Genomic DNA, 115,343 nt, shown 5'->3' with positions numbered 1-115,343 from the left:
ACAGTTCATCATCCGTCAGACAGTCACCGGCAATCCGGTCCAGGCCTTCCGTTCCGTTTAAATCCAGGTCATACCACGGTATACGGCAAACCGGCATCTCTGCAAATACACTTTCCAGCTCCTTTATATAATCCGACTGAAGCCGTATCCATTCATCAAAAAAATCATTTCCCAAATCTTCCAGAAGCACCCGGTTGATATAGAGGCCATCCACATTGAAATTGTAAAGATTCAGATACATATAACTGCGCTTGGTCTCCTCCACCACCATTTTCTCCGGCATGGCGACCAGGCGTATGCTGCAGATATCCCGGTCCTTCAGCAGGCTCTCTAATTCAGCCAGCTTCAGATACAACCGCTCAATATCGTTCATTGCCTGCGCATCCGGCAGCTCCAGCTTAAATAACTGGCGTGAAACCGGACGCAGCACCTTCATCGCCACTTTACCCAGAGGAAACAGCTTTTCCATATACCACGACAGAAGCTCCGGAAACTTCAGGAGGGAAAGCGTCTCCCCGGTGGGCGCGCAGTCCACGATGATCATCTCATATTCCCCGCCCCTGTAAATCTCCTGGATACGGATCAGGGAAAACAGTTCTTCAATTCCCGGGAACATAGCCAGATCGTCAAATGCCTCCAGATTCTGTGATGCCGTGCCGGTCACCAGGTTTTTTACGGCATTCATGATGCTCCCATAGTGCCGGTTCATCTCATAGTCCGGATCTATCTCCAGAGCATACAGATTGGGGGCTGTCTCCTTAGGTTCTCTCCCCAGCTCCTGTTCGAAAAGATCACAGAGATTATGCGCCATATCCGTGCTGACAATCAGCGTCTTCATCCCCTTAGCCGCGGCTTTTCTGGCATGGGCCGCAGCCACAGTGGATTTCCCCACGCCTCCTTTACCGGTGAATATAATCATTCTGTCCATACTGCCTCTTTTCTGCGCCGTTTTCTGCGCGATTTACATTCTGTCCTTTCAAGTTCATGTTTCGAACTATTCTTCTTTCGAATAGTTCTTTGTCCGAAGTATTTGTTTGAAAAAGAATCCCGCAGGCGGGATTCCTTCTCATTCCACGATAATCCGTTTCACTTTCTTTTCCTCATGCCGAATATCCTGCTCTCTGCCGGCATCCTGTTCCAGCACGCCAAACACCTTATCGATGATCTGAAGCGCGATCCTGCGCTCCTCTTTTGTCAGGATATTCATGATCTGCTGATAATACCCGGACAGCTCCGTCATCTCCCGTATCATAAACTCTCTTCCGGTCTCTGTCAGGCTGATCGTCACAACTCTTTTATCAAAAGAATTGCGCTCACGGATCACCAGCCCCTTCTTCTCCAGACGGCCGATCACCCCTGTGGCGGTGTTGAGCGGCACGGACATGTAATCAGCAACTTCTGTCATATTGACATGTCCCCTGCGGTAAATAAGCAGCAGTGCAAATATCTCGTTTTTGGAATAATCCAGAAACACATTATTCCACTGATCAGGGAAAAACAGAAACTTACATTTATCGATATAAGTGAACAACAGGGATTCTATGGAGGACATGCTTTCCTGCATGAATCCACACCCCTTTCAATTACTTCTTACTCCGAACTATATTTTTATTCTATCTCCGAACTATTTATTTGTCAAGCAAAACATGATAAAAAAGAATCCCGCTCGCGGGATTCTCCGCCTGCGGCGGGTCGCCTTGGCGACATAATACCTTCCCGCCGCAGTGCGATCCTACGCGGAGCGTTTTTTGTTCAATAGGTCGTATTTTCCTATTGAATGAAAAAATCCCGGGGCTTGCCTCAAAGCCCCAGGATCTCCTGTACAATGTCTTTCATTTTGTCCCTTGCACAAATCCGGTCATGCAGGACAGGTGCGGTCCTTAACTGCCGGACAGCCTCCGGCACAGGAACCCCCGACAGCCTGCTTAACACTTCGACCAGTTCAAAATCGTCCTCTGATCCATACTTGGAATCAATGGCGGCCAGCACGCTGCGCGTAAACTTATAAGGACTCGCGGTGGATGCGATCACGGTCTTTGCCGTATCCTGGGTATCCTGCCTGTATTTCTCATATACCATCCTCGCCACAGCGGTATGGGTGTCTATGATATATCCGCATTCTTCATAGAGCGTCCGGATGCTGCGGGCAGTTTCTTCTTCATCCGCAAAGTTTCCGTAAAAGTCTTCCAGGCCTTTTCTCATCTCCGCCGTAATCTCATACTGGCCGTTTGCGGAAAGCGCCTTCATAAACGCGGCATTTTTAACAGCATCATCACCGCAGAGACGGTAGATCAGCCGTTCCAGATTGCTGGAGATCAAAATATCCATGGACGGGGAACTTGTCAGTTTGAACTCTCTGTTCCTGTCATAGGCTCCGGTGGAGAAGAAATCATACAGCACTTTATTTTCATTGGATGCGCAGATCAGCTTGTGTATGGGCACACCCATATTTTTGGCATAATAGGCAGCCAGTATGTTTCCGAAATTGCCCGTGGGAACCGTTACGTTGATCGGATCTCCCTCTTTGATGGCGCCGTCCTTTAAGAGCCTGGCATAGGCGTAAACATAATAAACGATCTGCGGCACCAGCCGGCCGATATTGATCGAATTGGCAGATGAAAACTGAAATCCTGAAACGGACAGTTCCTCTGCCAGGGCCTTATCGTTAAAGATCTCCTTCACACCGTTCTGCGCATCATCGAAATTGCCGTCGATGCCCACCACATATGTATTGGCCCCCTTTTGCGTCACCATCTGCTGTTTCTGGATCGGGCTCACGCCGTCTTTGGGATAAAATACGATAATCCGGGTTCCCGGCACATCGGCAAAGCCAGCCAGCGCCGCCTTGCCGGTATCACCGCTGGTTGCGGTAAGAATGACGATCTCATTGTCAACGCCGTTCTTCTTCGCCGAAGTGGTCATTAGATACGGCAGTATGGAGAGCGCCATATCCTTAAACGCGATGGTGGAGCCATGGAACAGCTCCAGATAACAAGCGTTTCCGGCTTCATGCAGAACAGCGATATCCTCATCATCAAATTTATCGTCATATGCATGGCTGATACAGTATTTCAGCTCTTCTTCCGTATAATCGGTTAAGAACAGCTTCATCACCTCATAGGCCGTTTCCTGATAGCTCATGCCCTTTAATGTGTCCATATCCGCTTCCAGTTTCGGAATCCTCTCCGGTACAAACAGGCCTCCGTCCCCGGCAAGCCCCCGAAGGATTGCCAAAGATGCGGTTACTAAAGTTTGATCGCCTCTCGTGCTTTTGTATAACAGATCTTCCATAACTGCCATTCCCCTTGTCTTTCATTATTCCGGCCTGCCGCCGAATAACTATTTTGATTCATAATAGCATATGTGACGGATTCTGTAAATAATAAATATAGACTGCTGCAATAATAAAAAGTGCTCCCCGGCGTTTAAATCCGCCAGAGAGCGCTGATTTGAAACTATTTTGTTGTAAAGAATTCATGCCCATCATGTTCGAACAGAAATTTCAGCTTCCGGTCAAACCATTTCATACTGTTTGGATTGGACTTGGAGCGGGCGGAAAAAAACAGCGCGCCTTCCGAATAATCCTCACCATACAATGCAGCTTCCACCGCCTCGTATGTTTCCTCCGATACCGTCACCCGACGTATACTGCCGCTTTTTACGGGTGAAAACTGATAAGTACTGCCGCTTCTTTGATAGATCACTTCTTTTATGGTATCGGGAAAGCTTTCGTTGCGCACACGGTTTAACACCACATTTGCCACCAGCACCTTCCCTTTATAATCACAGATACCCGCTTCGGCCTCCACAATGCGTAAAAGCGCCTCATAATCCTCGTCCGAGTAATCCACTACTGGCTCCTTAGGCAGGGAATCATATACATCCTGAACCACTTTCTGCCCAATCATCTCCCGTGTTTCTTGTCCAACTTCCTCTGAAGGTTCCATTTGTATTTCTGCTTTTGTTTCGGGTTCAGTTTCTTCAATCATGATCGAAACAGGTTCTTCCGGCAATTCATGGGGACCATGCTCCGTACCGGCTGTCTCTGCATTTGCCGCATAGACGACATTCTTGCCGCTTCCTCCGAAATCCTTTGCACCGAGTGACACGACGGCCACCACCAGCGTCCCGGCTGTCAGAATTACCGCATTGCGGTAGCATTTTTTAGGCACCGCTCTGCTGCGGAAACAGCTGATCATGTTCTGAAGAAATGAATGAAGTCTTAGCATAACATACTCCTTTTCCATTCTTCATATTTGTTATGAATGACAATGATTGCGGATTTTGTTTGCTGTATGCCCACGGATTTTTGGGCCAGCAGGTCATTTTTTGTAACAATTATATTAATATTATTACACGAATATTACGACCTATTCATAACATCGATACAATATACAGGAAAAACTGGCAAATGTCAACCATTTTTTTTAACAGGAAGTTTTCCGGCGCGAATCCCATCGCTGTTTTCATGCATTTTACCTGACTACATCCAGAAAAGAAGCGCCCAGAAATTCTGACAGTTTTTCCGGATCGATCACGATCTGGCCGCCGCGCACGCCGGCGCTGATGCTGATAGTATCAAATAAAACCGCAGTTTCTTCGATGGTTACCGGGTACTCTTTTTTCATTCCGATGGGGGAACAGCCCCCCCGTATATAGCCGGTCAGATTTAGCAGCTCCTTAACATGTACCAGCTCCACCTTTTTATTATCGGTGACGGCAGCCGCTTTTTTTAAATCCAGCTCTTCCCGCACCGGAATGCAGAATACATGGATTCCGTTTTTATCCCCACGGGCCACAAGCGTTTTAAATACACTGTCCGGATCCAATCCCAGCTGCTTTGCCACATGTTCACCGCTTAAATCATGTTCATCCACTTCGTACTCCCTGGTACTGTACGGTATCTGCGCCTGATCCAAAAGGCGCATCGCATTTGTCTTAATCATATCTTCCTCCCGACATCATAACAAATTTCGCATATATTGACAGCAAAACGCAAAAATGGTACAATTCAGACACTATGAATACATTCTTCCAATATGAAATAAACGACAGCGCCGATGGACTGACCGTAGGCGCTTATTTACATGGACAGGGCTATTCGGAAAATCTTTTGAAAAAGCTGAAAAAAGCTGAGGCAGGCCTCACTGTAAATAATCAGCGGGTTTTCACAAATTATACGCTGTCATCCGGTGATATTCTGTGCACTAATATAATAGAAGAAACAGCTTCGGAAACCATCGTCCCCACCCCCATGGACATTCCGATCGTCTACGAAGACAGGGATATCCTGATCATAAACAAACCGTCCGGGCTGGCCATCCATCCGTCACCCGGCAATTATACGAATACTCTGGCAAATGCGATGGCCGCCTATTTTCAGACAAAAAACGAGCCGTTCGTCTACCGCTGCATCAACCGCCTGGACAGAGATACCACCGGGCTGCTGATTCTCGCCCGCCATGCCTTAAGCGCCTGTATCCTCTCCGAAAGGATCCGAAGCCGCAGCATCACCCGAACCTATCTGGGCATCGCTGACGGCCTCCTTCCGGAATCAGGCGTGATCGATCAGCCGATTGCCCGTGCGGCAGGCTCCATCATAGAGCGGGAAATCAACGAAGAGACCGGGGAGCCTGCCAGAACGCACTATCAGCGCCTGGCTTACCGGGACGGCTGTTCCCTGGCCATGATCCGGCTTGAGACGGGCCGGACACATCAGATCCGCGTGCATATGAAGTCCATCGGCCATCCGCTGTTGGGCGATTTCATCTACCATCCGGACTGCCGCAGGATCTCAAGGCAGGCGCTGCATTCCTTCGCTCTGGATTTTTTACACCCCATAACAGGCCGCCCGATGCATTTTGACGTTCCGATGCCTCCGGATATGGCATCCCTATTTCCCGCTGAAGATCCGCGCCGCTATAACTGGCAGGGGTAAACTCTCATGCTTCCTCTTCTAGTTTCCGCACGGTTGCCTTTTCAATCCTGCGGTCCGTCACCTGATCCACATGGATATGTAACCCGCAGACTTCCACATCCAGCGCCGTACCGTCCTTGGGAATCGTATGCAGACAGCTGAACACCATTCCTCCCAGCGTCTCATAATCCAGATCCTCCGGCAGCTTCACATCCAGCTCTTCTGCGATGTCTTCCACACCGGCCGTGCCGGAGATCTGCCAGAGATTCTCTCCCAGCTTTATGATATTCGCAGGCTCGGCACGGTCAAATTCATCATAGATGTTACCCACAATTTCCTCAAGCAAATCTTCCATGGTAACCAGGCCGCTGGTTTCCCCATATTCGTCCACCACAATAGCGATATGCACCTTTTTCTTCTGCATATCCTTGAACAGCTGTGAGGCAGGTACGGTCTCCGGCACAAAGTATGCCGGACGCATCAGTTCCTCCACCATTTCGGGGTGACTTTCCTTCTGGTTTAAAAGGAAATCGCGGGCATTTAAAATTCCCCGTATATCGTCTATATTTCTTCCATAAACAGGGAAACGCGACAAACCGCTTTCCCTAATGATATTCCGAACGGTTTCCACATCCGCAGAAACCGGGATTCCAACGATATCCGGCTGGTGCGTCATCACATCCCTGGCATCGCTGTCCCCAAATTCGAATACATTCTCAATCCATTCCTTTTCATCGCTGTCTATGGTGCCTTTTTCTTCCCCCAAATCCACCATCATGCGGATTTCCTCTTCTGTAACCGTCTCTTCCTCCGCTGCGGTTTTCATGCGCAGAAGCTTTAAGACAGCATTGGTAGAAAAGGACAGAAATGTGACCACAGGGCGCATCACCACCGCTACGGCGGATACCACGCCACAGGAAATCCTGGCCACTTTCATCGGCTTTTGCATGGCAATTCTCTTAGGTACCAGCTCACCGAATACCAGAGTAAAATAGGACAGGATCAGAGTGATCACTATTACGGACAGCGTATCCAGAACCGAAAGCGGTATCCCATGGAACCCGATGCCGTTATAGATCCAGTTTACCAGATATTCCGAAAAGTTGTCGGCAGCAAATGCACTTCCTAAAAAGCCGGCCAGTGTGATGCCGATCTGTATTGTGGAGAGGAAGCCAGCCGGCTCCTCCACCAGCTTAACCAGCTTTTCTGCCGTTTTATCGCCTTCCTCTGACATTCTTTTCAGTTTTGTTGTATTCAGGGAAATCACAGCGATTTCCGTCGCCGCAAAAAACGCATTCAGCATAATTAAAATCACCTGCAAGAGCAGCTGTTGTGGTATTGAATTCAAAATATGTTCTCTCCTTTAATCATTTCATTTTTTCAAAGTGACATGTCTTTTTACGTTTCACGCATCCGTTTTAACAGCGCATGTGGATCCGGACACGCAAAAAGGCATACCCTGCCGTTGCAAACAACAGCAGGCCATGCCCGGTCCTATCGGTCAGCCTATGTAATGCATATCTGTAATATGCAGATCTTCGGTCAGCGTCGCTGCAGTCAGCGTCGTCCATGTTGATTGTACACAATCCTTTCTCTGATTTTGTTATCAGCCATGTTTATGGCCGCAACCGTGATATAGAGCATATTATAGCGGCAGTCGTCTCTTCTGTCAAGTAGGTACAAAAGCAACTTCTGTAATAATCTGAAATACAGATCATAGAATGCATTTTCCTATTGAATAAAGAACCTTGAATGAGATTTTTCCCGTTCAAGGTTCCTGTCTTTTGCATATTCCTGTTTTGCAGATTATTTCTTGAGCAGCAGGCTCTTTCCTGTCATCTCTTTGGGCTGTTCCATGCCCATCATCTCGATCAGCGTCGGCGCGATATCCGCCAGGCATCCGCCCTCGCGAAGGGTATAGGCGGGATCGTAGTTAACCAGTAAAAACGGCACCGGATTGGTGGTATGAGCCGTAAAGCTGCCGCCGTTTACATAGTCAATCAGCTGCTCCGCATTGCCGTGGTCGGCACAGATGAACATCGCTCCGTCCATCTTCTTCACCGCTTCCACCGCTCTGCCCACACAGCTGTCCACGGTCTCTACGGCCTTAATCGCGGCCGCTTCCACGCCGGTATGGCCCACCATGTCGGGATTGGCGAAGTTGATGATGATCACATCGTATTTGCCTCCTGTGATGGCATCCACCAGCTTGTCGCAGACCTGGTTGGCGCTCATCTCAGGCTGCAAATCGTAGGTCGCAACCTTAGGGGAATTGACAAGTATTCTGTCCTCGCCTTCGTTGGGCTCTTCCACGCCGCCGTTGAAGAAAAAGGTGACATGGGCATATTTCTCAGTCTCGGCGATTCTCGCCTGCTTCAACCCGTGGGCGGCCAAGAACTGTCCAAAGGTGTTGTCTATGGAAACCTTGTGGAATGCCACCAGCTTATGGGGGATCGTCACATCGTATTCCGTAAAGCATACATACGTCAGCTCCAGGCGTCTGTCCCTGGCAAATCCGTTGAATTCATCGTCACAGAAGGCCCTGGTGATCTCTCTTGCGCGGTCAGGACGGAAATTGAAGAAGATCACGGAATCTTTATCCCGGACAGTACCCACGGGCGCGCCGTTCTCCTCAATCACAGTGGGGACCACAAATTCGTCATTTACCCCTTCCTTATAGGAATCCCTGATGGCGGTCACACCGCAGGCAGCTTTGCTGCCTTCCCCATGAACGATAGCGTTATAGGCTTTCTCCACCCGGTCCCAGCGGTTGTCGCGGTCCATGGCATAGTAGCGGCCCATCACGGAAGCAACCCTGCCGACACCAAGCTCCTCCATCTTCTTAACCAGCGCTTCCACATAATCCGCTCCGGAAGTGGGCGGCGTATCGCGGCCGTCCAGGAAACAGTGCACATAAACGTCCTTCAGGCCATTTCTTTTGGCCAGCTCAAGCAGGCCGTAGATATGGGTATTATGGCTGTGCACGCCGCCGTCGGAGACCAAACCGAACATATGCAGCGCGGAATTGTTTTTCTTACAGTTTTCCACCGCGGCAAGCAGCGCCTCGTTCTTAAAGAAATCTCCATCCTGGATCTCTTTGGTAATCCTGGTCAGTTCCTGATATACGATGCGGCCGGCGCCCATATTCAGATGCCCTACTTCGGAGTTGCCCATCTGGCCCTCCGGCAGGCCTACCGCCATACCGCTGGCATTGCCTTTTACAAACGGGCATTCCGCCATCAGCCGGTCTATAACGGGTGTCTTCGCTTCCGCAACCGCGTTGCCCTCCACCTTGTCATTCAGGCCGTATCCGTCCAAAATCATCAGTACAATTGGTTTCTGTCTGCTCATTTTATTCCTCGCTTCCTATTTCAATGCCACCAGCCTGCAGCTGATGGCCCCGCGCACTTTTGTGCGCTTTCTCCCTCACAATTCAGGGCAGCCTTATGTGTTAAAAGACTGCCCTGGCGCTTTTATCTGTTATAGTTTACAATCTTTCCAAAGTCCGGCTTCAAAGAGGCTCCGCCTACCAGTCCGCCGTCGATATCCGGCTGTGCGAACAGCTCCGGCGCACTTGCGGCAGATACGCTTCCGCCGTACTGGATGCGGATAGCTTCTGCAGTCGCTTCATCATAGATTTCACCGATGCATACACGGATCGCCGCACACACTTCCTGTGCCTGCTCCGTTGTAGCCACTTTCCCTGTTCCGATGGCCCAGATCGGCTCATAAGCGATCACCGCGGTCTTCGCCTGATCAGCGGTCACATTGAGGAATGCGATCTTGATCTGCTGACGGATCCAGTCAATGGTGATGCCCTGTTCTCTCTGAGTCAGGGATTCGCCGCAGCAGATGATCGGGGTAAGGCCATGCTCAAATGCCTTCAGCACCTTCTTATTGACCGTCTCATCGGATTCCGCGAAGTATTCTCTTCTTTCAGAATGCCCGATAATCACATATTTTACTCCCACATCGGTCAGCATGTTCGGAGCGATCTCGCCTGTGTAAGCGCCGCTCTCCTGAAAATACATGTTCTCCGCGCCGATCTCAATGTTGCTGCCCTTTGCAGCCTCTATACAGGGAATAATATCAATGGCCGGAACGCAGAATACCACATCCACATCCTCGTTGGCCACTAACGGCTTTAACTCATTCACCAGAGCAACCGCCTCGCTGGGAGTTTTATTCATTTTCCAGTTGCCCGCTATAATCTTCTTACGCATACTCTTCCTCTTTCCGTCAATAAATTAACTTTATCTGATTATTTATCATTTGCCGCAACTACGCCGGGCAGTTCCTTGCCTTCCAAAAACTCAAGAGAAGCGCCGCCGCCGGTGGAGATATGGGTCATCTTATCGCCGAAGCCCAGGATATTCACAGCCGCTGCGGAATCACCTCCGCCGATGATCGTGGTCGCATCCAGATCCGCCAGAGCCTTAGCAACCGCAATGGTGCCTGCCGCAAAATTGGACATCTCAAATACGCCCATCGGTCCGTTCCATACAACGGTCTTGGCATCTTTTAAAGCATCCGCATACAGCGCCTGAGTCTTAGGTCCGATATCCAGTCCCATCTCGTCGGGAGCCAGGTCGCCTTCTACCACGCGGAAAGGAGCATCGTTGCTGAATTCTTTTGCAGCAACTGTGTCAACAGGCAGCAGCAGTTTCACGCCTTTTGTCTTTGCCTTCTCGACCATCTCTTTAGCATATTCCAGATAATCGTCCTCTACGAGAGACTTGCCGATTTCCTCGCCCTGCGCCTTGGCAAAGGTATAGCACATGCCTCCGCCGATGATCAGGGTGTCCACCTTATCCAGCAGATTATTGATAACGGAAATCTTGGAGGATACCTTGGAGCCGCCCAGGATCGCTACAAACGGTCTCACCGGATTGTCCACCGCATTGCCCAGGAAATCGATCTCCTTCTGCATCAGATATCCTACCACAGCTGTGTCCACGAACTCTGTCACGCCTACGTTGGAGCAATGAGCCCTGTGAGCCGTGCCAAACGCGTCATTTACAAATACATCGCACAGAGAAGCCAGCTCTTTGCTGAAGGCCTCGCCGTTCTTAGTCTCTTCCGCTCTGTAACGGGTGTTCTCAAGAAGGATGATATCCCCGTCCTTCATAGCCTCTGCCGCAGCCTTCGCATTGGGGCCGACAACTTCGGGATCAGCAGCAAATTTCACTTCCTGGCCCAGCAGCTCGGACAGACGTGCAGCAACCGGCGCTAAGGATAATTCCGGCTTGGGTTCTCCCTTCGGCTTGCCTAAGTGGGAGCAGAGAATCACTCTGCCGCCGTCAGCGACTAATTTCTTGATGGTGGGCAGCGCGGCTACCAGGCGGTTTTCATCCGTGATCTTTCCATCCTGCAGCGGAACGTTGAAATCGCAGCGCACCAGAACTCTTTTGCCTTTTACATTAATATCGTCTACAGATTTTTTATTTAACATAGCCAAATCTCCTTATATGATTGAAGTATTTTCTGAAATTACGTAAAAACCAAAAACAGGGCCCGGTCCAAAGACCGGACCCTAAAGGTCAAAGATTAAGCAAGCTCAGCGAAGTATTTGATTGTTCTAACCATCTGGCTTGTGTAAGAGTTCTCATTGTCGTACCAGCTTACAACCTTTACTAAAGTTGTGCCGTCACCCATATCCATGCACTTTGTCTGAGTAGCATCAAATAAAGAACCAAAGGTAATGCCGATGATATCAGAAGATACCAGTTCTTCTTCGGTATATCCGAAGGATTCGCTCGCTGCTGCTTTCATAGCCGCATTCACTTCATCCGCAGATACTTTGCCGTCGCAGATCGCTACAAGCTGTGTTAAAGAGCCGGTCGGAACCGGAACACGCTGTGCACAGCCATCCAGAACGCCGTTTAATTCAGGGATAACCAGGCCGATCGCTTTTGCAGCGCCGGTGGAGTTGGGAACGATATTTACAGCTGCCGCGCGGGCTCTTCTTAAATCGCCCTTTCTCTGAGGTCCGTCCAGAGTCATCTGATCACCTGTGTAAGCATGAATGGTGGTCATATATCCCTTTTTGATCTTGCAGAGATTGTTTAAGGTATTTGCCATAGGAGCCAGGCAGTTTGTTGTACAGGATGCTGCGGAAATGATGGTGTCATCCTTTGTCAGGGTGTTCTCATTTACGCTGTAAACAACGGTAGGAAGATCATTTCCTGCAGGTGCGGAAATAACAACCTTCTTAGCGCCGGCTTTGATATGAGCTTCGGATTTTGCTTTGGAAGTAAAGAAGCCTGTACACTCCAGAACAACGTCTACTCCCAGCTCGCCCCAAGGCAGCTCTTCCGGATTAGCCTTTGCGTAGATCTTGATTTCTTTTCCATCTACAGTGATGGAGTCTTCGCCAGCTGTTACTTTATCTGCTAATGCATATCTGCCCTGTGCGCTGTCGTATTTTAACAGATGAGCTAACATTTTAGGGCTTGTCAGATCGTTGATTGCAACTACTTCGTAGCCTTCAGCTCCAAACATCTGTCTGAATGCCAGACGTCCGATACGTCCAAATCCATTGATCGCAACTTTTACTGCCATTTTCAATTCCTCCTAGAATGAAATTTATATATTTGATGATTGTTAAATTAACATCAACCCAGAATTATAATACCTAATTTGTCCAGAAATAGCAAGTGTTTTTTCGCAATTTCATAAAGCTTTTACATTTCGTGGTTACTGTTCACAGTTACCGAAAAATTCCCGCGTATGAGAGGGCAGGGTATGGTCCTCATTGGGACCCGCTCTCGCTCCGTGAAGCGCGCAGATCGTCACCAACCGCCAGGTTGATGACCTGCGCGCACATCAGTGCGCTTCCTTGTGCGGGCTTCAAGGGATCCCTATGAGGACCATACCCTGCCCTCTCATACGCTGCTTTATCGGCGGCCGTGAACTGTAACTACATTTCGTCCTTCACATAACCTGCGATATTGTAGGCGTGGTCGGAAACGCGTTCCAGATTGCTGATCAGGTCCAGGAATACAACGCCTGAGGAAGGGCTGCACTCGTTTTGTGAGAGGCGTTCAATATGCTTTTCCCGAAGCTCCTCTTCCATATTATCCACCTCGTCCTCATACTGGATCACCTTGCGCACGTATTCCATCTTCATGGTTTTCCTGGATTCGACGGCATTTTCCACGCTCTGGATCACCGCGTCCGATATATCGCGCAGATCCTTAAGCGCCGTATCTGTAAAATGGATGTTATGTTCCACGATATATTGAGCCAGCTCACCGATATTTTCGGAATGGTCCCCGATCCGTTCCATATCGTTGATCGTATAGAACAGATTGTTGATCACGCCGTTCTGCTGCTCATTCAGCGACAGGTTGCTGACCTTGACCAGGAAACCGGTCAGCACAGTATTGATCTTATCGATCATGGCCTCGGTTTCAAATACGCGCTCTATCTCATCCCGATCGCCCGAGAACACCGCTCCGACGGCGCGTTTGGCATTGCCTAAAGCGATCTCTCCCATGTTGACCACTTCCTGGGAAACGGTTTCCACAGCGAAAGAAGGAGACTCCAGAATACGCTTGTCCAGATGGCGGTTGATGTCCTCCTCCAGCAAGGTGAGGTCTTCGCTCTCCGCCGTAATCGGGATCTGGGGCTGTTCGCCGCCGTCATGGATAAAGACGCCGGACAGTTTCACCAGCTGATTGGCAAACGGGAACAGCAGCACGGTATTGCTGATATTAAATATAGTATGGAAAATGGAAATCTCCACGCTGTTTATATTGGAAACTGCCATGGCCCTGTTAAAGAAGGTGAAATAGATAAAGATCACGCCTCCAAACAGAAGCGCGCCGATCAGGTTGAAGGACAGATGGACCACCGCCGCCCGCTTCGCCGTTTTGTTGGCGCCCGCGCTGGAGATCAGCGCAGTCACACAGGAACCGATATTCTGTCCGAGCGTTATGTACACAGCCGCGTTGGCCGTCACCACTCCGTTCATGGCCAGCGTCTGCAGGATACCTACAGAAGCCGAAGAACTTTGCAGAAGAGCCGTCACTGCCACGCCCACCAGCATGCCCAGGAGCGGATTGCTGCCCAATGCGGTAAAGGCCTTAGCAAAGATCGGAGCGTCCGTATATGGGGATACCGCCGAAGACATGAAATCCAGGCCGATAAACAAAAGTCCGATACCCACGCAGATTTCGCCCGCCACCTTTTTCTTCTGTGTTTTGGAAAAAAGGAAAATAAAAGCTCCGATACCGATGATGAACGGGGCGATAAAGGCCGGCTGAAATATGCTGACCGCATCCCCCAACTGGCTCATGGATACGATCCATGCTGTGATCGTCGTGCCGATGTTAGCGCCCATAATCACGCCAACGGCCTGTGACAGACTTAAAATGCCGGCATTTACAAATCCGACCACCATGACGGTGGTGGCGCCGCTGCTCTGGATAATCGCGGTGACCAGCGCTCCCACGCATACCGCCATCAGACGGTTGCTGGTCAGAACACCCAGCAGATGGCTCATCCTGCTTCCTGCGGACTTCTGCATGCCGTCCGCCATGATATTCATGCCGTAGAGAAACATCCCTACGCCGCCTATGAACTGAAATAACATTCCTATGTCGCTTATGGACATGAAAAATTCCTCCTAAACCGTAGTCATACAAAATCATCATAACATAGATCGGAGGAATTTCAAATGCATATTTTACGTTTTTTTGACATTTTTCTTACATTGATAAGTTTGGGTAAAATTTATGTAATTTTTGTGCAAAATGCTATTTTTCTCCTGCCAGCCATTTATTCACCGCGATATTGTATCCGAATTCCGGCGTGCGTTTGAATGTAAAATATCTGGTAGGCGGATCGGCATAGCCAAAAGCGGTCACCACTATGGCTCCATTGTCAAAAAGCTCCTGAAAATAGGCGTCCGCATCCGCCTCTTCATTGACGCCGGCAGCATAGCCTTCCGCATTGGCAAACCACTGCATATCCGGATCGGCAGCCGCGATCTGTTCCTTCATCGCCTTGAGATCATATCTGCAGGTCACAGGGCTCATGGTATAGCCCGGTATGCTGTAGTCGTTTACCGCACACCAGATCGGCGGTGTGAAGGTGTTTTCCACCCCGCAGTATGAAGCATAGGACACGGTATGGGTGAAGATTTTCTCTCTCGGGATGCCGGCCTCCCAGGCAGTTTTGCACAGCAGCTCCGAATAATCGTGAATCACCTGATACAACAGCTCTTTGCGCAGTTCGTCCGCGCTGATCCCCTGTTCGCCGGCTTCTTTATCCAGCCTTTCCTGATCATAGCCAAGGCTGTAAAGAGCGCTGTAGCCGTAGGGCGCCATCTCCCATCCGTACATTTCCCTGCCGTGATAGGGAGGGGAATTTTTATCGATCTTCAGCAGCGGATTGTCGTCCGAATAATCCGGGATATGCGTCTCCCACCCCAGGCAGAGGCCGGCCAGCAGATACTCCCGCCCCTCTTTCTCCCACTGCTTCAGCCTGCTGGCAAGCGGTTCAAGAACCCCCTCCTTCAGCTGCTGCACCACATAGTTCTTAAGCTTATCCGATGCCAGGTTGGGAAATGCCTTAGCCTTCCTCCAATTTCCCCAGTTAAACCAGTACTGCGGCAGTTCCCCGTACTGCATTTCACCCCCATAGCTTTCGCCTTCCTTAGGGAAGGCGATCCATTCGCACATTTCGGGGTCCTCATAGAATTTAACCTCCGCGTTTCCTCCGAACTGGGTCGTGTAGTTATTCACGTCATCCACCTGGAAATACACAGGGATATTTTCCTTCTCCGCCATATCAAGACACGCGCCGACCTGCTCTTTCATCTCCTCCACCGACTGGGTTAACAGCATGGGGCCGGGTACGCCAAAGCCGTACATCCTTCCGGATTCAGGATCATTTTCCCCATAGAGATATTTCATTTCCGGCAGATAACACTCTATCTCCTGATAGACTTTATTTGTATACATCAGAACAATATAACGGTCCAAATCCTTTTCCTCCTGACTGCTGCAGCCTCCTAAGACTGTAAGCGCGGCGAACAGACAGCATAAAAGCCTGCATCCTTTCCCCTGTTTCATTTCATCTCTCCCATGGATACAATCCGATCCATACAGCGGGCAACGAATGCCGGGGCATCCACCTGTTTTGCTACATAGAGCCGGCTGTCCCTTCCGGGCATCTGCCAGTTGTGGTCGGAGAGTTTGATACAGATTCCTCTGGTAAACCGCGCCCGGCTTTCCACACGGTATATCTGCTGCTCAAATTCTAAAACGCTCTCGTCAAACACGCTCCACAGAGCCAGAGGATCATGGAGGCAGACGTTTCCGTCTTTCGTCCACATCCTGCACATCTCCATCAGCATTTGGATACAGGGATGTGTATGGCTGTTCAGCGCCAGCATCCACTTTTTTTCGGGCACACAGTGCAGCGTGACATCGATCCCCACAGCCTTTACGGTCAGCCCTGAACACATGACCATATCCGCCGCTTCCGGATCACACGCGTAGTTATATTCCGTCCAGTTCATATAGTAAGCGCCGCCCATCACATTGATCTGCCGGATTTTTTTCTTCAGGTCCGGCCGGTAGCGCAGCACATCCGCGATATTCGTCAGCGCACCCAGTGTCACAACGGTGACCGGCTCGCTGCTGTTTTCCAGTATGGAGATGATCAGCTCCATCCCCGTGAGTACCGAATAAAGCCCGGTCTCATATTCCGGCCGGTAGGATTTCGGAAGCTCTTCAAAATCCACCGGTTTTCCAAACATCTCCGGATTGGACAGAGGGATGGATGCCCCTGCCGCCACAGGGATATCCGGATGTCCGCCAAGCTCAAGCAGCCTTTTTGCGATCATCGCCCGGGCCCGCGAATTTTTAAATACCGTGGTCACACCCAGAATCTCTATCTCCGGGCTCTGCATCGCAAGGCACAGCGCAAATGCATCATCAATGTCATCCCCTATATCCGTATCTATTATCACCGGTATTCTCTTGCTCATATAAAGTTCCTGTGGCCGCAGCAATCAGCAGCCATCTGCCTTTCTGTTTTCTTCATACTCAATCGGCTGGCGACAAGATATTATGCCGCTTACGCGCCCCGCCGCAGGCGGTCACATCTTGATCGCGCTGCTCACCAGACCTTCTATATAATATTTATTTGCCGTCACAAACAGGATGATCAGCGGGATGGATGCCACAAGGTAGCCGGAAAATGTGACCGGCATATTGCTGGAATACTGCTTGGTAAAGGATACCAGAAGCCCGGCCGAAATCGTCAGTTTTTCATAGTCGTGGATCGTGATCATCGGCCACAGATAATCGTTCCAGACGTCAATCACTTTCATGATGGCAAGCGTTCCCATGATCGGCATGCACAGCGGGATGGCAATCCTGCTGTAGCACTGGAATTCACCGGCGCCGTCGATCCTGGCCGCCTCAAAGATATCTTTGGGCAGGCTTTTAAAAAAGGCATTCAGAAGGAATACGCCGAATATGGATCCCCCAATGACGATCGGAAGGATCAGCACTGTCAGGCTGTCCAAAAGGCCCAGGGAACGGTAGATTGAATAGGAGGGAACCAGCGTCAGTATGCCGGGCACCATCATCAGCGCGATCACCATCGCGAACAGAATTTTTCTTCCCGGAAACTCCATCCTGGCGAATACATACGCCGACAGGGAGGCGATGAACAGGCATCCGCCCACCCCTGCCGCCGCGACGATCACAGTGTTTAACACATATCTCCAGGTCTGGCTGAAGGCAACGGCCATATTGCTCAAACGCAGCGGCAGCGTGGGATACCATTTCGTGTAGTCATAGGCCGACTGGGACTTAAACGCGTTCCATAAGGACATCGCCAGCGGATAAACCATCATAAATAAAAGCAGAATAATAATGATATGCAGGCAGGCCTGCGGTATGCTAAGCTTTTTCCTTTTTTTCATGCAAACCCTCTTTTCCGCCGGAATCCGTCAGCTGTCCACATCGAACCGGCCGGCATTCATCAGTTTAAACGTCAGGGCGGTGATCAGCGCGATCACCACAAAGATCACGGTGCCGATGGCACAGGCATATCCCATGTTGCCCGCGGTAAACGCCTGCAAGTACATATAGTAGCCCGGCACATAAGTCGCGTATCCCGGCCGCCCCTGTGTCAGGACGATCTGCACGCTGTAGTCCTGCAGGCCGCCGATGATGCCGAAGACCAGAAAATACCGGATCTGGCCCACGATATTGGGCAGATCGATAAAACAGATTCTTTTTAAGGTGCTGCAGCCGTCCAGCCGCGAAGCCTCAATCACTTCCTGGGAGATTCCCATCAGCCCGGACATGTAGATCAGCACGCTGGTTCCTCCGATCCAGGGAAACCCCATAAAGATGATGGAAGGGATTACCGTTTTAACGCTGCCCAGCCAGTCCACGATCTGTTCTTCTCCAAGGATGCCTAAGGCCTTTAAAATGGCGGTCAGAAGCCCTCCGTTGGGATCAAATATGTTTTTCCAGATCAGCGTTCCCACAATGCCCGGCGCCACGATGGGCAGCAGGATCAGCACGCGGTACATGGACTGATATTTCTTGTTTCTGACCGAAAATATCATCTCTGCCATAATGAGCGGTACAATGATGCCGATCAGCAGCTTTGGTATCATGATCTTAAACATCGTGGGGACAGAATTTAAAAACACCTCATCCTGAAACAGCTTCCTGTAGTTGTCCAGACCGGTAAAAACCCCTTCCCTCACCCCGTCCCAGTCAAAAAAGGAACGGTAGACGCCCAGCACCGGAGGGTAATAGGAAAACAGAATCAGGCCCGCAAACAGAGGCAGCAGGAACAGATAGGCATATCTGCCCTTCCAGATCCGGTGAAGCAGTCCCTTTGTATTTTTGCTCTTCATCATCTCTTTTCGCCCGCACGCCGTGCGCACAGGCTCTCGCCTCCTCACTCGCCAAATATGCCGTCCAGTATTGAGCTGTCGGTTTTTGTTGTTTCCGGTTTTTTCAGTTCCAGCAGAAACTCAGCCTTCGTATTGATTTCAATGAACACAGAGTTGGATTCATCGGAAAAGGAAAGGCATACGTCCCGGAGTTCAGTGATGCCGGAGGCCTTATAGGGGTAGTAGATAAAGCTCACTGCCCCTTTGCCGTCCGTCACTTCTCTCTGGGAATGAAACATGCCTCCGTTCTTTGAGATCGCGAACAGGGTGTGCCCCTCCACGGGCTGGCCGGCATGATCCGTCAGAAGCAGTGTGACGGTCACCGGCGTCTGTCCGTCCGCCACCGCCGGATTCGGATCCATGCTCACCAGGCTGATATGAAACATCCTGGACCTTGCATAGTCAAATCCGGCAATCAGGCAGAGTCCGAGGCATACTGCCAGAAATATGATAAGTTTTCTCTTAACCCCTGATTTCATTCTGAAGCACACCCGCTTTCTTGCATTCTTTTTGTGCGGAGACTCTGCTCCGCCGTTTTCTACCAGCCGGTCGTGTCCACATTCATGCTCTTAATGTAGTCATCTGCACCCTTCTGCTGGATCTCGTTCACTTTTTCAAAGAATTCGTCATCTTCCATGCTGTCTTTCACCCAAAGCTCAAAATTGCTGTCCAGGGCTAACCCCTGCTCGTCGGTAAATGCGCCGGGCCAGTTTGTCTTAGGTGTCACCGCAAACGGCTGGCTGATCCAGTCCGTAAGGATCGGGGGCACATCCGCGCCCTTCACTGCGCCGATATCCGAGCCCTGCTCTAAAACCAGAGCGCTGATGTTCTCCGGTGTGGTCAAAAATTTCAGGAATTTAACGGCAGCATCCAGCACTTCCGGCTTGCCTTCCACAGCAGGCTTCATGATATTCAGCTGAAGATCGGGGTCGGGCTGGTAGGGGCCCGCTTCCGTGTATGCAGCGTCCGCCGCGTATTCGGTGGTATCCTTCTGGATCGGAGGCACGGCGAACACGCCATATGCGCATTTTCTTTCCTTATTGCTGTTTTCAGACTGGAGGATCCAGGTGCCATCCTCTCTCATGCCGACCTTGCCTTCGTTCCAGAGCGATACATAATCCGTGCTTTCCCAGCCGGTCTCCAGAACTTCGGTATAATAACGCTTCAGCTGACGGAAAAATTCCTTTGCGTATTCTTTATCCACGGGGTTGTACAGCCCGGCTTTCACCGCACGCAGCTGCTCCGCTGTCGATACCTTGCCATCTTTGTCGTAATCTGTTTCATCCATGATGCCTGCCGCTATGTAAGGCCCCACCGAGAATTGCTCCACCCAGGAGCCGAAGGTAATGTTGGGCAGGATATTGGTCGGCGATACGCCGGTATAACCGGCTTCCTTCAGCTTGCCGGCGGCTGTGATCAGTTCTTCCCAGGTCTTCGGAACCTGAAGCCCCAGCTCATCAAATGCGTCCTGATTGTAGAAATAACCGGTGGCCGGGCCGGCATACAGCGCGATGGGAATGGCAACCACCTTCTGATTGGCATCCGCTACGCTGGAATTGGTCCAGAGATACTCCGGGAACAGATCCCGCCATTTCTCATTGCCTTCCACGAATTCATTGGGCGTATCCAGATATTCATCCAGCGGCAGATACCAGTCCCTGTCCTGATACTGGGTTCCCCAGCTGAATGCGATGGCCGGGCAGTTGCCGGCGTTGATCTGGGTGGTGAACCACTCCGCCGTCTCCGCCTGCAGCGCACCGACCGGTTTGGTCCGCGCCCATTTTACCGTAATATTCGGATACATCTCCTGAAAGGCATCGGCGATCACCTGAGGAGACAGAAACACGTTGGGGTTTTCTTCCGTGGCCTCCGTATTAATCGTGGGCATCCAGCCGTGCATATCCACCAGCAGCTCCACCTGTGCGCCGTCAGATACAGCTTTCGTGCTCTCCGCTTCGCTCCCCGCTGCCTTCGTGCCCTCAGTGGCCGCAGCCGCTGTGGTTTCGGGGCTTTTTGTTTCTTTGTCACCGTTCTGCGCCTTCTGGCTGCAGCCGACAGCTCCCATCAGCATCACTGCCGCAAGAAACAGCGCAATTGACCTCTTAAATCTTTTCATAGTAACCTCCTTATTGTTTTTATTGATCCGGAAAGGCTTGTAATCCCGGACCCTGCTGTTGATAATTTCAGTATAGTGCAATTTACCGATCCCACAAGCCGGTAAGCGGCTATTTTTTTGTGCTTTTCGGTTATTTCTTCTGGATTTTATTTCAAAATATTGTATAATTACTTCATACGGGATCGTCTGTTTCCACGCGTCTGTAAACAAACGCCTGTATCACATAAAACCTGCGAGGTATGCTCATGGCACTGGTCAGTTTTGAATATCTTTCCCATTTTTACCACACCAAAAGGAAGTTTGTACAGTCCCATAACCACAGCTGCTACGAGCTGGTGTATTATTTGGATGGGACAGGGGAAACGGCCATTAACGGCAAATTAATCCACCGCTACCGTCCTTTAACCTACGCGCTTTATAAGCCTTATGATTTCCACACGGAAACCCATGAAACGGCCTCTTCCGTCTACTGTCTGGGTTTTTATCTGGGACCGGAATGCCCGTTTGAGCCTGAATCGGGATTGTATGAGGATGCAGATCACACGGTATGGGGACTGATTGAAAAACTTTCAGAAGAGATTGCGCAGAAGAGGGATCATTATAACATCGCCGCCGAACTCTATACCGGAGAACTCCTGCTGAACCACCAGCGCAATTTCGGAGAAAAGCAGAGAAACTTCAGCTCATTAAACTATATCTTTCGTTTTTTAGATGAAAATTTCGCACAGGATATCAGCCTGCAGACCCTTGTGGATATGTCCGGCTACAGCTATGACTATTTCCGCCATATCTTTCGGGAAGCCGTGGGGATCTCGCCTAAAAACTATATCTTGGAAAAGCGCATTACCTACGCGAGGAAACTGCTGATTGAAAAGAAACTGCCCATGTCCGAAATCGCACAGCTGTGCGGATTTTCCAGCGCATCGCAGTTCAATGTGATATTTAAGAAACGCATGGGGATCTCACCCCTGCAGTATAAGAAACTGTATAAAAATTATCAGGAAAATGTGGCGAACCTGGCGGGAGATTTTGAGGTGGCGCCGGAGGAGATGTAGATAGGGATCATTTAACGCTTCACCCAATTTACAATCTCCTCCGCAATCGCGCCGGCTGTTTTCCCGTCCGTCTCCACCGCGAGGTCGGCGGCCGCGCGGTAATGCCTCTCCCGTTCCCTCATTAGCCCCTCTATGTATTCCACATTCATGTGTCCGTTTAAGATCGGGCGGTCATTGCTCTTGCTGCACCGTTCAAGGATTGTCTGCGGCGTGGCTGTCAGCCATATAACGGTTCCTTCCCGCTTCATGATCTCCACATTTTCCTCCCGCAGTACAGCTCCGCCTCCACAGGATACCACCGCGGGCTTTCCGGCTGTTTCCTTAAGTGCCAGCGTCTCTGCCCTGCGGAAATATTCTTCTCCGCTTCCGCTGAAAATATCCCGGATTTTTTTATGTTCCCGCTCTTCCACCAGCTGGTCCGAATCGATCACAGGAAGCTTTAGCTTACTTCCCAGCTCCAGGCTGACCGTCGTCTTTCCGCAGCCCATGAATCCGATTAAAAAGATTGTTCTCATATTAAAGCACCATTTCCCTGTATTCCTGTTTCCATTCTCCCAGAAGCCCGGCTATAAACGCCGGCCGTTTCACCGCATCCTTCTGAAATACGGTTCTGGCTTCCAGCGCTTTGCCTGTCTGCATCAGCTGTTTTCTGATATTTTCAAACTCTTCTTTCCAGCTGTAGAGCTGCTTTGGGGATACTCCCGCAAAGATCTCTTCCCAGTCCATGGCCTCTTCATCAAACAGCGAGAGCATATAGATCTCCCTGACAATCTCGTTGTCCTTCAGCGTTTCATAGGCCTTCAGCATGCACTGAGCGGCTTTCTCCACATAGAACAGGCCCGCATAGGCCACTCCCTTGTTGTGCCAGATGCGGGCGCAGAACTCCTCCGTCATCCCCTTTTGGACGGGGTCGTCCAAGAGAGAGTCATACACCTTTAATGCATTGTTGTATTTCTTCTGCTTCACCAGAAAATCGGCTTTATTTTTGGCCAGTTCAAAGGAACTGGCAGATTTTTTCTTCTCCAGCTGCTTTTTAAAAGCGGTCAGCTCCGATTCATCATAATAGTGAATTTCCTGAAGGATGGTTAAAAGCAGCTGCCCCGAAGCGGCGTGCCCCATATGCTGGCGCAGCTGATCCTCTAACTGGGTAAGTCCCAGCTCCGACCCGATAAAGGCGAGCAGCTGCGGACTCACAAAGGAATCTTCTATCATGAAAATATTGTTGTAAATATAATAGCAAAGCTCTTCTGCCGTATAGAGCGACAGTCCCAGCTCACTGATATAAAACGGGCGTTTGGCTGTCCTGCCGGTGCATAAGATCAATCTCCCCATGCCGCTCTCCCTCCCTGTGTGTATGTCCGGATCTTTGCATTTAATTGTTCAGATAAAAATAACGTTTGATTTCCTGGCCGGAGGAAGGGAACAGGTCGCCGAAGCCCTTATCAATCAGGCGGACCATCATGCAGTCTTCCTTAATAAATGCCACGATCATCTCGATGCGGGTCGCTTTGGCAGGCCTCACCGGAAATTCCTTAAGAGGCACCGACAGCTTTGTCTGTCTCGGATTGTCCGCCGGCGTCACGGTAAAATCCACACTGTCCTTGTTGTCCAGAATGAATTCAATATCCGCCTTCGCCTCATACCAGTTTGTTCCCGCGCCGGCCACGATCATCTGGCGGTTTCTGCCGGCACAGACGGCTTCCATGGAAACCGTATAGCGTATACGGCCCTCACAGATGCAGATATAGGGATAGGACGTGCTTTCCAGGGTATTATCAAAAGCGATATAGGCAGCGCCTTTGGCAAACAGATTCTGCCCCGCAAATACCCTTCGTTTATTGCATATAAATTTCAGGAAGCCCGATGCCCAGTCATTTGTCTCAAACCCTCTGCCTGTCAAAAACACAGAAGACATGAGCTTTTTATTTAACAGTCGTTCAGCACAGGAGCACAGTATGGTATCCGCCAGCTTTCCGCCTGACTTGGTCTCCAGAATCTCCAGGCTGAATGCCTCTTCCAGCTCCTGATGAGCCACCTCCACAATCTGCGGGCTGCGCCCCCGGATCACACGCAGCTCATAATAGTGCAGCCCCGTCTCCGTCAGATCGAACAGGCAGGACTGATTACGCCACAGCTCTTTCTGCTGGCTGATCACATAATACAGAAAGCTTTCCGTATGGCTGATGATATGCACGCGGTCCCTCTTTACACCCAGGCGGTCCGCGATTCGAATCAGCGTGTCCATCACCACCGGATCCAGCGTCTGGATCGTAAATACCAGCTCCTCTATCTCCGCGGTCTTGTATTTAGTCAGCGGAATCATCAGAAGCCGGCCGATAAAAAGCTCCAGCAGCTGTTCCGCTTCGTATTTTGTGCCTTCCATGGTGGATGTTCCGCCCTTTGCAGCCAGCGAAATCAGCTTATCCACCATGATGCCCTCCCCCATCAGGGCATAGCGGTATGCATCTTCCCCGATATACCAGCTCTCATTACCCTTTCGTTTGCATAAAACAGTGGGGATCAGACATTGGCTGTCATCTTCTGACATGCCGACGGATTCCGCTTCCAGATTTTTTGTATTAAAAAAGCTGATCTGGCTGCAATCATCGCACAGGTCAATTCCAAGCAGCAGCCCCTGCATAATTATCCCCCCTTTTACAGTATTTCAAATAGTTTATCCACGGCGGCGTCTCTCACTGCATACTCCACCATCTGTTCTTTCAGTTTCGGCTCATTGCCTGTCTTTTCTTCATCCAGCATCCTGTTTATTACGGCCAGGCGGTTTTTCAGCGGGCTGTCCACATCCCTGCCACCTTCTATGGTGCCGTCCTCAAGAGCCGTGATATCAATGCCGGAAATCTCCACGATACAGTAATCCAGACGTTCATTCTCAAACAGCACCAATGTCTTAACAAAGACGCCCTCATACATGTGGCGCATGTCTTCTTCCATCCACTGCCCCATACCCGGAGTCAGCCTGGTGCGTATGCGAAGCCTTGCATGCTTTTGTGCCCTGCATTCGATGATGGTATAATCGCAGAACGCGCATTCCATGCCCAGCTTATCCGCCAGCTCTTTAAGATGCCGGAATACCATACCACGTTTTTCAAGAATATTCAATAGTCTCGCGGCCAGATTTTTCTGTTCATCCGTAAGGGTTTCCAAAGATGCATAATACTTGGTGACTGCCAGCATGTGGATCAGAATCATATTGCAGTCCAGTGTCACCGCAGCCGCCTTTTTTTCAATATAATAAAAGACTTCCGCATCCATATCCAGCTGCCCCAGAAAATAGGCATGGCATTTTAAAGTGAAATAGGCATCCAGTATCATCGGGTCGGCCGTCTGTCGTTTCACATAATCCGCGAACACTTCATCCAGATGTTCGGTGCTCTCCACAAACATCAGCTGGGCCAGCAGGCGTTCCTCCATGTCATAGGTCTCCACCTGGCTGTTGGCCGCTGTTTTCAGTATCTGATACATCTCTTCGCTGCTGCCGTTAAAGTATTCGCAGAGGTATTCCAGAATCACGCTGTCAAACTTCTCCTCCATAAAGACGTAGTAGGACAGCTGCAGCAGAAACCGGTCCTCCTCGTATACTTTCTGCAGTATCATCCGGCTGCACAGCTTAAACAGGCGGCTGGCCTTCACCTTCTCATACCCGTATTCCCGTATGATCTCATAGGCCTCCGGATAATAGCCCTTCTGGATCAAAAGTTCCAGATACTGCCGCCGCATTTCCTCATCCAGCAGATCCTTATCCAGCCCAAGAAGAAACGGGTCACATTTTCCGTCCGTGCCGTTTTTGGAAAACCAGATGAGCACGGCCCTTAACAGCTGCTTTTTAAACAGCTCATGAAGCCCTTCTCCCGCTATCGCATCTTCAAACAGCCGGACCGTTTCCTCTGTCAGCGCCTGTTCATCCAGCGCCTGTCTGCAGCTGCGCATGGACAGCATAAAGTGATCGGGAAATGCACGAAAGCAGGCAGCCACCATCTTTGGCTCCTGCATGAGCGGCGTCCGGTCCAGCTTTTCTCCGCTGTAACGGTTTCCATAGCCGTCCTGCGTCAATACCTGGCAGTTCTCCGAAAATACCGGGACATAAGCAACCCCTCTGTGCACCGGAACGGTCACCGGATCGCACAGTTCTTCATAACAGACCACGATATGTGTCATATCTGGCAGGGAACAGCAGATTTTTTCTGTAAACAGGATGGCGGGAAACGCCTGTGCAATCTTTTCATCTATCATTTCCTCATAGATGATATGCCGATAGATCACCGCCAGATTTTCATCCGCATGTCCCAGGAACAGCTGCTCTAACGCAAAATCCTCGATCCTGTGACGGTACGCCTGATACATCTGGGAATCGTCTTTATAAAAGCGGATAATATTCGCATACAGCGCCGCCTGTGTCGCATAATCCAGCGAATGCTCGAAAGAAAAATATAAAAGAATCACCTTTGGCAGCTCACCGAAATAATCCTTTGGCAGCGTATAAAGATAGTAATCATAGAGTTTGGTCAGGCGCACATCGGATGATACGCCCAATTCATACCATGTGAAATATTTCTTATCCCTGCGGTCCCCTTTTATCAGTATACAGCACAGGGCGCTTAAAATCTCTTCATTTGGATACTGCTCATAGAGTATTTTCAGCAGACGGTAATAGCGGACACGGAATTCTTTTTCCGACGCGGAAAAACCGGCAATCCAGGAAGCGGTCTCCTCATCAAACAGCTCCCTTTTTGCCCCGAACAACAGGGCCTGAAGCTCAAAGCTGCCCAATTCCTTTATAAGCCCTTTATCCTCTTTATAGGTCATACAAGCTGCCAGGTACAGATATGGACTGTTTAAACCTCTGTCAAAATAGCTTTTAATTTTATCCAGCCGTAACACCGGATTTTCCTTCAGCATAGTGCTGACCTGCAAAAGCAGCATCAGGTTTATGACACGGCGGCACCCATCTTCATCATACCGTTCAAGAGCCGCCTCCAGGGAGGCGCTCTGCCCGTCGCTGCGGTCCATCTCCGCCTTCAGATACAGATACAGGCAGTAAGCGTCCGGATCTTCAGTTCTTTTATCGATGACACGGGCCGATGCATCCTCTATCAGCAGCAGTGCCGGCTCTTCTTTGTCCTGCATCAGGTACGCCAGGGCATGCAGCAGCTCCAGCAGATCGGAAGTCTGATAAGAGCTGCGCAGACGGCCCAGCTCTGTCTGGATGTTGTTTAACAAAAGCGCCTTCTCATACCTGCCTGCCATACAGTCCAGAAACAGATCCGTATACTTGGCCAGATGCCGCTGGAATTCCAGCGCCTTTCTGTAGCCTTCCTTCCTGTGGCTGGCCGATGTGACAGTCAGCGCAATCCGAAAGCTCTGCCAGGGCGTCTCAAGCTCTATGGAGCCGTAATTCAAACCGTCATGCAGGCCGGCCGGATCCACGTGATAGGAAAAGTAGCACTGCCCGTCCATAAAATCTTCATCCGTCAGCACATCCTTTTCCAGGCGGATGAACGCGGCATCAGCCTTCACCTGTATCCTCACATAACCCCAGGTGCTCTTCTCTATCCGCACGCGGTCGGAAAATCCCTGTTCCGGCATCTGATAGGTCTTGGCCGTATCCACCACGGAAAGCTTTATCCGCTCCTTCATCCCCAGTCCGACCAGGAATTCCTCAAGGGCGTTTTGCTTGCTGCCACGGGTTTTAAGGCCGTCATAGAGGCTTCTGACTGCGGGTTTCTGCATAAACGGAAGCAGCAAAAAATCAGGAGAATCAAAGAGTCTCCTGCCTTTCTCATATTCTGTTTTCACCAGTTCTGCAAACGCCGTAGCGGTCTGCGGTTCCTCCACAGCCTCGCCGGCATGAAAGATCGCCGCAGAAAACTGATAGGGGACCGAGCATTCGCCCCCGTTGAAGACCAAATGAAAAGTACCTGAAATAACGGTGTCTGCCGCCAGATGTTCTCCATCGATCTGGTAGCCGATCACCGCTTCTCTGCCGATAAACTGGCCTTTCTGCAATACGACTCTGCTGTCCGTGGAATAAGCCAGCCCCTTAAGTGACACGCCGTTTCTGCTGGTGATCCGAAGCTCACCGCGCACCTGCCTGCCGGCCGCAACCGTCTCCTCCACCTCTAAGGGCTGCACTTGGGCTTCCGGCCGTTCATATTCGACTACGCCTTTCGCCAGCCAACCAATCCGTTCTCTCAATTTCCTCACCCATGCCCTATCATTTGCCGATCCGGCACCGCAAAGGGGCGCCGGATGCACAGGATTTCATATTTCGCTACTATTAGTGTTAAGTGTATCATATATTGACGGATACCGCATCAGAATTTTGCTTTTTTTTAACCTGCAGCCGGAATTTCGGCAAAACAGACAACCCGGACGGTAGATTCTTTTACAATATTCCGATAGAAAAACGCGATCCGCAAAGGGAGGATCAGGGGAGCTTTTCCAGAAATTCCATATGTTCTCTGATCTTCTTTTCATATCCATTTTCGGAAGGGGAATAAAATACACATCCTTCCAGTTCGTCGGGTAGATACTGCTGTTTCACATAGTGATGCGGATAGTCGTGGGAATACTTGTAACCTGTACCATGTCCCAGCTTTGCCGCGCCGCCGTAGTGGGCATCCTGAAGGTGGGGAGGAACCGTGGCGATCTTCTGGTTCTGCACCGCGTCCATGGCCGCGCCGATGGCATTCACCGCAGAATTGCTCTTAGGCGCGGCGGCGATGTAGGTGACTGCCTGCGCCAGCACGATCTGGGCTTCCGGCATGCCGAGGCGTTCCACCGCCTGGGCAGCGGATACCGCTACGGTGAGGGCATAAGGGTCCGCATTGCCCACATCCTCGGACGCACAGATCATGATACGCCTGGCGATAAATTTGATGTCTTCCCCTGCGTAAAGCATGCGCGCCAGATAGTAGACGGCGGCGTCCGGATCTGATCCGCGCATGCTTTTTATGAAGGCGGATATCGTGTCATAGTGATTGTCTCCGGTCTTATCATAGCGCACCACGCGGCGCTGGATGCATTCCGAAGCCACGTCCAGGGTGATGTGAATCCTGCCGTCCTCGGCCTTGGGAGTGGTCAGAACAGCCAGTTCGATGGCGTTTAAAGCGGTTCTGGCATCGCCGCCGCTGATGTCGGAGAGGAAATCCAACGCGTCTTCATCAATCGCCGCGCCGTAGCTTCCCATGCCGCGCTCTTCATCGCAGACCGCGCGGCGCAGGATTTCTTTAATGTCCCCCTGCTCCAGGGGTTTTAGCTGAAAGATGATGGAACGGGAAATCAGAGCGCCGTTCACTTCAAAGTACGGGTTTTCCGTGGTGGCACCTATGAGGATGATGGTCCCATCCTCCACGTACGGCAGCAGGTAGTCCTGCTGGCCTTTGTTGAAGCGGTGGATCTCGTCGATGAACAGGATCGTCTTTTTCTGATACATCCCCTGATTGTCTTTCGCCTGCTTTATGACCTCTTCCATGTCTTTCTTGCCGGCGGAGGTGGCGTTAATCTGTGTGAATTCTGCTTTCGTGGTGTTGGCTATGACCTTCGCAAGGGTGGTTTTGCCGGTGCCGGGCGGGCCGTATAATATGAGAGAGCTTAACTTATCGGCCTTAATGGCGCGATAGAGCAGCTTGTCTTTTCCGATGATGTGCTTCTGGCCCACTACCTCGTCCAAAGTGCGGGGACGCAGGCGGGATGCCAGGGGGGATTCTTTTTGCTGGGTGGTTTGTCTCATGTAATCGAATAGGTCCATGGTGGGGTGGCCTCCGTTTCGTTTGGTGGGATTTAAAAAAGGGGCGGGCGGGGCAGCCCGGAAGTCCGCTGTGCAGCTCGACTCCGCTGCGGCATGTCTCGGCCATGAGTCCGCTGTGCAGCTCGACTCCGCTGCGGCACGTCTCGCCCATAAGTCCGCTGTGCAGCTCGACTCCGCTGCGCTTCGTCTCGCTCACGGGCTTCGCCCTATGGGAATAAACAAATAAGCAGGGGACCTTATGTGCGAGCACAACGGTCCCCTGCTTATTTGTTTATTCCCGCACTGCTCATTGCCTTCGTAGTATATCATACTTCTAGCCAAAAATCATTCCATATGTTAAACTATTCTTATATATTTAATAACCGTTGTTACTGTTTACGGCAGCCGATAAAGCAGCGCATGGCGGGGCAGGGTATCGTCCTCATAGGGATCCCTCGAAGCCCGCCGGTACTTTCGCTGCGTAGTTTGCAGCGTTAGAACCGCTGCGTGCTTCACGGAGCGAGAGCGCGTCCCTATGAGGACGATACCCTGCCCCGCCATGCGCGGAACGTTTACGGCAGCTGAACAGTAACATAACCGGTCTAAATCCACAGGTTGGATAGAAGGAGGCACTATGTCTAAAATCAGATTTGCTATTGTAGGTTCCGGGTGGAGGGCGCTGTTCTATGTTCGGATCGCTAGAGCTCTGCCGGAATATTTTGAGGTGACGGCCATGCTGCTGCGCAGTATTGATAAGGCGGAGAGATTCCACACGCAGTATCAGATTCCTACTACGATCAGTAAGGAACGCCTGCTTAGGACACGGCCTGATTTTGTGGTAGTAGCCGTGGACAAGCCTTCTGTTGCCAAGGTTTCCATAGAATATCTGCAGGCCGGCGTTCCTGTGCTGGCAGAGACGCCCGCCGGTGATTCTTTGAGAGACCTTCTAAGGCTCTGGGACGCAAGGCAGAGGCTGAATGGGAAGATCCAGGTAGCTGAACAGTATTACCGCTACCCTACCCTCGCAGCAAAAATTGCCGCCGTGCGAATGGGGCTTCTGGGTGATCCCTATTTCGTGAATATTTCCACCGTGCATGACTACCATGCGGCCAGCCTGATCCGGCAGTTCTTAAACACCGGCAATGAGGCCGTCACGGTATTCGGCAAGCGCTACTATGTGCCCATCGTACAGACCGATTCGAGAAACGGGCTCACCACGGAAGGCGTGCTCAAGGAGTATAATGAACGCGTCCGCCTGACGCTGGAATTCGAAAGCGGCAAGACAGCGTTTTATGATTTCGGAGGCGTTCAGTACCACTCCTATATCCGCACCCGCCATCTCAATGTCCAGGGGCCGAAGGGAGAGCTGGACGACGATACGATCCGTTACGTCAATGAGGATAATGTGCCCGTGTGTCAGCAGATCTGTCCGCTGCCTTCCAGCACCACCCCGGACATTCTCGCTGTCACCATGGGCGGGCAGCTGCTTTACCGCTCCGAATATCCGCTAACAGGCCTGACAGAAGATGAGATCGCCATAGCCGATCTGCTCCGCTATATGAAGACTTATGTGGACACCGGCACAGAGCCTGTCCCGGGATTCACCGACACCATGCAGGATGCTTATATTTATACGCTGATGAACCAGGCTGCCTCCCATCCGGACCAGAAGATTGTATCCGAAAAGCAGCCCTGGAATCCGTGACCGGAGGCTTTATGATAAACGAATTTTCACGCAGCGAACTGCTGCTGGGTCCTGATTCTATGAATCGGCTGAAAAATACCACCATCGCCCTGTTCGGGATCGGCGGCGTGGGATCCCACTGCGCTGAAGCGCTGGCAAGGGCAGGCATCGGGACACTGATTCTGGTGGACAACGACAGGGTCTCTCTCACCAATATCAACCGGCAGAGCATCGCATACCACAGCACAGTCGGATGTTACAAAACAGATCTGATGAAGCAGCGCATTGCGGACATCAATCCAAATGCCAGGGTCATTACTTTTGAGACCTTTGTGCTGCCGGAAAATATAGATGAGGTGCTGCCGGAGGGAATTGATTATATCATTGACGCCATCGATACGGTATCCGCCAAGCTGGCGCTGGCGCAGGCGGCATGGCAGAGACAGACCCCCATAATCAGCTGCATGGGCACCGGCAACAAGCTCCATGCACAGCTGTTTGAGATCGCCGACATCTATGAAACCAGCGTCTGTCCCCTGTGCCGTGTGATGCGTAAGGAGCTGAAGGCCAGGGGCATCCCCCGCCTAAAGGTGCTCTATTCCAGGGAGCAGCCGCTGCCGGCCCGAATTATGTCCGAGGAGAACACTTCCAAACGGGCGGTGCCGGGAAGCGTTTCCTTTGTGCCGCCGGTCGCCGGCCTCCTGATTGCCGGTGAGGCGATACGTGATGTGCTCAATATCCCGTCCTGCGGCAAGCCGGCGCTTTAATACTGCATGGCGCAATGATCAGGCGCCTGCAGTACCAGAACTTCTCATTCCAGCATCAGTTCATCCACTGTCACAAATTCATACCCTTCCTCCTGCAGGCAGTCCACGATTTCCAGGGCTGCCTGTACGGATGTTTTGTAGACATCGTGCAGGAGTATGATGGAATTGTTTTTTACGTTCTTTTTTATATGGTTCACGACGTACTGGGTATTTTGCGTCTTCCAGTCCAGGGGGTCCACCGTCCACAGCACCACTGTCATCTCCACCTGATCGTCCAGTTTTGAGTTCCAGGAACCGAAAGGGGGACGTATGTATTCCGGCACCTTTCCTGTCACCGCAAATATCTCCTGATTGGTTTTTTCGATTTCCTGCACCGCGCTCTCCACCGTCTCCTTGGAGAGCTGCACATGGGAATATGTATGGTTACCGATCAGATGCCCTTCCTGGGACATGCGTTTGATCACATCTTCATTTCCCTCTATGCTCTTACCGATCAAAAAGAAAGTGGCCCGTACCCCTCTCTCCTTAAGACCGTCAAGCAGCTCCTCCGTATACCGGGCATGGGGACCATCATCAAATGTCAGCGCTACATATTTTGTTTCTTCCTCTTTTGTAAAGGGTGCCACCTCCCCTGAATCTGCAGCCAGATCGCCCACGCCTATCTCTCTCTGTATCGTAAACAGCCCCAGTATCAGACATCCGTTCAGAACACATACCAGGGCACACAGCAAAACATTCTTCCATTTCATCTGCCAGGCCTCTTTCCCTTTGTTCTCAAGCACTCGCTGCGCCATATCTACAGTATATGCCCAAGGACAGCGTTCTGATGATTCCCCCCTTTAAATCGTCCTTGAAGTTCTCTGCATTATCATATATAATATAGTGAATGTCGTAAGTACCGTAATAAACAATACACATAAAAGGAGAGAAAGATGAGACATTTACTTAGTCCTTTAGACTTTTCCACCGAGGAGCTGGACGAGCTGATGGATCTGGCCGCCGATATCGAGAAGCGCCCCGATACCTATGCGCATGTCTGCGCCGGGAAAAAGCTGGCCACACTGTTTTATGAGCCAAGCACCCGGACCCGTTTAAGCTTCGAATCTGCCATGTTAAGCCTGGGCGGCAGCGTTCTGGGATTTTCTTCCGCAGCATCCAGCTCTGCAGCCAAAGGTGAAAGTGTATCCGACACCATACGCATGATATCCTGCTATTCCGATATCTGTGCCATGAGGCATCCAAAGGAGGGCTCCGCTCTGGTTGCCGCCTCCAAATCTTCTATCCCCGTAATCAACGCCGGTGACGGCGGCCATCAGCACCCCACACAGACTCTGACAGATCTTATGACTATCCGTTCCCTGAAGGGCCGGTTAAAGGATATGACCGTGGGCCTGTGCGGAGACCTGAAATTCGGCCGCACCGTGCATTCGCTGATTCATGCCCTGGTCCGTTATGAAGGCATCAAGTTTATACTGATCTCTCCGGCCGAGCTCAAAATTCCCGACTACATCCGTGAAAGTGTGCTGAATGCCAACCATGTGGAATATGAGGAGGTCACCGACCTGGAGGCCGCCATGCCCCATCTGGATATCCTCTACATGACCCGCGTGCAGAGAGAGCGCTTTTTTAATGAAGAGGAATATATCCGCATGAAAGACTGCTACATCCTGGATAATGCGAAGATGGCGCTGGGAAAGGAAGATATGCTGGTGCTTCATCCCCTGCCCCGCGTCAATGAAATATCTGTGGAGGTGGACGATGATCCGAGAGCCGCATACTTCCGCCAGGTTCAATACGGCGTCTATGTCCGGATGGCTTTGATCATGACATTGCTGGAGGTGAAGAGACCATGTTAAACATATCAGGATTAAAAGAAGGAATCGTACTGGACCACATCCCCGCAGGCAAGAGCATGGATATCTACCGCTATATGGGCCTTGGAGAACTGGACTGCCAGGTGGCGATCATCAAAAATGCGCGCAGCAAAAAGCTGGGCCGCAAAGACATCATCAAAATAGAAGGCGGGCTGGATGTCATTGATCTGGATGTGATCGGATTCATTGATCCGGATATCACGGTCAACATCATCAAAGATGAACGGATTGCAGAAAAGAAGCGCCTGAAGCTGCCCAAGAAGCTGACCAACGTGATCAAATGCAAGAATCCCCGCTGCATCACCTCCATCGAGCAGGAGCTGCCCCATGTATTCCTGCTTTCCGATGAAAAGACGCAGACCTACCGCTGTATGTACTGCGAAGAGAAATATAAATAACGAAACAACAGCCGTCCTTTTTATAGAGAGAAAGGGCGGCTTTTTTTCGTTCTATTTGTTTTATTTCATAGAAAGTACGGCCTATGAATAGGAGACGCTCCGCTTAGGATCGCATTGCGGCGGGATCCTATTTTATAAATGTCTTATAATCCTCATAATTTTCTTTCAAAAGCTTCGGCGTATCCAGACCATAGGGACAGTGGTTCACGCAGTGGTTGCAGTGAATGCAGTTTTCGATGCGTTTCATTTTCTCCTGCCACTCCGGCGTCAGATAGGGGGCCGCGGGGGAACGGCGCAGCAGCAGAGACATCCTGGCGCTGTTCTGGATCTCAATCCCGGCTGGGCACGGCTGGCAATAGCCGCAGCCGCGGCAGAAATTACCGGCCAGCATCTTACGGTCTTTATCAATCACCTCTGTAAGCTTATCGTTTAATACCGGCGGGTTATCTATGTAGGAAAGGAATTCATCCAGCTCCGCTTCCTTCTGTACGCCCCAGATCGGCAGCACGTTGTCAAACTGAGCCAGATAGGCATAAGCTGCTGCCGAGTTGGTGATCAGGCCGCCGGACAGCGCCTTCATGGCGATAAATCCCATATCCGCCCTTCGGCACGCTTCCACGAGCTCCCTCTCCTGATCGGCGGCCAGGTAGGAGAAGGGGAACTGCATCGTATCGTAGAGTCCTGATTCCACCGCTTCCATGGCTACCTTGATCCTGTGATTCGTGATTCCGATAAAGCGTACCTTCCCCTGTGCCTTCGCTTCCAGCATGGCTTCATAGAGCCCGCTTCCATCACCCGGCTTCGGGCAGAATGCCGGATTATGGAACTGGAGCAGATCTACATAATCCGTCTTTAACAGCTTCAGGCTTGTCTCCAGATCTTTCCAAAAATCTGCCGCGTTCTGGGCGGGCGTCTTGGTCGCTATATAGATCCTGCTGCGCAAGCTATTATCACCAAAGGCTTTCCCCAGCTTTTCCTCACTATCCGAATATGACCTTGCCGTATCAAAAAAGGTGATGCCGTGTTCGTAAGCTTTGTGGAGCAGATAGACCGCATCCTCCACGGGTATCCGCTGGATCGGCAGAGCGCCGAATCCGTTTTTGTTCACTGTAATACCTGTTTTTCCTAATGTAACCTGCTGCATAAATCTCTTTCCTTTCCCTGCAGTGTGTTGCAGCCGCATTTATTCAAACGGGAAGCGCACTCCCCATTTCTCTCTCAAACCGTCCATGAGCTTCATGACGCGCAGGATCTCATGATGCGGCATCTCCGGGCATTCGGTATGCCCCTCCCGGATGGCTTTCATTGCGGAACGCACCTCGTATTCATAGCCTGAGATCTGATCTGCCGGACGTCCATAGCGCTTCTCCTGATTTTTGCCGGGCACATAAACCCTGATCTCACGGAAATTGTTGATGCCCTCCACCACGATGTATCCCTTTGTGCCGTTTACCACGCCCCTGGAATCGGTGAAGCTCTCCATATTGCTGTTAAGGACCGCCATCTGTCCGCCTTCATAGATCAGTGTAATGCTGTTTCTGGCATCCACATGCCTGTCCGTCAGAACAGCCGCGGTCACCGCCTCTTTCACCTCGCCGCCCAGCACGATGGACGCGAACGTGATCGGGTATACGCCCAGATCCAGAAGCGCGCCTCCGGCCAGCTCCGGATCGGTCATCCTCTGCACGTGAAACAGCGGAACGCCGAAGCTGGCCGTCACGGAAGTGACCTCTCCTATCTCTCCGCTCTGTATGATCTCCTGGAGCAGCGCGCTCATGGGCTGATAGCGTGTCCAGATCGCTTCCGCAACCAGCAAATGTCTGCTCTCTGCCAATTCGATCAGTTTTTCCGCCTGCCCCGCATTAGCCGTAAAAGCCTTTTCGCACAGCACGTGCTTCCCATGCTCCAGACAGAGCGTTGCATGTTCATAGTGATGGGAATGGGGCGTGGCGATATAGACCAGCTCCACCTCCGGATCTTCTGTCAGTTCTCGATAAGATCCGTACGCTTTTTTAAATCCGTATTGCTCTGCAAATGCCTTTGCACGGTCATAGTCTCTGGCCGCCACGGCGTATCTCTCCACGTCCTTCATCAAAACCAGCGTGGCGGCCATGTCCTTCGCAACGCCGCCCGCTCCCAATACCGCTATTTTCATTCTATCTACCCTCTTTTTCCTATAGTACTCTCACGCTGCTTCGCTGCATTCGGACACCCTCATACATAGTTTTAGTATAACAGGATAAACGCGATCCTGCAAGAGAAGAGGTACTGATCACAGTTTTCGATCATACACCGACAAAGCAAGACAGGACAGGTTATTGTAACTGTAAACAGTAACACAGCGCTTATTCCTCCGTATCTGTCCTCTCCTCTGATATGGGGTTCACATGCACCATACAGTGTTTGACGCGCGGATAGCCTCCTTCTACGGCGTCATGCACCCGCTCTGCGATTCTGTGAGCTTCATCCAGCGTCTGACCGCCATACGCGCTGATCTCAATATCCACATAGATCCTGGATCCGAACATCCTGGTTTTCAGTTCATCCAGTCCCAAGACCCCGTCCTGGCTGCTGACCAGTTCGCGCATGCCCGACACAATCTGGCTGTCGCAGGACTCATCGGTCATTTTCTCAACGGCATCCTTAAAGATATCCACGGACGCCTTTATGATAAACACACAGATCACAACACTGGCCAAGGGGTCCATGACCGGAAAGCCAAGCCTCGCGCCCAATATGCCGATCAGGCTTCCGACCGAGGACAGGGCATCTGAGCGGTGATGCCATGCATCCGCCATCAATGAGGTAGAATTGATCTTTCTCGCCGCATACCTGGTATACCAGTACATCGCTTCTTTCACTATGATGGATATGACTGCCGCAGCCATAGCCAGCATGCCCGGGACCTCCAGCTGTGTATAGCTGCCTCGGCTGATGTTTTCAATTCCTCCCAGTCCGATTCCTGCGCCGGTGGCGCACAGCACCACCGCAAGCAGTATGGAGGCCACGCATTCCATCCGCTCGTGTCCGTAAGGATGCTTCTCATCGGACGCCTTGCCGGATATCCGAAATCCGATGATGACGATGACCGTGCTGAACACATCCGATGCCGAATGCACCGCATCGGAAACCATGGCGCCGGAATGGGCCGCGATTCCCGCAAACAGCTTAAACGCCGACAGAACCACATTGGCGGCGATGCTGTTGGCGCTCACCCGCATGGCGATCTGCTGATCGGTCATATTTTTTTGTTTCCTTTTCATCCCCATCCTCACTTTCCTCTCCTTGTCACGCCATGAAAATGCCGGTTCCTTCCCGCCGCAGTGCGATTCTAAGCGGAGTGTTTTTACTCAATAGGCTAAAATTTACTTTTGACACCCTACCCCTATGATATAAAAAAACACCCGCGGGGCATGCTACTGTCCCACAGATGCTTTATCATCTGCTGAAAATTCTAGCCCGGCTACGCCGCTGTATGCTACGGCCATTAAACACGCCGCTGCGGCATATGATCGTTCCTGCCATACAGCCTGCTGCCTGATCAGTTTGCGCCGCAGCGTCATGCAGCGCAAAGAGATTCCCTCTACCATAGTATATGCGGGCGGACTTGTCAAGTAGCCGTTTATATTTTGTATTGATTATATAGACGGAACTGTTACTATTCAAAGTTGCCGCAAACTTCCCGCGCATGTTCGGACAGAGCAGTAAACCTTGTATGGGTTATAGCACCTCCACCACCTCAAAGCGCTCAAACGTGATAGGCGTTTGAGCGGTAAAAGTATAACCGCGCTTGGCAGCGTCCCGTGTCCAATAGCGTATATTTCCCTCTCTCCATTGTTCTAAATTTTCGTCCTCGCCCTCCAGTTTTACCATATCCCAAGTTAAGTCGCAAAACTTAACGGTTTCAAGATACACCGTCTTTATCACACAGGCCGGTTTGCCACGCCCATCGAGTACAAGCGATAAATCACCAACGTTTGGTGTCTGCTCATCCTCCAATACGATCGAGACTGTTGCGGTTTTCTTTCCGGTAAGTACCAGATCCAAAAGTTCGTCCGCCATTTCAGGGCTATCACCAAAAGCAAAGCATTCAAAATAGCTTTTATTTTCACTTTCCATAGAATTCATTCCTTATCTTATCCTCCTGTAAATTCAGTCGTCCGCTCCATTGAAAATATGGCCATTGCGTTGTCTATGTGTAATCGGCAAAACTGCCCTCGTTACACGTATCAGTCCAAATAAACTGACTTTCCTCTCTACATATTCAATTCCGTTCGCTCCATCAACTGAAACTTACCGTTCTACAACTACTGTGATAAGGAGTAAATCTTCATCGCCTGTATTGATGATACTATGTTCAGAACCTTTTTACAAATATGACAAGTTCCTTTTCTTAATATTTCTTCTTTTCCATCGCAAATGGCTTTTCCATTTCCAGATAATACATAGTTAATATCATCGCTTGTTTCGTGCTTATGCAGACCAATTGAGCCACCGATATGAATAGCATTCATGCCCGGAGCAGTAATTTCTTTCATATCATTAAAATCCAATAACATATTCATTCCTCCGAATTCACATTTTTCAGCTCTACAACCTGAAAGTTATCAAATCAACTTAAACACCATTTTACAATATTTTCAATTAATTCTGTAGGTAATGCTTTATCATAAGGAAAATATATTGCATTTTTCTTAGTGACAAATTCGTTTAACTCCAATGCAAATTTTTCAATAGCTTCAACCCCTGCATAAAAACTGATGTGCTTTTTACAGGCAGAAAATGAGATGGTTTTTCCTTCTTTCTCATAATATGGCATACTCCATAATATACGTTCATTTACACAAGGAACACTGCTTTGTATTATAATCATCATTTCTGTTAAGTGGGGGCGTGTTTCTATGGGTTGCGAATGTATATATTCTAATACTGTTTTGGGCGCTTTCCCACAGTAATGACCTTGATTTGTTCTTTCAAATACTCTCCCGCATTTTGGGCATATCCACATATTCCGTTTCCTCGGTTAAGTCAAATTTTTTGTTCAACAGGCTGAAAGCTGTTTTATTTCAATCGGCAAAGCATGATATATTCTTCTTCATCCTCATCAACCACTTCAAACCCCATTTTTTTATACATTTGTACGGCATAGTTTGCTTTTTGTACGGCGAGTGACGCTTGTTTATATCCTTTCTCATTTAGAATACGGAGCATTTCTTTCATCAAAGCAGTACCTATTCCCAGTCCCCGATAATCCTCATGCACTGAAATTGCAAAGGATGGAGTTTCATTGTCTATATGTCCATAGTCATTCATAATGCGTACCCAAACTGCGCCGACTGCCTCTTTATCAACTTCCGCAACTAAACCTATATCGTCTTGTTTCTTTCCGAAATCAGTGATATATACTTTCAATTCCGGCTGATCAATAATGGATTTAGGCGGTGCAGACATTCCCTCTGGCACAAATATAGCCTCATATAAAAAGATTTCAAGTAAGCCATATTCTTCCTCTGATATCTTTCTGATTTTATAGTCCATGACCGTCTCCTACAATTTCCGATTTTTCAGATACACCTTATTTGCCTCATATGCAGGTGAATTATAGTAGTTTAAGTGTATCACAGCGTTTTCTTTTATACAAGCTTAGACATCCCTTGCAATCAGCTTGCAATCATAACACAGATGACATATAATAAGAACCCTCCATTGTAACACCATACTTTTAAAATAAGATATCATACCATAGGTTGGAGGTGGTCTGCCGTGAACACATACACAACTTCGCAGGTCGCTGCCATGATTGGAATACATCCAAATACAGTGCGTCTGTATGAAGAATGGGGCATTATTCCAAGGCCAGAGCGGAAATCGAATGGGTATCGGATCTTTACGGATTTTCACATTGAGCAAATCCGGCTTGCCCGTACCGCCTTTCAGATTGAAATTCTGCAGAATGGCCTGCGAAAAAAAATATTTCAAATGGTCAAGCTGTCGGCAGCGGGTAAGTTTGATCAGGCCCTTACCCTTACGGAAACATATGTAAGCGGGCTGCGCCAAGAGCGTGACAATGCGGAGGATGCAATCCACATTGTAAAACAAATCATATCCGGTGAAACCCAAGAAAACAGGGCTTTTATGAAGCGGAAAGAAGTATCCGAGTATTTAGGCATTTCAATGGACGCCCTGCGAAACTGGGAAATGAACGGTTTGCTGGCGGTTAAGCGGAAAGAAAACGGCTATCGTATCTATACCGGTGATGACATCAAACGGCTGAAAATTATCCGCTCCCTGCGCTGTGCCAATTACTCGCTGGAGGCCATTTTGCGGATGCTCCGGCAGCTAACCCAAAATCCCAATGTGGATATTAAGGCTGCGCTCAACACGCCGAGACCATCCGACGATATTATCTCGGCTTGTGACCAGTTGATTTTCTCTCTATCTGCGGCGGAGAAAAACGCCGTCATCCTGATGGAAATGTTACAGAAAATGAAAAGACAATATTCATAAACCCTCCATCTTACCACCAATGTTTTCATTGATGGTATTCTTTTATCATCACAAAAAGGAGGATATATGAATGCAGGAAGCACTCAAAGTCGAGCAGTTGTCAAAATCATACGGCAATCTGCTTGTGTTGGACAGCCTGAACCTATGTGTCCGGCAAAATACAGTTTTCGGTTTGCTGGGGGCAAACGGCGCGGGAAAGACCACAGCGATCGAATGTATTTTGGGGACAAAGAAGGCCGACCGCGGCTCAATTTCCGTCCTCGGCCGTGATCCCCATAAAGACCGGCGCAATTTGTTCCAGGAGGTAGGCGTTCAATTTCAAGAGGGCGATTACCAACCGGAAATCAAGGTTTCGGAACTATGCGAGGAAACTGCTTGCCTCTACAAAAGCCCCTCTGATTGGAAATCGCTGTGTAAGCAATTTGGCATCAAAGACAAGGTGAACCGGACGGTTAAAAGTCTATCCGGCGGGGAACGCCAGCGGCTTTTCATTGTTCTGGCTTTAATTCCCGATCCCAAACTTGTCTTTCTTGACGAGCTGACAACCGGGCTTGACGCAAAAGCGCGGCGGGATGTCTGGAAAATACTTGAGAATCTGAAAAGCAAAGGGCTGACCATCTTTTTGACTTCGCACTTCATGGACGAGGTTGAGGCCCTGTGTGATGAAATCTGCATCCTTAAAAACGGCAGGGCTGTTTTCTGCGGAACAGCAACTCAGGCAAAAGAACTATGTAGCTGTGAGAAATTTGAGGATGCGTATTTGGCGATTACCGGTGAGGAGGGAATCGAATGAGAACCTTTGGAACGCTCTTGAAAAATGAGTTGAAGCTCAGTATCCGAAATATGAATATGGTGATTTTCGCAATCATCATGCCGCTTTTGGTCTTGGTCATCCTAGGATTTCTCTATGGCACTAAATCTGCCGCTGGCACAGCATACACCTTTTTAGATCAGTCCTTTGGCGCGCTTTGCACAATCTCCATCTGTGCGGGGGGCTTGATGGGGCTGCCCCTGGTGGTGGCGGAATACCGGGAGCGCAAAATCCTGAAACGCTTTCAAGTGACCCCGGTAAGTCCTGTTATGCTTCTGGCTGTGGAGTTCACAATCTATGTGATTTATGCTGTTTTATCCATGATGACCCTGCTGCCTGTGGCAAAGTTGTTTTGGAATGTCACCATTCATGGTTCGTGGCTGGCGTTTTTGGGGAGCTGGATGCTGACGATGGTATCTACGCTGAGCATCGGAATGATGGTGGGCGGCATCGCGAAAAACGAAAAGACCGCGAGTGTGATTGCCTGTGTGCTCTATTTTCCCATGCTTATTTTTTCCGGCGCGACATTACCGTTTGAAGTCATGCCTGAAATGATGCAAAAGATCATCCGTGTATTCCCCATGACCCAGGGAATTCAACTTATGAAAGAAACTTCTCTTGGTCTTCCGGCCGGCAGCGTCTGGCTTCCCATTACCGTGATGGGAACCGTGACCGTTCTCTGTACCGGAATCGCGGTAATATGCTTTAAGTGGGAGTAAAGCTTATTTTACGGCGGCTTTTGAGAAATCAAAGCCGCCGTTTTACAGCCATTACTCTAAAGCTTTGCGGCTGTATTCCTCCTGAAGCTTCAGATAGATTTTATACTGTTCCATCGTCACATCCGGAGGCGTCTGGTGATCGACGCCGGGCACATAGCCCCCCACGCGCATGGCGGGCAGGATCCGTTCAAACTCCTGACGCATGGCATCTTCACCCAGATGCATGATCGTCTTATCATAGCCTCCCAGCACAAACAGCTGGGGATACTGCTTCTTAATACGGTTTACATCCACTCCGGCCTGCCTCTCTAAGGGCAGCACCCCTTCAATGCCGGATTCCAATAGCCAGGGCAGCATCGGCTCTAAGTTGCCGTCCGTATCCACAACCACCTTAATTCCGTGGGATTTTAACTGCGGCACAATCCGGACATAGTAGGGCGCGATAAATTCATCATAACAGTCCTTCGACAGCATGGGGCCCTGATTATAGGACATGTCCTCCGCAAAGGTCATGAAATCCGGCGTGAGGATCTTGCAGAATTCCTCTACCGCATATTGCTGGAACTCCATGTTGTCCTGATTCATACGGTGCATCAGTTCCGGCTCATCATAAAAAGCATACAGATGCTCTTCTATCCCCATGAGCGTCCTCGGATACCAGAAATACCCCTCTAATGTCATCCAGATCACCAGCTCGCCCGATTCGTGCCGCTCTTTTAAGGTACGCAGATAGTCCAGTGTGGGAATCAGCATATCTTTGTTGTAAAGATACCCCTTTTCTTTCATCTCATCGTATTCCTTTGCGGAATGAACCACCGGAGCTCCGTTGTGGGCGGGCGCCGGAAGTTTTGGAGACTTGTGATTGATGCAGACCTGCTGCAGCAGATCCAGCCCCCAGTACTCATTTACCTCCAGATTGGTAAGTCCTGCAGGAAGGCCCTGCTGTTCCCAGGCTCTCTGCGTGATATCCCACCAGGGCGCCCACTCCACGGTGGGAAGCCTGTCGGCTGTCCGCACGCCGTTTAATGCGGCATGAAACCTTTCTCTGTTTGTCATCACTGTAACCTCCTCTTAATAATGTCACCAACCGAAGGTTGATGACCTGCGCACACTTCAGTGTGCTTCCTCTTAATAATGTCACCAACCGAAGGTTGATGACCTACGCACACTTCAGTGTGCTGCTCCTTCAAGAACCGTTTCCAAATAACCTGGACAGAGGCCGCACGATATTCGCCAGATCCTGTATGGCCTCATTGAGCGTATCCATATCTATGGCGTCAAGCTTCTCCATGGCCTGGCTCATGCTTTCCTCGCTGGAAGACACCAGACTGTCCAGATCCGCGAACAGCTTCTCCAGATCCATATTTTCCAGCTGGCCTGCGGCTGTTTTTACGCCTGTCATGGAGACCTCCAGATCGTTCATGATCGTGTTCACCCGCGGCAGCAGAACGATGACACAGAGGACAGCCAGTATCAGCACGCCGACACAGGCCGAAGCCATGATCACCGTCATCCGGTACTGTTTTCTTGCGTACTCTTCCTGCTTTCTGTTTGCCTCTTCCATCCTTTTCATCATCTGATACAGTTCCTCATTCATGCGCGCACCTCCGGTTATTATAAATCTCATTATAATATAAAATCCCTCCGCTGCAAGTCTTTCTTTCTCTGCAGTGAAGGGATTTGTATAAACTCTTTATAAAACCTTACTCAAGAAGTTTTTCAGCCTTTCGCTCTTCGGATGGTCGAAAAATTCTTTCGGTTCATTTTCTTCGATAATGCTTCCCTGATCCATAAAAATCACTCTGGAGGCCACTTCCCTGGCAAATCCCATCTCATGGGTTACCACCACCATGGTCATATGCTCCTCTGCCAGCTCTCGCATAACATTTAAGACCTCACCCACCATCTCAGGATCAAGCGCTGAAGTAGGCTCGTCAAACAGCATCACATCCGGATTCATGCAGAGCGCCCGGACAATTGCGATCCTCTGTTTCTGACCGCCGGAGAGCTGGTCCGGATAGGCGTCCGCCCGGTCTTTGAGGCCGACTCTCTCTAACAGCTTCATCGCCTGCTCTTCCGCTTCTTCACGGCTTTTTCCCTGCAGCTTCATCGGCGCCAGCGTCAGGTTTTTCATGACGGACATGTGGGGAAAGAGATGAAACAGCTGGAATACCATCCCCATCTTCTGACGGTGCGCATTGATATCCACCTTTTTGTCCGTGATGTCCGTTCCTTCAAAATAGATATGTCCGCTGGTTGGAACCTCCAGCAGATTCAGACAGCGCAGGAATGTGCTCTTGCCCGAGCCGGATGGCCCGACGATCAGCACCACATCGCCCTGATAAATATCCAGAGACACACCGTTTAAGGCATTCATCGCGCCATAGGTCTTTATAATATTTTCTGCCTGTATCAAAGGCTGTGCATTTCTACCGCTCACTTCTGTGCAGCCTCCTTTCCAGACGTGTTACAAAAAACTGAAACAGCATCACCATACACAGATAAATCAGCGCCACTGCTAGCAGAGGCATGGAAGCAAAGGTACGGCTTCGTATGATATCGCCCCCCTTGGTCAGATCCTGCAGCGCTATGTATCCTGAAACAGAGGTTTCCTTTAAGAGCACGATGAACTCGTTGCCCAAAGCGGGCAGTACATTTTTGAAAGCCTGAGGCATCACAATATAGCGCATGGTCTGCACATAGTTAAATCCCAGGCTGCGTCCGGCTTCTGCCTGTCCCTCCGGCACCGACATGATGCCGCTTCGCACAATTTCCGCCACATATGCGCCGGAATTGATGCCGAAGGCGATGATCGCCACCAGGACCTTGTTGATATCCACAGAACCGAATACCACGAAATAGATAATCAGCAGCTGCACCACCACAGGCGTGCCGCGGATCACCGTAAGATAAACGCGGCAGATGGCATTCGCGATCTTCAGCTTACGGGTTTTGTCATAGGTTGAACGGATAATCGCCACTAAAAAGCCAAGACAGATGCCGATCAGGCAGGCGAAAAATGTCACCTCCAGCGTCACCAGCAGGCCGTCCGCGATATACCGCCAACGCTCTTCCTTAATAAAATTCAGATAAAAGCTTTTCGCAAATTTTTCAAACATGTACGATTTCCCGACTTTCCGAGTTTGTTCTTACAAAGGGTACTTTATTCTGCGGTAATATACTTATCGATGATCTCCTGAAGCTTTCCGGATTCCTTCATCTTGGCCAGAACCCCATTGATCTGCTCACGCAGCTCATCGTTTTCCTTGGATACCGCGATCGCATAATCCTCAATGGTAAATTCCTCATCCAGAATCTTTAAGCCTTCATTTTCCTTCACGAAAACCTTGGCAGGTTCACGGTCGATAATCACCGCATCCACTTTGCTCTGCGTCAAAGCCTGGACAGCTTCCATACCTTTATTATAGCGTTCCACTGTGGCATCCTCGATATCATCCGCATAGAGATCGCCGGTGGTTCCCAGCTGTACGCCGATCTTCTTGCCCGCCAGATCATCCGGCGTAGCGATAGCGCTGTCCTCTTTCAGTATAATAACCTGAGCTGCCTTGGTATAAGGGTCGGTGAAATTCACAAACTCCAGACGGTCCTCATCTATGGTCATGCCTGCAACGCCGATATCCGCCTTGCCGCCCTGTACAGCCAGCACGATGGAATCAAATGCCATGTCTTCTACTTTCAGTTCCATACCCAGCTCGTTTGCGATTTCCCTCGCAATCTCCACATCAATTCCCACTACTTCCTGATTTTCATAATACTCATAGGGAGGGAACTCCGCGTTGGTAGCCATTACCAGCGTGCCGTTCGTCTTAGCGCCGGTTTCCCCCGCATCCTCTTTCTTGCTGCATCCGCCGAGGACGGCCGCCATCATACTGAAAACAACCAATAAAGTCAATACCTTTTTCATGATTCCTCATTCTCCTCATTTTTCATGGAATTACCCCAGACTATAAAGCCCAGGGTAACTACGATTATAGCGTATTTTTGAAAATATACAAGTATAAATATACATTTTAAATGCATATTCCAGAACTTTCTACGATTTTACCAGATCCGGCCCTGTTTCAAGGCAGCTCTGCAGCACACCGCACAGCCTGTCCACGTCTTCCAGGCCGATCACCAGCTGCAGCTGTCCATCCAAAAGGAATACTCCCTTCACCGGCTTCACCTTTTCCAGCCTTCGCCTCTGCGCCAGCTCTGGTTCCTTTAAAACCAGGCGCAGCCTGACCGCGCAGTGGAATACCCGCTCAATATTGTCCCGTCCTCCGGCCAGCCGGATCACCTCGGCGGCAAATTTACGATCTGCCGGTTCACTCATTTTATTATCCATATGCGTCCCTCACTGTACGGATCTATTGCGGCGCTATAGAAGCCATACCTCCGAGTCCTTTTTCTTATTTGCGGACTGCAGCTTTCTGCTTAGCGCATCCACGGTTATCCTGTCAAGCTTTTCACGGCAGGTACGGTCCAGATCCTCATAGACTAAATCCAGCTCTCCGGCCATTCCGGCTCCAACAGGGCAATCCAGCTCCTGGCTGCCCGATCTCCACGGAGCGCTGACTACCGGCATATCCAGCGCTTCACAGATATCTCCCAGAGTCATGGCCTTCGGCGATCCTGTCAGATAATAACCGCCGTCCACCCCCTCTTTTGTCCCTACAAGGCCCGCCTTTTTCAGGCTAGCCATCACCTTGCGCACTCTGGCGGGATTGGTGCATATATTTTTCGCCAGCGTCTCGCTGGACAGCGCAGCTGTCCCTTCCCCATAATCCTCCCCGCATTTCACATTCAGATATACCAGGGCGTGTACCGCTACCACAAACTCTCCTGTCATTGTACTTCCCTCCCTTTCCATATTTGTAATTATATAGATTACAGTTATTTCTGTCAACTTTTTTCAAATCGACGGAATAAACCTCTGAAAGCTGTCTATAATCTCTATAACAATTACAGAAGGAATACATATCATATAAAGTGGAAACAAAAATGGAGGTACAAATTATGTATGAAGCTAAGATTCAGATGAATTCCATGGAATCGGTGCAGGACTTTGTATTTGGCGCCAGAAAATTTGATTTTGATATTGATATAGAAAAAGGCAGCATCATCTATGATGCCAAATCCATCCTGGGGGTTATCTGCCTGGGACTGGGCAATGTGCTGAAAGTAAAATACAATGACCGGAATGAAGACTTTGAAGCATTGCTGAACCGCTACCGGGTGGCAGACGCCGGTGCGGTTCTCTAAACCGCAGGCATATACCAGCCGCTTAACGCAAGGCAAAGCATACCGCCGTAATAAAAGAGAAGATTAAAAAATTTTCCGATCTTCCACTGTTTTTCATAGAAGTAGAGGAACAGGATAATTCCGTCGGATACGAAGAACAAAAATGCCCCCGCAGCGATCCAGGCGGTCCCCGATGCAAATTTGCAGGCGGCGGCAAGCAGCAGTCCCTTTGAAAACAGCAGCCCCACAAAAAAAGCATAGCAGAGCACGTAGGGCAGCATATCCTTTACATGCATCCCCTTAAGCCGAGTGAGGCCCCAGGTTACCGTAACCGCAGCAGACGGTATGATCAGATCCGTCCAATGAAAGGCCGACAGGTTCAGAAAACATACTATAAACAGGATATGGGCCATAAGAAAAGAAGCGAGTCCTCCCATCAGGAGCACGCGGCTGTCTTTGCCCTGGCACAGCGCCAGAAAGAAATCCCCCAGGAAGCAAAACAGAAAGGGAGGCAGCAGGCTGTATATAAAGGCGCTGTTTCCGCGCAGAGCGAGGCCGGCCAAAAGCAATGCGATGAAGCCGGCGCTGTTTGCACACTTTGCAGGAACATGCCATGCCTTCCAGCTCTTTCTATAGCAGGTTCCAATCAATATCAGAAACAATGCGAGATATACGGTTAGCAGGGCTGTTCTCATAGGGCCTCTCCTTTTTTGCGCATAATTTTCATCGCGCGGATCTCCTGTTTCGTTCCGGCATCCACGGAACAGGATTCCATAATCTTCTGCAGAGCCTTCTGATATGTCACATCATCCAGTCCATTATCCCCCCTTCGCAGATACTCCATCACCGGTCCGGGAAATTTTACAAAACAGACGGACACCGCCCAGGCAACAGCCATCCGAACATAATAGAAATCTGACTTTATGCCGTCAAGGGCGCACAGCACCTGTGGCAGATGAGCTTCATCCACATAGTAGTTCAGAAGCATCACCACAGCAAAGCGCACGGTATAAGGGCGTTCTGAGCGCAGGCATTCCGTGACAAATTCCCATACGGCTTCCGGTTCCCTGCGCGCGATTTTCAGGCTGCAGCAGAAGCTGTCGCATACGCTCCAGTTATCAATCTTCGGCAAAAATGCCCGAATGAACGGAAGAACCGTCTCAAAGGGCTCTTTCAGGCAGCCAATCACCATTCCCTGCAGCATGATCTCCTCATACGTGCCGTCCCATGCGTTCAAAAGGTACCCGGTGCCACGGCACCTGCACACCTTCCCGGCGATTTTTCTAAGCTTTGGCAGCCGCACACCCAGCACATGATCCACGCCGGGCATCAGGGATGAAGTAAATCTCTGAAATTCCGGTTCAGCCAGCTCCCTAAGGGTCTTCCTGATTTCTTCATTGGTCATAACACCCTCCCACGGCTTACTGCGCAGAAGCGTCCTGTTCAAAATAGTCCTTATAGTCCACTTCAATCTGCTTTTTCATCCGCTTCATACTGTAATAAAGATGTTCCTTTAAGGCTTCTTCCAGTCCGTCCTTATCTTTTCTCTCCAGCAGTTCAAACAGCAGCTTATGCTCTTTAATGATCCTTGTAAAGTCCGTCTCCGTCACGAAATCAAGCATCCTGAACCTGGTATAATGCAACTGCTGCGCCTGGATAATCTCCCAGAGTTTTCTCTTATCCGTGGCTTCAAACCATATAGCATGCAGTTTGGCATCCATCCGATAGAACTGTTCCGGTTCGAAATCCGCCTCCAAAATAAGCGCCTGCTGCTTGCGGATCATGTATCGGATATCCTCCATGATCATCGGGGTTGCCACATCTATAAAGTCACGCATCACCATGGTTTCCACCGCGACCCTCATATAGATAATCTGTCTGATATTGTTTAAATTCAGCAGCGTCACATAGGTGCCGCGGTATGGAATCGTATCCACAAAGCCCTGCTCCTGCAGCCTCCAGAGCGCATCTCTCACCGGGGTTCTGGATACCTGAAACCGTTCGCAGATTTCATTTTCGCTGATAGCTTGCCCTGGCTTTAATTCCAAATCCAGAATCTCCTGTTTTAATATTTCAAATACCATATGAGCCCGGTTTTTATAAGTTTTTTCTTCCATATGCTTCCTTTCCGGTGCCAAGCGCAGGGGACCAAACAGAATCCCGCTTGTGGGATTCTCCTATTGAATGAAATCTTTTTTATTACATAGGAGAGTTCGGAGAACTTTCCTATGTAAAAAAACGCGGGAACCCCTGCACCAAGCGGGAGTCCTCGCGTATCAGTTCTGCCCTGGCAGGTATCTGATTTATTTCGGCTGCTTGCCAATGTATGCCAGAATACCTCCGTCCACATAGAGGATATGGCCATTTACAAAGTTGGAAGCGTCGGATGCCAGGAACACCGCGGGTCCTGTCAGATCTTCCGGTTCTCCCCAGCGGGCAGCGGGAGTCTTGGAAATAATAAATTCATTGAAAGGCACGCCGGGCTGACGCAGCGGAGCGGTCTGAGGCGTAGCGATATATCCGGGCCCAATGCCGTTGCACTGGATGTTGAATTCGCCGTACTCGGAAGCAATGTTCTTGGTCAGCATCTTTAAGCCGCCTTTTGCAGCCGCATATGCGGAAACAGTTTCACGGCCCAGTTCGGACATCATGGAGCAGATGTTTATGATCTTGCCATGGCCCTTTTTGATCATGCTGGGAATAACAGCCTTGGATACGATAAAAGGTGCGTTCAGATCCACGTCGATTACCTGTCTGAATTCAGCAGCGGTCATATCGCACATCGGGATGCGCTTGATGATGCCGGCGTTGTTAACCAGGATATCGATTACGCCCACTTCCTTCTCCACTGTTGCTACAAATGCATTCACCGCTTCCTCATCGGTTACGTCGCATACATATCCGTGAGCGTCAATGCCCTCTTCCTTGTATGCAGCAAGCCCCTTGTTCACCAGCTCCTGCTTGATATCATTAAATACAATCGTTGCTCCGGCATTTGCCATGCCTTTCGCGATCGCAAAGCCGATGCCATAGGATGCGCCGGTTACCAGTGCAACCTTACCTTCAAGAGAAAAATTGCTTGTTAAATAATCGTTTGCCATAATCCTTACTCCTTTCGATCTCATCACCAGACGGTTGACGAATTGCGCGCTTTTCACGCACTTTTCCTTTATTATGTTTCCTGCGGACCGTTCGAAAAAGGGCCGCGCCTATTTGTATGCAACTTTTTAAAGTTGTATACAAGTTGCGATTTATGTATACATAATAGCACACCGTCCCTGATAATGCAACCTCTTTTTCAACGAAGTTTTTTGCGCATGGTGCAGGAGCTTTCTTCATAGCCGTTTCTGCTATACAGGCGCCGCGCACCGCTGTTATTTGACAGCACATTCAGCTCCAGATAGTCCAGATTATTTGCCCGGGCCCATGCTTGTACCGCATCCAGAAGCAGAGTTCCCGCTCCCCGGCCGCGGTACTTAGGCATCACCGCCAGATCCATCAGATACGCGTAATCATGTTTCACCAGACAGTCAAGAGGCGGTACTCTCTGCCGCTGCACCATCGCAAATCCGACCACGGCCTGCCCTTCTCTTGCCACAAAAACCTCCGAATCCCCGCTCTCCATCCTTCTTAACAGAAAGTCTCTGTCCGGCTGCCCCGGCGCGCAGTACTCCGGCTGCAGATTCGCCATCGCTTCATACAGCGTCCGATATACCTGACAGATTCCCCCGATCTCCTCTTTCCCCGCTGTTTTTATCTCCAACACCGCACCTCCTGATATTTATTTTAACGCGCGGTCAGGGCATGGCCTCTTCCAGGCGCTGCAGCGTTTCCATAAGCTTATCCACCTCGATAGGCTTGATCAGATAGCCGTCCATCCCCGCTTCATAGGCCTTTGCCCGGTCCTCTTCAAACGCGTTGGCCGACATAGCCACAATGGGCGTCCGGACAGCCGAATGCTTTTCCAGAGCGCGGATCTGCCTGGCGGCCTCAAGCCCGTCCATGACCGGCATGCGTATATCCATCAGAACAGCCAGATATTCACCCGCGGCCGCTTCCCGGCATTTGTCCACGGCAATCCGTCCGTTTTGCGCTTCTTCCACCACGACCCCCTGCATCTCGAGAAGAGCCCTGGCAATTTCACGGTTCATCTCATTGTCCTCTACCAGGAGTACCTTTCTCCCCTGGATATGATAGGTTCTGTTCTCGGCGCTGTGCCTGTTCAGTTTCAGACCGCACAGCGTGCTGCAGACCGAGGATGCGAACAACGGCTTCGCGATAAAATAATCGGCGCCTGCCTCTATGGCCTCCTTTTCGATATCGCTCCAGTCATAGGCCGAAATGATGATGATCATTGTATCTTTGCCGGCCAGCCTGCGGATCTGTCTGGTCGTTTCCACGCCGTCCATGTCCGGCATTTTCCAATCGATCAGGGCCAGATCAAAGGGACGCAATTCATTTATGGCTTTGCCCACCTCATCCACCGCTTTACGGCCGGAGTCCACCCATGTGGAAAACGCTCCGATGCCATCCAATATGTGCGCTGCCTGCTCGCCGACGATGCTGTCATCGTCCACCACCAGCACCCGGTTTCCTTTGAGCAGCTGCTTCTGTCCGCGGTGTTCTGCCGCAGAAACCGCCTCATCCACCAGTCTGAAAGGGATCGACAGCACAAACAGCGTTCCTTTTCCCCGCTCGCTGTCAACCGATATCGTGCCGCCCATCAGCCTCGTAAGATTATGAACGATGGACAGACCCAGGCCGCTGCCGGTCTGATTGCGCGCAACATCCAGGCTTTCCTGTTCAAAGGGCTTGTAGATCCGCTCCATAAACTCTCCGGATATCCCGATCCCCGTATCCTTTACCGTAAACTGCAGATAAGCGTACTGGTTCTCCCGTCTCTCTTCCATCACCTTTAGGGTGACCCTGCCTCCCTCCGGTGTAAATTTCAGGGCGTTGCCAAGCAGATTCATCAGTATCTGATTCAGGCGCAGGCTGTCGCCGCAGTAAAAGCGGTCCAGTGGTTCCGTGTGATATACTTCGAAACTTAACTTTCTTATATCAGCCTGGGGGTAGATAATCGAGGTCAGGCTGTTGATAAATTCCGTAAAGTCAAACTGTTCCTCCGTTAGCTCCATCTTGCCGCACTCAATTTTGGACATGTCCAGTATATCGTTGATCAGCGAAAGCAGGTAGCGGGAAGACGCATCGATCTTGCGGAAGCAGTCCAGCATGCGCTTGGGATCATCCGCCTTTAGCTGGCCTATGGTGCTCATGCCGATAATCGCATTCATCGGAGTACGGATATCATGGCTCATGCTGGACAGAAAATCCGACTTCGCCCGGTTGGCCGCTTCCGCTGCCGCCAGGGCATCGCGCAGCAGCTGTTCCTGACGTGATTTCTCTGCGTACTGCTCATCTAAAATGCGGTAAAGTATGATCGCCAGCTGATCGGTTCCATATGGATTTTCCACATGAACCACATGGGCGGAAACGCGGTGCCAGACGCCGTCATCCTCTGACTGCTCAACCTCCATATACAGCTCCTGATCGCTTGTAAGAAACCGTTTTTGTATCGCTTCTATAGAAAAAAAGCGGGCCAGCGACTCCTGATAGGTAGGCTTAATCGATCCTCGGACCTTTTCAACCATCCGGCTGTATGTGCCCCCGGACATATGCGCCGTTATAAAATTGGCAGGTGTTATGCTCGTAAAGCTGTCCTTGCTTAAATTCACGCTGATGATCATCGGGTACGCCGTATAAATTGCAGCCCTAAGTATACGGTTTTCCAGCAGCTGCTCCTGCTCCCGTTCCTTCTCCAGCAGCCTTTTCTCCGTGATATCGTTGAATACGGCCTGGATCACCTCATATCCGTCCGCATTGACCACCCGCTCCATATATACGCTCACATAACACAGAGAACCGTCCCTGCGGGTACCCTCCCTCTCATAGGAGATCGAACCGCCTTCCCCGGACAGCCTGTCCACGATTTCCGTGAAATGCTGCTTATCTTTCAAGAGCACCGAATCAAAAGGGGATACCATCCGGTCCCAGTACTCCTTCTCCTCATATCCGTATATCTCCCATGCCCTGCGGTTCGCATGAATGATCCGATGCTCCGGCCCTGTGGTAAACTGGATAATGCCGCACGGCACAGTGTTGTATAGCTGTGTCAGAAACGCCGCCTGCTGCGCCACCTCCCGGTTCGCCGCCAACAGCTCGCTCTCCTGCGTTTTTCTTGCCGTGATGTCAGTGATGAAGCAGGAAAGAATGCCGGCGCCGTTCTCATCCTTTATCATCTTGCCCACATCCATTACCCAGAGAATCTCTCCGTCACTGCGCATGATACGATATTCCGCCGAATAAGCGCCTCCGGCTGCAAGGCTTTCCTTCACGTTACGACACATGGTCTCATAATCTTCTTCTGACACAACGCTGCGAAACCACCCTCCGGACTGTTCCATATACCCGCGCATATCCTGATATCCTAACAGCCGGCACAGGCCTTCGCTGATCCATTTCACCGTAAAATTTTCGTCCGGACAGATCATCGCCATACCTCCGGGCAGCTGCGACAGCATCAGATCGATCTGCCGTTCCTGAAGATCCAGCTGTTCCTGCAGCCTTTTATATGCATTGGAAGCAGCTTCCACAGGAAACAGCTCATCCTTCCGCAGCGCTTTATAGGCTACAGAATTATGTATATGAACCGTTTTCAGCTGTCCCTGTATTCTTACAAAGATGAACGTAACACGCTGGCATTCTTTAAGGCTCATTCCTGTGCCTTCCTTTGCCTGTATCATGCTGCAGGCCTCGCACAGATAACAGTCCGTCCCCAACGGACGCACCACATACCATTCATCCCACATATCAAAGGGGATCATGTCATCTTTTCCTGCCAAAAACTGTGCCTTCACTGCATCGCGCCCCTCAGCATGCTGTGCCTCTCCCGCCCCAAGCCAGACAATATCCTGTGCAAAGCTGTCAAACAGCGGTTCCATACAGTTGTCACAGAAATAGCTGCGAAGGATATCCTCCGCAAAACGTATTACTTCCTCTTTCTCTTTTATCGTCAAAATATTTTACCTCCACCCAGAAAGCCCAGCAGATCGTCCATATGAAATACCTTGTCCCGTATAAGCGCGCGCTCCAGATACGCCAGATTGCGGTCTGAGTGCTCGACTTCTCTGGAACAGCGGGCCCGTATGTTCCAGTATGATCCTGGCAGCCTCTGCACAGGAAAGGGACAGGGACAGTTCCACGACCCCCTCATATTCCTCTCTGTGACGGGGATAATCCCGGCAGGTGCCACAGAGCATGGAAGGCCCCGCTTCCGTATAGATATCGCAGAGCCCCTGCTCGTTGAGCATTACGCAGCTGCCCTGATACTGACAGAAACATCCGTTCTCCCAGTCCACCGAATTTTTCAGCCGATTTGCGAATGGGCCCTCCAGATTGCTGTATTTTTTCAGCGTTTCCGCATCTATGCTGATCTGCCAGCCTTTGCAGCAGCTGTCCGGACAGTTTTTGTCCAGGCATCGAAATTCTCCGTAATACTCCGGCATTATATACTTCATCGCAGTTTTTTCCCCGTCCATGATCTTTGTCTTAGTACAAACTATCAGTTCTTAGGTAACCGTGAATAATAACTATCAGCTAATATTATAGCAGATTTTTCACCGTATATATAGTTTTTCTTACAAACTTATAAAGACAGGAATGTTCACAGCCGTAAAAAAATATAATGAAAATAAATGATATCTGCGCATATATACGCGGGCAGGAGCAATATGAAGAAACGTATTCCTATCAAGAAATGCATCAAGGTCGCGCTGTTTCTGATGCTGGCCTTCTGTGTGGGGTATTCCGCCGCCATGGTGGTGGACCGCACACAGTCCAAGGCCGTACAGTCGAGCGCCGACGGCAACTGGGGGTTAAGCTTTCAGCAGGAGGGGCAGCCTCCGGTGGCTAACGCCGACGCCTCTTATCTGAAACAGTTTAACACCTACTATATCCGGGATACACAGGAAAAGGTGCTCTATCTGACCTTTGATGCCGGCTTTGAAAACGGAAACACACCGGCGATTCTGGACGCGCTGAAAAAGCACAACGCGCCGGCCACCTTTTTTATCGTGGGCAATTACATAGAAACCAGCCCGGATCTGGTAAAGAGGATGGTGGAGGAAGGGCATACGGTGGGAAACCACACGTACCATCATCCGGATATGTCCAAAATCTCCACAAAAGAGGCGTTTGAGAAGGAGCTCACCGATCTGGAGGCTCTGTATGAACAGACCGTGGGACAGCCGATGACCAAATTTTACAGGCCGCCTCAGGGCAAATACAGCGAGACAAATCTGCAGATGGCAAAGGACCTGGGATACAGCACGTTTTTCTGGAGCCTTGCCTATGTGGACTGGTATCAGGATAATCAGCCTACGAAGGAGCAGGCATTTGATAAGCTGCTGGGGAGAATCCATCCGGGAGCCATCGTGCTGCTGCACAGCACTTCTAAGACGAATGCGGATATACTGGATGAACTGCTGACCAAATGGGAGGAGATGGGGTACCAATTCCGGAGCCTGAACGAACTAACCGAGTAGATGGAAGGGAAAGGATCGGGAAGGGGCTGCGGTTCGGTTTCGGCCTGGGGGGGGCTGCTCCGGCGGGGGATCTGCCAAACGGTTTCGGCTCTAAGTCAGTCTAACGGGATTCAATTTCGCTAAATACAAGCCCAACATGAAGAACTCGCTGCCGCTCAAACAACCTTCATGTTGGGCTTAACGCGTAATTGAATTCCGTAAGACTGACTAAGAGCCTGCAAATGTTTGGCAGATCCCCCGCCGGAGCAGCCCCCCCCAGGCCGAAGCCGAACCGCAGCCCCTTCCCGATCCTTTCCCCTCTCTGCCATAGGTTTGATTGGAAAAAGAGTCCGATGTGTGTTTCGCTGGAATTGTTACATCGTTTGATTATGTTTTTCCTACCGCTGTTTTGTACTACTGTTTTCTACCGCTGGTTTCTACTGCTGCGATCAGGCGGAAGGCCTGTTCGGCGGCGGAGGCGAGGTTGTTATGGGCGGTGGCGGGGTCCATGGCTTCTTCCAGGGTGGTGACGGTGCGGAGAATGGGAAAATACGCGTCTATGCCGGCCTGGTTGCAGGCGGCTGCGCCGTCGGTCACGCTGCCTGCAAAGGCGATGACCGGTTTGTGATGGCGGCGGGCGAGGGAGGCTACGCCGATGGGGGCTTTGCCCATGGCGGTCTGAGCATCCAGACGGCCTTCTCCTGTGATTACATAATCGGCGGTGCGGATGGCCTCTTCTATGTGTGTCTCTTCCAGGACGATTTTTACGCCGGATTCTAAAACGGCATCGGTGAAGGTTAGAAAGGCGAAGCCTAATCCGCCCGCTGCGCCGGTTCCCGGCTTATTACGGTCGGCTCTGGGGCTGATTTGCGAGGCCAGTCCGGCATAGTGCATCAGCCAGCGGTCCATGTCACGGATCATCCGGGCGTCGGCACCTTTCTGCGGGCCGAATATGGCGCTGCAGCCTTCTGGGCCGCACAGCGGATTGGTGACATCGCACGCGATGCGAAAGCTGCACTCTTTTAACTCGGGCAGCATGTTGGCTGTTCTGATCTCTGCGAGGTCTTTGAGGCCCTCCGCTCCGGGCGGGATCGGATTTCCGGCTTTATCCAGAAGCTCAAAACCCAGCGCCTGCAGCATGCCGGCTCCGCCGTCATTGGTGGCGCTGCCTCCAATACCGATGATGAAGCGCCTGCAGCCTCTCTTGATGGCATCTTTTATCGCTTCTCCCAGACCGTAGGTCGTGGTCTTTAAGGGATTGCGCTGATGCGCGGGGACGAGGGTGAGCCCGGCTGCTCCGGCCATTTCCAGCACGGCCGTCCTGTGATCCGGCAGTATGCCGTAGGGACAGGCCACGGGATCTCCCAGCGGGCCGGTGACTTTTGCGGTGTGCAGGCTGCCGTTCATCCCCTGTACCAGCGCTTCCACCGTTCCTTCTCCTCCGTCAGCCAGCGGATGTACCGATACTTCGGCATCTTTTACGGCTTTTAAGATCCCTTCCGCCGCTGCTTTCCCCGCTTCCAGCGACGTCAGGCTCCCTTTCATAGAATCGATTGCGATCACTGCTTTCATCTTTTATTTCCCCCTTGCTGTTTTCTTTACTGTTTTTTATAAATGGGAACCTATGGCCTATTGAGTAAAACGCACGCTTAGGATCGCACTGTTTTGTGCTAGCTGTGCTGAGACTATTGTAGCAGATACGTTCTGGAACGAATATGTCTTATGTAACATATTTTCTGTATTGATTTTAAGATATATTGTTATTTGGAATATGTGTTATAATATAAATCATGTAAGATCGGATTTTTTCAGAGGGAGGGATCTTGATGTTTGCGGATATACACAAGAACCTGGCGATGCAGATCGTGGAGGCGGTGCGGGAGGTCTGCGGGCTGCATATCAATTTTATCAATGCGTCAGGCATTATATTTGCCAGCACGGACAGTGCGAGGATCGGCGGCTTTCATGAGGTGGGATATCATGCTTTTCAGACGGGAAGCATGATTGAAGTGGCGGAGGATGATCCTGCGTCCGGAGTCTATAGGGGGGTGAATCTCCCGGTGTATCATGAGGGCCTGGTCATCGCTGTCATCGGCATCAGCGGGCCGCCGGAGGATGCGGTGAAATACGCCCATCTGGCAGAACGGATCACTCGCCTGCTGGTACGCGAACAGGAGCTAAACCATGACAGGCGCGTTTCTTCCGAGAAAAAAAGTGCACTGGTCAGCCTTCTTTCCACTGAAAGCCATGCAAATCCGGAGTTTCTGCGCAGCAGCCTTACGGAACTGCATATCCATCCCGACCGCGCGCTGCGCATGCTGCTGATCCGCTTTCGCACTGCCAGCGCACCCGGCTGTGAGGGAAGCCTGGAGCAGGGTGTCCTGCGGCTGTTTGATTCTGCAGGAATCGAACTGTATGCTTACCGCTATCCGAATGAATATGCCGCCGTGGCAGAGGATGGGCTGATTCAGGATAAGATGCCGCTGTTTCAGAAGTTTGCCGAAGAATACGGCGGCAGGCTTTGCATCGCCATCGGCAGCGCCGAATCGCTCGCCCGCAGCTTCCGCTCCCTCAAAACCGCACAAACCGCCTTGAAAAGCGCATTGGCCGGCACATCCGCCCTGGCCGTATATGATGAGCTGACGCTGGAGCTGCTGCTTGGCAATGTGGCGCCGGACATTCAGGCGGAATATCAGAGAAAGGTCCTCCGGGGCCTGTCCCCGGAAGACCTTTCTCTGCTGCGGGTCTACTATGAAGAGGATATGTCGCTGACGGCCACCGGCAGGCGTCTGTTTATGCATAAAAATACCCTTCAATATAAACTGGACCGCATTTACCGCCTCTGCGGCCTGAATCCCCGGCGATTTCAGGACGCGCTGCTTATCTGTCTCGGGTTAAAGCTTTCCTGAAAAAGGATCCGCTCGCCGAATTTTCCGCCTGCAGTGGGTACCTTTAGCGGCATACGGCGCCGGCCCATCACAGCAGCCCTTGCACGGTCTCACAGAAGCCCTTATATGCGTCCGGATCGATCAGCGCGTCCATCTCCCCGGGCGAAGCATCCGCTGTCACAGTCCGACCGGAAAGATGAGCGGCATGTCTTAGGATGCAGTCGTATAATGCGCCAAGCCCCAGCTGTTCAAACGCCAGCAGGCTGGCGGGCAGGAGGTAAAAGATAGAAACCGTCTCTCCTTTTTCATCTGTCTTCACAGTCAGATGGAGCTCTTTGAGAAAACAGGTGCGGTCCGTCCGGCTGTCCGGGTCTCCTATGGCCAGCGAGAGTTCCCGGGCCATTTTTTTCAGATAGTACTGATAGAAATCGTCCTCATCCAGATCATAGAACATGCGCAGAAGCAGGGATTCCCAGTTCTTATTGCGCATGTTCAACTGATACATGTCCGCATGGCCGAACCCGATTTCACCGGGGGACCAGAACCGGCTCTCATATATGCTTTTACCAAACAGTTCCTGATAGAGAGATTCCTTTTCATCGCTCTCCCATCCGGAATATATTTTTGCCAGGCAAAACAGGCACAGCGGTACGCTGACCGGACAGTACCACCCCTCTCTGTATGTAAGGGCACCGTGTGAGCAAAGCCAGTCAAAAAGCTCCCTTCCGCCGTCCAGACGGTCAAAAAAACCGGTCACTTCCGTTTCCCTAAGATAAGGGGCGCCGTGATCCATAAAGAGCTGTGCCAGCAATGCCATGCTCTCCAGAGCGGTTGAAATCTGATCGGTTCCCCCGATCCGCGACAGCAGCAGCATATAGAAGATTCCCAGGTCTTCTATCAGAATCTGAAATTCTTCCAGAGTATCCAAGGAAAGCGAAAGCGTCTCTTCTTCGGCCAGCACCTCATAGATGTACCACGGCTTTTCATCCTCCAGTATCTCAAGCAGGCGCTCCTTCAATTCCATCCTTAAACCGCTGTTACGGATCCGGTCCGCCGCCCGCTGCCCGCCGTCTTCACACGCCTTCATGACGAGGTAGCTTTCAATCTTCTGCAGCGTCTCCAGATAGTCTGGATCCTTCAAATATTTACCGGCTTCAGATTCGCACATGCGGTGTACGTGAAACGCACTCCGGACAGGCGTTTCCGGCGTCAGAGGAATGTCCTGATATCCGGCCAGCTCCCGTACCTTCTCCTGCAGCTCCTGAGTATATTTAAGGCCGTGTTCCTCCAAAATCTGCGGGATCTCATCCAGCAGAATCCAGGACATGGTGTCGTATCTGTCGTCGCTGTTAAAATACCGGAGTGTCCAGAGAATCCTCTCTTCAATATTGCCAGACACAAGATCCTCCATGGGGCGTGACAGGACAATGCCCTTTTCTTTTATGGCATCCGCCAGCACTTTTGCCTGTCTAAATAGCAGAACATTATCAAGGTATATCTGATAGTTCTCCGCCGCATCCTTAAGGTCGAGAGAAAGCCCGCATTCCATAGCTCTAAGCGCCGTCTTTGGAAAGCGTTCCAGATCAAAGAAATCACATTCCCCACCGGCGGCCAGCCTGTGGCAGAATGCATCCAGCTTCTGCTGCAGAAATACCCCGAGCCGTTCTTCCCGCATGCGGTCATACAGCTCCAGAGTCCGGTCTAAATAAAACAGTTCATGCTCAAATTCCGGGTGGTTCTCATCATAATAATTTTCTCCGTTATATACGTGAATCAATGAGAGGCATCCGTAGGCCTCCATGCATTTATCCGCCAGAGCATGTTTCAGGCCCCCATCCAGTTTCTCAAGACTGCACTGTGAGAAAAAATCGATCTGATTAAAAGAAAAGCAGGCTTTTAATAGTATCGGTATGTATTCAGACGGACGTTCCCAGAGTACGCCAAAAAGCAGATCCTCGATCGCAGGATTGCGAAATACCATCACCTCCCAATCGGCATCTACCGGCAGGAACACCGATGCCACGGACTGTTTCGCCTCCGTCAGGCATTCGTAAAAGCTCTTTGTTACCCGCAGGGCCTGTTCGCTGCGGGCATAAATCTCATATGCCCTTTTCAGATCGTCCACATATGCTTCCCCGGAAAAGGAGAGCAGAAATAAAAGCAGCACCACGGTGTCTGTGCTAAGCTCCTTCGCCACCGACTTCCAGAATTCATACGGATATTCCATATAAACCGCGTATTCCTCCGCGTACTCCTCCGGACTCATCTCGCGCCAGTCCGCACTTTCCAGCATCATCGCGGCGATCCTCGGGTTAAATCCGCAGACATCTATGATTTCCTCCGCTCTCTCATAGATGCAGTGCATATAATCCCATGGCAGGTCCGATGCTTTCAGGTGGCTGAACATGATGGACAGCTTTTCTGCCGGCGTATAAGAATCCATCCCACAGGAAAGGCAAAAAGCGCTCAGATATGAGCCAAAGGCAGCATCCTGCGCCGTCTCCTTCTGCAGGATATAGTCCCTGGATGTAAGAATCAGCCTTTGGGATCTGCTGCTGCGGACAGCCTCCATGACCGCCTTTAATTTCTCCCGGTTACCGTTTCCCTCATATCGGGTGCTTCCCCAGAAATCGTCCAGCAGAAACACGGACGCATCCCGGTTTCCGTAAGAAGCAAAAACACTGTCCAGCGATGCGGTGCTGACAATCCGGCTCCGATCCCCACCGGCCTGCCGCAAAGCCAGCCTGCAGGCCAAAGCGGTCTTTCCGATGCCGGGATCGCCGCAGAGTATCAGCACATGCTGCTGATACTCTGCGGCGGCTTTCCTGTACAAAGCCGTTTCCACAAAGGTCTTCTCATATTCCTTAAGACGCTCTGCAAGCCAGGAATCCTCCGGCTCTAAAGGCAGTCTCTTTCGGTCCAGCAGGCACTGTTTATGAAACCGCTTAAGTATCTCCGTAAATTCATCGCTGCTTTCCGGCACCGGATCAAAGACAACCGACGCGGATTTGCTGCCGGAATCTTTCATCTCATACAGAATGGTCCTAAGGGCAGCGGGAGTCAGCAGATTATAATAGATGTCCGTCCGATACTCTTCGTCCACATATACGAGAAAATATCCGACGCCTCCGTCCTTAAAATAATGCTTCAGACGGATCTCCTCCACCCTGCAGGAAGGCCTGCAGCCCGCACGATTCGCGCTCATTCCCTTAATTTGAACAGGAATACGGAAATCAAAGGTCCGATTGCTCTGTGCAAAGGATTTGTACACTAAGATCTCTCCGTCCCACAAAAGGCTCTTATCGTTTCTTAGGAACTGCGGATCCGCGCAGCCGGACCGTCGCAGATAGTGCTCCAACGCGCTGACCGCCTCTTCCTCCACTTTTTTGGTAACCGCCATATGACTTCACTCCTATGCCTTGACCGCCCACCGAAGTTTGGCCGAACGGGCGCGGCTGTTTCTCGCGCACTCTTCTGCCGACGGCCGGATCACCTCATCCGCAATCTCACCGTATATACCCGCCTGTTTCAACCGCTTAAATGCCTTCTTGACAATTCGGTCTTCCCCTGAATGGAAGGTCAGTATGGCCGCCCGGCCGCCCGGAGCCAGAGCGTCCGGGAGCTTCTCCATAAACTGATCGAGCACTTCGTACTCCTGATTGATATCGATACGCAGCGCCTGAAAGGTCCGCTGGCAGGATTTCTTCACCGCCTCCTTCCGGTCTCTGGCCGGCAGAAAGCTAAGCGCGTTTTCGATCACCTGCCGAAGCCGGGTCGTGGTGGAGATTTCATTACCTTTTTTGATCTCGGAAGTCACCGCCCGGGCGATCTCTGCGGCATAGGGCTCATCCGCGTTCTCAGTCAGCATGCCCTGCAGCTCCTCCCGCGTGATATCCCGAAGGCGCTCTGCCGCGGATATGCCTTTCTCCGGATTCAGGCGCAGATCCAGAGGTCCTTCCGTCTTATAGGAAAAACCCCTGTCCGGATTATCGATCTGCATGGAAGATACTCCGAGATCTGCCAGCACAAAGTCAAACGGACCCGCCTGCGCGGCCACCTTGTCCACATATGCGAAATTCATCTGCAGAACTGTCAGCATGTCCGGGCCATATCCCAGATCCTCCAGGCGCTTTTTTGTCTTTGCCATTTCCAGCGAATCCACATCCAGCGCATAGATATGCCCCTGATGATCCAGGCATTCCAGCATCTTAAGCGTGTGCCCGCCATATCCAAGGGTAGCGTCCAGACCTTTTTCTCCCGGCTTTATCCGCAGTATTTCCAGTATTTCATTCACACAGATGGAAATATGCATTCCGACGGGAGTGCTGCCCTTTTGAATGACTTTTTCCACCGTTTCCGGGTACTTTTCCGGCTGCAGTTCTTTATACTTTTCTTTATAAGAGCGGGGGTGCGTGCCTTTATAGCGTGGGCGGCGCCTGTGCTCCTGATTATGATTTTCCATTTACGGCCTCCATATCATATGCGTTCTTCGGGATTTTCGACTGCGTCCCGCAGGACTGTTTACTGTCAATTATAGTATAAATGGAGGCGGCCCGCAATCACTATCTCTTCATCAGCATGAAACGTTACTGTTCACAGTTACCGAAAAATTCCCGCGTATGAGAGGGCAGGGTGTGAACAGTAACCATGAAACGAAAGCATCCCGCTCGCGGGATTCTCCGCTTGCGGCGGTTCGCTTTAGCGGCATTTTTCCTATTGAAGAACAAAAAAGCAGAGCCGCCCGAAGACATGTCTTCGCAGGCAGCGCCGCTTTTTTATTCAATCGGAATATTCGACCTATTGAGACAGCTGCAATATCACGCGTTCAGGATCCCGTCCACACTCTTCCCGCCGTTTTTCTCCATCCAGTCTTTTAAAAAGTCAGAAACGGCCCGGTCGATCATGGAGTTACTGACCATCGCATCGAGCACCGCGGCCGGCAGCGTCACAGAACAAGCTCCTGCAACCACTGCTTCCATCACCTGTCCGCAGTTCTTAAAGCTGGCCGCGAGCACCTTACATGTGATTCCGTGCGCCCTGTACATCGACACGATATCCGTTACCACCTGTCTGCTGTCGATGGAGAGATTCTGCATGCGGTTATAATAAACCGCCGCATAATCCGCTCCGGCAAGCCCTGCGAGAAGGGCCTGCTCCCTGGTATAGATCGCGGTGGCCGTCACGCCGAACCCGCCTTTTTTCAGCTCACGTATGGCCTTTAACCCCTCCCGGTTCACCGGCACCTTAATGTAGGTATTTCTGCCGAATGCCCGGACCGCCGCCTCCGCCTCCGACACTATGCCTTCTGCCGTGTCTGCGGTGGCCTGCACGTGGAGGGGCAGGTCTCCTGCGGCCTGCTTCACCAGCTCCATCTGCTCGCGGAATCCTCTTTCTTCCTTTGCCAGTATCGAAGGATTCGTTGTGATTCCGGTCAGCGGATAGTATTCCCTGCATCTTTTGATTTCATTTATATTGGCTGTATCCAGCAATAATTCCATAGTACCGCCTGTTGTCCTTTCCTCGTCTTCAGATGATTTTTAACCCTTGATCGCACCGATCATAACGCCCTTTACGAAATACTTCTGGACAAATGGATAGATGCAGAGCACCGGCAGGGTGGATACGATAATGGCGCTGTACTTGATGGTCTGTGCCAGATAGATCTTTTTCTGCAGCAGCTCCGGATTCAGATTCTGCGTCTGGCTCACATTGCCCACCGTATTGGTCACCAAAAGGTTTCTTAGGAAGGTCTGCAGCGGCAGCAGGTTCTTGTCATTGACATAGATCAGGGCGCTGAAGAAGTCGTTCCAGTGGCCCACCATATAGTACAGGGCGATCACCGCGATGACCGGTTTGGACAGGGGGAGCACCACCTTGACCAGATACTGCACAGGCCCTGCGCCGTCCAGCGTCGCCGCCTCTTCCAGACTGTCGGGTATGCTGTTGACAAAATAGCTTCTCATAATGATCATGTTGTAAACGGAAAGGCAGCCAGGTATCATCATGGCCCAAACGGTGTCGATCATATGCAGGTTTTTGACCACCAGGTAGCTGGGGATCAGACCGCCGCCGAAATACATCGTGATCATGCAGAGCACCATTAGGATATTCTTGGGCATAAATTTCTTGCGGGACAGCGGATAGGCCATACAGACGGTCATAAACAGGTTGATGACCGTTCCCACTACGGTATAAAAGATCGTATTGCGGTAACCGATCCAAATCTCCTTGTATTTCAGGATCTCAGTATAGGAATCGATGGAAAAACCTTTGGGAAACAGGATAACATTTCCCCGCCACACCTCTCCCGGATCGCTGAAAGAAGCGATGACCACAAACCACAGCGGCCAGGCAAATATGAAAAACAGCAGGATCATGATAACGACGTTGGCCACATCAAACGTCTTATCCGCGCTGATCAGCTTTTTATGCGCCTTATTCGCGGCCCTTTTCTCGATATTCTTCTCCATTTTTATCACTCCTCCTACCACAGGCTCTCATTTGTTGTCCGCTTGGCGATCATATTTGCCGAAATCAGCAAGAACATATTGATCAGAGAGTTGAACAGTCCGACTGCAGTGGAATAGCCGTAGTCGTTGTCCACCAGACCGACCCGATACACATAGGTGGATAAAACGTCGGATGAGCTCATATTCAGCTGGTTCTGCAGCAGGAATACCTTTTCAAAACCTACGCTCATCAGAGAACCGATCTGCAGGATCAACAGCATAATGATGGTCGGTTTAATCGACGGAAGATCCACATGAAAAATTCTCTGAAGCTTGGAAGCCCCGTCCACAATCGCCGCCTCATGAAGCTGATAATCCACGCCAGACAGTGCCGCGATATAAATGATGGAAGCCCAGCCCATGCCCTGCCATACGCTGCTCCACACATAGATGGACTTAAAGTACTTGGCTTCGCCCATGAAGTTCATCGCTTCAAAACCCAGCAGCTCAAGAACTTTATTGATAACACCGGTATTGGGATCCAGAAAAATGATAATCATACCGCTCATTACAACTGTGGATATAAAGTAGGGAGCATAGGACAGCATCTGTATGGTCTTTTTGAATTTTTTCATCCGAAGATAATTGAGCATCAGTGCAAAAATGATCGGAATCGGGAATCCAACCACCAGGCTGTAGACATTGATCAGGATAGTGTTTTTTAATAGCATCACAAATTTATAACTTTTGAAAAAACGTTTGAAATTATAAAGCCCAACCCACGGGCTGCCCCATATTCCATCCGAGACCCTGTATTCCTTAAAGGCCAACTGTATACCGGTCATCGGTATATAACAGAATATGATCAGATAGGTTACCGGAATCAGTACCATCAGGTACAGGGACCAGTTGCCTTTAAAATCCTTAAGCAGGCGGTCGCCGAAGCTTCTTTGGGGCACCGCGGCCAGCAGCCCGCCATTCTGTGCCGCACCCTTTCCTTTCTTATCTCTCTTCATGTTTCCCTCCCGCTTTTCTTCCCGCATCCGGCACATCCTTAAAACCGGCAGGCAGGTCAATGTAAGCTTATTGCTTTAAAGATCTTCCGCGCGCAGGTAACTGCCCGCGCACGGAAGATCAGATACACTTCAATCAGTATGTCTAACACTTTTTTCCATTATTTATTTCTATGGTACGCATCGTTGTAAATCTGGCCATATTCAGCGCCGCCCATGGAATCGAGCTGACTTAAGTAAGAATCCCATGTTTCATCCAGATTCTTCTTGCCTGTGGTAACTTCCGCCAGATATTCCATGATATAATCGGAAATATCGGTATTGATCTCCACGATTCTCTTGGACTCTTCTTCTGTGAGCTTCACAGACGGGAACGGCTGTGCACAGAGGCTGGAGATTCTCTTCTCTTCGCTGCTGCCGGATACATTGGTTTCATCGCGGTACTGATCGTTATAATAAGTCTGAGGCCATGCCATCGGGTTGTAAGCGGAGCCCTGCAGAGTGGTATTGTCTCTTACTGTAGACTCATCTTCACCGTACTCGGTGCCTGTGATATACTCCCATTTGCCGTCTTCTCTCCACTTCCAGGTCTTGTCTTCCACGCCCATAACAGAGAGGATACCGCCTTCTTCGCTGTAGAACTGATCCGCCCATGCGGCTGCGATTTCAGGATTCTTGCACTTGTCTGTGATCACCATAGCGCCTTCCGCAACACCTGCATCGGAGCTCACGCTGTTGTCGCCCCACGGAGTCATTACCATGTAATCATATCCTTCGCTTAATTCAGCACCTACAGTTTCACTGGGTGACCAGCTGTAGAAATATCCGTAGACATCGGAAGGTCCTTCTGCATACTGCTGATCGATGGTCTTGGAGAAGCAGTCCTTATCCAGCAGGCCTTCTTCATAGAATTTAGCCAGCCAGGAAAGGAATTCTTTGTAAGTATCTGTTCTTGCTACATAATCAATTGTGTCTGTTGCAGGATCAAGCACGCAGAAGGTGTTAAAATCCATAGCCATCATGTACTGGAAGAGATAGATCGGAGGCACGGAGTTGTTCGCTTCAAAGGGGATTTCATCCGCTTTGCCGTTGCCGTTGGGATCATTTTCCTTAAATGCCTTCAGCACCTGATAAAGTTCTTCCATATTGGTGGGCTCTTTCATGCCAACCGCATCCAGCCAGCGCATGTTCTGCCATAACAGAATGGTCGCAGGAGACTTGCGGCTCAATGTAGGAAGGGAATAGATGTTGCCGTCTGAAGAAGTGATGTACTGCCATGCATTTCTCTCATCCAGCAGTTTCTTAAGGTTGGGCATATACTGGTCAATCAGGTCGTTTAACGGAATCAGCACACCCTGGAAACCGTATTTCTCAATCTCATTGTGGGTGATAAAGGATTTAAACAGCACATCCGGATAATCCCCAGAGGAAAGGAGCAGTCCTCTCTTCTCGCCCAGATCTGCAGCGAGACAGGATGTAACATCCCATTTTACATTGGTGTTTTGTTCCGCTACCTGGAATGCCAGAACATCCGGCAGCTCCGCTCCCGTGTAGCCTGCGGATACCGCGAACATGCTCATGGTAACCGGATCGGCCAGAGGGAATGTAATTCCTGCCGCTTCTGCAGCCGTAGTTGTTTCAGTTGGAGCTTCTGTTCCTGCGTTTTCCGTGGGCTTCGCTTCAGCCGTGGTGGTAGGAGCTTCTGTCGTTGTCTCTGCCGGTTTGCCGGAGCAGCCCATAAGGGAGCCGATCAGAACCAGTGCCAGCGTTGTTGCCAGAATCCTGTTGTGTCTCTTTCTCATATAGTTTCCTCCTTTTTATTTGCGGCCGCCGGCGTAACGCCGATGGCCTGCGCACATTGTGCGCTTATTTTAAATAACTGCAGTTTCCGGTGGATTCTTCCTTCACTGCAATTTGTGGAACCTGAATAAATAAACTGCCTCCTGCGGGACTTCCGTCCGGAACAGATTGCCGCGCCCTATAAGGCTGCTCTGTTCAAACTCATGTTCCCTGTCCGTGCGGTAAAGCTCCGCTTCGATCCCGCCTTCCTCCCATCCCGATATCCCTTTTACAGCGATATCCAAAGGAATGCTTTTACCTGTCAGATTTATAAACAGCAGCGCGCCCTGTTCCCCGTCTCCGGCAGCCACACGGTAAATCCCGTCCGCCCCGCCTTCCACTCTCACCTGATGTTTCAACCGGTAGAGCTCATTGAAACAGACAAACGCGTAATACGCTTTGAAGACGCTTTTATCGATAGGATTGAACAGCCCGCAGTAGCTGCTGCCCACCCATGCGTCATAGTACATGCAGGCATCGATCGGCGTATCCTGCAGTGCGCACATCATGCCGGCAATCCTGGCCGCATCCTCCGCCGTGCCCCGAAGTGCCGGGCCCGCATTCCATTCATTAAAGATCAGTTCAGTCTCCCGAAGGCCGTATCTGTCAAGTTGTTCCCTCGCATAGCCCGCATACATCACGTTGTCCGCGATATCCGCGTAGCTGTGAAAGGAAAAGAAATCCAGCGGGCAGGAATGCTCCGCCGATGTGATATAGTCCAGGTACTTATGAAAAAACTCCACAAAATACCCGACTCTCGAAGAGGAATGGGCGGTTTCCGAATAATCCGCAGCGCTTAAGGCATAAAATCCGCAGCTGGCATACCCTCCGATCTTGATCTCGGGGAAAGTCTGCTTTAAATAGCGGGATGCCGTTTCATACAGGGCGAAATACTGTTCCATCGTCCCCTTCCACATGGGATTTTCTTCCGGATCAGGCATGTTGTCAGGCTCATTCCAGATCTCCCAATAGCGGATATTGTAATGAAATCCGTTCCCCCAGCCTCTGTTGTAATGCTTTATAATCCCCTCGCAGATCCTGGCCCATTTCAGATTGTCTTTGGGCGGATAGATGTTGTAGGCTTTGATGTACTGAAGATTTTCTATGGAGCAGCCCAGCCGGTAAAAGGGTTCCATCCCATACTTTACCAGTTCCTCCATCAGTCGGTCGGTAAATGCGAAATCATAGCTTTCAATCTTCTCCGGATCCGCGTTAAAGTCCGGAAATACATTTGCGATATCAACATAATGGGCGCCGCCCCAATCGCCTCCCGTATCATGGAGCCTGGAAAACGGGATTCCCGCCTCCTTCATCTTCTGGAACAGACCGGGATTTCCATAGTCTTTCGGGACAAAGGGCGCATTGTTCACGCCGTGCATGGGCTTAATTTCTCCGCAGATATTCTTATAGTCTATTGTGATGTCCATCCCTGTCCCCTCCTTTCTAATGTCACGAGCCGCAGGTTTATGACCTGCGAGCACTTCCGTGTGCTTCCTGTTATTCTGTTTATGATTGCTTTCCGTTCTCCCGGTTCAGCCGCTCTCCGACGGCGCCTCCGGGATGGTTCAGTGCAAACTGCGCTTCCGTATAGCCGGTTTTTTCGATCACCGCGGCCTGCAGCGCATCAAAGATCGCGCACATCACCACAAAGCTGGTCGTCCCCTGGCTGTTGTAACGGTCCGTTTCACGGCCAACGCGCATCGGAAGCACCACCTGCGCCCCCCGCGCCAGTTCGGATTCCAGATTCTCCGTCACCGCAATGACATGGACCTTTTTCTTTAGTGCCGCCTGCAGCATGGGAAGCAGCTCCTGTGTCCCGCCTCCCCGGGAGGCCAGAAAGAGTACATCCCCCTCTTGGAGAAATCCCAGCCCGCCGTGACAGCCTTCGGACGGTGAAATAAAATGCGCAGGCCGGTCCGCACAGCAAAGCAGATGTGTCAGATGCCGACAGGCAATCCCGGTATGCCCGCATCCGCTGGCCGCTATCCTTTCGGCTTCTGCAACCAGTAAAACCGCCTGTTCAAGCGCCTCATAATCCATATAAGAGGCGATCTCATCTATGGCACAGGCTTCCGTGCACCAGGCCCTTTGGACCGTTTCTGTCAGCTCTTTCTCCATTTCCTGCAGTCATCTCCTTCGCCCGGTAATTCCTGTTATTTTCGATCATCCGCCGCCCTTCGGACGGCGCCTATCATTTCGTCAATCATGGCCGCCCGGTCGGCAGCCTTTATAATACCGCTGGAGGAACCGGTAGCCTGTGCTCCGTGGTAAATCACCCGGTAAACATCCTCTCCACAGGAGATTCCCGCGCCCTGCAGCACCAGTATATCCGGGTCTACGCTCTGCACCGCCTCCATGGAAGCTTTCACATAATCCATGCTTCCGGTCTGTCCGGTACCGATCAGCTCAGAGGGCTCCGCAACGATGATATCCGGATGCAGACACGCGATGGCCTTTGCCTCCGCGATGGTATCCGCACACACAATGGTGGCAAGCCCAATCCGCCGCGCCCGCTCGATTGTCTTTTGCAGCACCCCAAGGGTCAGTGGCCTCTCGCAGTGATTCAGCATGACGCCCACCGCGCCGGCAGCCATTACGGCTTCCGGAAGAATATCGGCCAGCCCCCTGCCGGGGGAAAGCGCGTCCATATGCGGCGCATAGACAAACAGCCTCTCGGTGGCTTCCGCCACCCGGCGGATCTCCATATAAGGCGTGGTAAAGATGATATCCACTCCATACTTTTCGGATGCTTTATCCGCGGCCAGAGCCAGGTCAAGGATGTCATCCCCGTAGAGATAGGATTTAGGACCTATCTCAAAGAAAGGAGGAACCGGCACATTTCTTCGTCCCATGGTTATCCCTCTCATTCCCCTACGATCATCACCTGCACCACGCGCTTGCGGGCACGGACCTGATCCCAGTCAATGAAATATGTATATCCGAACTCACCCAGATCCATCTTGCCGTCCTCAATGGCGATGCTCTCCGAACGTCCGAAGAAGCAGGAACGCAGATGCGCGTCCGTATTCAGGCTGGTCCAGGGGCCCGGTTCTCCCACGCTGTCGCCGAACTCCACATGCTTCGGGCCCGGATGCATATACTGATTTTCAACTCTGCAGGTCGGCACGAGTTTTTCCATGATGTTGCAGAGATCCTGCTGCAGATACTCCAGACCGAAATAAGTCTTGTCATGGGAGCATTCCTGAATCATCACGGAGCAGGTGGTATGATGGGAGTAGATGGTCACCATGCCGTTTGTAACACCGGATTTTTTCACGATTTCCGCAACCTGTTCCGTAATATTGTGGAAGGTCGGATGCAGGCCTTCGGACTGCACTTCGAATTTTTCTCTGTAAAATACCATTGTTTTGTCTCCTCTTTTTCTTTTTATGCAAATAAACTATTTGCTTCCTTTATTAATACCGAGGTCAGCAGATCGCCGCCCTCAGGCCCCACATTGGTGGATGCCGGTTCACTGCTGTAAGAACCGCCTAAAACAGCCGCGCGGGTGGGAAGATAATCCGCGTATCCGTTGCACAGCTGCACATGCAGGACTTTTCTTGCCCTGCAGGCCGCCCGTATGCGCAGCCCATACTCCACAAACAGTTCAAACGGCTGTGTCACAATCGCCGTATCCTGCAGCCGCAGCACATGCAGCTCGGCAGGATAAATACTTCCCTTCTGCTGCATCACATACCGATCTGCCACTCCCAGAGGACCGTACAGCTTCAGCTGATCCTCAATTTTCATCCGATTATGCCCATCGAACCGGTCACGGTATTCCTCAATGACTTTCTCCGCCTGTGCATATTCCGCCTCCGTCACGGTTCTAAGCGGAAGGTTCGCATGTACGATGCTGTGCCGGAACACAGGACGGTTATGCCTCATCTGTGCGGCCTGGCGGTATCCTCTCACGACTGCCTCCGCAATCCGTTCTCCGATATCCTCACAGCAGGCGCTCATATCAATGTTGCGGAATACCTCTCCGGCCTGAGCGCTCCACGCTTTAAGTTCCTCTCCGTTATCCTTGCTGATGCGGACCAGATCCAGCGGATTCTGATCACCCGCCGCTCCGCACAGCGGCAAGATAAAAATATCTCCGAGCTTTTCTCTGATATGTTTTCTGGCATAATGCCAGTAATCTGCCGATATAAAATAATGCAGCTCCATCACCTGAGCCGGGCAGGGGACATTGACCGCCGCTCCGGTGAGCTTTCCTTCTTCATCCCAGGTATACAGCACATTTACTGAATGGTCGACTGTTCCTTCAAACCGCAGGAAATCCTCTTTGGAACAGTCCCCATACATCCTGGCCTCTTCGCCGCTCTCAGTTGAAAATACCGGCCGGCGGTTAAATCCGACCACCGCATAATCCTGCGCGGTCCCCACGAACCCTTCACGGCGGCTCTCCCACGCATCCATGATCAGGCGTTCAATCCGCTCCGCCAGATAGTTCTTTCCTTCTTCTCCGCAGAGAATGTTATCCGGCGCCTTAGGTTCCTCAATCCGGTCACGGCCCATATGCCTGATCAGAGTCTCATTGCCCACCACACTGAAACGGCTGGAAGTATGGGTGTGTGTCGCACAAAGGCTCACCCTATCCGGATTCGGCCCACCTTTATCCGCCAGCCTGCGCCGTATCTCACCGGTCAGGAAATCCGGCACGGCCACCGTATCCATGGATACAAAAACAGCCTGCTCCTCCCCGTTTTCCAGCGCTATCGCGGAAGCGGTGATCGGATCGTGCACATATCTGCTGACTCTCACATACATCTGGCCGGCCAGGTAAACCGGTCTGTCCGGTGTTATGTCGGTGTAGGCCCAGCCTATCCGCATTTTTCTCTCCATCATTTCTCCTCATTTACAAAATCGCTGTCAGCCGCCGTATTTATGAAACATCGGTACAAGCGAATCATATAAGTCAATGTAAGCTGCAAAGGCGCTGTCGTAAACCGCCCTGTTTTCCTGTTTCGGCATAAACAAACGTCCGGCGCCGGAAAGCTTACGGGCGGCGCTGTCGATGTCGCAAAAGACACCCGCTCCCACACCGGCCAGGATCGCTGCGCCCAGACACGCACATTCCTTCTCCGGTATCGTCTCCACCTTTTTCCCGATGACATCCGCTTTGATCTGACACCAGATATCGCTCCCGGCTCCTCCTCCCATGGAGTAGATGCCGGATACCTTCTGCCCCAGCCCTTCAATCTGCTCCACATTGCGGCGCAGCATGTAGGCTACCGACTCCAGAATCGCTCTGGAGAAATGCTTTCTTTCATGTCCCAGCGTCATCCCGTAGAATACGCCCCTGGCCCGTGAATTGTATTCCGGATTGCTCGCACCGCTCAAATGCGGCAGCATCAGCAGCCCTTCGCTTCCGGCAGCCGTCTTCTCCGCTTCCCGGTCGATCAGCCTGTAGATATTCTCCCCATCCTGCATCTCCTTCTTAAGAAAACATCCGGCATACCATTTCAGCACCATTCCGGCCGTCTGGGACCATAAAAGTATCGTATATCTGCCTTTCACGGCATGGTTCTGACAGGTCAGCGGGAATCCCTCTCTATAAGGGATAAAATGTTCCAGATTGGCGCTCACCGCCAGGCAGGAACCGGTGGTCTCCGTCACCTCTCCAGGAAATATCTTTCCGGAGCCGACGGCTCCGCAGGTCTGGTCCAATGCGCCCGTCACGACCAGGGTGCCGGGTGCAAGCCCGGTTCCGTCCGCCGCCTGTTTCGTCACAGGTCCCACCGGCTGCCCACAGGCTTTTCTTATGGGGAGCTGGTTCTTCGTGATGCCCAGAAATCCGAGCATTTCTTCCCACCAACAATCCTGGTTGATATCGTACAGAAGGGACGAAGCCCAGAGGTTTTCCTCACAGACACAGCTTCCGGTAAGCCTAAAGATCAGATAATCCTCCAGCAGCATGTATTTCTGTGTCTTCATAAACACATCCGGCCGGTTCTTTCTAAGCCATAAAATCTTGGTCGCCGGCCAGGTGGCCGTCACATCCCCCTGCCCGCTCTTTTCGTATACCGCCCGCCTGCCGAAACGGGAACGGATCTCATCCGCTTCTTTTTCCGAACGGTTATCCAGCCATACGATGGCGTTCATAAGCGGCTGTCCGTCCTCATCCAGACAGATCAAGGTCTCTCCCTGGCTGCTGATGGAGAGCGCCAGAATCTCTTCAGGATTCACTTTGCTTTCCAGGATCAGCCGGTGAAGCAGCCTGCAAAACAGCGTCCAGTAATTCTCCGCCTCATACTCCACCCAGCCGTTTTTCGGGGTGAGGAGGACATATTCCTCTTTTACAATATGTACGGCTGTTCCTTCTTCCGTAAAAAGCGCCATTTTAAAAGAAGTCGTACCCGCATCTATCCCCAGTAAGTAACGCGCCATATTTGTTCTCCTCCGATTTGTCCCGGTGCAATGACCGTGAACACATTCGGTCAGGCATCACAGGATTTCTATATCCGCCAGGCCGCACATAGTCCTGATCAGGTCTGCATGATTTCCATAACTTACAATGGTATGCTGCCCTCCGACCTTAGCCGCGAATTCCTCCACCGTACAGGAATCGGGATAAATTGCAAGGCTTGGCAGCTGCGGCGCCGGGGCATCCCATCCGCATTCCTCCCAGGCAGGCGGGCACTTCGCCTCTCCGGTGTAAAAGTGCATGCCGTATCTTCCCTTGCGGTAAAGGAGTCTGGAGCAGGTCACATATCCCGTTTTTACCTTTGATACATTTAACAGGGAGGAATTAAGCAGTCCAAAGGCCGCCGGCAGCATGGTCACCGGTCCCTCCGCCGCGGCTTCAGGTATAAAATCCGGAACGCCGGCCAGAAGATGATCTTTAAAAAACTCATAATATTCCAAGTAGGGAACGGTCTCTCCGACAGCGAATCCCAGCATCATCTGTGTGGCCGCCCCTAAAATATCGTTTTCCGGTATTACCTGCACTCCGTACATACGGTTCAGCAGCATAAACACCATGGCGGGCGGAAATCCGGCCAGTTTCTTCATGCCGTCCACATCCAGCAGCGTGACCGCATCAAAGCCTCTCTCCTCCACCTTCCTTCCGATAGCCAGCGCATAGCGGACGCCGCGTTCCACAGTTTCATCCACCTGGGAGGTCCTGTTTAAAATACGCCAGCTGACGTTTACATAGTCCTTCCATTTGTCCACTTCAGGCTGGGAGAGCTTATCCAGGTTCTGCACCATCTCCAGCATCTCAAACGGTTCCAGCTCAATGCCCAGCACCGACCGGAGGGACGTACCGTCGCACTGTGTTCCGTAAAGGAGCATATCCCGGTATCCCATGGAGCCGATCTTCGCTCCTCTCATTCTCTGCAGCGCATAGGATGCATTGACAAACGCCTGAATCCTGTCCGCCGGATCGCCCTGATCCATCGAACTGTATATGTAGGAATAACGGTATCCCATTTCTTCAAAAAGAGGCCTTAGCGCTGTGGTTCCGGCCTGATCCGCCGTGGTCACAATATGACCGTTCTCCGTCCAGCCGCACATTCCCCACAGCAGCATCGGAATATGGCGGAAACGGTCAACCGTACGGATCACCGCATGAGAAGGTATCCATCCGGCCACGCAGACGATCAGGCAGCAGATCTTTGCGCTTTCCAGCTTGCTGCCGGCGGCATCCGCCGTCTTATACTCCGGGTCATCCACCACGATACCCGCATCCTCCAGCTCTATATCCATATGGCGAAGCAGCTCCACCGCCCGGTCATGTTTCATCGCCAGACGCTCATACGGCGTATTCACTTCCCCAAAACAGATAAATCCTGCTTTTTTGATGTCTTTCATCTTCCCCTCCTGATTCCGAAGCTTTTCTCCCCCGCTTCTGTTGCTGCCTGCAGAGCCTGTTTTCTTTGTGCAATTTTATGCAATTTTCATCATCCAACGCTCATTTTTATTCTTTTAATATAGTTTTCTCAACCTTCCACCATGACTATATACCTTTTTTGCACATATGTCAATATATAATTGCATATTTTTTGCACATTATTTTTCTATGTTTTTCCCGTTTTTTGTAATAGCAGTGCAATTCATGCGCAATTGAGCTGTTTGGATGTAAATATACCTGATTCCGCCGGTTTTGATATTCTCTATGATCCAATCCGGATGCTGCAAATACTCCCCCTCAGGTATTTTATTCAAAAAATAAATATTTTTTTGCACAAATACTAGTGACTTTTTTCTGTTAATGGGCTATTATAAAGTTATATCATGCAATTTTGCATTCGGAATATACCAAATATCCTCGGTTTTGTCCCCGCATACCGCCCTTGCTGCGGATCGGGAAGCCGCGGAACAGGGGGTAGCCTATGATTACATTAAAGGAAATTGCCGGGATTGCCAATGTCAGTACATCTACCGCTTCACGCGCTCTGAACAATGATCCCAGAATCAGTCCGGAACAGCGCCTTAGGATTCAGAGAATTGCGGACGAACAGAATTATACAAAGCATAAAGCGCGTAGGATGGAAGGAAAGAAAGACAGTCTCTGGGAGGATGTGGGGATCATCGTACCGGAAATCAATTCCGGCTATTACTCCAATCTGGTCCACATCGCATCCGACCATTTTGCCAGGCAGCACTATTCCGTGCTGCTGCGCTTAAGCGGTTTTGATAAGGATACGCTGATACGTCACATACTGGGATTTGAAAAGACGGATATCCGCTGCCTGCTCATTGTAGCGGATGATGCGGAGCAGATCACCGAAGAAGTATATCAGGCCCTGCACCGCACCCGCATCCCCGCCATGTTTATCACCACGCAGTATAACCCGCACATGGATTACGACTCCATCTACGTGGATGAGACCAGGGGAATTCGGACGGGCGTGGAGTATCTGGCAAGCCGGGGTTATACCAGGATCGGTTTTATCGGTGAGGAAATGACGCGCGGCAGGCTGCTGGCATTCCGCCAGGTGATGCGCGAGATCGGGAATCCAATTATAGAAGAGTTTATCCGCATAAGCCCGTCCAGGGCGGAAGAAGGCGGATATGACTGCATGAAGCAGCTGCTTTTAATGCCCAAGCGTCCCGACGCGATCTTCGCCAGCTATGATCAGATGGCGGTCGGCGCGCTCAAAGCCATCGACGAAGAGGGGCTTAAGGTCCCGGACGATATCGCCATCATGGGCTTTGACAACATCATTATGTCCGGCTACATACACCGCGGGCTCACCACAATCGAAAACCCGCTGGAAGATATGATCAGCATCGCTGTGCGCGTACTGATGAGCCGCATGAAAAACGGCGATGCAGTTCCGCAGCAGATCGCTCTGAAGCCGGATCTGGTAATACGCGGAACCACTTAAAAACACTGCGGAACAAAACAGGGGCTGTCACACTGTGTGGCAGCCCCTGTTTTGAACCTCCTGTTTATTCGTGCAGCTTACTGTTTGCCCAGCCCGCATCAATCGCCGCGTTGCAATCCGCATCAATCGCCTCGGCTGCCTCCTGCGGCGTTATGGTTCCGGCAAGCAGTTCATGGATATGTATATAAAATATGTCACGCACCCCGCGCCAATTGGGATTGTTTGCGGTAAAATCCACTGTGTTGGCCATATTGGCAGTATAGGCCTCCTGCATAAAAATATGCCGGCTCACACGTTCCGCCGTAGCGTTGCTGGCCGGGATACCTATCTGTGCATAATTCATAAGTTCCTCGCTGGACATAAAATAGCGAAGGAAATCCTTGGCGATCCGCACCTTCTCCGGGTCCCCATTATCAAAGACCTCAAAGCCAGTGACAAACGATGTATTATAACCTTTCCCGTCCAGGCTGGGGAAATTGGCGATTCCTGCCGAGGTCATATCCTCATTGATCATCGTGGCGCTGTTTGCCATATGTATGGCAAGCTGGTTATTTGCGAACAGTGCGTTACAGTCAATTATCTCCATGTTCTCACAGCCGGGTGGGAAATACCCCTTTTTGTAGGATTCTGCAATCCATTGCAAAGCGGCGATGCCCTCCGCCGTGTTGATGTTAAAACGGCCGTTTTCATCAAAGAAGGCGCTGCCCTTGCTGCGCAGCAGTGTCATGATATGTGTGTCGCCCTGGTCATTCTTGGCGTACATCAGCATGGGGTAGGTCATCTCGGGAAGTTTTTCCGCTAATGCGGACAGGATGTGTTCCCACTCCTCGGGCGTCCAGCTCTGGATCGTATCATCCGCTCCAATGTACTCCGCCAGCCCGCACTGACGGAACAGGTCCTTGTTATAAATAAGCGTGTTTTGAAGGCTGTAATAGGGCAGCATATAAATCTTGCCGTCCACCTGGCTCATCTTCCAAAGTGTATCATCAACGTCGGCCCGTATTTCATCCGTGAGGATATCATCCAGCGGTACTACTCGGCCCGTATGAATATATCCTGCCATGTTGAAATATCCCTCAAATAAAACGTCCACAGCGTTATCCGTATCGAAGCACCCCGCGATATATTCGTCCTCCTCTGTGTAGCCGAATTTTATAACCTCTACCGTAACGTCATTGTCTGTATACTGAGCGGCGAACTCCTTGCCTGCCTGGATCAACACGTCATAAAAATCGGTAATGCCTGTATCAGCGTTGGCCACCGTCAGCGGAGGAAGCTTTACTATCAGCTTACTCGCTCTCTTCTCCGCTTCCCGGGGCGCGCATCCGGCCAGTGCCCCCAGGAATATAAACAGGGATATTCCTCCCATGAGAAGCCGTCTCCATTTTTTCATTTCTGCTCTCCTTTACTTTCCCATTCCAAGCTTCTGCATCAACTTGTTTACGTCAATCGGTTTAGCAATAAACCCGTTCATCCCGGCTTCCTGCGCCTGATCCTGATCTTCCCTGAATGTATTGGCTGTGCAGGCATAGATGAGCACTGTCTTTGCATCCGGGCGATTCAGTCTGCGGATGAGCTTTGTCGCCTCAAAGCCATTATACACGGGCATTTGCAAATCCATGAGGATAATATCAAACTCATATGGTGCCGATCTTTCAAACAGTTCGACAGCCTCGCCGCCATCCGCCGCACGGACTGCGGCAAAGCCCGATGTGTCCAGAATTTCCATGAGAATTTCCGCGTTCAGCTCATTATCCTCAGCAACTAAAATACGCAGTTTTTTCCCGCTGCTGCAAACTTTAAGCACGCTGTCAGCGGCCACCTCACCGACCGAATCTTTCCGGGCTGTCTCTGACGTCACACGAAAGGTAAAGCAGCTGCCCTTGCCCAGCCGGCTTGTTACGTCCAGCGTGCCGCCCATCTGCTTCGCAAGCAGGAAACTGATGGACATCCCAAGCCCGGTCCCCTGGCTGCCCTGGGAAATGCCGCTGTGTTCCTGGCTGAATGGGTCGAATATCTTCCGCCGGAATTCCTCGCTCATGCCGCAGCCGGTGTCCTCTACCTGATAGGTCGTCGATATTCTGCCGTCTTCGGCCGACTGGAACACCCGCATGATAACACGGCCGCCATCCGGCGTAAATTTGGCTGCATTTACCAGTATATTAACGAGGATCTGTTCGATCCTTATGTCGTCTCCCACAAGGTCGGAACAAATAATATCGGTTTCGACCCGGAAGTCAATCCTCTTATCCTCCATACGGCTGCGTATCAGGGATTCAGTCGTAGAGATCAGATCCTTGACGGAAAATGGCTTTGGCACCAGCACCATTTTGTCAGACTGCAATTTTGACATATCCAGAATATCGTTGACGAGGGAAAGCAGGTATTTTGCAGTTGAATCAGATTTTCTAAGATATTCCGCCAGCTTATCAGGATACTGTGTGTTCTGCTGCATCAGATGGTTTAAGCCAATAATTCCGTTGAGCGGCGTGCGGATCTCATGGCTCATATTTGAAAGAAACTCTCCGCGGGATTTCGCTTCCGCTTTTGCCGTTGCGGAGATCAGGGAAATACGGATAATTACAAGCGTCATCAGGCACAAAACGATCACGACGACCACAAGCATTACAGCTGTCATAAATACAAACTGCTGTGTCTGTTCACGGAACACTTCCCGGGGAACCGTCAAAACGATGCTCCATGTTGTGCCGGGCATTGGGATGAAGGATACCACCTGCGCTCCCTGATCCGAATAATTGAAGTGCAGCAGAAATTCTTCCTCCTGTCTCAGCCGGTCGATGATGTCCGAAATCTCCTGATCCGACAGGTTCGCTCGTTTCCGTAACTGGTCAAAGTAGTTGTCAATTTTCCCGATTCCCGCACTGCGGTCGCGGTTCACGACGTAATTTCCGTCTATATCGATGATACCGGTGTAGCCTCTCCCGTCAAAACTGTCGATTTTCAGGCGCTCCGCCATCAGGCTGATCTTTGAAAAGCCTATGATCCCGATAAACCGGATGCCCTCCACCTCAAACGGCTCGCACAAGACACCATATACAAGACTTTCTGTGATTGCTTCCAACACATCCACATTGTCATAACGCATGACAATTTTCTGCTGACCCGAGAGCAAAGGCATCACGTACTCCTTTTCACTTTCATTTTTTACCACATTTGCGCCGGAGTATGTATTCCCATTGGAATCAACTAAATAAATCGTATTGAATATATTGGAAATTTGCTCCAAATTTAAGCGGCCGCAAATTTCCTGTATAGTGCCGCACCGGCTTGCCATAGTTCTGATGTAAACCGCGGATAGTGAATCCCACGAGCTCTCCAGTTCACTTTGGATGTTCTGCATATCATGTCTGGATAATTCCTGCATCGATGCGACAACCGAAGCATCTGTCGTTTTGGTAAGCTGATTTATATAAATGAAAGCCACCAGCGATAATGCGACTAACGTTGCAGAAACAAAAGCAGCAGCCCGGTTCTTATTTCCTCTTTTCATAACGTCCTCCATTCCCCTGGAATTCTCCGCTATTCTTAATCAAGCTTCGTCGTATCTCTTTTGCCAGTTATGTCGAGGAAAGGAAACGGCGGTATGTATATTTATATAAAAGCAGTATACCAAGATATAACAATATTAACAAGCATTCGACATGAATCTTTTTCATATGAAGTAACAGTTCAGCATCCGTGTGACAAAAGATATCGCTCCATGATCTTAGACCAGTTCTCCGCAATCCTGCCGATCCCCTCCTGACTCGGATGTATGAGATCCTGGGAGATGAAAGCCGGATCATTGAGCAGTTTCAGGCCGTCAGTGAACACAAGCCTCCCGTCCGCATATTTTTTTACAATGCCACGAAAGATCTCTGCCTTTTTCTGAAATTCCCGGCCGCCGTTGAAGCGGAAGATATCGGTGGCAAAGACAGGACGCCCATCAGCGGATAGTATATCCACGAAATCTCTCACGCGGCATTCAAACTGTGCCGTATCGAAATCTCCGTACAGCATATTGATGCCCATCTCCACGGAGGCAAAATCCCAGTCCTTCCGGCTCACAATATACTCCGCCATCTCCCTTTCCAGATACGCGCTGCCCGCATATCCCAGATTCAGATAATCGCAGCCCAGCCTGCGGGCGATTTGAAAGGGATAAGAACAGGGCGCGGCCAGCGCAAGGCTTCCGTGGGTGATGGAGGAACCGTAGGCCAGATATGTCTTCTCCGGCACATCCTGCGGTGCGGGAGGCTCCACCTCCCCCTCGATATCCACAAAAAAGCACTTCCCGTATGGCAGGATCACACGCACCACCTCCGGCTGAAAGGGAAGGCCGCATTCCTCTGTAAGGCTTTCCAGGAGTTTCACATCCTGCGGTCTGGGAACGGATATCCTGGTGTCCTCTGTCCCTACTGTCTTGGACGAATGCTGCCACCCTCCCTGAAAAGAGCCGTAATAGATATATGCCGTCAAAGCCTCGCTGCTCTCCTCTGCCCGAAGCGTCAGCACCGCCTCCTCCGACTTCACCTTAAACCGCAGCTCCACACCGGTGCAGTTAAAGCTGACCTGATCCCTGGCCCCTTCGTTGAGTTTCAGCCGGACGGAATCAGGGACGCGCTGCATGGTATAGCCTTTCTCTGTCTTTACAAGTGTATCGGTGTTATGAAAATCTATTTTCCTGAATATCATAGGTTCATTCCTCCCCCGCTTCGGACGCCGCAGCCCATGTCTTCCAGTGTTCCAGGAAGGATTCCAGCGCTCCATCCTGAGTGTAGCAAAAATCCTCCCATTCCGCCAGCATATCCCCGAATTTATCTTCCGGAAACTGTTCTTCTCTGACGGCCGCTCCACAGATCCGTATCTGTTCCTCTTCTTCCAGACACATGATCTCCTTCATGGCGTAATACAGTTCCTGCCCGGCATTGTCTTTCATATCCGAAAACAGCTCGCCGGTTATGCGCAGCATTTCCGCAGCCTGTTCGCGGATCGTGCCGCCGGATTCTCCCATCCAGATATCAAAATTATAGAGTTCCAGCGTTTCATCGTATTCTTCTTCCAGGCGCATCAGCTGATGAAAGTACCTGCCGTAATCCGAGTATTTGCCTGCAGCCGCCTTTAGCCTGCCGCGCACAGCCTTTCTCTCGTCATCACTCATCATCCGTATCTCCTTTTCCTGTCAGTGTATCACATATATCCTTCCACAGCTTCTCAAGGGGCTGGTAAAGCCCGAGCGGCACAAGCAGATGCGCATCCGCCAGCCGGGCGATCCGAACGGGATATATCCCGTGTTTACCCCTTCTCTTTCCTCTGTTTATCAGCCCGTTCTCGGCAAGGAGCTCCATCTGCGCGTCTGTAAACTGATCCGGTACAAGATCAAACAGCCAGAAGTCGCAAACTACGGCTATCGCTTTAAAATAATCATCTCCTGATGACGAGCCTCCCAAGACATCCCCCTCCGGAGTAATCTCTATCAGAAGTTCTGTCTCGGATGCCAAATTCTCTATCACGTCCTCCCGGCCCGCCAATATCACTTTTCGGTACAGACGTTCCGCCAGAGGCTTTAGCACACCGGACTCAAATGACCGCGGGTCCAGCTCATGCAATGCATTTATGAGAAGCTCTTCCTCTTCTGATTTCCAGTACTTCCCTGTTTTGATCATCTGTTTTTGCAGCGCACTCCCACACATGCCTCCGCCCTGTGCGGTATCCACATCCTCTGCCCAGATACCCTTATAGATATACATTCTGTCCTCTTTCGGCAGAAGGCCAAGCTGATCACCGTATACGCAGAACGACAGCAGCGTATTAGCAAGCCGGTACCAGTGATGGCAGTGTATAAACACGTCCGAATCGGTCAGGCGTTTCACCTGTTCCTCTTTCCAGACCCAGAATTCCGGATAGCAGGCTTCCAGTTCCTTTTCCGACCAGATGCCCTCCTCATTCACGCTCAAATCAAGGCTTAAAAAGAGCCGATACAGTTCGCCGTCACTTTGTCCTGCCGAATCCTCTATATAACGGGCCACCGACTTAAAACTGTCCGCCAGGCGGTCCGGCAGGCTGCCAGTCCGGGAAACATAAGCGCACAGAAAATTCAGCGACTGCTCATCATACATAAAACGGCTCCATAAAAGGTCATCCCTTCCTTCAAGCAAAACCGACTGCACCTGTTCCGACGGTTCGTTGCAGATCAGCCATTCTTCAGGCTCTGAAACATCGGCGGGCAGGATTTCCTCCAGATAGCTTTCTTTAAATTCGCTGTAAACATCCTCGACCGTTCTCTCCCTGCCCCCGCGCCTTATTTCCTCCCCGTTCTTAGGATCTTCCTCCTTCTCATTCGCTTCCAGCCAGCGTTCATACCGCTTAACCGACTTCTCAATGGCCGGATCCGGGACAAGTCCGAACTGCTCACAGTCGTCCTCATATGCGGCTTCCCAAAGGATGAACCGCACCATATCCCCTTTCACTGCCGATAGACACAGGTTGGCCTGATAGTATTTCCGCAGATAATTCCCGATTGTTTCCCGATGTTCCTCTATGTACCGCTTCCACAGATCCGGATACCGGTCTTCAAACGCTCCGGCGTCCAGACTAAGCCTGTTTTTCATAAGGCTTCTGGTGTAGACATCGATCATCCGGTTGATATCGTCATTAAGCCCCTCTTCATATACATGCACCGCGACCCGGGGAAACATCCGTATATTTTCCCCAAGCGCCGATTCGGGATACCGCTCCATGGACTCTTCGACGGATTGAAACACCCGTGAAAACCAGCTCCCAAGCGTTTGACAGCTGCCTGCTTTATAGAGCAGCAAAAGCTGAAAGGGACGTCCGAATCTTAACTCTCCGCACTCGTTTAATGTATGGTAGTTCCGGTCATACCGGTCCCGTTCTTCGCGTTCGGACAGTACCGCCGCATATTTGTCATAAAATGAAACGGCTTCGGTGTCAATGAGCGCAGCCGCCCGCTCCATAACGGCTCCGTACAGCCCGTCCGTATCCTCCATATCGTATAAAAGCTTTAAATATTCCACGCACTGCGAAAAGTACAGGCAGCTGTTTAGGAGAATACCGCTGTACTGTTTGAGATTGGCCCTGATATATCCGAGAATAAAGTCCTTCACGGACGGATTCTGACAGGTTACGGTGATAAGAGGGTTCACCCGGTTATATAAATCCGTTCGAATCACAGTTTTCTCCAGCTCCGCCGCCACATCCGAAAATTCTTTCCACTCCAGTTCCTTATCCTGGTCCTTCATCACCTGATGATAGCAGTCCCGCAGAAGCTCCAGTTCAACCGGAAGAGGCATCACCGCCAGGATGAGCATCACCGCTCTGGCCTCCTGTGAAAGGTCGGCATAGATCTTCTCCCAGAAATCAACGGGGCACTCCAGATACTGAAAGAATTTTTCAACGCAGAGCGACGGCGCATCCTCCGGCCGGATTGTTTTGGTATACAGCTCTATAATGCGCGGATTGTAGTTGGAAGAAAGGATCACCTGTCTGCCGGCCTTTAACAGCGCATTGACCTGTCCCCAGGTAAGTGCAGAATTGCGCAGATGTCCAAAATAGATTCTCAGCCTGTCCGTACGGGAGTACTGTTCGATGCGGCATTCCAGACCCTCTGTTTCCACAATCCTGCGGAAATCTTCGTTCTGTTTTAATCCCTGCTCCAAAACATATTCTCTCGTTGTCAGGATCAGGATGCAGTCCCGGCTCCTGCGCACATCCTCTATGAACGCAGCCAGCGCTTTCACATCCAGCCCGTTTCCGAAGCGGTCAAAGCCGTTGCTTCCCCAGAAATCGTCAAAGACAATCACCTTTTTTCCCGGCAGGCTCCGGGCGGTATATAAATCTTCCACCCTTGACGCATAAAAGCAGGATTCAAACTCATATCTGGCGCAAAAATACAGCGCCGCCTGATTCGCGAGAGTCGTCTTTCCGGCTCCCGGCTCCCCCGACAGGATCAGCACCCGGCTCCTCTTAAGCTGATTTACAGCCTTCTCATAGACTTCTGTTTCCACAAAAAGCTGTGCCTTTTCAACCGCATCCGCGAGCCTGATCCGGGACTGCTCCGCCAGGCGGGTGTTCACGGTCTCAAACAGGATCCTCTGCAGGGTTTTCGTATTCTGTATCCACAGTTTGAAATATTTTTCTTCCACCGCCCGGTATCCTAAATCCGGGCCGCTAAGCCAGTTGTTTAAGTCCCGCGCGGTAATGATGTCTTCGGGATTTAAGATATACGGATCAAACAGTTTGATAACAGCGGATTTTTTCTCCGGCAGCAGATCGTCGGCAATGGCCAGGATATACCGGTCCGTCCGAATGCCGTACTGTGCGAGCCGGTCAAGCTTCTCCCGCTCCTCCTTCATCCTGGCAAGCAGTTTCCCATTTGAATTTTTAAGGCGTTTTGCCTGAAAGATGACCGTACGGCCGTCCTGCAGCACGCACCTTCCGTCAATTCCAAGATCTCTTCCCTCCGCAAAGGATTCAAAGAGAAGCCCTGTCTTCACCTGGACCATATCCCGTGCAAAGTCCTGAAATTCCAGCGGTTCAAAAATGCGGTAAAAATCGTACTCGTTCATTCTTTTTGGTACCTTTCGCTGATATCACAGCCATAGCGCCGTGATTTGCACAGTTCTCATCGGATGCCATCCTGCCCGCGGCGCGCACGTACAAAGTATTCATAACCTCATCCTCTTACCGTTTCGTGAGCTCATAGCTTTCCCCGATCATCTTTCTGATTTCTTTTTCCGGCACGGTGCCGTCGAGTATGATGGAATTCCAGTGCTCTTTATTGAGGTGATAGCCCGGAACCACCGATGGGAAAGCGCTGCGGAAAAAATCCCGCCATTGCGGGTCACATTTCACATTGATCCAGATGCGGCCGTCCTTTTCATAGATCCAGGCGAACACCTTCTTGTTAGCCCTGTGCCGGATCACTGTCCAGTTCGGATCGCGGAAAGGGTAATCCTCATATACATCTTTTAAAGTCAGGCAGAATGAAATGGCTTCCTCTCGAGTCAGCATGGCGCTCCTTCTTTCATGTCAATTATTCTATGATTTTATCAAACTTCTCAGCTTTTCTCAATAGCGGCATCATTTTCCACAAAAATGCCCTGTTTTAATTGTAGGAATGCATATGGACTTTTCGGAATCAGTATGATATCTTTACCAAAACATGTAAAATGCCGCGCGGTTTCCATCCAAAAGCCGGCGGCGGCTATCAAATACTGATAAGGGAGGGTAATATCATGGACAAAAATGCCAGTTTTGGCGCTCTGTATGCCGTTGATGACCTGGGACGCCTGCTGCCGGGAGAGGAACAGACCGGACCGTTAAAGGAGGATAGGGCGGTGGGCTGTTTCTATTTTCTCACGCACGGGGCCAAAGACCGGCCCACACCGGCTCCGGTCAACGTCACCCGGATGATGAAGGAGCACCCGGATGCGCTTAAGGATTTTGATCACCCTGCGTGGGGGGACGGAGCTCTCTATTGGGATGAGCCCCTGTTCGGATATTACTTTCTGGATGACCGCTGGGTACTGCGCCGGCATGTGAAGCTGCTCACCCAGGCCGGGGTGGACTTTTTGATCTTTGATACCACGAACCGCACCACCTTCTGGCCGCAGGTCCGCGGGCTGCTGGAAACGCTGGAGGAATACCGTCAGGAGGGCTGGAAAGTTCCCCAAATTGCATATTATACCAACACTCTTTCCGGAGAGACGCTGGATGAAATCTGGAACGACCTCTATGAGCCCGGACTGTTTCGCGAGCTGTGGTTTACATGGGAGGGTAAGCCGTTTATCATTGCGGACCCCGAACAGTGTACACCCGCACAGCGGGAATTTTTCACATTCAGGCTGCCGCAGTGGCCGACCGAAGCGAAAAAAGAAGGCGGCTGTCCGTGGATCGATTTCGAAAGGCCCCAGCGCGTTTGGATCAACGCCGCCGGGGAACATGAGATCGTGCCTGTCAGCGTGGCGCAGCATCCCAATCTAAGCTTCGGGGACGGAGCGTTTTACAATGACCCTGTGCCCCGCGGCCGTGCGTTCCATGACGCGCGCAATGACAAGACTCCCGAGGCCCTGTATTACGGCTATAATATGGCCGAACAGTGGGAACGCGCGATTGCTCTGGATCCGAAGATGGTCTTTTTTACCGGCTGGAACGAATGGACCGCCGGCAAGATCAAAGGAGACGATCCGCGGCCGGTGCTGATGGTCGATCAGGCGGATTGGGAATATTCCCGGGATGTGGAACCGATGCGGGGCGGTCACTTTGACAGTTACTATCTGCAGCTGTGTGATTATATCCGCCGCTACAAAGGGGCGCCTCCAATGCCACAGGCACAAAAAAAACACCCCATCGATCTGTCCGGACCGTTTACCCAATGGGAGGATGTGCCATCCTATTGGGCGATGCCTTATGGCACGCTGCCCCGCAGGGCGGAAGGCCAGGGAGGAATCCTGTATGAGGATCACAGCGGGCGCAATGAGTTTTGCTGTCTGAAAGTCTGCCACGATGACAAAAATGTATATTTCTATGCCGAAACCAGGGAAGAAATCGTATTCAACATGTTCACTAAATGGATGAACCTGTACATAGGGGTGGCCGGGCGTCCCTATGCGCCTCACTGGCATGGCTGGCACTATTTGGTCAACGATATCGTGCTGGACGGCTGCGCCACCTTCGTGCAGACCTGCCTGGGAGGCTACCGTTTCGGCAATAACACCCGCATCTCCTACCGAAAGGAGGGCTGCAGCCTCATGATCGCGGTACCCCGTTCTGTGCTTGGACTTACAGAGGACCGCTTCGAACTGCGCTTTAAGTGGGCGGACCACACCGGTAAGAACGAAACAATCGCCGATTTTTATGAATATGGAGATACCGCGCCTTATGGCCGCTTTTCCTATATTTACCGCGGGATCTAGTACTACAGCACATTGCAGAAGAGGGGCAGTCTCACCTGTGATTTATCAATCATCCGGTGAGGCTGCCCCTCTTCTGCAATGCGGGCATTTATTCATCGTCTTTTCCTTTTATTTCTATATAATGTGTGGCATATCTTCTTTCCAGCACACCGTTTTTTGTTTTCGTAAACTCCATCGAAGCCCGAACGGCCAGAGCTGTTTTCTGTCTGTTCATTTTGTCACCTTCTCTATATCTCTATCTGTTCCATTTCACGCATAATTTTCGTTTCAATGTAATTTTGCTGGTAAAACGCATTTAACGTGCGTTTTGTGTATCTCATATGAGTATCTGCAGTTACTGCAGTTAAAAGTCTCGTAAAATATCGCTCCCAGCTGAAATCTGCCGAACTCTCTATATAATTATATGGCTCCTTTAAAATTGCCGCCAATTTCTGATCCTGCAGCAATCCGCTTTTTAATATCAGCCATTCAAAGGACTCTGGTAAATATATATGAAACCTAGAATCTGTTTCCAATAGTTTTATCATTTTGTCCATTTCTGACCCAAATGCAGCTCCATCCGCTATAATTAAGATTTCGTCTTTTATACACTTGGTTAAAGTTGAAAAAATATTGGATTTTCCACGGGCACTGATACATACTTTTCCCCTTTTCTGACATACATCATAAAAAAACTCAAAGCCTGCATTAGAATCCTCTGTGACAATGCTCTCTGGCCGAACCGAATGGGAATACTCTCTCTTTCCATATAAGTGATATAACTCATTATAAGTCTGCTTCAAAGTTCCATATTTTCCCGAATTACGAATACCGTATATTTCCTCTACACTGTATGGCAGCATAGATAGACCTTCTCTGGCTACAATCACATAATAATTGTCTGTTTTCTGAATGCAGGCAGCGAATTCTTTCGTTCCGACGAAATTGTTTCCCTCATCAATGAAAACTATACTGTCGTGTATCGATGACAGCTGCGCCCTCCATATCTGTCCGGACAGAACTGCACACTTTTTTTCGCAGTTCAATTCGATACCGCTGGCAATTCCATTCTCCTGAAACTCCCGAATCATATCTATCAAAACTGTCTTGCCGGTTGCACTGTCGCCCCTGATCACTGTAATATTTCTCTTTATCTCAAAACTATAGCGGATTCTTTTATTTTGTACAATTATACGATATTTTCCTCTCATATACACCTCTATACATAGAGTCCGGCAATCCAAATCAATTCTTTCATATTGTGGACAATCTGATCCGTATTTAAAATATGGATTGTAAACTCACCGCTGCCAAAGTCCATTATATGGCGCAGGTTAATCGTTAGTTCTTTTTCCTCCGCAATTTTTAAAATCCACTTAGCACAATTATCTCCACAAGCAGAAGCATTCCATATTTTGTCCGGCTCATATTTCATTAGAATCAACGTCTTGACACCACCGGATAAACTCGTTGGCGGAATTTTCCCCATAACCGGACTGTCAATCACCGATCCTTCTAAGACGCTGGATTTATCTATATCCAGGATCATCTCTTTTGTAAAGGGATCGGTGATCCATTCGTCTTCATACGTATTTTTAAAATATATGGAAGTATTGTAAATCACATCTGACATTTCGCCATAAAATATATGCAGCACAAAAGCACCTCTCTCATATCGGTTTACCTATAATTGAGAATATTATAACACACATCCCAGTAAAACAAAACATCCAAACTCCAGGAAACCTATCCACCTGATAACCGTCAATCACTTTGTACAAAAACCTCTGACATATACTGTATGAATGCACATGGACTTTTGTCCGGCAGTATGATATCTTTACCGCAAGTACCCCAATAAGCATCAGAAAAATCCACCTCAAAGGAGAACGCTTATGAAGATATTAAAAATTGAAGCGGACCGCCATCGGATACGCCTGTATACCGATACGGACGGCGCGGTCCGCGTGCGCGAAAGCGTGCCCACCGTCGGCGCAAAGCCCGGCAGGACACTGTCCATGGAGGAGGCCGCAGCCACCGGAGGAATCATCGAGCTGCAGCGCCGCCCAAATGCCAATGACCGCCTTTACTCTCGTTTTACCGTTTACTGCGGCGAAGAGGAGGCCGGCGGAGTGCGCTATGTGACCGATATCGCGGAGGATGTGCCTGAAAACACTGCGCCCTATCCGCAGCCGGCCACTATAAAGACCCTGGGTGCACCGCCCGAGCTATCCAAAAAACTGGATATCCGGCAGGGACGTCTGGATATCAATCTGCCCTGTCTCATGACCGCGGTGCCAGGCGTTGATACCATCCCCTACGATTTTAACGGACGCACCTATTATTTCCGCCGCAGTGCCGTGGAGCAGGTGGACCGGCAGATGCAAAGCGTTCCCATCACAACGATGATCCTGCTCAATTCCCCGCGCCTGTTTGGCTCTACCGGAGAAAAGGCGCTTCTGGACGCCTGCATCCATCCGGGCTTTGACTGGAACAGCTCCGAAGCCTTCATCAGCGCCTTTGATATGGAGACGGAAGAAGGCCAGGGCTACTACGGTGCATTTGTGGAATTTCTTGCAGAACGCTATACCCGTCCGGACAAAAAATACGGCTGCGCGGTGGGAGCCATCATATCCAATGAAGTGGACAGCCAGTATGTCTGGGGAAATGCCGGGGAGATGCCGGTGGAGCAGTACGTGCGCGAATATACCCAGGCCCTGCGCTTAGCCTGGCTGTGCGGCCGCAGACACTGCAGTCACTTCCGTGTTTACATTTCCCTGGATCAGTTCTGGTGCGGCGCCAATTTTAACCCGGCCCAGACCCTGCGCTATTACAGCGGGCGCACCGTGCTGGAGCTCTTAAATTCCAATGCATGCGGCGAAGGAAATTTCGGCTGGGGCGTCGCCTACCACCCTTATCCGGAAGACCTTAAATGGGCGGATTTCTGGCACGACCGCGCGCCGGATTTTACCTTCAGCACGCCTAAGATCACCTTTAAAAACATGGAGGTGCTGGAAGCTTTCCTGTCCCAGGCGGACTATCTCTACCGCGGGCAGGCCCGGCGCATCGTATTCAGCGAGCAGGGCTTCAATTCCCAGGACGGACCGCTAAGAAAGCTAACCGAGCAGATGGCGGCGGCCGGCTATGTGCTCGCCTATCTCAAGGCGCGCAACATGAACACGGTGGATATGTTCACCCACCATTCCTGCATCGATAACCCGCAGGAGTTCGGTCTGAATCTGGGAATCTTCCGCTACGATCCCACAAAGCCGGAAAATGTGGGCGAACCCAAGCCGATCTGCGATTCCTTCCTGGCTATGGACACGGAAAAGGAGGCCGAAGCGGTAGAAAGAGCGCGGGCATTCATCGGTGAAGAACTGTTTGATTATCTGCTGCATCCGCCGGTTGTCTACGGAGAACGCGATACCTCGCAGGACAACGCATTTGGGGGATAATGCATGCAGATGAGGAATCCCACATATTGAGTCCGAACATTGTTAAGTTTTATTTAAATTAATAGATATATTACACAACCTCCCTTTAATTTTCAGCTTTTATATAGTATACTGTAGCTATAGGAAAGGGGGTTGATGCTATGCGCAACATTTTAATTATTTCAGACAATGCGGCGCTCTGCAGCCAGGTAACGGAGCTCTTGAAGGAGGCGGAATACTCTCATATCTATTCCGTCAAGACCTGCATGCAGGGATTCTCCCTGGTATACAGGCTAAATCCCAAGCTGATCGTGATTGATGCGGAACTCCCTGACAACGATCTGGCCGAAATGAAGAAAGTGGTCTCCGGCCCTTTGGCCGGCATCACACTGTTCATCGCGCCGGCATCGTATCGGAACGAAGGCGGGGGAACAGCCGCTTATAAGGGAGTTCCTCATTGGATCACCCGCCCGGTGGACAGGGCTGTATTTCTGGAAGCGGTCCGGGAGATCACCGCATGAACGGCACCCAATGTATGACAGGCTATAGACACCCGGGATTTACAAAAAAACAGGAGCCGCCAAGACACAGATATTCATCTGCTGCCTTAGCGGCTCTTTATCCGGCTGGGGGCGAAACACCGGATATATTTTATTTTTAACCTCAGGATCTTTTTGCTTTCCGAATAGGTGCTCATAAAATAAATGCTGTACAGAATCACCGCAAGCCCGGCGGAATGTAGTACGTTCCTTGCAATATCTACCTTTGACAGATACGGAATAATCCTGTATATTCCATATCCTTTATCTCGGGTGCGTTTTAGGCAATGGCATATTCCTGTTCTCCAGGCCGCCTGCTTTTACATTTCTGGAGGCGAGCTGTTAAACTCTTTTCTGTAAATTTTCTTTCTCGAACGCATGGCTCTTCTCACCATGCGTTTTTTCCTGTTCTGCCGCAGATCAGCCGGCTCTGTATTCGGTTTCTTATCACGTTTTCATGCTTTATCGTAAAATAAAATACGATATTCATCATTCTTTTGTTACGACTTATTCCACTATGATAGCTTTAAAAGTCGTAGTATAAGGAGACCGTTAAAATGGATATATTAAAACGCATCTATGAACTGCGCGTTGACCGCGGCTGGAGCGAATATCAGCTTGCTGAAGCGTCTGAAATCTCGCAATCCACCATCTCTTCCTGGTATAGAAAGGACATGCTCCCCTCCATCGGATCTCTCGAAAAAATCTGCAAAGGGCTGGGCATTACCATGTCACAGTTTTTTGATGATTCAAATGGGTCCGGCTCACTCACCGATGACCAGAGACGGCTGCTTCGCGGCTGGGAACGGCTGACTCCCGGACAGAGAGAATCGCTGCTGGTATTTTTGGAGAGCCTGTGAACGGATTGCACCCCGTCCGAACTGACCTCTATGTCGGAAAGTCAGCCGGCTCTGAAATCTCAGTGAGTTTCTCTAAGACCGCCCCGTCACAGGTCCGGTACACAGTAGATTCCGCCATTTTGTTTAGAACAGCAATTTACTAAATACGCCGTCCCATTTCTGGCCGTCATGCCGTGGTCTAAAAAGAGAAAATTATAATCGTAATTATTTATACGATAATATTTATTCATTTATAACGACTTCTGCCACTATTATAGTCTTAAAAGTCGTAGTAAAAGGAGACGGAGTAAATGAATGTGTTAAAGCGTATAATCCAGCTGCGCACCGAGCGCGGCTGGAGTGAATATCAGCTGGCTGAAGCAGCCGAACTCCCTCAGTCCACCATATCCTCCTGGTATCGAAAGGACATGCTGCCATCCATCGGGTCTCTTGAGAAGATCTGCAGAGGCCTGGGCATTACCATGTCCCGTTTCTTTGATGAGAACGATGAATCTGTCTCCCTCACCAGCGAACAGAGACGGCTACTGAACGGATGGGAAAGGCTGACGCCTAGGCAGAGGGAATCAATGCTTTTTTTCCTGGAAAGCCTTTAGTCCGGCTTGTAGCGGTTTGTGTGATCTCATTCGGCGGGTTATTTTTATTCGTCCTTTCTAAATATGAAGGGAGTGCGCCCTTGCAGTTTCGGAATTTAATCAGAGATGAAGGGCGTACAGTGATAGGCCGTATGACTGTACAAAAACAAAGTATCCGAATATCTGCAGTATAAACGCAGATATTCGGGCGCTCCACAATGCTGAGACATATCTATTTTCAGTTCAAAAAACAGTCAGTATTTTATATACCGTCATAAACTTCCGGCTCCAGACCCGGCAGGTTCTCTAAAGTTATCTCATAATCTTCATAGCAGCCTGGAATACGTTCCGTATTTTCTTTTGCCGCTACCTTTAGCGTACGGTGTACCTTAGCCGATGAATATTGTCCCATCGGACAATTGTGCTTCCACCAGTACACCTTTTTAACTTCCATACTGCCATCCGGACGTGCCGAAGAGCAGTCATTCTCAAATAATGTCCGCAATGCCTCTTTGATTTTCTCGGCATCTTCATCTGAAAAACCGGTTTTATCCGCCAGCTGGTGATTAATGCTCCCCCGCAGCAGATAAAGGCCAAATTCCACGCGGTGCTTCATACCCATTGTATCAGAAGTTCTTTTCCCATCTTTGGAAGGTTCGCTGTTTGTACTTTTTGTTATCTGCAAATCCATTATCTCAATGGGAGATACACTTATGGCAGGGTGTATGGAAACCGGCCCTCTGACACCGACCGATACGCCTCCGTCTTTTTCTTTAAATGCGAATACCTGTCCGAAGCTTCGCACATCAATCCATTTTTCGCAGGCTGCTTTCGCATAGGCTTCACTGTCCTTCTCTTTCAGCGCCGCTGATAATTCAGGACAGTTTTTCGCGCGTTCGCTAAGACTCCTGTACCCATCCGTATAACGCCCTTCTGACTGGACAAATATCTCTTCTCCCATATCCTGAAGACGGTTTCTGATCTTTCGCTTTATACAGACATCTGAAATTTCACCGAAACCTTCATAATCCTCACGCGGACGGTTTCCGTTCAGCGGATCGCCATTAGGGTTTGCATTCTTAACTGTAATCAATACTGCAAAATCTATTTTGTTTGTAAATTTACTCATTCTCATCTTCCTCCTCATCCTTCATGTTCTTCCAAAGATAGCTAAGTTCGCAGTAATATCCCAGCAGATACTCCTCACCAAGCGGAGCCTGTGTGTTAAACTGATCCGGCAGGAACAAATCATAGATCGACTGCATTTCCTTTTCATAACGGACTTGCATGCCCTGGTGAAGTTTTCCCAAATACGGAAGCAGCTTCAGTCCCAGCATCTTCCATGTATTACTCGGATATTTTACCATGTGGCTCATAAACCGAATGACATTTGTCTCCCTTTTTCCCCGCTCGCTTTCTGAAAAAGTATCGTATTCCACCTTATGTGCCACCGCAAGCAATCGGCCATACAGATAATCTCGATTATCCCAATTTCGATCAAGGCTCATTATTTCCCAGTCCTCCTTTTTTTCATCCGCATATCTCTTATGTATTAATGCACAGGCAATTTCCAGCACTTTTCTGTAATTGTAACTGCTGAAGGCCTGCGGTCTTGATGCATTTTCCACTGCTGAACGCACGAGATCGGCCGGGAGGCGGTGCTTGCCCAGTATACATGGCATTAACCGTTTTAAAGTATCTTTCATCAGCCTGTCATCTATGTTCAGCATTCCATTTCTCTCTGTACCGTATGCGGCAAGAGCGATATCCTCCGGAGCAGGAGCCATCAGCACCGTTCCTTTTCCTTTTTTATAGCTCATATTCCATGCACAGCTTGTATGCCAGTATTTCAGATTCCGCAGGAATTCCGAACCGCTTATCTGCTGATAATACGTGACCGCCAGCCGGCCTGGCGTTGCGGCATCCAAAGAGAGAACTACGATATCCGTATTATCCGTATCAATATCAGCGTGCCGGCCGGCTAAAGCATCATTCACTCGATCCGCATAAGCCTTTGCGACATCCGCCTGAGCATACTCTTCATCCTCATAAAACAGGTCATATGTATCCTTGTCCCAATCTGGCAGACCCCGATTTTCTGGATTCCACACAACCACACATAGCCCAAAACGCCGGAATGCCTGGCGCTCAATCAGCCATTTCAATGCGTTATGTGCTTTTTGAGACGAAGCATAGCCGATAGAATTTGCCTCTCTGCGCTCCCTGAATCTTCCCCGGTAAGTGAAACCGCTGCTGTCATTTGCAGAAATCAGCTTAGCTTTATCGGCCGAGTTACGAATCTTTGACGGCTGCTTCTCTGAACAAATGCAGTATTCTCCCGTAACATAATCCAGGTCCAAGTCTCCTTGTGTACTTAGATAATACCGAATATAATCGTTATAGACCCCGCGCTCCTTCCAAACCTGCCCCAGCCCCTTCACTCGCTCATCCCGAATACAAAACCGGACAAATACATCTGCCTGTGCAATGCCTTCTATCTTTTCTTTGTCGTTCAGCATGCCCTGCCCGTCCAGCGTCAGGACTTTTGCTGAAATTAAATCCCGAATCAATACAGCTTTCGCCAGATACCTGTAAATGGCCTCTACAAATTCATGACAGCCCGCCCTGTGCCATTCCTCCATCTGGGTAATATAGGCCTGATAATAATCTTTTGCTTTTTTACGATTGACGTATTGCGCAAAATCTCCCGCCACATAGCAGAGTTTATCGCACAGCGGATGAGGCGCAATGTCGCTGGACCGGCTTCCGGAGGCTTCCGTAACAGGAATCAGTGTTACAGCCTGTGCCTTTTCCACCCGGCAGGCGCTCTTAAATTCTCCATCCAGATTCACCGCGACTTCTATCTGTGCATTTTGAGTTGAATGAGCAATCGGCAAAAGGATACATCCGGTTTCATCTTCGATCCCCACAAGGTGTGCGGATTTTTCATAAGTATCATAAAGAGCCTGCATCCATCCCAAATCGCCCCACCTCCTCATTAAAATATTCCGCTGTAAATTCGTTCAGCCCCTGAAAATTCTTTTCATCAAATGTTTTCACATCCATGTCCCTTAGAACACGTCGAACCGAGCAATCTTCCGGCCGTATAAAATCAATCACTCCATGTTTCATCACCGGTCTCCAGAATCTGGCTGTCAGCTTATTTTGCTCTTCTTCTCTTACAGCCTCATCCGGATAAGTAAACCCGTGAAATAAAAAGCCAAAAGCTAATTCCTCTGTCGTATCATAAACGCTTTCGCCTTCCGAAAATCTACACGGTTCCACATAGCCCTGGCACTCCCTGGTCCCAAGAAAAATATCTCTCCTGCCGCCGCGTTCCAACATTCGCTTTGCTATAAAAAAATGTTTGTTCTCATTTCGGTCCTGTGCCAAATCCGGCCGTCCTTCATTCCACTCAAAATGCGCCTGCACATGATATTCCACATCTTTTAAATATGTATACAGTGAAAGAGTATTCCCTCCACTGTATTCAATCGGCCGGATTCCCTGCGATTCCGTCTGTATCGGCTTCATAACTCTCACACGGTCAATATACCAGATCAGAGTAGGCTTCCAATAGATGCTTTCCACAATGCCCTTGAGCGCCTGATATGTTGGAATCTGGTAAGAAAGCTTTTCCCCTCCGCTCTTTGTAATCGGATCCGAAAACATCGCCCGCCGGCCATATACTTTAAACTCAATACGGTTTTCTTTTTCCATAACATACTCCTCATTTTCAGGTCACTGAATAACTTATTCTACAAGACAATACCCATCTGCTCATCGTAAGCCACCTCCTTTAATACCCATACTCCCGCATTTTTCAAAAATTCTATTGATTCTTTGCTTTTCAGCTGCTTAAGCATCTCCGGAAAAATATTTACGGTAGCCTGCTGCGCTTTTTTGAGAGTATTCTTTATTTTCTTTTTGTCTGTTTCGTCCGCTAACTGTGTTATGATCTTCTTTCCTTCTTTATAGGGTACGATTACACTCACTGTATTATCATTGATTACCTGAAAATGTTGTCCGGCTGTTTTAAATGCCTGAAACATTTCCAGATCCGGTGTTTTCCCGGCATCCTTGGCGGCAATTCTTCCGCAGCGGTTTTGTTCTAACATATCAAGAAGACTAGCTCCTGCCCGATCAACAGGATAAGACATCAAACGTCTTTGTGACATATCATAATAATATCTTTCATAATATGACCGAAGCGCCTGAACAGACAGCAAATCGTTGTCATAACGTTCGGGATATCTTTCAAATTCATCTACCAGAAATTCACTGCACTGAGCGCCTTTCACTATCTGCTCAAGTTTCCCCAGGCGTTCTTCTTTATACCGTATCAGATATACTACTCCTTCATACCATTCCCAATTTCGGTTACATCTCCCTGCTGCCTGGGCAATGCTGTCCATCCCCGCAAATGAGCGGATCACACATTCAAAGGATAAATCCACTCCGGCTTCAATCAGTGAAGTGCTGACACAGATTATTTTCCTGTTGCCCAGCAGCTTCATAAGCTTTCGAATATAATCCATCCGATGCCGGGCACACATATATGTGCTTAAGTGAATCAGCAGTACGGATTCATCCGTTCTGCGATAATGTTCCTGTAAAGAAAGGAACATTTCCCTGGCAGCCGCCTTGGTATTTAATATCAGCAGCAGATTCTGTTTTTCTTTCATACGGTCTACCACAAACTGTTTAAGGCGCTGAGTATCAAAGGTTCCTCTGGTGACTTCAATTCTCACGCGTTTAAGCTGACGGTATAAGCCTTCCCGATCGGCAATTATATCGGCCGGCTGCCCCATACATATGGGGCAGCTCACCTGATCCAATACAGGCTGAGTAGCAGAACATAAAATAATTGTGCTATTACAGACCAAAGAAAGATAATTCATGGCAAGATTGAACATGTAGATCATTTGAATCGGCAGCGATTGAATCTCATCCACAATAATTACAGAATCAGCTAAGCTGTTAAATCTCCGCACCGACTGCATGCTGTCTGAAAACAAAGTGTTTAAAAACTGCACAAAGGTACTGGTGACAACCGGACTGTCCCAGTTCGAAGTCAGCTGTTTATAACGGTTGTACTCTGCCTTTGCTTCTTCGTTTGTATTATCTATCACTATATTGGAATGGTGCTCTAAGATAAAAGCTTGTCCCAGCACATCGCGGAAAACCTCACTGTTTTGCTCAAGTATACTCAAATACGGTGCGAAATAAAAAACATGCTTTTTCCTGCCCTTTAATGCATGGTGTAACGCGAAACGCATGCTGCTCAACGTTTTCGCTCCACCGGTAGGGACCGATAAACGATAAATGCCCGTCTTGCATTCCGCAAATTTGAGGCATTCGTCCGCAACTTGTTTTCTTAAAGCAGAAATATTATCTCCGCGCGGTTGACTTTCCAGGGATAGTTCCAGATTTCTGCACAGCAGTGACCACTGGGGTGCATTTTTATTAACTTCTTTGTTTTCCGGCTCCTCCTCTTCCTCAAAGGATGCAGCATCCTGCCTGTCCGCTTCGACTACAATTGAAAGAAGCATTCGTTCCAGTATGGATATTGAAAAACTGCGGCTTTGCTTATTTTTTTCAATCATTTTCATAAAACACTGGACTTCAAATACCGCTTTTTCAAAATATTCATCGAATTCCTCTTCATTTGTTTCAGAAGCTTTAAAATGCTCCATGACCTCATCATAATCCAACCCTTCCAATGACTCTACCCGCCGATGAAAATGATCGGTACCATTCAGATCCATACAGTCGTTTAAACCGTGATGGGATAAAATTGCAACGGAAATTAACTGTGCTGTCAAACGATGCAGCCTATCGCCGTGATAATATCTTTGATAGACATAAATCGCTCCGGCTGAACTATGGTTTACCTCTCCTCTGCGGACACTGTCAGGATGAAGGACTGCCGCCTCAAGATATTCTTTAAAACGCAGCCGCCATTTTCCAAGATCGTGAAAAAAGCCTGTCAGATATGCGAGATTGCCCATATTGAGAGACGCAGCCAGAACTCTTGCATTATTGGCTGTATGTATCAGATGGTTGATTACAGGCTGCTTTTTTTGGTCGCGCTCACGAATATGGGCTATCATATATTCATCTCCCAGCTTTCTTAATCACTCTCTATGAGCTTCCGGACAGCAATAGCAGCAGCCATCCGCTTTGTAGTATCCGCGTCTTTTCGCTTCCGCTACTGCCTGTATACCATTATCATATGCCCCCAGATATACTTTGTTTATTGTAGGGCAATAATAGCATTGAGATGTATGTACTTCATAGTTTCCGTTCGGATTTTTGCTCGTATCTAAATTCAGGTAATAATTTTTTATCATGTTTATGCTCCTCTTCATTTTAATGTATATATAAAAATGAAAGACACATGCCAGTTACTCAGTGTTCATCTCCTTCCAAATAAATTTTACGAAAGTATTTGACGAAACGCATAAAAACAGATAAAATTTTATTATCGATCGTTTTTGGCCTGAGAACTAAATACTTTCGATTCGACGCCTGTTTAATTTGCAGATTAAGCGGGCGTTAGGTTGTCTCTTTCATTCTATTTTCTTAAATAGATTGTTGATCTTTATAGTATATATTCTTTATACTTACATGTTAGCAGATAGTCCACTATTTGTCAACCATGAATAATATTAGGGATTGATCTCAGATACTATTTTTGTTATAGTGTTGATGTCGAGTTCTACTATATGAATTCGTGGATTGAAAATTAAAAAGATTCTTGAAATTTACTAAAAGGAGCTGTGGCTATGTTTATTAGCCACAGCTCCTTTGTAATGGGATAAGCCCGATTAAACAAGAGGTGTCTGTTTGTATCCAAGATGAATGGTATTCAAAGCATCCCCGTATGATTTAAGAGCGCGCTGCTTTATTGACAATCACGTTGATGCGTTCGTTGCTTATGACAATACACTCGCTGGCGTCGGAGCTTTTGACTGACTGCACCTCCTTTTGCCATAACTTAACCTTCCGTTTTCCGGACTGACTGTCCGTCTCCCTGGTATCTCCCCTCCGGTAATATTCCATCGTGCGGTATTCCAGGATATCCTTCATATGTGATTTGAATGCTTCATTCTCTATGATACCGCCAAGCTCATCCCGCAGCGCGATCACATATCCTTCCCGATCCACAAAAAAACCCTTGCCGGATGCCTTTAAGAAGTTTACCGGATTTCTCTTCACATTGCTTAAATGCTGTGCATCCGTTATTTTCCGGTACTGATCAATGGATATATCGCTGCCAAGATCTTTCCAGTTAAGCCCAGTGGAAAAGAAATTTTTCCAGGCACTCAATACCTCCGCATCCGTAACCGCCATCCTGATGCGGCCCTCATTATAAATGCTGTAAAGGACAGGCATCTTATATACCTTCTGCATCTCTGTTGTTTCCAGGAACTTTATAAATTCTCTGCCCATGCTTTCATACAGTTCCTGCTCAAAGAACGATAAATCCCCAAGCTCATGCAGATACTCCAAATATCCTCTGAACGGATTTTCCTTCGCATGCTTCATACAGAGCTGATATATGTCATCCTCCATATATGTAAACAATTCCATGCGTGTCGGTACCTTCCCATTCAGTTCCTCCTTAATGCGGAAGTATTCCTGACGTATTTTCTCGCGGACTGTAAGGCCTCTCATCTCCATTTCCTGAAACAGATCGATCAGCCGCATCTCAAAGTCCACTATACAGTCATCCGGATAGTCCGGCATCTCATCTAAGATCCGGGCGCCGCACGCCGCGCCGCAGCCGCTAAGCAGTAGCGGCACACGGCCTGCCTTCTCATAATTGCCAATAAAGTCGAGCACATTGAGATATTCTTTGCCTTTGCATCTTCTTAAGCCGCGGCCGAGCTGCTGCAGGAAAACCACGGGCGATTCCGTCGGCCGGAGAAACATGACCATGTCCAGGCTGGCAATATCCAGGCCTTCGTTGAACATATCCACCGAAAATATAACACGGATCTCTCCCTTCAACAGTTTCTCAACCGCGCATTCCCTGCTTAACCGGTACGGTCCCCCTGAATTGCTGTATACTGCCGCGGACGGTATCCCCCGTTCACAGAACGCTTTTGCCATATTTTCTGCATGCATCCTTGAACAGCAGAACCCCAGCGCACGTCTGGAGGGATACTTTTTATAGTACTTATAGATCAGGTCATATCTGTATGCGTTGTCCCTGTACAGAGCATTCAGATCCTTTTTCAGATAATTTCCTTTCACCAAATGCAGGGAGGAATAATCGGTCCCGTCATAAACCCCGTAATAATGGAACGGGACCAGCATGCCCTTACTGATCGCATCCTTTAATGACAGCTCATACGGAACATTATAGTCACAGATCTCGTAGATGTCCCGCCCATCCATTCGGTCCGGCGTGGCCGTCAGCCCCAGCAGGAATTTCGGTTTGAAATACTTTACGATTCTGCGATACTGATCGCTGACGGCATGGTGGAATTCATCGATCACAATATAATCAAAATAGTCAGGCGCGAAATACTCCCTTTTCAGATACTCTTCTCTCCCCAGAGTAAAAACAGAAGCAAAAATAACGGAGGCATCTTTATCCTTGTTTTTTCCGTAAAAAAAGCCATAATCATCGGAGTTCCTGACGTTTCTAAAGGAGGCCGCGGCCTGTCTAAGTATTTCTTCCCGGTGCGCTACAAACAGCACCCGTTCATATGCTGCCGAATCAAACGCGGCCAAATAGGTCTTGCCCTGTAATTCCACTCTATGCCTGAGGTCAGCGCGCTTCTTGATATATTGGAAGATCCGATATAGATGTCGCTGTAATCCTCATAATGAAAAATATAGGATTTCGGATGAAACGAACGTCCCTTCTCATTATAGAACCGCAGATCCACCCGGCCGCCCAATTCATTTTTTAACAGATACAGCGCTGACGGCTGCGTGATCCCCAGGTAATTACCAGTCAGCAGACGAATCTGTGTCCCATGCTCAAGCGCAGACTTTAAATCGTTTAATATCATGCGTACACCGGATTCCATTAAAAAAGATACGATGATATCAATCCGTTTCGCCTTCAGGATGCTTAATTTCATCTGGTAATACAGGAATTTCTTTCTGTTTTTGTCCCCGGTCATCACATCGGTGGGTTCAATCTGCCATACAGCCTGTCCTAATTCTTCCGCACTATCAGATTCAGCCATTTTTCTTCACCTCTCCCGGGCCTCACATCGGAGGTTATAAACTGTTCTTCCAATGTCAGGCCTTCCACAGTATCCAGCAGCTTCTCAAAACGCTCTTCCGTCATATCCGTGAAATAGCGCCCGTTTCGTTCGCCTTCAAATGTCCCGTATTTATAGGACACGTAGAGAATCCCTTCCGGCTTCAGAGCCGCCCGCATCTTCTCCAATACAGAAGCCATTTCATCCGATGACACGTGCAGTATGGATGCGCATGCCCAAATGCCGTCATATAGCTCAAGATCCGATAAGTCCTGGAAGTACATATGTTTCACGCGGATTCCGGTAAACTCTCCGGCGATCCTGCACAGTTCTTCCGATCCGTCGATTGCTGTGACGCGGCATCCGTGTTCCAGAAAATATTTTGTGTCACGCCCGGACCCGCAGCCAAAATCCAATATGAAGGGATGTTCGGGCAGCTTGTTCAGGAATTTATTCTGCATCTCCATAAAATTGACGGTTCCCGTATCGGCGGTGAAGCGTTCCGCGTGTCTGTTATAATAGTCCAGCGTTAAATGATTATCCATCTTAAGCTCCTTTGTGGGTTTTAATTGCTTCTCTTATACTGTCGTTCTGAAGAAATAGTCGGTCTGCGCTTCCCCTTCCGTATATATATAGGAACCGTACACCGGTATCGTACAGCACATCACCCGCCGGCCGGCCGGAATCAGTATCTGATATCCGCGATCCGATATGACACAGGCAGGTCTGTCCGATTCCGCGCCGAAGGAAATGTATTTTGCCGTGGATTTCAAATCAAGCAGCTGCCGGTCATATGTCCCCCTAGCCTTTAAACCTTCTTTTTTCGTCCAGTCAAAATAGCTCCATGTCCGGTTCTGGGGTGTGTTCACAATCTGCCTTGGCAGCTGTGCGCCCTCACTTAGAAGAAGGGTTTCCTTATCCGTAAAGAATGAGATGCTGCCTGTCTTTTTATCCACACGCAGGATCAGCCTTCCAAATGCAATCTCCACTTTGCCTTTAACCTGCCTGCAGTTCCATGCCGGCCGTACAGAAGATACAAGCTCCGCGGGAACATCCGGCAGTTTCCCCAGCGGCCCCTGCGCAAAGCTGATACGGACGGTATCCGCTGAAATCGGAGTGATCCGAAGCACGCCGTAAGCACTGGTCAGTTCAAGGTAGTGTTTGTTGTTGGACATCCATCGAATGGACAGATTGAAATTGGAATGGCCTAAAGGCTTTAAGCTGGCGTTTGACGGCATGCTGCCGAATTCGGAGATTTCCGGGGCGCCGCCTGCGCTCTGCTGATTCACCGGTGTCTTTCCGTTCTTAGCATTCGAAACGATGATCTTCTTAGGTCCGATCCGTTCCCGCAGCTCCCGCTCAAGTCTGGCTTCCTCCAGCCGTTCCATTTCCTTTTCCTTATTGGTCTTAGGCCGCTCCTCCTGCATCCTGGCTGTTTTCTTCTCCGGCACCACCATATATTTCTGTTTTTTCTCTTCCGATACCGGGGCCGCGATCAGATCAGTCAGCTTTCCGAAATAAGGCACTGCCAGCTCATGAAGCGCTCTGGTGGCGGCCACGTATAAAAGCCTCACAAATCCGTCCTCCGCCGGATAGTTCCGATCGTTGGCGTTGTAGATGAGAACCGCATCAAATTCCAGCCCTTTAGCATATTCTATCGGAAGGATCATTACACCGCTTCCAAATTCCTCGGTTTCCGTGTCGAATTCACGAAGCTCCACTTTTCCCCGCAGCTTTTCCGATAATCCTGCCACATCCTCTTCATCCCTGCAGATTACTGCAATTGTATCATATTCCTTCTGCCATTGCAAAAGGATGCCGGTGGTCTCCCTGACCAGGTGCCGTTCATTCTCGCACGGTACCGTCCGTACCTCCTTCCCATGGCGGATGATCGGCTCCACCGGATAGATCGGGAAATTGCCATGCTGCAGGATATTGGTCGCAAAATTAGAAATTTCCACCGTGTTGCGGTAACTTTTTCTCAGCAGGCCGAAATAGTCAAGTCTTCCGGGCAGCATAAGGCCCCTTAGTTCCTCCCAGTCGGTGAGTCCGTAATCGAAATAGATGTTCTGCGACACATCGCCCATGATGGTATAGGTGCATTTGCTTAAGCAGTATTTCAGCGCTCCGTAAGCCATCATGCCGAAATCCTGCGCCTCGTCAACAATCACATGGCTTGCCTCCTGGATCACTTCTGTTTCTTTGATTCGTTTGTACAAATAAGCCAGGGCCGCCAAATCGTAGAGATCAAATTGAGTTCCGGGCAGCGCCACCGGATGTCCCTTCTCATTCTGTTCCCGGAGGAAATCATCGTACAGCTCAAAGATAGAGCCCTTCCATTCGCGTTTTCCAAAATACGTCTGGTAATATTTCAGGAGCGCCTTCTGCTCTTCCGGCGGGTAGGTATAGTACCTTCCGTAGATTTCATTTTCTACCTTTGCCATCAGGTGCTCCGCCAGCTTATCCTGTTTATCCATGAGCGAAAGGAAATCAAATCTCTGAAGCAGGTCTTCGATTGCGCTTTGGCTCATCAGAAGAGTGTGCGTTCTCTCCGTGATCACATCCTTCCGCGGAATATAATTCCACTCATAGCGGCGACAGAAATCCTCCAGGTCATGAAACCAGGAAAAGCTGCCTTTCACGCAGGCCGTTTTATCCTCCCGGTTCAGTTTTTTTACGGTATACTTCCGGTCATCCCAGTCCTCATACAAAAGCCGCGTAAAAAGCTGTTCCATCGTCATCTGCGATACGCCGTACACATCCAGATCCGGCAGAATGCCCGTGATATAGTTTAAAAGCATCCGGTTGCTTCCGATGATGTAGAAATCCTTCGGCTTAAATTCCAGGTCGTAGTTATACAGGATATAGGAAATCCGGTGCATGGCCACGGTCGTCTTGCCCGAGCCGGCGCCGCCCTGTATTATAATATTGTAATGGGGTTTCATGCGGATGATCTCATTTTGTTCCTGCTGGATCGTCGCGATGATATCCTTTAATACCGTTTTCTTGTCCCTGGCAAGGTATTTCGTGAGCAGCTCGTCATTCGCCACCACATCCGAATCGTAAAAATCCTTCAGTTCATCATTTTCTATCTCATAGGTGCGCTTTCTGGTGAGGTCTATCTCAAATGCCTCTTCGCCCTTCACATAATAGGTGCAGGTCCCGAGAGATTTTTCATAATAAACCGATGCGATCGGCGCTCTCCAGTCGATGACCACCGGGTCCGCGGTGCCTTTGGCAATAGCGCTTTTTCCAATATAGTAGCATTCGTCTTTTAACAGCTTTGAATCGATGAAATCAATCCGGCCAAAGTAGGGCTTCTTTCTGCTGTGTTCCATCCTAAGCAGCTCCTGCCGTACCTGCTGGAATCTGGCGTCGGTGTTGAACCACAGCGCCAGCCCTTCCTTGTCCTCCACATCGTATACTTCCTTTAATTCATGCAGTTCATCCGCCAGATTCTGTACGGAAGCTTTTGCCCGGTTTAAATTCTCGTCCGCAATGGCAAGAATATCTGAGAGCATTTTGGTTTCATCTTCCAGGGTGACTCCCGGGATGCGGCTTGCCTGATTTGTCTGGTTTGTCCGGTCCTTCTGATTCATGGCCTGTCTTCCTTCCTTTTTCTGATAACTTTTCATAGTAACAGTTCACAGTTGCCGTAAACTTCCCGCCATACGCTGCTTTACCGCCAGCCGTGAACAGTAACCTATCATATTACCATCTTAACAAAAAAAGAAAAAAAGTGTAGACTTGTAATTAGAAAATGTGTATAATGGATAATAGAGTGTACCCTGATGGAAGCCATCAGGGTATTTGATTATTATATAATAGCCGCTCGGACTTGTCCTAGCGGCTTTTTTAATTAACATCATAACTATATAAACCGGTATCAGTACCGCCCGCTATACAGGCAGCTACGGATAACAAATCCGTTTATCAAAACACACTGCATGTCATTATCTTTTATACGATGATAACCGGGCTTTTACAGAAGCATACCAAGAACGAATCCTCGTCCAGATGCTCCGTCTCCTGTCAGCACCTGTACCAGGATCCATCATGGTTTCCGCCGCCTTCATATCCTGCTCTTCCGGCTTCCTAGCCGCCATCGCTGTCAGATGCCCTTCCCATTTATAGGCTTCCAGATAGTGAAGCGCCCTTACGGCAGAACTGCCCGGCAGAAGATTTTGATCATGGAATCCTCCGCTGATATAGCGTTCTTTTTCATTTATCATTATATAGTTATTATGCATCAGCGTCGCCTGTCCGTCCGGCTTCAGTGACAGCATCCACTGATCCTCACCGCATTTGATCCGCAGCGTATCCTTATCCTCTATATGTATATCCGCCTGATACTCATTAATCAGCTTTCCAAGCTCCTTCTCATCTATATGTCCGCGCCTGAAGAACTGCTGATACAGCCTGCAATTTTTGAAATCATCTCCACACCCCTTACGGATATACATCATGTCCGTACAGAACAGGCAGCACGTCCTGCCCTCCGGCAGCTCTTCCGATGCCCGGAAATCCGTATCTGAAATGTTTTTGACCAAAGGGCACGCCTTATCGTGGACAAAACGGTTCGAAGCCGAAAACACGTACCGAAGTTTTTTATTATCCATAGCGCTGGCCCGTTTGCTTTGCAGAATCCTGGCCGCTTCGTCAAGCGGCTTCCCGATTATCGTAATCCGGTCATGCCGGATGACCGCCTGCCTGTTCCCGTTTTCATACAGTGACAGATCCACTTGGTCATCGGCATCCGCATAGGCGGGCAGCCCGGTTTTTTCCAGGAAAGACTGCAGCCTGTTTCTCTGGAAAATCGCATTTTTCATTTTCTTCCAGTAACAGTTGAAATTGTTTTCTTCGATGTAAAGCCGCTTTTCTTCCGGATCCACATTAACAGAAACCCTTTTTCTGACGTTTGTTATCGGATCGACCAGTTCGACGCATGCGTCGGCCGGTTTTTCAAAATCCGCCGGTTCATCATCCGATTTTATGTCCGCCCACATGTATCCTTTGAATTTTCCTCTATAGGGAACAATAATATAATCGGACAGTTCCTCTTCTGTTATCAATAGTTTGTTGATATTTTCGCTCATAATAAATTTCCTTTTTACGGCGGATAAAACCATATCATCCAAGCAGCGGTGGTCACAGCCTGCAGCGGAAAAGCACCAAATCAAAATATGCTCCGCCGCCGGGCCCAAACCGGTTCTGTGACCGGCTCTTCTCCTCTCATCGTTTACGGTGCCAGACGCCCTTGGGTATGATATTCGAAGCTGTATCCCAGGTTTAACAGTTTTTCGTCTTCTCCGTATCCGGTGACAAAGGTTGCTCCCTGGGGAGCGCCCCCTTTTTCACTGCCCAGCGGAATCGTAAGTTCAGGATATCCGGCGGCCGCCGGCGCCGCAGTTCCGCTGCTGTTTAGAAAGACAAGCGCATCGAGCCGGTATTCATCAAACGCATTTTTTAACACCGCGTCTGCTCTCTGAATTTGCATATCGATCTCACTCCAATCAGCCGTATATACCTGCACAGCTTCTTCCAGAAGGTTCTGACCGTACCTGATCCTCCTTTCGGGGTCCTCCCTGTTGTATTCCAATAAGCTCTCAAGGCTGGTAACAGGGAAACCCCAGGCCTGTGTATATTCTTTAAAATCCTCTTTAAATGTCAGATAAATGCTGTTAAATATAAAAATCCCGGCAGTATCCAGTTTCACATCAACCACATCGGCGCCAGCAGACTGCAGCCTGGTCTTCAGATCAGAGAGCAATTGTCCGTCATTGTATTCATAGCTTAGCAAGCCGATTGTACTGTCCTTTAACGCGTCCTTATCGAAATTTAACAAAATGCCCGCACCGGAAACAGCATTATACGCGATCGCCGCATCGGTCACATATTTAGCAATCGGCCCGGGAGTATCCAGCTTTTTAATGAGCGGAAATATTCCGTCCTACGGCAGACTTCCTCTGGACGGTTTAAAGCCGACAGTTGAATTCGCCGCCGCCGGGGCTACAATAGATCCGTCTGTTTCAGTTCCAATAGAAACCGGTGTTAAATTGGCCGTCACCGCGACCGCGCTTCCGCTGCTGGACCCGGAAGGAGAGATCTTCAAAGGTCCAAACGGGTTCGTCGTCTGTCCTTTACTGCCGCTATAACCGGACGGCATGATATTGGAGACATAATTAGCAAATTCGGATAAATTATTCTTGCCCAAAATGATCGCTCCGTTGTCTTTTAACGCCTTAACCAGTCCGGCATCCGCAGACGGATAAAAATCCGAAAATGCTTCCGCGCCGGCGCTGGTCGGCATATCGGCCGTGTTGATATTGTCCTTCAGCATAACTGGAATACCGTATATATCACTTGGTATTTCCGGATTCTGCTTCCTGTTTTCATCTTTTTGCCTTGCCTCTGCCATCGCATCCGGATTTACTGATATGACAGAATTATATCCCTTTTCACACTGATCGAAAGTTTTAATCCTATAGAGGCAGATCGCTGTGAGTTCTTCATAGCTTATTTTTTCAGCTCTTACAGCTTCCTGGATTTCCTGTATGCTTTTTTCAATCACATAGGATCCTTTTTCCCACACGATTTCTTCCGCGTCCAATCCTTCCAGCTGCCTGTCTATCGTATCAGTTACTTCACCGCTATGATAGGAGATCCATTCCTCACCGGGCGGAGCGTTCTTTTTAATGTATAGAACGACACCTAAGGCTGCCAGCGCCAGCAAAACCAGAATTATGAATACAATGAAAGCGATTTTTTTTGTTTTACTCATGATTTCTCCTGTTTATAAGTTTGAGCGTTCAAATTCCAATGGTTTTTGATGATTCATATTTAAATAATAATATCCCTCAATATTTCATTATTTATCAGGATAAGTCATAATATTTAAATTTTCTAGTGTGCTGACACGTTTACGTTTAGACTAGCAGCGCTGAATATTTCGTCACTCTACAAGGAGGAGGAGGAAGGCGATGCGGTGGCATCGCTGACTGACGACAACGCGGTATACCATCTGCTTTGCTTTTCATACAGCCTGAAGTACTCGCCCTTTTGCGCCAGCAGTTCTTCATGGGTACCGACTTCGGCAATCTTTCCATGCTTCATCACAACGACTTCGTCCACAAACCGGCAGAGGCCGATGCGGTGTGATACAATGATGCCGGTGCGGCCCTTCATTATTTTCAAAAACAGCCGCAGAATTTCCGTCTCCGCCATCGGATCCAGCGCGCTGGTCGGCTCATCCAATATAAAGAGCTCCCGATCCCTGAAAATACCTCTGGATAATGCGATTCTCTGCCACTGACCGCCTGAATACTCCAAACCGCCAAACTGCGCTCCCAGCCTCTTATCCAGATCATCCTCCGGCGCACCGATTCGTTTCAGACACTCCAGTATCCGTTCATCCTCCGATATATGGCTGATATCAGATACGGCCACATTTTCCCGCAGTGTCAGGTGATAATGCGTAAAGTCCTGCAGCACAGCAGAAATATTCCTGCTGATATCTGCGTTTCGATACGTGCTGTCTCCAAAATCTAAAAGGATTTCACCTTCTGCCGGTTTATAAACTCCCATGATCAGTTTCACCAGCGTGCTCTTCCCGCAGCCATTCTCTCCGACGAGAGCGACATGTTTCCCCTCACAGAGGGTCAGATTAAGATCTGACAGCACCTTTGCAGATGCCGCAGGATATGAAAATGACACGTTTTTCAGAATTATCTTCTGCGGAAAACTTTTTAGCATGACAGAGGATGCCTCTTCCGGCAAATCCATAAAGCGGAAGAAATCCGCGGCAAACAGCATATGTTCTCCCATCCGGCCCAATTCTGTAAAGAAAACGCTCATACTGCTCTGCAGCGCACCGAACGCCACGATACATGCACCGAATTCCCCGATCGAAATCTGCTGACGGATCACCATAACAAGTGTGATTATAATGCTGATTCCCGTGCCCAGTGTCTGCAGCAGCCTGCTGATCAGTACATATCTTGCAGCTTTGCATTGATACTGATATGTTTCTTCCTGTACCGTTTGATTGAGTGATTTCCACTCTCCCAGGACAGATCCGGCGGCATCATTCATATGCAGCTCTTTTTCACTGTCAGCGGACATCAGAATCTTCCAGAGATATCCGGTACGCCGCACAACCGGGGCATGCCCTTTTTTCATCGCATAAAAAGCAGTGCTGCTAAGTTTCTGAGTGATCAAAAAGGGCAGCACACTTATCAGTGAAATCGGCAGCAGCCATATATTATAGGACGCGACAACCGTTAAAGTTGTGGCCACCCCCAGCAGATTTGCTCCAATCACTGCAGAAACCATGAATACGGCACTGATTTTATCTCTGGCTACGCATTCTTTCGCCCTCTGGCACATATCATAGATGTCGGACCGCTCATAATCGATCAGGGGAAGGCGCGTTAACTTCTCTGCCAGCTTCAGCTTTAAATTAGCCGGACAGCGCTCATATACGCTGGCATTAATGGCGATGCTGCCGGTCACCATCATAATTTCTTTTATGATATAAACGGCTACCATCCATGCGAAATAAAACCACAGTCTATGGATACCTCCCACGCCTTTCATATACAGGGAAGCGCTGTCAAACAACCCTGCGCTGAGCATTGTCATAATGCCCGGAGTGACGCCCTCAACCAGGTAATATACCGGAGCTATGAGCCCGGAAAACCCGACAGTTTGAATCACCAGACAAAACGTAATACATGTTTAATGCGGAGAGCAGCCCGAAACTGATCGGGATGATACCTCCCATCTGTGACAGAAGCCATAAAAGTCCTGCAAAGCTGAATGCGTTCCTTATCATATCCAGTGAGTGTTCATAAACGTTTAGCAGCTGTTCATACGGCTTGACGGCGATCTGCTGAAGTACATCCCTGCATTCCCGGTCTTCAAACACCCAATAATCTATCCGCGAAAACTTCTGTACAATTTCCTGCTGCAGTCCGTTTCCCACATTTTTGTGAACAGAAGCTTTCATATACGCTCTGAAGGAAGCGGTCAGCCCCTGCAGGTTCAGTCCCAACACATAGAAAATTGCCAGCATACAGGCCAGAGCAAACCTTAAGCCGCTCACCGCGTCAATCACATTCTGAAGGACAAATGTCAGTAGCGGCTGCAGTATGCCGGCCAGTACTATGCAGAGTATTTCACCGAACATGCTTGCTGAAGAATATTTACATATTTTTGATAGGATCCATTTGTATGATTTCCACATGATTTCCTCTGGGGTGGGTGGGTATAACTTCTATAATTGATTAGGGTAAACAGCTCTTTGAGAAGCTCCGAATCATACGCACTATCTAGATGTTCTCACTTATAATATCTATGATATTCAAAAAAAGCGTTGAATCTGCGATGCTGGCACCGTGAAATCCGCTTACATTTTTAAGTTTTTTCATAAACTGCGTTCTAAATTCTTCATCCTCAAATTTAAGCTTAGTAATTGCTTCAAATAGCACAATATCATCCATATGCTTCATTATACAAGCCTCTTCAAGCCCTTTAACTATATCTTGGATATAGCCCCCATTCTTTCTTCTATGTAGTATCCAAGCATAAAAGTTCTTGGGATTCATTGTATCAGGTGAATCCCTATGGCATTTTGGGCAAAGTAAAAACTGATTCGGAGGTTCATAACTTCCACCAAATTGTTTCGCTATGATGTGGCAACGTTGTAATTTGCATGAATTCCATATTGCACTAATGGACAAATTTTCTGCTTCATTTATTTTAACCGGTTTACCACAAGCCCAACATTCCGGCTCTCCCCAGTCCCAAACAACAATTTCGATTTTATCAAAGTCTGTGTCTTTTGTCACTTGGACAACTTCGAATGTATCTTTGTTAATACCTTTATCGAACCAATACCTGGCTATTCTACTCCTTGTAACCATATTGAACTCCTCCAGCAGGATTCTATCTACTCCGGACTTACTTTCAAAAGAGAACACACTTCACCTCACCAAAAGTACTGTGGCAGCTCCCCATTTTCAACTGTATATTTATAAACTTTCTGCAGCTTTTCTCTGGGTTTAATCCCCTTCTTTACCCCGGCTTCATATTCTCTGATAAAATAATCATTTAAATCAAATATAAACAACTTCTCCAGCAGAACATACAATTCTATTTCTTTGGTAGATTCCTGAATATTTTTCTTGAAGTATTCTATTGCTGTATCGTAATCTCCTAGCTTTATGTACAGACAGAACACTATTTCAACCAGAATATTTGCCTCTTCTTTTCGCCAGTAATCATCATTTGAGAAATTATAGTTCTTTTTCTTTCCAGCCTGTTGGGCTGCTTCATAAGCAAGCTCCACCTTCCGTTTTTTAGCCTCTTGAATGGCAATTTCTTTAGAGTCTGCCGTTTTCAGGCAGAATACCAAAACAGCAATCAGAGAGTGATACAGTGTCTGCCTGTCAAGGCCCGGGTTTGTAACCAGCATTATGGCTGATTTTATCATCTCATGATCTATTCCATATGCAAATTTTGCCCTGAGTACAATATCAAGCAGTTCTGACTGGTCAATCCCTACAGACCTAAACGGATCCTCTGTGCTAAAAATATAATAACAGCATGCGTAACACAGCATTAGATAAAGCTTTTCCAGAAGCTCCGCCGCAGTCTTTCCGCCTTCTCCTTCCATGGACACTGTCTGCAGCTCCTTGATATACGCTCTTACATGGAACCTCCGCTTAGGCCTTTCCTGCTTGGGTATCACACGGTTAGGTACAAAATAATTTTGTGCATATGCATTCCGCAGAAAATCTTCAATGACTGGCTTCAGCTCATTGATATCCGTGATTTTTTTAGGTGCCCTTGCTGCTTTCGGCACATGCAGCCGCACCCTGGCCTCCCTTATTAAATCATCTATTTCTTTATCCTCCCGAAGGGCTTTGGGGATTGCCTTATAGAGCTCCGCAATCAGCAGTCTAGATCCTCTTCATTATATTCCTTAATAATTTCTCTCAATTCCGTAATCTTCATTTGTCTGGGTCCCTTTCATCATTCTGACATAGTCTTTTCCAGTATGGCAGCTAAGATATGTATCAAAGCATTAAAAAGCTCTTAAGCTGTTTTAATTGATCCAAAGTCATTTTTTCATTGTAATGCATACCGCTGTATGTCGGATGCAGAACAGGGTACTGGCCTTTTGTTTTGAGTATATATTTATTTTCAATCAGCCAGTCTATTTTCATCCGCTGCAAGCCATGGCGTAAAATCCAGTACCTTATAGGGCCATACTTTTCTGAGATCATCTATTTTTTCAAGTTTACCTAAACTGCACTCACTCCTGTTTCTCTTTATACTTTTGCAAGTTTTAAATTATCCAGCGGTCCTGATATTATATTCCAGCCTCCATATACTCCAAGCGGTTCTCTTTACACCACTCAATTGCAAGCTTCCTATAGTACTCAGCCTGAAAATTATACCATTGCTGCAATATTCCCATTCGATTAACCATATCCTTAAATCTTCTGAAAGCACCCCGTCCCTGTATCGCACACTCCAGTTTATTTGCCTTCTCAACCTCTAACGTCCAAATGAATTCCTCCATGATATGATACTCATTAATGTCAAACTTTGTAGGAAATCTCAAATAACGAGTTCCATAATTTTCTTCAATTTCTTCTTCCAGTCCCTCATTATCCAAACCAGTGATCAGCTCATCTGCCAAAAAAACACTTTCTCCCGTTTCTAAATCAAGAAAATAGGTATAGTTATCGTCCGCCATCTCAATTGCATCTATTACAACCTCTAATTTTATTTTCATACACTCCCCCACTCCTACATTTACAAAATAGTTTTTTCCTCAATTCATTTTTCATAAGGTAAGCGCCAAATGTTAGGGTGGCTGGCGTTTCGCCACCAAATACCTCATAA

The 115,343-nt window shown here is 49.6% G+C and carries 99 protein-coding genes, 1 pseudogene and 1 riboswitch (1 of these 101 running past the window's edge); of the genes and pseudogenes, 18 read left to right on the top strand and 82 right to left on the bottom strand.

Annotated features, from left to right (window positions below; translation table 11 throughout):
• The 5 genes from DWZ56_RS16995 to ybaK form a co-directional block, all read right to left on the bottom strand.
• On the bottom strand, positions 1-928 hold the 5' portion of the coding sequence (locus DWZ56_RS16995; RefSeq protein ID WP_118557798.1) for an ArsA family ATPase. 254 nt of this gene lie to the left of the window's left edge; 928 of the gene's 1,182 nt are visible here — the first part of the coding sequence; the start codon lies at positions 926-928; the stop codon falls past the left edge of the window.
• A 138-nt stretch (positions 929-1,066) separates the two neighbouring features.
• Positions 1,067-1,564: a MarR family winged helix-turn-helix transcriptional regulator gene (locus DWZ56_RS16990; RefSeq protein WP_118557797.1), complete on the bottom strand. Its 498-nt coding sequence runs from the start codon at positions 1,562-1,564 to the stop codon at positions 1,067-1,069.
• A gap of 236 nt (positions 1,565-1,800) precedes the next feature.
• Positions 1,801-3,291 (bottom strand): threonine synthase, encoded by a 1,491-nt coding sequence (gene thrC / locus DWZ56_RS16985; protein ID WP_330424905.1) that lies wholly within the window; start codon positions 3,289-3,291, stop codon positions 1,801-1,803.
• A gap of 164 nt (positions 3,292-3,455) precedes the next feature.
• A complete protein-coding gene (locus DWZ56_RS16980; protein ID WP_158584643.1) occupies positions 3,456-4,229 on the bottom strand; it encodes a cell wall hydrolase in 774 nt (257 codons plus the stop codon).
• 246 nt (positions 4,230-4,475) lie between these two features.
• The gene (ybaK, locus tag DWZ56_RS16975) at positions 4,476-4,946 is read right to left on the bottom strand and encodes a Cys-tRNA(Pro) deacylase (protein WP_118557794.1); all 471 of its coding nucleotides are present in this window, start codon (positions 4,944-4,946) and stop codon (positions 4,476-4,478) included.
• Positions 4,947-5,020: 74 nt separating this feature from the next.
• Here ybaK and DWZ56_RS16970 point away from each other — a divergent pair, with 74 nt between their 5' ends.
• Complete coding sequence (locus tag DWZ56_RS16970) at positions 5,021-5,938, top strand: RluA family pseudouridine synthase (protein WP_118557793.1); 918 nt, start codon at positions 5,021-5,023, stop codon at positions 5,936-5,938.
• A gap of 4 nt (positions 5,939-5,942) precedes the next feature.
• Here DWZ56_RS16970 and DWZ56_RS16965 read toward each other — a convergent pair whose 3' ends face one another.
• The 12 genes from DWZ56_RS16965 to DWZ56_RS16910 all read right to left on the bottom strand — a co-directional run bounded on the left by DWZ56_RS16965 (position 5,943) and on the right by DWZ56_RS16910 (position 20,967).
• Positions 5,943-7,265: a hemolysin family protein gene (locus DWZ56_RS16965; protein WP_118557792.1), complete on the bottom strand. Its 1,323-nt coding sequence runs from the start codon at positions 7,263-7,265 to the stop codon at positions 5,943-5,945.
• Between the two features lie 458 nt (positions 7,266-7,723).
• Positions 7,724-9,268 (bottom strand): 2,3-bisphosphoglycerate-independent phosphoglycerate mutase, encoded by a 1,545-nt coding sequence (gene gpmI / locus DWZ56_RS16960; protein ID WP_118557791.1) that lies wholly within the window; start codon positions 9,266-9,268, stop codon positions 7,724-7,726.
• A gap of 122 nt (positions 9,269-9,390) precedes the next feature.
• The gene (gene tpiA / locus DWZ56_RS16955) at positions 9,391-10,140 is read right to left on the bottom strand and encodes a triose-phosphate isomerase (RefSeq protein WP_118557790.1); all 750 of its coding nucleotides are present in this window, start codon (positions 10,138-10,140) and stop codon (positions 9,391-9,393) included.
• 38 nt (positions 10,141-10,178) lie between these two features.
• Positions 10,179-11,369 (bottom strand): phosphoglycerate kinase, encoded by a 1,191-nt coding sequence (locus tag DWZ56_RS16950; RefSeq protein ID WP_118557789.1) that lies wholly within the window; start codon positions 11,367-11,369, stop codon positions 10,179-10,181.
• A 95-nt stretch (positions 11,370-11,464) separates the two neighbouring features.
• Positions 11,465-12,478 carry a type I glyceraldehyde-3-phosphate dehydrogenase gene (gene gap, locus DWZ56_RS16945; RefSeq protein ID WP_118557788.1) on the bottom strand — a complete coding sequence of 338 codons (1,014 nt, stop codon included), beginning with the start codon at positions 12,476-12,478 and terminating at the stop codon, positions 11,465-11,467.
• Positions 12,479-12,836: 358 nt separating this feature from the next.
• Entirely contained in the window at positions 12,837-14,534 is a 1,698-nt protein-coding gene (locus tag DWZ56_RS16940; protein WP_118557787.1) for a Na/Pi cotransporter family protein, read from the bottom strand.
• Between the two features lie 142 nt (positions 14,535-14,676).
• Positions 14,677-15,996 (bottom strand): hypothetical protein, encoded by a 1,320-nt coding sequence (locus tag DWZ56_RS16935; protein ID WP_118557786.1) that lies wholly within the window; start codon positions 15,994-15,996, stop codon positions 14,677-14,679.
• Positions 15,993-16,916, bottom strand: a complete 924-nt coding sequence (locus tag DWZ56_RS16930) for a nucleoside hydrolase (protein WP_118557785.1) — start codon at positions 16,914-16,916, stop codon at positions 15,993-15,995. The genes DWZ56_RS16935 and DWZ56_RS16930 overlap by 4 nt, the downstream gene beginning before the upstream one ends.
• A gap of 111 nt (positions 16,917-17,027) precedes the next feature.
• Entirely contained in the window at positions 17,028-17,861 is an 834-nt protein-coding gene (locus tag DWZ56_RS16925) for a carbohydrate ABC transporter permease (RefSeq protein ID WP_118557784.1), read from the bottom strand.
• Positions 17,862-17,888: 27 nt separating this feature from the next.
• Positions 17,889-18,815: a carbohydrate ABC transporter permease gene (locus DWZ56_RS16920; protein ID WP_147369444.1), complete on the bottom strand. Its 927-nt coding sequence runs from the start codon at positions 18,813-18,815 to the stop codon at positions 17,889-17,891.
• 41 nt (positions 18,816-18,856) lie between these two features.
• Positions 18,857-19,330 (bottom strand): Ig-like domain-containing protein, encoded by a 474-nt coding sequence (locus DWZ56_RS16915; protein WP_118557782.1) that lies wholly within the window; start codon positions 19,328-19,330, stop codon positions 18,857-18,859.
• 59 nt (positions 19,331-19,389) lie between these two features.
• A complete protein-coding gene (locus tag DWZ56_RS16910; protein ID WP_118557781.1) occupies positions 19,390-20,967 on the bottom strand; it encodes an ABC transporter substrate-binding protein in 1,578 nt (525 codons plus the stop codon).
• Between the two features lie 245 nt (positions 20,968-21,212).
• Here DWZ56_RS16910 and DWZ56_RS16905 point away from each other — a divergent pair, with 245 nt between their 5' ends.
• A complete protein-coding gene (locus DWZ56_RS16905) occupies positions 21,213-22,022 on the top strand; it encodes a helix-turn-helix transcriptional regulator (RefSeq protein ID WP_158584642.1) in 810 nt (269 codons plus the stop codon).
• 11 nt (positions 22,023-22,033) lie between these two features.
• On the opposite strand, the gene DWZ56_RS16900 is transcribed toward DWZ56_RS16905, so the two are convergent.
• The 5 genes from DWZ56_RS16900 to DWZ56_RS16880 all read right to left on the bottom strand — a co-directional run bounded on the left by DWZ56_RS16900 (position 22,034) and on the right by DWZ56_RS16880 (position 29,790).
• Positions 22,034-22,537, bottom strand: coding sequence for a shikimate kinase (locus DWZ56_RS16900; RefSeq protein WP_118557779.1), 504 nt, complete (start codon positions 22,535-22,537; stop codon positions 22,034-22,036).
• 1 nt (position 22,538) lies between these two features.
• Positions 22,539-23,354, bottom strand: coding sequence for a hypothetical protein (locus DWZ56_RS16895; protein WP_118557778.1), 816 nt, complete (start codon positions 23,352-23,354; stop codon positions 22,539-22,541).
• A gap of 40 nt (positions 23,355-23,394) precedes the next feature.
• Positions 23,395-24,663: a DUF5716 family protein gene (locus DWZ56_RS16890; RefSeq protein WP_118557777.1), complete on the bottom strand. Its 1,269-nt coding sequence runs from the start codon at positions 24,661-24,663 to the stop codon at positions 23,395-23,397.
• Between the two features lie 14 nt (positions 24,664-24,677).
• Positions 24,678-28,235: a DUF5717 family protein gene (locus tag DWZ56_RS16885; protein ID WP_147369443.1), complete on the bottom strand. Its 3,558-nt coding sequence runs from the start codon at positions 28,233-28,235 to the stop codon at positions 24,678-24,680.
• Between the two features lie 232 nt (positions 28,236-28,467).
• Positions 28,468-29,790 (bottom strand): AAA family ATPase, encoded by a 1,323-nt coding sequence (locus DWZ56_RS16880; protein WP_118557775.1) that lies wholly within the window; start codon positions 29,788-29,790, stop codon positions 28,468-28,470.
• A 613-nt stretch (positions 29,791-30,403) separates the two neighbouring features.
• Between DWZ56_RS16880 and DWZ56_RS16870 the strand changes: the two genes are divergently transcribed.
• Complete coding sequence (locus DWZ56_RS16870; RefSeq protein WP_118557773.1) at positions 30,404-31,474, top strand: Gfo/Idh/MocA family protein; 1,071 nt, start codon at positions 30,404-30,406, stop codon at positions 31,472-31,474.
• A gap of 11 nt (positions 31,475-31,485) precedes the next feature.
• Complete coding sequence (locus DWZ56_RS16865) at positions 31,486-32,220, top strand: tRNA threonylcarbamoyladenosine dehydratase (RefSeq protein ID WP_118557772.1); 735 nt, start codon at positions 31,486-31,488, stop codon at positions 32,218-32,220.
• Positions 32,221-32,264: 44 nt separating this feature from the next.
• Here the strand turns inward: DWZ56_RS16865 and DWZ56_RS16860 are convergent, their stop codons facing one another.
• Positions 32,265-32,969 carry a polysaccharide deacetylase family protein gene (locus DWZ56_RS16860; RefSeq protein ID WP_118557771.1) on the bottom strand — a complete coding sequence of 235 codons (705 nt, stop codon included), beginning with the start codon at positions 32,967-32,969 and terminating at the stop codon, positions 32,265-32,267.
• A gap of 183 nt (positions 32,970-33,152) precedes the next feature.
• Here DWZ56_RS16860 and pyrB point away from each other — a divergent pair, with 183 nt between their 5' ends.
• Positions 33,153-34,076 (top strand): aspartate carbamoyltransferase, encoded by a 924-nt coding sequence (pyrB, locus tag DWZ56_RS16855; RefSeq protein ID WP_118557770.1) that lies wholly within the window; start codon positions 33,153-33,155, stop codon positions 34,074-34,076.
• Positions 34,070-34,492 carry an aspartate carbamoyltransferase regulatory subunit gene (locus DWZ56_RS16850; RefSeq protein WP_118557769.1) on the top strand — a complete coding sequence of 141 codons (423 nt, stop codon included), beginning with the start codon at positions 34,070-34,072 and terminating at the stop codon, positions 34,490-34,492. The genes pyrB and DWZ56_RS16850 overlap by 7 nt, the downstream gene beginning before the upstream one ends.
• 127 nt (positions 34,493-34,619) lie before the next feature.
• Here the strand turns inward: DWZ56_RS16850 and DWZ56_RS16845 are convergent, their stop codons facing one another.
• The 7 genes from DWZ56_RS16845 to DWZ56_RS16815 form a co-directional block, all read right to left on the bottom strand.
• Entirely contained in the window at positions 34,620-35,636 is a 1,017-nt protein-coding gene (locus DWZ56_RS16845) for an aldo/keto reductase (RefSeq protein ID WP_118557768.1), read from the bottom strand.
• Positions 35,637-35,675: 39 nt separating this feature from the next.
• Positions 35,676-36,647, bottom strand: a complete 972-nt coding sequence (locus DWZ56_RS16840; protein ID WP_118557767.1) for a Gfo/Idh/MocA family protein — start codon at positions 36,645-36,647, stop codon at positions 35,676-35,678.
• Positions 36,648-36,837: 190 nt separating this feature from the next.
• The gene (locus tag DWZ56_RS16835; protein WP_118557826.1) at positions 36,838-37,755 is read right to left on the bottom strand and encodes a cation diffusion facilitator family transporter; all 918 of its coding nucleotides are present in this window, start codon (positions 37,753-37,755) and stop codon (positions 36,838-36,840) included.
• A gap of 154 nt (positions 37,756-37,909) precedes the next feature.
• Positions 37,910-38,047: riboswitch (NiCo riboswitch) on the bottom strand.
• A gap of 165 nt (positions 38,048-38,212) precedes the next feature.
• Positions 38,213-38,620, bottom strand: coding sequence for an ASCH domain-containing protein (locus DWZ56_RS16830; RefSeq protein ID WP_118557766.1), 408 nt, complete (start codon positions 38,618-38,620; stop codon positions 38,213-38,215).
• Positions 38,621-38,799: 179 nt separating this feature from the next.
• Positions 38,800-39,051, bottom strand: coding sequence for a cupin domain-containing protein (locus DWZ56_RS16825; RefSeq protein ID WP_243095333.1), 252 nt, complete (start codon positions 39,049-39,051; stop codon positions 38,800-38,802).
• Positions 39,052-39,104: 53 nt separating this feature from the next.
• Complete coding sequence (locus DWZ56_RS16820; RefSeq protein ID WP_118557765.1) at positions 39,105-39,500, bottom strand: iron chaperone; 396 nt, start codon at positions 39,498-39,500, stop codon at positions 39,105-39,107.
• A 53-nt stretch (positions 39,501-39,553) separates the two neighbouring features.
• Entirely contained in the window at positions 39,554-40,030 is a 477-nt protein-coding gene (locus tag DWZ56_RS16815; protein ID WP_118557764.1) for a GNAT family N-acetyltransferase, read from the bottom strand.
• Positions 40,031-40,255: 225 nt separating this feature from the next.
• On the opposite strand from DWZ56_RS16815, the gene DWZ56_RS16810 reads away from it, so the two are divergent.
• The 3 genes from DWZ56_RS16810 (at position 40,256) to DWZ56_RS16800 (ending at position 42,529) form a co-directional block, all read left to right on the top strand.
• Positions 40,256-40,999 carry a MerR family transcriptional regulator gene (locus DWZ56_RS16810; protein WP_118557763.1) on the top strand — a complete coding sequence of 248 codons (744 nt, stop codon included), beginning with the start codon at positions 40,256-40,258 and terminating at the stop codon, positions 40,997-40,999.
• A gap of 70 nt (positions 41,000-41,069) precedes the next feature.
• Positions 41,070-41,792, top strand: coding sequence for an ABC transporter ATP-binding protein (locus tag DWZ56_RS16805; protein ID WP_118557762.1), 723 nt, complete (start codon positions 41,070-41,072; stop codon positions 41,790-41,792).
• Entirely contained in the window at positions 41,789-42,529 is a 741-nt protein-coding gene (locus DWZ56_RS16800) for an ABC transporter permease (protein ID WP_118557761.1), read from the top strand. The genes DWZ56_RS16805 and DWZ56_RS16800 overlap by 4 nt, the downstream gene beginning before the upstream one ends.
• 51 nt (positions 42,530-42,580) lie before the next feature.
• Here the strand turns inward: DWZ56_RS16800 and DWZ56_RS16795 are convergent, their stop codons facing one another.
• From DWZ56_RS16795 to DWZ56_RS16765, 7 genes are all read right to left on the bottom strand, one after another.
• Positions 42,581-43,585, bottom strand: coding sequence for a uroporphyrinogen decarboxylase family protein (locus tag DWZ56_RS16795; protein ID WP_118557760.1), 1,005 nt, complete (start codon positions 43,583-43,585; stop codon positions 42,581-42,583).
• A 130-nt stretch (positions 43,586-43,715) separates the two neighbouring features.
• Entirely contained in the window at positions 43,716-44,126 is a 411-nt protein-coding gene (locus DWZ56_RS16790; RefSeq protein WP_118557759.1) for a hypothetical protein, read from the bottom strand.
• A gap of 96 nt (positions 44,127-44,222) precedes the next feature.
• On the bottom strand, positions 44,223-44,906 hold the full coding sequence (locus DWZ56_RS16785; RefSeq protein WP_118557825.1) for an amino acid ABC transporter ATP-binding protein: 684 nt from the start codon (positions 44,904-44,906) through the stop codon (positions 44,223-44,225).
• A 52-nt stretch (positions 44,907-44,958) separates the two neighbouring features.
• Positions 44,959-45,648 carry an amino acid ABC transporter permease gene (locus tag DWZ56_RS16780; RefSeq protein ID WP_118557758.1) on the bottom strand — a complete coding sequence of 230 codons (690 nt, stop codon included), beginning with the start codon at positions 45,646-45,648 and terminating at the stop codon, positions 44,959-44,961.
• Between the two features lie 44 nt (positions 45,649-45,692).
• On the bottom strand, positions 45,693-46,454 hold the full coding sequence (locus DWZ56_RS16775; protein WP_118557757.1) for a basic amino acid ABC transporter substrate-binding protein: 762 nt from the start codon (positions 46,452-46,454) through the stop codon (positions 45,693-45,695).
• A gap of 129 nt (positions 46,455-46,583) precedes the next feature.
• Positions 46,584-46,877: a PTS transporter subunit EIIB gene (locus tag DWZ56_RS16770; RefSeq protein WP_118557756.1), complete on the bottom strand. Its 294-nt coding sequence runs from the start codon at positions 46,875-46,877 to the stop codon at positions 46,584-46,586.
• 33 nt (positions 46,878-46,910) lie between these two features.
• Positions 46,911-47,381, bottom strand: a complete 471-nt coding sequence (locus tag DWZ56_RS16765) for an RrF2 family transcriptional regulator (protein WP_118557755.1) — start codon at positions 47,379-47,381, stop codon at positions 46,911-46,913.
• 167 nt (positions 47,382-47,548) lie between these two features.
• Here DWZ56_RS16765 and DWZ56_RS16760 point away from each other — a divergent pair, with 167 nt between their 5' ends.
• Positions 47,549-47,794, top strand: coding sequence for an HPr family phosphocarrier protein (locus DWZ56_RS16760; RefSeq protein ID WP_118557754.1), 246 nt, complete (start codon positions 47,549-47,551; stop codon positions 47,792-47,794).
• On the opposite strand, the gene DWZ56_RS16755 is transcribed toward DWZ56_RS16760, so the two are convergent.
• The 7 genes from DWZ56_RS16755 to fliB form a co-directional block, all read right to left on the bottom strand.
• The gene (locus DWZ56_RS16755) at positions 47,791-48,468 is read right to left on the bottom strand and encodes a lysoplasmalogenase family protein (RefSeq protein WP_118557753.1); all 678 of its coding nucleotides are present in this window, start codon (positions 48,466-48,468) and stop codon (positions 47,791-47,793) included. The genes DWZ56_RS16760 and DWZ56_RS16755 overlap by 4 nt on opposite strands.
• Positions 48,465-49,178 carry a DNA alkylation repair protein gene (locus DWZ56_RS16750; protein ID WP_118557752.1) on the bottom strand — a complete coding sequence of 238 codons (714 nt, stop codon included), beginning with the start codon at positions 49,176-49,178 and terminating at the stop codon, positions 48,465-48,467. The genes DWZ56_RS16755 and DWZ56_RS16750 overlap by 4 nt, the downstream gene beginning before the upstream one ends.
• Positions 49,179-49,194: 16 nt before the next feature.
• A complete protein-coding gene (locus DWZ56_RS16745; protein WP_118557751.1) occupies positions 49,195-49,890 on the bottom strand; it encodes a GntR family transcriptional regulator in 696 nt (231 codons plus the stop codon).
• Between the two features lie 186 nt (positions 49,891-50,076).
• A complete protein-coding gene (locus DWZ56_RS16740; protein WP_118557750.1) occupies positions 50,077-50,874 on the bottom strand; it encodes a gluconate 5-dehydrogenase in 798 nt (265 codons plus the stop codon).
• Between the two features lie 197 nt (positions 50,875-51,071).
• Positions 51,072-51,536 (bottom strand): GNAT family N-acetyltransferase, encoded by a 465-nt coding sequence (locus DWZ56_RS16735; protein WP_118557749.1) that lies wholly within the window; start codon positions 51,534-51,536, stop codon positions 51,072-51,074.
• Between the two features lie 34 nt (positions 51,537-51,570).
• Positions 51,571-54,849, bottom strand: coding sequence for a response regulator (locus DWZ56_RS16730; protein ID WP_243095332.1), 3,279 nt, complete (start codon positions 54,847-54,849; stop codon positions 51,571-51,573).
• A 6-nt stretch (positions 54,850-54,855) separates the two neighbouring features.
• Positions 54,856-55,350 (bottom strand): flagellin lysine-N-methylase, encoded by a 495-nt coding sequence (gene fliB / locus DWZ56_RS16725; RefSeq protein WP_118557748.1) that lies wholly within the window; start codon positions 55,348-55,350, stop codon positions 54,856-54,858.
• Between the two features lie 213 nt (positions 55,351-55,563).
• On the opposite strand from fliB, the gene pdaA reads away from it, so the two are divergent.
• Positions 55,564-56,376, top strand: coding sequence for a delta-lactam-biosynthetic de-N-acetylase (gene pdaA, locus DWZ56_RS16720; RefSeq protein WP_118557747.1), 813 nt, complete (start codon positions 55,564-55,566; stop codon positions 56,374-56,376).
• Positions 56,377-56,769: 393 nt separating this feature from the next.
• Here the strand turns inward: pdaA and DWZ56_RS16715 are convergent, their stop codons facing one another.
• A complete protein-coding gene (locus DWZ56_RS16715) occupies positions 56,770-57,927 on the bottom strand; it encodes a glycerate kinase family protein (protein ID WP_118557746.1) in 1,158 nt (385 codons plus the stop codon).
• 254 nt (positions 57,928-58,181) lie between these two features.
• On the opposite strand from DWZ56_RS16715, the gene DWZ56_RS16710 reads away from it, so the two are divergent.
• On the top strand, positions 58,182-59,264 hold the full coding sequence (locus DWZ56_RS16710) for a CdaR family transcriptional regulator (RefSeq protein WP_118557745.1): 1,083 nt from the start codon (positions 58,182-58,184) through the stop codon (positions 59,262-59,264).
• Between the two features lie 67 nt (positions 59,265-59,331).
• On the opposite strand, the gene DWZ56_RS16705 is transcribed toward DWZ56_RS16710, so the two are convergent.
• The 13 genes from DWZ56_RS16705 to DWZ56_RS16645 form a co-directional block, all read right to left on the bottom strand.
• Complete coding sequence (locus tag DWZ56_RS16705; protein ID WP_118557744.1) at positions 59,332-62,643, bottom strand: ATP-binding protein; 3,312 nt, start codon at positions 62,641-62,643, stop codon at positions 59,332-59,334.
• Between the two features lie 12 nt (positions 62,644-62,655).
• Entirely contained in the window at positions 62,656-63,705 is a 1,050-nt protein-coding gene (rsmH, locus tag DWZ56_RS16700) for a 16S rRNA (cytosine(1402)-N(4))-methyltransferase RsmH (protein WP_118557743.1), read from the bottom strand.
• Positions 63,706-64,060: 355 nt separating this feature from the next.
• Positions 64,061-64,741, bottom strand: coding sequence for a fructose-6-phosphate aldolase (locus DWZ56_RS16695; protein WP_118557742.1), 681 nt, complete (start codon positions 64,739-64,741; stop codon positions 64,061-64,063).
• Positions 64,742-64,780: 39 nt separating this feature from the next.
• On the bottom strand, positions 64,781-65,713 hold the full coding sequence (locus DWZ56_RS16690) for a carbohydrate ABC transporter permease (protein ID WP_118557741.1): 933 nt from the start codon (positions 65,711-65,713) through the stop codon (positions 64,781-64,783).
• 14 nt (positions 65,714-65,727) lie between these two features.
• The gene (locus DWZ56_RS16685) at positions 65,728-66,708 is read right to left on the bottom strand and encodes an ABC transporter permease (protein WP_118557823.1); all 981 of its coding nucleotides are present in this window, start codon (positions 66,706-66,708) and stop codon (positions 65,728-65,730) included.
• Positions 66,709-66,866: 158 nt separating this feature from the next.
• Entirely contained in the window at positions 66,867-68,507 is a 1,641-nt protein-coding gene (locus DWZ56_RS16680) for an extracellular solute-binding protein (RefSeq protein WP_118557740.1), read from the bottom strand.
• 102 nt (positions 68,508-68,609) lie between these two features.
• Positions 68,610-69,971 (bottom strand): GH39 family glycosyl hydrolase, encoded by a 1,362-nt coding sequence (locus DWZ56_RS16675; protein WP_118557739.1) that lies wholly within the window; start codon positions 69,969-69,971, stop codon positions 68,610-68,612.
• Between the two features lie 79 nt (positions 69,972-70,050).
• A complete protein-coding gene (locus DWZ56_RS16670; RefSeq protein WP_118557738.1) occupies positions 70,051-70,662 on the bottom strand; it encodes an SIS domain-containing protein in 612 nt (203 codons plus the stop codon).
• A gap of 35 nt (positions 70,663-70,697) precedes the next feature.
• Positions 70,698-71,396, bottom strand: coding sequence for a triose-phosphate isomerase (locus tag DWZ56_RS16665; RefSeq protein ID WP_118557737.1), 699 nt, complete (start codon positions 71,394-71,396; stop codon positions 70,698-70,700).
• Positions 71,397-71,407: 11 nt separating this feature from the next.
• A complete protein-coding gene (locus tag DWZ56_RS16660) occupies positions 71,408-71,908 on the bottom strand; it encodes a YjbQ family protein (RefSeq protein ID WP_118557736.1) in 501 nt (166 codons plus the stop codon).
• Positions 71,909-71,931: 23 nt separating this feature from the next.
• Positions 71,932-73,395, bottom strand: a complete 1,464-nt coding sequence (locus tag DWZ56_RS16655) for a hypothetical protein (protein WP_147369442.1) — start codon at positions 73,393-73,395, stop codon at positions 71,932-71,934.
• A gap of 24 nt (positions 73,396-73,419) precedes the next feature.
• Complete coding sequence (locus DWZ56_RS16650) at positions 73,420-74,937, bottom strand: xylulokinase (protein ID WP_118557734.1); 1,518 nt, start codon at positions 74,935-74,937, stop codon at positions 73,420-73,422.
• A 57-nt stretch (positions 74,938-74,994) separates the two neighbouring features.
• Complete coding sequence (locus DWZ56_RS16645; protein WP_118557733.1) at positions 74,995-76,362, bottom strand: hypothetical protein; 1,368 nt, start codon at positions 76,360-76,362, stop codon at positions 74,995-74,997.
• 521 nt (positions 76,363-76,883) lie between these two features.
• Between DWZ56_RS16645 and DWZ56_RS16640 the strand changes: the two genes are divergently transcribed.
• Positions 76,884-77,882, top strand: a complete 999-nt coding sequence (locus DWZ56_RS16640) for a LacI family DNA-binding transcriptional regulator (RefSeq protein WP_118557732.1) — start codon at positions 76,884-76,886, stop codon at positions 77,880-77,882.
• A gap of 64 nt (positions 77,883-77,946) precedes the next feature.
• Here the strand turns inward: DWZ56_RS16640 and DWZ56_RS16635 are convergent, their stop codons facing one another.
• The 6 genes from DWZ56_RS16635 to DWZ56_RS16610 all read right to left on the bottom strand — a co-directional run bounded on the left by DWZ56_RS16635 (position 77,947) and on the right by DWZ56_RS16610 (position 86,915).
• Positions 77,947-79,275: an ABC transporter substrate-binding protein gene (locus DWZ56_RS16635; RefSeq protein ID WP_118557731.1), complete on the bottom strand. Its 1,329-nt coding sequence runs from the start codon at positions 79,273-79,275 to the stop codon at positions 77,947-77,949.
• 12 nt (positions 79,276-79,287) lie between these two features.
• Positions 79,288-81,393, bottom strand: coding sequence for a hybrid sensor histidine kinase/response regulator (locus DWZ56_RS16630; protein WP_158584641.1), 2,106 nt, complete (start codon positions 81,391-81,393; stop codon positions 79,288-79,290).
• 179 nt (positions 81,394-81,572) lie between these two features.
• Positions 81,573-82,577, bottom strand: coding sequence for a GDSL-type esterase/lipase family protein (locus DWZ56_RS16625; RefSeq protein WP_118557730.1), 1,005 nt, complete (start codon positions 82,575-82,577; stop codon positions 81,573-81,575).
• A gap of 4 nt (positions 82,578-82,581) precedes the next feature.
• Positions 82,582-83,046, bottom strand: coding sequence for a hypothetical protein (locus DWZ56_RS16620; RefSeq protein WP_147369441.1), 465 nt, complete (start codon positions 83,044-83,046; stop codon positions 82,582-82,584).
• Positions 83,036-86,470 carry a hypothetical protein gene (locus DWZ56_RS16615; protein WP_118557728.1) on the bottom strand — a complete coding sequence of 1,145 codons (3,435 nt, stop codon included), beginning with the start codon at positions 86,468-86,470 and terminating at the stop codon, positions 83,036-83,038. The genes DWZ56_RS16620 and DWZ56_RS16615 overlap by 11 nt, the downstream gene beginning before the upstream one ends.
• Before the next feature lie 115 nt (positions 86,471-86,585).
• Positions 86,586-86,915 carry an MmcQ/YjbR family DNA-binding protein gene (locus DWZ56_RS16610; protein ID WP_118557727.1) on the bottom strand — a complete coding sequence of 110 codons (330 nt, stop codon included), beginning with the start codon at positions 86,913-86,915 and terminating at the stop codon, positions 86,586-86,588.
• A gap of 224 nt (positions 86,916-87,139) precedes the next feature.
• On the opposite strand from DWZ56_RS16610, the gene DWZ56_RS16605 reads away from it, so the two are divergent.
• Entirely contained in the window at positions 87,140-88,819 is a 1,680-nt protein-coding gene (locus DWZ56_RS16605) for a hypothetical protein (RefSeq protein WP_118557726.1), read from the top strand.
• An 88-nt stretch (positions 88,820-88,907) separates the two neighbouring features.
• On the opposite strand, the gene DWZ56_RS23360 is transcribed toward DWZ56_RS16605, so the two are convergent.
• The 3 genes from DWZ56_RS23360 to DWZ56_RS16595 are packed head-to-tail and all read right to left on the bottom strand — an operon-like array spanning position 88,908 to position 90,455.
• On the bottom strand, positions 88,908-89,033 hold the full coding sequence (locus DWZ56_RS23360; RefSeq protein ID WP_279220310.1) for a hypothetical protein: 126 nt from the start codon (positions 89,031-89,033) through the stop codon (positions 88,908-88,910).
• Positions 89,034-89,046: 13 nt separating this feature from the next.
• On the bottom strand, positions 89,047-90,009 hold the full coding sequence (locus tag DWZ56_RS16600; protein WP_118557725.1) for a translation initiation factor 2: 963 nt from the start codon (positions 90,007-90,009) through the stop codon (positions 89,047-89,049).
• Positions 90,010-90,017: 8 nt separating this feature from the next.
• Entirely contained in the window at positions 90,018-90,455 is a 438-nt protein-coding gene (locus DWZ56_RS16595; RefSeq protein WP_118557724.1) for a DUF4869 domain-containing protein, read from the bottom strand.
• 238 nt (positions 90,456-90,693) lie between these two features.
• Here DWZ56_RS16595 and DWZ56_RS16590 point away from each other — a divergent pair, with 238 nt between their 5' ends.
• From DWZ56_RS16590 to DWZ56_RS16575, 4 genes are all read left to right on the top strand, one after another.
• Positions 90,694-92,253: a DUF5722 domain-containing protein gene (locus DWZ56_RS16590; RefSeq protein ID WP_118557723.1), complete on the top strand. Its 1,560-nt coding sequence runs from the start codon at positions 90,694-90,696 to the stop codon at positions 92,251-92,253.
• Between the two features lie 140 nt (positions 92,254-92,393).
• Complete coding sequence (locus DWZ56_RS16585; protein ID WP_118557722.1) at positions 92,394-92,753, top strand: response regulator transcription factor; 360 nt, start codon at positions 92,394-92,396, stop codon at positions 92,751-92,753.
• Positions 92,754-93,328: 575 nt separating this feature from the next.
• Positions 93,329-93,631, top strand: a complete 303-nt coding sequence (locus tag DWZ56_RS16580) for a helix-turn-helix domain-containing protein (RefSeq protein WP_118557721.1) — start codon at positions 93,329-93,331, stop codon at positions 93,629-93,631.
• A 290-nt stretch (positions 93,632-93,921) separates the two neighbouring features.
• Positions 93,922-94,224: a helix-turn-helix domain-containing protein gene (locus DWZ56_RS16575; protein WP_118557720.1), complete on the top strand. Its 303-nt coding sequence runs from the start codon at positions 93,922-93,924 to the stop codon at positions 94,222-94,224.
• Positions 94,225-94,465: 241 nt separating this feature from the next.
• Here DWZ56_RS16575 and cas7c read toward each other — a convergent pair whose 3' ends face one another.
• From cas7c to DWZ56_RS16495, 15 genes and pseudogenes are all read right to left on the bottom strand, one after another.
• Positions 94,466-95,332 (bottom strand): type I-C CRISPR-associated protein Cas7/Csd2, encoded by an 867-nt coding sequence (gene cas7c / locus DWZ56_RS16570; RefSeq protein WP_118557719.1) that lies wholly within the window; start codon positions 95,330-95,332, stop codon positions 94,466-94,468.
• Positions 95,325-97,175: a type I-C CRISPR-associated protein Cas8c/Csd1 gene (cas8c, locus tag DWZ56_RS16565; RefSeq protein ID WP_243095337.1), complete on the bottom strand. Its 1,851-nt coding sequence runs from the start codon at positions 97,173-97,175 to the stop codon at positions 95,325-95,327. The genes cas7c and cas8c overlap by 8 nt, the downstream gene beginning before the upstream one ends.
• Entirely contained in the window at positions 97,159-97,923 is a 765-nt protein-coding gene (cas5c, locus tag DWZ56_RS16560) for a type I-C CRISPR-associated protein Cas5c (RefSeq protein ID WP_118557717.1), read from the bottom strand. Before cas5c ends, cas8c begins: the two co-directional genes overlap by 17 nt.
• A gap of 38 nt (positions 97,924-97,961) precedes the next feature.
• Positions 97,962-100,316, bottom strand: coding sequence for a CRISPR-associated helicase Cas3' (gene cas3, locus DWZ56_RS16555; RefSeq protein ID WP_118557716.1), 2,355 nt, complete (start codon positions 100,314-100,316; stop codon positions 97,962-97,964).
• Between the two features lie 934 nt (positions 100,317-101,250).
• Positions 101,251-103,412: pseudogene (locus DWZ56_RS16545) on the bottom strand (DEAD/DEAH box helicase family protein); the annotation flags it as partial.
• Entirely contained in the window at positions 103,382-103,975 is a 594-nt protein-coding gene (locus DWZ56_RS16540) for a class I SAM-dependent methyltransferase (protein ID WP_118557714.1), read from the bottom strand. The pseudogene DWZ56_RS16545 and the gene DWZ56_RS16540, both read right to left, overlap by 31 nt.
• A 33-nt stretch (positions 103,976-104,008) precedes the next feature.
• Complete coding sequence (locus DWZ56_RS16535) at positions 104,009-107,029, bottom strand: 3'-5' exonuclease (RefSeq protein ID WP_118557822.1); 3,021 nt, start codon at positions 107,027-107,029, stop codon at positions 104,009-104,011.
• A 354-nt stretch (positions 107,030-107,383) separates the two neighbouring features.
• The gene (locus DWZ56_RS16530; protein ID WP_147369440.1) at positions 107,384-108,526 is read right to left on the bottom strand and encodes a hypothetical protein; all 1,143 of its coding nucleotides are present in this window, start codon (positions 108,524-108,526) and stop codon (positions 107,384-107,386) included.
• 143 nt (positions 108,527-108,669) lie between these two features.
• Complete coding sequence (locus tag DWZ56_RS23220) at positions 108,670-109,275, bottom strand: hypothetical protein (RefSeq protein WP_243095331.1); 606 nt, start codon at positions 109,273-109,275, stop codon at positions 108,670-108,672.
• A gap of 105 nt (positions 109,276-109,380) precedes the next feature.
• Entirely contained in the window at positions 109,381-110,211 is an 831-nt protein-coding gene (locus DWZ56_RS23215) for an amidase family protein (protein WP_243095330.1), read from the bottom strand.
• A 176-nt stretch (positions 110,212-110,387) separates the two neighbouring features.
• Positions 110,388-112,070 carry an ABC transporter ATP-binding protein gene (locus DWZ56_RS16520; protein WP_118557712.1) on the bottom strand — a complete coding sequence of 561 codons (1,683 nt, stop codon included), beginning with the start codon at positions 112,068-112,070 and terminating at the stop codon, positions 110,388-110,390.
• A 19-nt stretch (positions 112,071-112,089) separates the two neighbouring features.
• Entirely contained in the window at positions 112,090-112,617 is a 528-nt protein-coding gene (locus tag DWZ56_RS16515; protein ID WP_199679617.1) for an ABC transporter ATP-binding protein, read from the bottom strand.
• A gap of 142 nt (positions 112,618-112,759) precedes the next feature.
• A complete protein-coding gene (locus DWZ56_RS16510; RefSeq protein WP_118557710.1) occupies positions 112,760-113,353 on the bottom strand; it encodes an HNH endonuclease in 594 nt (197 codons plus the stop codon).
• Between the two features lie 65 nt (positions 113,354-113,418).
• Positions 113,419-114,294, bottom strand: a complete 876-nt coding sequence (locus DWZ56_RS16505; RefSeq protein ID WP_147369439.1) for a hypothetical protein — start codon at positions 114,292-114,294, stop codon at positions 113,419-113,421.
• A 510-nt stretch (positions 114,295-114,804) separates the two neighbouring features.
• Positions 114,805-115,233, bottom strand: coding sequence for a UPF0158 family protein (locus DWZ56_RS16495; protein ID WP_118557707.1), 429 nt, complete (start codon positions 115,231-115,233; stop codon positions 114,805-114,807).
• Between the last annotated feature and the right edge of the window lie 110 nt (positions 115,234-115,343).

This window comes from Lachnotalea sp. AF33-28 (assembly GCF_003477885.1).
GTDB lineage: Bacteria > Bacillota > Clostridia > Lachnospirales > Lachnospiraceae > AF33-28.
Note: the sequence above shows the minus strand (reverse complement) of the source record. Positions and strands in the feature narration are given on the sequence as shown.

Excerpts from the sequence above, each read along its gene's own strand:
- DWZ56_RS16990 (WP_118557797.1), bottom strand. The coding sequence starts at position 1,564 with ATGCAGGAAAGCATGTCCTCCATAGAATCCCTGTTGTTCACTTATATC.
- thrC (WP_330424905.1), bottom strand. The coding sequence starts at position 3,291 with ATGGAAGATCTGTTATACAAAAGCACGAGAGGCGATCAAACTTTAGTA.
- DWZ56_RS16980 (WP_158584643.1), bottom strand. The coding sequence starts at position 4,229 with ATGCTAAGACTTCATTCATTTCTTCAGAACATGATCAGCTGTTTCCGC.
- ybaK (WP_118557794.1), bottom strand. The coding sequence starts at position 4,946 with ATGATTAAGACAAATGCGATGCGCCTTTTGGATCAGGCGCAGATACCG.
- DWZ56_RS16970 (WP_118557793.1), top strand. The coding sequence starts at position 5,021 with ATGAATACATTCTTCCAATATGAAATAAACGACAGCGCCGATGGACTG.
- gpmI (WP_118557791.1), bottom strand. The coding sequence starts at position 9,268 with ATGAGCAGACAGAAACCAATTGTACTGATGATTTTGGACGGATACGGC.
- tpiA (WP_118557790.1), bottom strand. The coding sequence starts at position 10,140 with ATGCGTAAGAAGATTATAGCGGGCAACTGGAAAATGAATAAAACTCCC.
- DWZ56_RS16950 (WP_118557789.1), bottom strand. The coding sequence starts at position 11,369 with ATGTTAAATAAAAAATCTGTAGACGATATTAATGTAAAAGGCAAAAGA.
- gap (WP_118557788.1), bottom strand. The coding sequence starts at position 12,478 with ATGGCAGTAAAAGTTGCGATCAATGGATTTGGACGTATCGGACGTCTG.
- DWZ56_RS16940 (WP_118557787.1), bottom strand. The coding sequence starts at position 14,534 with ATGTCCATAAGCGACATAGGAATGTTATTTCAGTTCATAGGCGGCGTA.
- DWZ56_RS16935 (WP_118557786.1), bottom strand. The coding sequence starts at position 15,996 with ATGAAACAGGGGAAAGGATGCAGGCTTTTATGCTGTCTGTTCGCCGCG.
- DWZ56_RS16930 (WP_118557785.1), bottom strand. The coding sequence starts at position 16,916 with ATGAGCAAGAGAATACCGGTGATAATAGATACGGATATAGGGGATGAC.
- DWZ56_RS16925 (WP_118557784.1), bottom strand. The coding sequence starts at position 17,861 with ATGAAAAAAAGGAAAAAGCTTAGCATACCGCAGGCCTGCCTGCATATC.
- DWZ56_RS16920 (WP_147369444.1), bottom strand. The coding sequence starts at position 18,815 with ATGATGAAGAGCAAAAATACAAAGGGACTGCTTCACCGGATCTGGAAG.
- DWZ56_RS16915 (WP_118557782.1), bottom strand. The coding sequence starts at position 19,330 with ATGAAATCAGGGGTTAAGAGAAAACTTATCATATTTCTGGCAGTATGC.
- DWZ56_RS16910 (WP_118557781.1), bottom strand. The coding sequence starts at position 20,967 with ATGAAAAGATTTAAGAGGTCAATTGCGCTGTTTCTTGCGGCAGTGATG.
- DWZ56_RS16905 (WP_158584642.1), top strand. The coding sequence starts at position 21,213 with ATGGCACTGGTCAGTTTTGAATATCTTTCCCATTTTTACCACACCAAA.
- DWZ56_RS16900 (WP_118557779.1), bottom strand. The coding sequence starts at position 22,537 with ATGAGAACAATCTTTTTAATCGGATTCATGGGCTGCGGAAAGACGACG.
- DWZ56_RS16895 (WP_118557778.1), bottom strand. The coding sequence starts at position 23,354 with ATGGGGAGATTGATCTTATGCACCGGCAGGACAGCCAAACGCCCGTTT.
- DWZ56_RS16890 (WP_118557777.1), bottom strand. The coding sequence starts at position 24,663 with ATGCAGGGGCTGCTGCTTGGAATTGACCTGTGCGATGATTGCAGCCAG.
- DWZ56_RS16880 (WP_118557775.1), bottom strand. The coding sequence starts at position 29,790 with ATGGACCTATTCGATTACATGAGACAAACCACCCAGCAAAAAGAATCC.
- DWZ56_RS16870 (WP_118557773.1), top strand. The coding sequence starts at position 30,404 with ATGTCTAAAATCAGATTTGCTATTGTAGGTTCCGGGTGGAGGGCGCTG.
- DWZ56_RS16865 (WP_118557772.1), top strand. The coding sequence starts at position 31,486 with ATGATAAACGAATTTTCACGCAGCGAACTGCTGCTGGGTCCTGATTCT.
- DWZ56_RS16860 (WP_118557771.1), bottom strand. The coding sequence starts at position 32,969 with ATGAAATGGAAGAATGTTTTGCTGTGTGCCCTGGTATGTGTTCTGAAC.
- pyrB (WP_118557770.1), top strand. The coding sequence starts at position 33,153 with ATGAGACATTTACTTAGTCCTTTAGACTTTTCCACCGAGGAGCTGGAC.
- DWZ56_RS16850 (WP_118557769.1), top strand. The coding sequence starts at position 34,070 with ATGTTAAACATATCAGGATTAAAAGAAGGAATCGTACTGGACCACATC.
- DWZ56_RS16845 (WP_118557768.1), bottom strand. The coding sequence starts at position 35,636 with ATGCAGCAGGTTACATTAGGAAAAACAGGTATTACAGTGAACAAAAAC.
- DWZ56_RS16840 (WP_118557767.1), bottom strand. The coding sequence starts at position 36,647 with ATGAAAATAGCGGTATTGGGAGCGGGCGGCGTTGCGAAGGACATGGCC.
- DWZ56_RS16835 (WP_118557826.1), bottom strand. The coding sequence starts at position 37,755 with ATGAAAAGGAAACAAAAAAATATGACCGATCAGCAGATCGCCATGCGG.
- DWZ56_RS16830 (WP_118557766.1), bottom strand. The coding sequence starts at position 38,620 with ATGAATTCTATGGAAAGTGAAAATAAAAGCTATTTTGAATGCTTTGCT.
- DWZ56_RS16825 (WP_243095333.1), bottom strand. The coding sequence starts at position 39,051 with ATGTTATTGGATTTTAATGATATGAAAGAAATTACTGCTCCGGGCATG.
- DWZ56_RS16820 (WP_118557765.1), bottom strand. The coding sequence starts at position 39,500 with ATGTGGATATGCCCAAAATGCGGGAGAGTATTTGAAAGAACAAATCAA.
- DWZ56_RS16815 (WP_118557764.1), bottom strand. The coding sequence starts at position 40,030 with ATGGACTATAAAATCAGAAAGATATCAGAGGAAGAATATGGCTTACTT.
- DWZ56_RS16805 (WP_118557762.1), top strand. The coding sequence starts at position 41,070 with ATGCAGGAAGCACTCAAAGTCGAGCAGTTGTCAAAATCATACGGCAAT.
- DWZ56_RS16800 (WP_118557761.1), top strand. The coding sequence starts at position 41,789 with ATGAGAACCTTTGGAACGCTCTTGAAAAATGAGTTGAAGCTCAGTATC.
- DWZ56_RS16795 (WP_118557760.1), bottom strand. The coding sequence starts at position 43,585 with ATGACAAACAGAGAAAGGTTTCATGCCGCATTAAACGGCGTGCGGACA.
- DWZ56_RS16790 (WP_118557759.1), bottom strand. The coding sequence starts at position 44,126 with ATGAATGAGGAACTGTATCAGATGATGAAAAGGATGGAAGAGGCAAAC.
- DWZ56_RS16785 (WP_118557825.1), bottom strand. The coding sequence starts at position 44,906 with ATGAATGCCTTAAACGGTGTGTCTCTGGATATTTATCAGGGCGATGTG.
- DWZ56_RS16780 (WP_118557758.1), bottom strand. The coding sequence starts at position 45,648 with ATGTTTGAAAAATTTGCGAAAAGCTTTTATCTGAATTTTATTAAGGAA.
- DWZ56_RS16775 (WP_118557757.1), bottom strand. The coding sequence starts at position 46,454 with ATGAAAAAGGTATTGACTTTATTGGTTGTTTTCAGTATGATGGCGGCC.
- DWZ56_RS16770 (WP_118557756.1), bottom strand. The coding sequence starts at position 46,877 with ATGGATAATAAAATGAGTGAACCGGCAGATCGTAAATTTGCCGCCGAG.
- DWZ56_RS16765 (WP_118557755.1), bottom strand. The coding sequence starts at position 47,381 with ATGACAGGAGAGTTTGTGGTAGCGGTACACGCCCTGGTATATCTGAAT.
- DWZ56_RS16760 (WP_118557754.1), top strand. The coding sequence starts at position 47,549 with ATGTATGAAGCTAAGATTCAGATGAATTCCATGGAATCGGTGCAGGAC.
- DWZ56_RS16755 (WP_118557753.1), bottom strand. The coding sequence starts at position 48,468 with ATGAGAACAGCCCTGCTAACCGTATATCTCGCATTGTTTCTGATATTG.
- DWZ56_RS16750 (WP_118557752.1), bottom strand. The coding sequence starts at position 49,178 with ATGACCAATGAAGAAATCAGGAAGACCCTTAGGGAGCTGGCTGAACCG.
- DWZ56_RS16745 (WP_118557751.1), bottom strand. The coding sequence starts at position 49,890 with ATGGAAGAAAAAACTTATAAAAACCGGGCTCATATGGTATTTGAAATA.
- DWZ56_RS16740 (WP_118557750.1), bottom strand. The coding sequence starts at position 50,874 with ATGGCAAACGATTATTTAACAAGCAATTTTTCTCTTGAAGGTAAGGTT.
- fliB (WP_118557748.1), bottom strand. The coding sequence starts at position 55,350 with ATGAAGTATATAATGCCGGAGTATTACGGAGAATTTCGATGCCTGGAC.
- pdaA (WP_118557747.1), top strand. The coding sequence starts at position 55,564 with ATGAAGAAACGTATTCCTATCAAGAAATGCATCAAGGTCGCGCTGTTT.
- DWZ56_RS16715 (WP_118557746.1), bottom strand. The coding sequence starts at position 57,927 with ATGAAAGCAGTGATCGCAATCGATTCTATGAAAGGGAGCCTGACGTCG.
- DWZ56_RS16710 (WP_118557745.1), top strand. The coding sequence starts at position 58,182 with ATGTTTGCGGATATACACAAGAACCTGGCGATGCAGATCGTGGAGGCG.
- DWZ56_RS16705 (WP_118557744.1), bottom strand. The coding sequence starts at position 62,643 with ATGGCGGTTACCAAAAAAGTGGAGGAAGAGGCGGTCAGCGCGTTGGAG.
- rsmH (WP_118557743.1), bottom strand. The coding sequence starts at position 63,705 with ATGGAAAATCATAATCAGGAGCACAGGCGCCGCCCACGCTATAAAGGC.
- DWZ56_RS16695 (WP_118557742.1), bottom strand. The coding sequence starts at position 64,741 with ATGGAATTATTGCTGGATACAGCCAATATAAATGAAATCAAAAGATGC.
- DWZ56_RS16690 (WP_118557741.1), bottom strand. The coding sequence starts at position 65,713 with ATGGAGAAGAATATCGAGAAAAGGGCCGCGAATAAGGCGCATAAAAAG.
- DWZ56_RS16685 (WP_118557823.1), bottom strand. The coding sequence starts at position 66,708 with ATGAAGAGAGATAAGAAAGGAAAGGGTGCGGCACAGAATGGCGGGCTG.
- DWZ56_RS16680 (WP_118557740.1), bottom strand. The coding sequence starts at position 68,507 with ATGAGAAAGAGACACAACAGGATTCTGGCAACAACGCTGGCACTGGTT.
- DWZ56_RS16675 (WP_118557739.1), bottom strand. The coding sequence starts at position 69,971 with ATGGACATCACAATAGACTATAAGAATATCTGCGGAGAAATTAAGCCC.
- DWZ56_RS16670 (WP_118557738.1), bottom strand. The coding sequence starts at position 70,662 with ATGGAGAAAGAGCTGACAGAAACGGTCCAAAGGGCCTGGTGCACGGAA.
- DWZ56_RS16665 (WP_118557737.1), bottom strand. The coding sequence starts at position 71,396 with ATGGGACGAAGAAATGTGCCGGTTCCTCCTTTCTTTGAGATAGGTCCT.
- DWZ56_RS16660 (WP_118557736.1), bottom strand. The coding sequence starts at position 71,908 with ATGGTATTTTACAGAGAAAAATTCGAAGTGCAGTCCGAAGGCCTGCAT.
- DWZ56_RS16655 (WP_147369442.1), bottom strand. The coding sequence starts at position 73,395 with ATGATGGAGAGAAAAATGCGGATAGGCTGGGCCTACACCGACATAACA.
- DWZ56_RS16650 (WP_118557734.1), bottom strand. The coding sequence starts at position 74,937 with ATGGCGCGTTACTTACTGGGGATAGATGCGGGTACGACTTCTTTTAAA.
- DWZ56_RS16645 (WP_118557733.1), bottom strand. The coding sequence starts at position 76,362 with ATGAAAGACATCAAAAAAGCAGGATTTATCTGTTTTGGGGAAGTGAAT.
- DWZ56_RS16640 (WP_118557732.1), top strand. The coding sequence starts at position 76,884 with ATGATTACATTAAAGGAAATTGCCGGGATTGCCAATGTCAGTACATCT.
- DWZ56_RS16635 (WP_118557731.1), bottom strand. The coding sequence starts at position 79,275 with ATGAAAAAATGGAGACGGCTTCTCATGGGAGGAATATCCCTGTTTATA.
- DWZ56_RS16630 (WP_158584641.1), bottom strand. The coding sequence starts at position 81,393 with ATGAAAAGAGGAAATAAGAACCGGGCTGCTGCTTTTGTTTCTGCAACG.
- DWZ56_RS16625 (WP_118557730.1), bottom strand. The coding sequence starts at position 82,577 with ATGATATTCAGGAAAATAGATTTTCATAACACCGATACACTTGTAAAG.
- DWZ56_RS16620 (WP_147369441.1), bottom strand. The coding sequence starts at position 83,046 with ATGATGAGTGATGACGAGAGAAAGGCTGTGCGCGGCAGGCTAAAGGCG.
- DWZ56_RS16615 (WP_118557728.1), bottom strand. The coding sequence starts at position 86,470 with ATGAACGAGTACGATTTTTACCGCATTTTTGAACCGCTGGAATTTCAG.
- DWZ56_RS16610 (WP_118557727.1), bottom strand. The coding sequence starts at position 86,915 with ATGCTGACTCGAGAGGAAGCCATTTCATTCTGCCTGACTTTAAAAGAT.
- DWZ56_RS16605 (WP_118557726.1), top strand. The coding sequence starts at position 87,140 with ATGGACAAAAATGCCAGTTTTGGCGCTCTGTATGCCGTTGATGACCTG.
- DWZ56_RS23360 (WP_279220310.1), bottom strand. The coding sequence starts at position 89,033 with ATGAACAGACAGAAAACAGCTCTGGCCGTTCGGGCTTCGATGGAGTTT.
- DWZ56_RS16600 (WP_118557725.1), bottom strand. The coding sequence starts at position 90,009 with ATGAGAGGAAAATATCGTATAATTGTACAAAATAAAAGAATCCGCTAT.
- DWZ56_RS16590 (WP_118557723.1), top strand. The coding sequence starts at position 90,694 with ATGAAGATATTAAAAATTGAAGCGGACCGCCATCGGATACGCCTGTAT.
- DWZ56_RS16585 (WP_118557722.1), top strand. The coding sequence starts at position 92,394 with ATGCGCAACATTTTAATTATTTCAGACAATGCGGCGCTCTGCAGCCAG.
- DWZ56_RS16580 (WP_118557721.1), top strand. The coding sequence starts at position 93,329 with ATGGATATATTAAAACGCATCTATGAACTGCGCGTTGACCGCGGCTGG.
- DWZ56_RS16575 (WP_118557720.1), top strand. The coding sequence starts at position 93,922 with ATGAATGTGTTAAAGCGTATAATCCAGCTGCGCACCGAGCGCGGCTGG.
- cas7c (WP_118557719.1), bottom strand. The coding sequence starts at position 95,332 with ATGAGTAAATTTACAAACAAAATAGATTTTGCAGTATTGATTACAGTT.
- cas8c (WP_243095337.1), bottom strand. The coding sequence starts at position 97,175 with ATGCAGGCTCTTTATGATACTTATGAAAAATCCGCACACCTTGTGGGG.
- cas5c (WP_118557717.1), bottom strand. The coding sequence starts at position 97,923 with ATGGAAAAAGAAAACCGTATTGAGTTTAAAGTATATGGCCGGCGGGCG.
- cas3 (WP_118557716.1), bottom strand. The coding sequence starts at position 100,316 with ATGATAGCCCATATTCGTGAGCGCGACCAAAAAAAGCAGCCTGTAATC.
- DWZ56_RS16540 (WP_118557714.1), bottom strand. The coding sequence starts at position 103,975 with ATGGATAATCATTTAACGCTGGACTATTATAACAGACACGCGGAACGC.
- DWZ56_RS16535 (WP_118557822.1), bottom strand. The coding sequence starts at position 107,029 with ATGAATCAGAAGGACCGGACAAACCAGACAAATCAGGCAAGCCGCATC.
- DWZ56_RS16530 (WP_147369440.1), bottom strand. The coding sequence starts at position 108,526 with ATGAGCGAAAATATCAACAAACTATTGATAACAGAAGAGGAACTGTCC.
- DWZ56_RS23215 (WP_243095330.1), bottom strand. The coding sequence starts at position 110,211 with ATGAGTAAAACAAAAAAAATCGCTTTCATTGTATTCATAATTCTGGTT.
- DWZ56_RS16520 (WP_118557712.1), bottom strand. The coding sequence starts at position 112,070 with ATGACAATGCTCAGCGCAGGGTTGTTTGACAGCGCTTCCCTGTATATG.
- DWZ56_RS16515 (WP_199679617.1), bottom strand. The coding sequence starts at position 112,617 with ATGTTCGGTGAAATACTCTGCATAGTACTGGCCGGCATACTGCAGCCG.
- DWZ56_RS16510 (WP_118557710.1), bottom strand. The coding sequence starts at position 113,353 with ATGGTTACAAGGAGTAGAATAGCCAGGTATTGGTTCGATAAAGGTATT.
- DWZ56_RS16495 (WP_118557707.1), bottom strand. The coding sequence starts at position 115,233 with ATGAAAATAAAATTAGAGGTTGTAATAGATGCAATTGAGATGGCGGAC.